Below are 109,068 nucleotides of genomic sequence, written 5' to 3'. Positions count from 1 at the left end.
ACGATCCGCACATGGCCGTGCCAGTCACGTCTGACGACCCGCTGCCCGTTGTGCTGGCAGGCGGGAGTGCGGGCGGCACCGGAAGCGCCGACACCGACTCGGCGCGTGAGGTCACGCTGCAACAGGTGCGCGACGCGGTGCAGGCTCTTGCCCCGCTGCTTGGTAATACGGACACCCTTGAAGCCCTCGCGGCCACCAACCGTGACCTACTCACCAACATCGGCACCTACACCGATGGCCTGGAAGGGTTACTCTCCCTGCTGAGCGCCAACACGGATGACCTCGAAGCACTGCTCAATGCCCTCGGCGTGAACGACCAGAACGTAATCGGCAAGCTGGAAGCCCTGCGCTTCCTGGCCGAAAGCACGAACACGCACATGCTGGCCGCCAACGGGAACACATTCATCCTGGCTTCGCAGGCCCAGGGCGACGGGATCAAGACGCAGCTTCCAGCCGGGGCAGCGACCCAGGCCACGCTCGCGCAGGTGCTCACGGCGCTGCAAGGCACCCTGAACACCTCGGTCACGCCGCCGGTCAGCACCCGTAGCGTCCTGACCATTCCGGCGAACGGCAGTCTGAGCGGCAGCACCAACCTGACGGGCCGCAGCCTGATTCGCCTGACCATCGGCGTGAGCTGGACGGCGGCGGACCTTACCGTGCAGCTCAGCGCGGACGGCGTGACGTGGAGCGACCTCTACGACGAGTACGGCACGCCCTACACCCTCAAGGCGGCGGCGAACCGAGCCGTGTTCATCACGCCGGGGCCGTTACTGGCGGTCAACTGGCTGCGCCTGCGCTCGGGCCTGCCGAGTGCGCCTGTCAACCAGACCAGTGATGCGACGGTGGCCGTGCAATCGGTGGCGCTGTAATGCACGCCGCACTGGTCAAGCGCCGGGTGGCAAATCTTGCTCCTGTGGGCGCACGGGGGTTTCGCTGGTACGCCGAGGCGCTGACAGACTCCCCCCGCGCCAACGCAGGCATCGCCCCGGACGGCACGAACACGGCGGTCAAAATCACCGCGAACACGGACGCTAAAGTGCATCTCATCGCAGCGTTTGCGCCGGGCAACATCCCCACCATCCCGCAGGGCAGCCCGTACACCTTTTCGGTGTTCGTGAAATCCGCAGGCTGGCGCTACGTCCGAATAAGCTTTGAGTGGTACTACGCGGATCACTATCTTGACCTTGACCTCTTGACCGGAACATACACGATGCCGCCTGCGGGTGACTACAGACGCCCCCGCGCCTGCCGTGTCGAGACGCTGCCCGACGGCTGGTATCGCGTCAGCATCACCGAAGTCAATACCGAGACCGCTGGAGGCATGAGCGCCAGGGTGTACTTCGTTGACGCCGCTGGGAGCACGAACACCCCCGGCGACGGCACCAGCGGCATCCTCCTCTGGGGCTATCAGATCAACACTGGCGGCCCCGCCCCCTACAACCCTGCGCCCCCTCTCATCTGAAAGGAGCCTTGAACCATGACCACACTCTCCACCCTTGCCAACCACCTGAACGGCAGCCCGCTCAAGCCCCTCGTTGAAGCGCAGCTTGTCCGCATTGCGGGCGCCGCCGTCCGCAGCCCCGACACCAGCCCGGAGCGCCGCGTCTGGGCCAGCAACGTCCTCTCCGCGCAGGGCGCGGTGGACAGCAACCGCGTGATGGGCGTGATGCTGACCAACCCCACCATCCTGGCGGGCCTCGACGGTGGCGTACCCAGCGACCAGGACATCGAGTACGTCGTCACCGCCGAGGTGCTGCCCGTCATCGCGCCCAGGTAAGCAGGCCTCTTCCGTCCCCCCAGCCCTCCCCGGCGTGCTGGGGGCCTTTCTTTGCCGGAGCGGAGGCCCATGTGCCCAAACGATCCTTCCTCGCCGTGCTGACCCTGGTGGCGTTCCTGGCTGCCCTCGCCGCCCCGGTCACCCTCTCTCCACCCACCGCCCGCTACTGCACGCCCATCGCCTTCCGGGACCGCGTGGTGGGCGTCGGTTATCAGGCGGTCGTCCGCGCCGCGCCAGGCTGTAAAAAGCCCGTGAAGGTCCGCAAGGAAAACACGCGCACTGGCTCGGTGATCGGGGACCCGAACGTCATCCCTGTGGGCGAGGTGCAGCGCGTCTGGCTGTTCACCCATCGCCTGCGTTACACCCTCGATGACCGCACCTACCAGCGGTTGGAGGTCCGCTGATGCCCGAGCGCACCATGTTCTCCCGCTGGGACCCGCTCAACCCGACCAACATCCTGGCGGCGATCCTGCTGTGGTTCGCGTTCGGGGTCTATCACCGTCCGTACCTGCCGCTGCTCTATCCGAGCTATCAGGCGTTCGACGACCTCATGCCCTGGGCGTGGTGGGGGTGGGCCGCGCTGACCATCGCGCTGCTGCTGCTGTTCACGCCGCGTTTCTCCGGCTGGCGGATGCTGGCGCACGCGCTGTGCGGGATGTACCTGCTGGCGGTGGCGGGGGCCTTTGGTGCCGGGGTGGGGGTGGCGAGCGGCGTGACCACCTACACCGTGCTCGCCTGCGTGAGCGGCATCCTGTTCGCCCGCACCGCCGTCTACTGGCAAAGCGAGTGGCGCTGGTGGCGACGCCTCGTCGAGCATCCACCGCGCTGGCTGCGGTGGCTGGCGGGCACGGGGGAATTCAGCCCCCGAGGGGAGAAGGGACGTGGGTGACGTGGACGTATCGCAACTGATCGGCCTCGTCACGAAGGGCGGGCCTGCCGCCATCATCATCGCCGTGTTTTACGGCCTCGCCATGTTGGTACGCGAGGTGCGGGGGGGCAAAGTCGGTCAGCAGCGGGAAACCGACCTCGCCGCGAAGATCGCTCTGCTCGGAACCCAGGTCAAAACCCTGAGCGCGAGCATGGAACAGATGGAAAACGAGCTGGAGCGGGCGCTCGATCTGGTCCACTCAATGCGTTACCAGCGCGATCAGGCCCGCGTCCGGGTGGAGTATCTGGAACTGATCGGCAACGTGGAGCCGCGCACCGTCTGGCCGCCCGAGCCGCAGTCGCCCCCGGCCTTGAGCACCCCTGCGCCCGCTGGCCCGTTCCCACCGCTCCCCGATGAGCCTCTGCCCCCCACCTGACCCGGTGGGGGTTTTTGCTGGAAGGAGTACGGATGTCTGACTTTGAGAAGGCCCACGCTTTCACCGCGCTCTGGGAGGGGGGATATATCCACCACCCCGCCGATCCAGGCGGTGAGACCAACCTCGGCGTGACGAAGGCCAACTGGCTGAAATGGTGCAAGGCGTGCGGTATCCCGCCCAAGCCCATGAAGGCCCTGACGCCTGCCGACGTGAAGCCGCTCTACGAGGCGTGGTACTGGCGTCCGCTCGCCGCCACGCTGCCCTGGCCCCTGAGCGCCGCCATCTACGACATGAGCGTGAATCACGGCGTGGGCGACGGCAAGCCCTTCGACGAGAACGGGAACGAAAACGGCGCGACGTGGATGCTCTGGCGGGCGCACCAGCTCGCACCCGGCGGCACGCCGCTGCAACTGGCCCTGGCCGCCTGCGACGCCCGCGAGCAGTTTTACCGGGGGATTGTCCGGCGCAACCCGTCGCAGCAGGTGTTCATGAAGGGGTGGATGCGCCGGGTGAACGCGCTGCGGCGGTGGCTCAAGGCGCTGCCCGTGCCGCCGCCTGCGGGTGGGGTGCTGCTCGTGCCTGCGGGCGGTGGGGAGCCGGTGCCCTGGAACGGCAAGCCCGCGAAGTACGGCGGGGTGCTGGTCAACGATGAGCTGATCGCCCAGCTCCGGCGGGTTTACGCCTCGCCCGGTGGTCCCTGGACGCACCAGGGCCTGAAGGTCTACCTGCGCCGCAACGGAGACCTGGTGCTGGAGCGTGCGCCCATCGGCCCGGCCATTCCCCCGACGCCGCCCAAGTAAGGCCCGCCGCGTGGCCCCGCGCCGCGCTCCCCAACCCACCCTCTTCCGGCCCCTGCCATCGCGTAGGGGCCGCGCCCTGTTCAGGAGTCCGACATGCAACAGCAACTCCTCACCGCCCTGCTCGCCCTCGGCACCTCGACCCGCACCGACGGCACCGTGACCGCCGCTGACCTCTCGCCCTGGCTCGCCAAGCACGCGCCCGCGCTCAAGGCCAAAGCTCAGCAACTCCGCGACGGCGCGACGTGGGGCGAGGTCACCAGCCTGATTGACACCACCGTGAAAGCCGCGCAGGAACTCAAGCCCCTACTGACCGGTAAACCCCGTGCCCGCATCGTCCTGACCATCGTGCAGACGCTGGTGCGCGAGTATGCGCCGCCCTCTGCCGCGTGGCTGACCATGCTGCTGGACTCGGCGTTCGCTGAGCAGCTCGTGGAGATGGGGTTCCGGCGCCTGTTTCCGGCTGGCTGACCATTTCGGCGACAACGCCGAATGAAAGCCTGACAACGAAACGCCATGATGGCGGGAAAGTGAGCCCTAACTTTCCTGATCCTGCTGTGCTGGCACAAGTCCTCACTTCTCCGGCACAACTTAACGCTGCTGGTGTTCCGCACATTCTGTCGGCGAGCCTGGGCGGGGCGGTGCGTGCCCGATTGCCTGAGTCCCATCCTCTGCGTAGCCCTTTGCGAAAGCAGGCCGTGGACTTGGCGCTGCGTCACGCCCACATCCGTGCCGAGTTGCGTCCCCTGCTGGCAGCCTGGGCACGCGAGGGGATTCCGGCGCTCTTGTTTAAGGGGTTCGCTCTGGCTGAATTCGAGTACGCCACGCCGGGTGAGCGCTTCTACGGCGACGTGGACCTCCTTCTTCCGGAGGCACCTGAAATGGTGGCCCGGGCCGCCCATATCGCCCTGGCTTACGGCTGGCGTATCGATGGCCTTTACGCCCACCCGGAACGCTGGACACATGAGAGCATGCACCTGTTCAGTCCGGGGGGGCACGTGCGAATTGACGTCCACCGCTGGGTCGTTGCGCAGAGTGTTGGAGTCACGCCCACAAAAGCACGGAAGCTGACCTCGGACATCTGGCAGCGTGCTTCCCAGGTCGACTGGGAGGGCATCAGTGTCTACCGTCCCGCGCCCCTGGATGCGGCCGTGGTCAACATTGCCCTGGGCCGGTGCTGGGGCGGAGACAGCGGAGGACTCAAGCCAGCGGATTACCTCGACCTGCAGGTGCTCTGCCAGAATCACCGGCTCAGCTCGGAAACGCTGCGGCGACACGCCTCAGAGGTCGGTGGAAGCGCGACCTGGGCTGCCTTCCAGCGCTGCTGCTCTCCAGAAGAGGGTCATCTTCAACTCGACGTCAGGCAGACCGCCCCTGTCATCGCGCAGGGGTTATCCGGGGACGGCCTGAAAGTAGAGCGTGGCCTCTGGACGGCGCGTTGGCGGCTTCTGCGTTGGCTCTGGCCCCAACTTCTGCCTGCCCTCTTCGACGTCATGGCGGCGTGGTGGGCCGTGCGGCAGGGGGGTGATCCCCGCACCCATCTGGCGCGGTGGACCCCGTCGGCAGCTTCGGTCCGACGCCGACTCGGGTACAGCGCGCTGAGTGCCCGGCTCACGGCGGTGAGCTGGTGGACCCGTCTCCTGTACCCGAGACAACGCAAACGGGGTGTCTGTGTTCCACGCGCCTACGCCACCTACCGGAATCTGTACCGAGCAGGCCACCCGGCGGTGTTCGTCAGTGGCGCCGGACGGCACGGAGCCGAATTCGTGGCACACGCTTGGATAGAAGACGACCGGGGAACTCTAGAACTCTACGGTGAGCCTCAGAATCGTCAGAACTTCAAAGTCGTATTCAGTTACCCAGGAGAGCCTTGACCCGTTCGATTGCCGTTTCCCTGGTGATGGGTTCCGGCGCGAGAAGAGGAAGAAGACGGCCGATGCCCCGCTGCACTTCTTCTCTTGCCAGTGCGGTCAGAGGAAAGCCTGTCATTTCCCAGACGGCCCGGACACGCTCGGCGGCGCTCAGGGCTAAAGGTGCGGAGCCGGGCGGGGCGAAACAGAGCAGAGCCGCCAGCTGAGAGGGACCGGTCAGCGCTGATAGAGGCAGCATGTATTTTCCTTTGGCGTCGCGCGGCGTCCGCTCGGCCAGTGCCTGGAGATGCGGTGCAAAGCGCTCGACACTCTCAGGAAACAGCCGCAGGCAGTGGTCAAGTCCGGCCACCCGCCCGCTGCTGGCCTGCCAGAAGGCCCGGTCCTCGGCCAGCACTGCGTAGTCGGCGCTCAGGCGGAGCGTGGCGGTACTTTTGCCCGCTCCGCTGACCCCGCTGACAGCCACCGCCCGGCCCTGATGACTGACGACCGCCGCGTGCAGGGGCACCCACCCCCCGGCCCGGTGGGCCTCCGTGAAAAACAGGGTCCAGGCTTCCAGCAGGGCAGGCGGCCACTCCTGCTGAATTGACGCCTCAGGTGCAAGCGTAAAAAGGGCTCCTCCAGGCTGAACCTTCAGGTGCAGGAGCTGCGGCACCCACAATTCGTTGCCGGCTCGCCACAGCGAAACGGTCTGTTCCATGAGGGGCAGCGTTTCGGCCTGGGCGTCAGCCGGGACTGGCAGGAGTGCTCCTACCCTCAGCGTCAAAGTGCGCCCGTCGTCCGGAAGGGCGCAGGTGTCCTCCCAGAAATTCTTCAGAACCGCTACCAGTTCGGGTGAGAGATCTTCCACCACGACCCGCGCCCCCAGGGAAAACCAGTCCGAGGCGCTCAAGCCAGCTTCACCAGGCGGCGAGCGGCGAGGTCGTCCAGCACGGCCTGACTGTCAGCTCTCGCCTGGGCCGCATCGAGGCCGTAAGTCGCCTGGAGGCGCTGCGCGAGAGCGTCGGCAGAGGCAGGGAGGCTTTGCCACAGAAGGCGCCCAGCCGCATTGAGACTGAACATGACGCTCCCCTGCGGGTCCATAAGTACGAGTTCATCACCGAGGTCGGTCACGAGGATGTCGGGGTTGGCCGTCCACATGTTCTGCAGCGTACTGGATGACCGCCGTTCTCACTGTCAATGACTCCCCGTTGACAAATGAGGACTACGTTGCCCAGGCCAACGATAGGCTCATGCTCTTTCCAGGTCTTCAGGCGACTACGCCCTCACTCCATCTTTTCTTCTCTCGGAGGTTCTCTATGCACCTGCCTACCACCCCTGCCGCCCAGCAACTCACGCCCGCCGCTCGCCCTGACGTTGACAAGCAGCCCTATGAGGCGCCCCGCGTTCAAGACTTGGGCGCTTGGCAGGCCGTCACCCTCATTGCCTCGGTGGGCTTCAACCAGTACGGGTTGGGCCAGTCCGGCGGCCCGTCCAGCCAGTACTGAACCGGGGGGGGCGGGCGAACGCCCCCACTCCCTTTCCTGACTGCTCTGCACCCTGTTCAGCTGCTTGCCCTCACCTGCCCGGAGAAAGAATGAAGATGAAACACAAAAGTACAGCCCTGCTGGTCCTCGGCGTGCTGGCGCTCAGCGCCTGCGGACAGCAGCCACAGCCCCAAGCTCCTGCGACCCCGCCCGCTCAGGGCACACAGAAGTTGGAAAAGGTCAGGGCACTCGGGCTGTATGAGCTGCAAATCAACGGCCTGGGGACCCAGCAGGCGCAGGCCAGCGTTCGGCAGGCCGGGAGCCTGAGCGCGCAGGCCAGCGAAGTTCAGGGACTGACATACACCTTCCAGAGCATGTCCAACGTGGGTGACGCCGCCAAGCAGGTCATGCACATGACCGCGACCTTCAAGGTTACCAACACCTCGGCGACGCCCATTCAGGTGCCGGTGTTCATTCCTGTCGATACGGATGGAAGCCACGCCACCGATGGCGAAACCCCCTTCCGGAACGTCACGACCAGCACGGGCATCGCGGTCAGTCCGGCAGGGATGGAAGTGGAGCAGTCCCACCGCACCAGCGGCGGCCTCATTGAAATCGACCCCAGCGCTACGCCGCTGGTCGAGAACCTGGACACGGGCGCCCTGGAAGTCGCTCTGCCGGGCGGCACCACGCTTCCGGGCATCAGTCACCGGGGCTGGCGTGGGGAGGCCCTGGCCCCTGGCGCGTCCATCACCGTCAACTTCGCGGCCCGGGTTCCCATGAAGAAAAGCGAACTCACCCCCGAAGACCCCTTCCGCTTCAACCTGGTCTTCGCTGTGGCCGACAACCCCGGCACCGTCGCCCTCACCAACATCGCCAGCGTGCAGGGCAGCACCCCGGCAGGCAACGCGGCCAGCCCCCTGAACAGCCAAAGTGCCACGGTCGAGGGTGTGGTGACCAGCGTCCTGCCCGGGCTGAGCGGTTTTTTCGTGCAGGAAGAGGGGATCGACGCCGATAAGGACGCCAACACCTCCAACGGCGTCTTCGTGTACTGCGGCGCTTCCTGCCCGACCATCGCCGCGAACAGCCGCGTTCGCGTCACGGGAACCGTGAGCGAGTACAACGGCGCGACCCAGCTAACCAACCCTGCCGTGACGGTGCTGTCGGCAGGTGTGCCCTCTCCCGCCGCCGTGAGCCTGACTCTGCCGCTGGACAAGACCCAGCAGGAAAAGTACGAGGGCATGCGTGTCACCTTCCCTGAAATGCTGACGGTGACCAACAACTACACCTACGGGCGCTACGGTCAGCTCGACCTCTCCAATGGTGGCCGGGTCTTTAACCCCACCAACGGCAATGCCAAGACCGGACAGAGCACCATCACGCTCGACGACGGCATTCTTGCTCAGAACCCGGGCACGCTGAACTTCCTGAGCAGCGAGAACACCCGCCGCACCGGGGACACCGTGACTGGCCTGAGCGGGGTCTGGCACACCATCGCCAACACGCCGATGCTGGAGCCGGAAGGCCCCGTGAATTTTGTTTCCGCCAACAGCCGCGCGGCGAATGCTCTGCCGAAAGACGTCGGCGGCAGCCTGAAAGTCGGCGGTGCCAACGTCCTGAACTACTTCACCACCTACGGCAGCACCACGGACCGCGGGGCGAACAATGCCGGGGAACTGGCCCGGCAGCGCGCGAAGATGGTGACGAACCTCGTGACGCTGAACGCCGACGTTCTGACCCTCATGGAAATTCAGAACAACGGTGACACCGCTGTGGACGACTTGGTGGCGGCGCTGAACGAGAAAGCGGGCGCCGGCACCTACGCCGCCGTCAAGACGGGCAAGGTCGGCACGGACGCCATCAAGGTCGCCATCATCTACCAGCCGGCGAAAGTCACCCCCATCGGCGCGCCGATGATCGACAACAACAGCGTCTTCTCGCGCCCGCCTGTGGCCCAGACGTTCCGCGACAAGGCCACGAACGGCGTGTTCAGCGTGGTCGCCAACCACTTCAAGAGCAAGGGCAGCTGCCCCACCAGTGGTGACACCGACCAGGGCCAGGGCTGCTGGAACCTCAAGCGCGTCGATCAGGCCAACGCCCTGCTGAACTTCGTCAGCACCATCAAGCAAAAGAGCGGCGACCAGGACGTCCTGATTACCGGCGACCTCAACGCCTACGGCGCAGAAGACCCCATCAAGGCACTGCAAAATGGCGGCTTCGAGAGCCTCAACCTGCGCATCCCCGCCGAGGACCGCTACAGCTACCAGTTCAACGGCCAGTTCGGCTACCTCGACCACGCGCTCGCCAGCCAGAACCTGAGCGGTCAGGTCACCGGCATCACCGAGTGGCACGTCAACAGCGACGAGCCGGTCATTGCCGACTACAACGTCGAATTCAAGAATGCCCCCGGCTGCACCAGCACCAGCTGCACCGGCATCGACCTGTTCGACGCCTCGCACCCCTTCCGCGCTTCTGACCACGACCCTGTGCTGGTCGGCCTGAACCTCACCGCCGATGCTGGGACCACGCCGGTCAACCCGGTGACCACGCTCACGGCCAGCCCCGCGGCCCTCACGGTCACGGCGGGCGGCGCGGCGGTCAGCAGCACCCTGACGACCAGCACGCAGAACTACAGCGGCGCTGACCTGACGGTGACCATCACCACCCCTGCTGGGGTAACCGTAACCCCTTCGGCCACCACCGTCAGCCCCAACGGCACCTTCACGGTCAGCGTGACCGCGCCCGAAGGCACGCCAGCCGGCACCTACCCCGTGACGGTCACCACCACCGGCGACAACGGCCTGAAGGCCAGCACCGACCTCACCGTGACGTTGGGGACGGGCGGTGGCACCACGCCTCCTACCCCCACGGGGAGCGACCTGATCTTCAGCGAGTACGTTGAAGGGAGCAGCAACAACAAGGCGCTGGAGTTGTACAACCCCACGAGCGACACCATCGATCTCTCGGCTTACAGCGTCGAGCTGTACGCCAACGGTGCCACCACGCCGAACAACACGCAGAAGCTGAGTGGCACGCTGGCGGCGGGCGGCACACTTGTGCTGGTTAACGGTCAGGCAGGCGCGACACTTAAGGCTCTGGGAACGGTCAGCAGCGTCACCAACTTCAACGGCGACGATGCGCTGGTGCTCAAGAAGGGCACGACGATCATCGACTCCTTCGGGCAGGTTGGTTTAGATCCTGGCAATGCCTGGACGGCAAACGGCGTGACCACGATTGACAAGACCCTGCGCCGCAAGGCGGGCGTCACTGCAGGGGACGCCAACGCCACGGACGCTTTCGATCCCAGCGCGCAGTGGGAGCAGTTCAACATCGACACCTTCGACGGTCTCGGCAGCCGCTGACCGCTCCAGTTTCTTTCAAGCCCCGGCTTCGGCTGGGGCTTTTTGCGTTTCCTCCTGCGCCCGGAACTGTAGGTCGTACAGCTCGCGGTAAAGGCCAGGCATCGCGTACAGCGCTGCGTGGGTGCCGTCTTGCACGACCTGCCCCCGGTCGAGCACCAGGATGCGGTCGGCATTCCGTACCGTGCTGAGTCGGTGGGCGATGACGAACGTCGTGCGCCCCACCATCAGCCGTTCCAGGGCCACCTGCACCAGGGCCTCGGACTCGTTGTCGAGCGCACTGGTCGCCTCGTCCAGAATCAGGATGCGGGGGTTTTTCAGAATGGCGCGGGCAATGGCGACGCGCTGCCGCTGCCCACCCGAAAGCTTGACCCCGCGTTCGCCGACCACCGTGTCATAGCCCTCCGCAAATTCCTGGATGAAGGTGTGGGCATTGGCAGCGCGGGCGGCGGCCTCGACTTCCTGCAGTGAGGCGTCGGGCCGACCGTACAGGATGTTCTCGGCCACCGTTCCCGAAAACAACAGCGTCTCCTGGGGCACGAGGCCCACCTGCCGTCTCAGATCACTCAGGGCGTAGTCGCGCACGTCCACACCGTCCAGCATGACCTGACCCGCCGACACGTCCCAGAAGCGCGGAATGAGGTTGACCAGGCTGGTTTTGCCCGCCCCACTCGGTCCCACCAGGGCGACGACCTGACCGCCTGGAACATCAAAGTCGATGTCTTTCAGAACTTGCGCCGAACCGTACTGGAACGACACGTTCCGGAAAGTGACTGCCCCCGTTCTCCCGGACGGCTGGCGCGAGCTGAGGGGAGCAGGCAGGTCGGGCCGCTCGTCGAGCAGCTCGAAAATGCGGCTGGACGCCCCCAGGGCTTCTTGCACCTGATTGAAGACGCCCGTCAGACCAGCCACCGTGCCCCCGACCTGCACGGCATAAAAAAGGAAGGTGACCAGTTGTCCAGGGGTCAGCGCGCCGCTCATGACCTGCCTGCCACCGAACCACAGGACCAGCGAGAGGGCTGCGAAGGTCAGAAAACTCATGCTGCCTGCCATCAGCGCTTGCAGCTTGGCCCGGCTGAGCGCCGCACCGAAAGCCAAGTTGACCCCACGCTCGTAGCGGCGGGCTTCCAGACCTTCGGCGGTAAAGCTCTGCACCACCCGGATGCCACTAATGGCTTCCTCGGCGTCGGCATTCGCCGCAGCGACAGCGTCCTGAACGCTGCGGCTCACCTTGCGGATGCGGCCCCCGATGGTGAACGCGGTGCCGATGACGAAGGGGATGATGACCAGCGTGAGCAGGCTCAGGCGGGGACTCGTCATGACCAGCAGGACGACCGAGCCGATGAGCGTGAAGGACTGCGAAACAAGTTGGGCCAGCGCCGTACTCGTGACGGTCTGGACCGTGGACACGTCCGAGGTCAGGCGACTGGTGAGGTCCCCGGTCTTATGGTCGCCGAAGAAGCGGGGGGAGAGGGTCAGAAGGTGGGCGAACAGCGCGCGGCGCAGATCGGCCACGACACTGGCCCCCACGCGCGAAAGCAGATAGGACTGCGCGGCAGAAAACAGCGCCGAAAGCGCGAAGATGCCCAGCAAGGACAGGACGGTGCGGTCGAGTGGTCCCGTGTCGGTGCTGCCGACCTTCAGGAAAGAAGCGTCGATGAGGGTGCCGAACAGCTTCGGAAACACCAGGCCCAGGCCACTGGAGAGCAGGGTGGCACCGACCCCCAGCAGGAAAAGCCAGCGGTAAGGATGGGCGTAGGTCAGCAAACGACGGAGCTGGCCTGGATCTCGTTTCGGTGCTGGTGAACTGGGGGGAACGGTGGCCACATCCTTTTTATAGACCCTGCTTGATGAACAGTCCGGGCATGACCTGACCGAGCCGATGGCGGATGGTGTCAGGAAGATGGTGAACCCAATAAGGAGGCCTGCCCTGTCGGTTACACAGGGCAGGCCTCCTTATTGCCTCTACGGAGACTCACGGCTCTGCAGAGGCCACAAACCTGGGCGCACTCGCCAGCCACGTCGCCAGCGCTTCGGCCTCGTCGGGCTTCAATTTGTCCACCCGGGTAGACAGGAGCAACTTGCCGATCTGCTGGGCCTGTGAGGGCTGCGCGTGAGACTGAGCCGCCCTGATGACCTCGGTCAGTTCAGCGCGACTGGCCCCACCTATCGCCATGTCCAGCAGGCGTGGGCGCACGTCCTCTGGCGCGTTCTTGATCAGCCGAGCCTTGGTCTTTTCTAGGCCGCCGCGCATGGCCTCTTGCAACTCTGTCGGGTAGCTCAGCAGCGGCAGGCTGGTTTTCACAAACGACTTCAGGTTCTCGCCATCCAGCGTGGCGAACACGGCGTCCACCTGTTCACGGCGGGCAGGGTCGGCAGTCGGGCGAGAAAGACGGCCCAGTTCGAGCTTCACAGCGTCGAGGTCGTCCACGCCCAGGGCGAGGGCAGCGAGGCTCAATTTCGCGGTGGCGTGCTCGATGGGCGTCAACCCCTCGCGGTTGAGCGCGGTGCTCAGCGCCGCCAGCCGCGCCTGCTCCAGCGTGAGGGTACGGACCAGAGCAGGCGCCTCGGTCAGACCCGCCCGCTGCGCCGCCCGCCAGCGACGTTCGCCGTCCACCAGTTCGTAGCCCGCTCCGGCTGGGCGCACCAGCAGCGGTTGCAGGATGCCGTGTTGCCGGATGTCTGCGGCCAGTCGCTCCAGGGCCGCTTCATCAAAGTAGGTTCGGGGCTGGGCTTCGCCGGGCCTGATGCTCGAAAGTGGAAGGGGCCGGGGGGCCAAGATGCCCGCGTTCCCTGTCGCCATTGCCAGGGCGCTCGCCATGCTGCGCTGCAACCGGTCCGGGCGAGTCATGCCGTGCCCTCGTCATCCCAGCCGATGGCCCGCAGCAGCTCACGGGCCAGCCGCTCGGCCTGCTGCGCCTCGGTGGACTTCGGGGCAAACGCCGTGACGGGTTGCCCGGCCCGCGCCGCGTCCACCCACTTCTGACCTCGCAGGATAGGGGTCGCCAACAGCTCGGCAGGAATCCCCGCCACCATGTCGGCGTAAGCCTCCCGCTCGGCCTTCGTGTTCTTGCGGTGCAGCGTCGGTACGAAGAGGCAGGTGCGAATGTCGGGGTTGCCGAGTTGACGCAGCTCCTCGACGAAGCCTGCGGCGCCCTGAAAGCCGTCAATGCCCTTGACCGACGTGCTGCTCGGCGTCATGACGAAATCGGCAGTGAGGCCACCCGCCGTCGCCAGGGCGTCCAGGCTGGGACCGCAGTCCATCAGGATGAGGTCGTAACGTTCGCGCAACGCGGGCATGTGGGTCAGCAGAGCGCTGTGCCGGTCGCCCTTCACGATGTCCCGGGCCGTCTGGCGGAGCACGGGGCTGGCAGGCAGCAGGTCATACCCATGCACACGAATGAAATCCGGCAGTACGGCGTCAGGCGTCAGGAGGGCGTGAAAGGTTTCGGCGGCTTCAATGGGACGGAGAATCCCACTGAACGTCGTCGCGTTCGCCTGCGGGTCGAGATCAAGCAGGGCCACACGTAGGCCCCACGAGGCGAACAGGTGTGCCAGGGCGACGGCCAGCGAAGTCTTGGCGACGCCGCCCGCGTTGTTGGCGATCAGGATGGCGAGGGGCTGCCGTACCGGTACGGCAAGGTTGGGAAGAGGGGCCGGAACGCTCAGTGGCGTCAGCTCGGCCTCCATGACGGTCAGCAGCTCGCCGTCCTTCTCGATCTGGACCCCTTCCGGGGTGTAGCAGGACACGGTGACAGCCTTGTCGCGGTACAGCGCGGTGGCGTTGGGGGGGAAGGTCATGGCGTGGCCTCCTGAGTGGGAATGGGATGCCAGAGTGAGTCAAAAGCTTCCTCATCGCTCTGCAATACGGAGCCACATTCTCCATTCGCTTCCCAGACTCGCCACAGCACGATGCGTTGCCCAGGTACGCCCTCGCCGCGATAAAGCACCTCGCCGCGCTTGCCGAAATTGCTGACCCTGTATTCCGGCGCCTCCCGCTCGACCAGCGCCTCGACTTGAGCGCGGATGAGGTTGGCGGCGGCATCTGCAATCTCAATCGGCACGCTGTAGTGCGTCGCCATGTCGTGTGCATCATCAAGCGGGTTCAGATTGGCTTCAAGCTGCTCCAAGACCTGCGCGGGCGTGGGTTCGGTCATCTCGGTCATCTCCTAAAAAGTCCGGCCCCCACCCAGCGGCAGGGGCCAGTCCAGCGGCTCAGGCGTGGGCGACGACGGGCACGGGCGACACGGTGCCGGTGGGGTTCCTGCCCTTTTCCCAGGTGGTGCCGATGGCCGCCACAGCCGCCATGAACATCACCAGCGCGACGGCCAAGATGTCCGCGCTGCCGGGGCGCCGCTGCTCCGGTTGCAGGTCACGCGGGTCTACACGCATCCGCACGGTGGGCGCCGACTGGGACAGGGCCGCGCTGCGGCTGCCGCTGGACCGTCCGGCGAGCTTGGCTTCCAGGTCAGCGATGGTGTCACGCTGGGTAAAAGCAATGCCGCGCTGACGGCAGCGTTCCTGAAGCTGCTGTTTCTTCGTGGGCTTCTTCTGGCTCATCAGCGTTCACCCTTCCCTTTGGGCTGCTCAGCCTTCTGTTTGCAGTGAGGGCAATCTTTCTTCGGCTTGCCGTCACCGCCTTTGCGGTAGCGGCAGATGCGGATGGGGCGGGGCATCAGTGCACCACCAGACGTTCGGGCGTGTTGACGGGGCGGGCGTCCAGCAGCCTTTGCCACTGCTGCCCGGCAGCGGTGCGCAGGTCAGGCCGGGCGCACCCTTCCAGGCCCGGCACCAGCGGCGAAGGCGACCAGCCGACCGGGTAGGCGCCGTCGTCCCAGCACCCGCCGACGACTCGACTGTTCAAGGTGCCGGTCTGGTAAACGGGCGTGCCGTTCATCTGCCGGATGGTGTCGGCAGGGTCCAGCTGCACGACCAGAGCGGGGGGTGGGGGCGGTAGATTGTCCATTGCGTTCCTCCGTGAGCGCAGGCGCGGCTTCGCTTTCTCAGGGCAAGGGCCGCGCTTTCTGCTTGGGTTGATATTACATTCTAGATATTACACAATTCAAGATGTAATATCAAAGGAGGGAGGAATAAGCGAATATGGGCCAAGTGATACGTAGCCACCTGGGAGCCGTACTGGAGCAACACGGCATTACCGCCTACAAGCTCAGCAAAGCGATTGCCGAGGCATATGGCGACCAGGCCATCAAGCAGCAGACCGTTTACGCAGTCGTAAAAGGGAATGGTGTTCCTGACGCACGCACTTTGAATCAAATCATCACGGCACTGCGCGGCCTAACTGGGCGGGAATTGCAAGTCGGTGACCTGTTGGATTGGGTCCCTGACAGTGAGGTAGCGTCGTGAAAATTCAGATGACCCTCGAAACGGCCTATACAGAAACGAAAATGCCCACTGCAGGCCGACTGGTGGGGTACGAGAGCGACGGCTGGCGCATCAGCAGCGCAGTGGCAGGTTGGGAGTGGGCCGCCGTGGATGTCCTCGTCACCCGGCGGGACTGGACGCCTGATAAAGCAGTCATGTTCGTCACGCTGGAACTTGAGGCGGCTCTCTGCCCTGATGGTCTGGAATGCACCCGGGCCGATGTGGACGGTAAACCTCTGGAACTTTCCTGACCTCCAAACTCAGGTGTTCAGTCAGACCGAACCAGAGCGTCTGGGACGGTCTTTTTGCTTCTTTTTAGACTTTACATCTGATAACTGTCCTGTCAGAGTAAAGACATCCGAGGAGGGCAAAAGCCCCTCCCAGACGGAAAAAGGAGCTATGACCATGACCAAGGCAACCCCCAAAACTGCTGCTGACCGTGACGCCCTGATCGCCGCTGCCCTGAATGCCGGGCTGGACGCCACCCGCACCGCCAAAGACTTCTTCGTGGCCGGTGAGCGCGTCACCCCCGCCCAGCTGATCGCCCTGACCGACGACGCCCGCCGCGAAGCCGAGGCCCGCGCTGAAGCCTTCGAAGCGGCTGAAGCCATCCGTGCCGAGGTCGAGATGGGCGAAGGCGACCTGGAAGACCAGTTGGACGACCTGCTGGACTTTGAAGACCCTGGCGCCGTCGCGGAAGTCGTCGTCGAGAGCGGCAAACCTGTCGAGGTCGCTGCGCCTGCTGACGACGTTCAGCCCGCTCCCAGCAAGCCTGCTCGCGGCGTCATCAAGTACGGCCCCCCCTGCGGCGGCGACATCGCCCACCTGCCCATCGCCACCAGCCCGGAAGCCGGGAACCCGCTGGTCCACCTGCGCGTCGAGGCCCAGACGACCTACAAGACCAAGGCTGAAGCAGCCGCAGCGGGCAAGGCCAGCGGCAAGGCGTTCCTGGCCTTCCTGGCAGTGGACACGAATCTGGAAACCGCCTGGGTCGTCGCCACCGTAGGCGATGAGGGACAGTTGGAGATCGATGGTCAGACGGTGGCCGCCGAGCTGCTGACGGGGACTGAGGCGGATGCGGCCCGCGCCAAACTGGACGGGAAGCGCCTGAAGGAAAAGAGCCAGTGGCGGGTGCAGGCCGCCTGAACGAAGAGGGGCTGCGGCCCCTTCGGTGAGCAGCAACGGCAAGTGCCCCCGAAACTGGTCGGGGGCACTTGCCGTTGCAGAAATCCGGTGGGAGGCTGGTCAGGCGGGAATGATTTCCATCATGTCAGCCAGCAGGTAGGTGCCGTCAGGCAGGCGAATTTCGTGAACGTCTTTGGGTCGGGCGAACGTTCCAGCCGCCACCTGGCGCGCTTGCTCGAAGGTCAGGTCATCACCAAGCTTCAGGAGTTGGTTGGTCAGGCTGTGTTCGCCCACCACCGCGACGTGGCGGCCTGCGCCTTCGCAGCCGGGGCGGTCAATCCAAACACGGTAAATCGTGCGGTTGGGGAAAAGCTTTTTGGCGTCCTGGACGATGTCTTTCATATCCAAAATATATCATCTTGATAAAATTTATGCAAGTTGATAAATTTTGGGCATGGAGGTAGATTTTGAGTAAATTAAGGCCTGTGAACTGGGAAGAGTTGGAGAAGCGCTTGCGTGCTCGTATGAACGCCACACCTCACGGGGGAAAGAAAGAACTTGCCGAAGCTTTGGGGATCACGCAAACGCACCTGTCTCAAGTGCTTAGTGGTAAGCGCGACCTCTCTCGAGAATTGGCAGAGAAGGCGTTACGTCACTATGGTCTGGAGCCGGATTACACCCCGAAGGGCGGTGAGCTGTGACTCAGCAGGTCTATGTCCTGCAGGATAGGAACTCCGGGTTACTTAAAGTGGGCGTCTCTGTAGACGTACAGGCAAGAGTGGGCCAAGTCAATAGGGAGTTCGGCTGTGAAGCCGTAGTCATTGGCGTGTTAAATGTGGTCGACGCCCTTCGAACGGAACGGTTCATTCATGGGATGCTTGAGGACTGCCGAGTAGTAGGCGAATGGTTTGAGGTGTCAGAGCGCAAGCAAAATTATCTACTGGCCTACTTCACTGATAAGGCTGAGCGTCCACGTTACACAGGGAATCTGAATGGCGGACTAGCTCAAGTCAATCCTCCCGCACAGTTCAGCCTGCCCGAACACCCGATGAAATGGGAGGAATTTCAGACATTCCTTCGCAGTGCAATGGCTGCGCAGCCACGGGGTTATCAATCCGCGCTGGCTCACCAGCTGGGGGTAACGCCGGGTTATGTCAATCAACTTGTGAAGGGTTCTAGGCCTATTCCGCCAGAGAGCCTGCCTGCGCTTCTGGATAGCCTCAGCGCCGACTACTTCATTAGAATCGTGCCCAAACAAGAGAAGTAGCCCGCCAACTGACGGGCCACCTTGTCAACCAGGGTGGTCAGTCCTCCCAGGGTTGCACCTCGTAGGCCGGGCTGCTGAGGGTCATGCCCCTGGCCCCGCCCTCCAGAATCTTGAGCTTCAGGTTCTTCGGGCCGACACCGACGACCTCGCACTTGCCCCATTTCGCTGACTTCACAGTGTCCCCCTTCTTGTAGGCCTGTACCGTCGCGAATGGGGCAGGCGCCAGAAGTTCCAGCCGGGCACGCTCGAAGGCCAGGCGCAGTTCGAGGTGATCAGCCCAGCGGCGGGCGTGGGTCACGGAGATCTGAGTCCTCGGACTGTCGGGCTGCCCCGCCAGCAGTTCCAGCCGCCGCTCCTGCTTCCGCAGCTCGGCCTCTAGGCGTTCAATGCGGCGGCGCACCACGTTCGGGTCAGACTTCTGCCGGGCGCGCCGCTCGGCCCCAGCGGCGCGCCCTCGCCAGTACTCGGCTTTCTTGTGCTCCTCGACGGCGACCCGCATGTTCTGGTCACTGCGCTCGATGGCCCGCAGGTGTCGCCGGGCGCTGTGATGGTCGAGCTTCACGGGTTCACCCATAGGTGGCAATCCCCGAGAGGCCGCTTCCCGGCGCTGGTCGGCGCGGGCATCTGCGGCCTGGGCACGGCTGACGAACCGCTGTTGCCGGGCTTCGGGGTCGTCGGTCAGCGGCTCGAAGTCGATCTGCTCGACATGCTGGAGCAGGAAGTCCTCGCGTTCCGGCGTCCAGGTGGCGACCCAGGCCGACGACCCGCGCCAGAGCTTGAACCCGAGTTCCTTCGCCTGGGCGTATTCGGTGGCCGTCAGATGCTCAGCGTTGCTCCAGCGCAGGGTGTCGTCATCGGGGTTGTAAAGCGCGGTGCCATTGGGGGAGAAAGGGGCCGCAGTTGCGGCCCCCTGCTGGGTGGTGTCGGTCATGCGGCCCGCCCACTGCGCTTCTGGTACGCGGCGACGCGGCGGGCGCGGGCCTGTTCCTGGCGGTCCACTTCTGCCCAATAGGCGGAGGCGATACGGCGGCTGCGGGCATCACGGATACGGCGGGCCTCCGTGCCGGGTTCAGTCTCCAGGGCGTGCCACAGTGCGGCCACCCGCAGAGCGTGCAAGCGGTCGGCGCGGATCACGCCCGGCCCCCTTGACGGACTTCCAGCAGGCGGAGTTGGTAACGCAGGCCGTCGAGCTGAATGCGGGCGACCTCGACATCGCGCCGGGCCTGGGCCGCGCCCAGCTCTGCCCCGTGCAGCTCGGCGTACTTCTTCGCCAGTTTCAGGCGCAGGTTGGCCTTGCGCTCAGCTTCGTTCTTGCCCTCGACGCCAGCGGTGATGAGACTGGCTTCCTGGCCCTCAAGCTCGAACTTGACTTCCGCCAGGACGCGGGCGCTGCGCTCCAATTCGTTGGTCGCCCGGCACAACTCAACGGTGGCGTCCTGCAGGTTCTCCGTCGTGAGGGTGAGCAATGGGAAAGTCACGCGCTGACCTCAGTCGCAAACTTGCCACTGACCCGACGCTGGCCCCTCGCCTGCTCGCTGCGATTCCGGCAGGCGCTGGCGCTGAGCATCCGTTCGCCAGGCAGAACGGCCACGACGTGCAGCTCACCGGGCTGGCGGGGCTGAGCAGCACGTTCCAGATGCGCGTCAACGATTTCCTGACCATGGGCGAGATCGCGGCAGGGGCGGCGCAGCTTGTGGACGAAGAAGGGGCAGGCCATGCCGGGGGCGGCGAGGGTGATCTCGAACCCTCGGTAGGTGGTGCTCTGGACGGTATCTTGCACGGTGATTCTCCTTGCACAGGTGGAATTCCAAGGGGGGCGCTCACGTTCTTGGCGGTTCGAGGGCCGCCCTCTCTTGGTTATCTTATGTTAGTCTATGAACTAACAAAATGCAAGGGGGTTTGGTGGTGCCGATTAAGATGGGGCGGATGAATTGGACAGAGATACAAGATGAATTGCGGAGGCGACTGAAGGAAAAGCGGGGCGCTCAGTCAGCAGTTGCCCGTGAACTGGGTATTAACCGTGCGTCGGTTGGGCAGTACACGGGGGGAGAAAAAGACATCCCTCTGGCTCACCTCGATGCTATCTGTAAGGTGCTCGGCGTGACGCTAGACATCAAAGAAATCCCTGCCAGTACGGCAGGGGAGAGTCCCTAGAACGTTGTGAGGAGTGAACCTGCTATGCCGATGGCAAGGCCCACAGTGATTCCTCCTCTTTCTTCCGCGTCCCTCGAACGCGGCAACCTCAGCAGTGTAAGGGATGTTCGGCGCAGCGCGTTCGGAACCGCTGGGGACGGTGCGCAGGTGCACGTCCGGGCCGCTCCACCGTCGGCACTACTGCGCCGTCCGTCCTCCACAGGCCCACCCAGGCACAGGCCCACCCAGGCCCCCCGCACTCCCCCCAGCGAAATGTAATACGGATTCCGCTTAATTCCTGCACAGGCGGGAAAGCGCCGCCTGTGCATCCATATCGCAGAATCCGTATTTTTTCCTACTCGCATCCGCTCTGCTGCGCAGCTTTGCAAGTCGGATTGAATCTGGTAGTTTCAGATTCAATCGGAATCCGTATCAGTGGGGTGTGCGCGGCGGGCCTCCTGGCGGGACAGGCGCAGGCGGCGGTCAGTTCCACGCCCAACCTTCAGGTTTCGGGCCGAATTGAGTACGCCGCGATGGGCGCCAGCTTCCGCACGACCAACGGCAACTCCAGCACGGCCTGCACCTTCAAGACCCCGTCGGGAGGCACCTTCACCGGAAGTTCGAGCAGCGCCGTCGGTCAGATCGTGGCCGGGAACGCCACCCTGCTGGACACCGAGCGCAATGCGGTCCAGAAGGTGCCTGCCGGGGCGACGGTCAAGACGGCCCTGCTGTACTGGGTGGCTTCGCAGTCCACCTCCACCATGGACAACTTGGTGGACCTGACCGTGGGAACCACCAGAACGACCGTGACCGCGTCGCGGACCTGGTCCACCGCTCTGCAGGGGGCCTACGCAGGTGGCGCGGTGGCCGACGTGACCAACCTGATCCGGGCCAACCCGAACGCGGCGCTCCGGGTGGACAACCTCAACGTTCAGATCAACGGCGACCAGTGCGCCGTCAACAATGTTCACGGTGCCTGGACGCTGTACATCGTCTATGAGCATGCCGGGCTGAGCACGAAAACCGTTTCGTTCTATGACGGCGTTTCGCTGGTCGGCGGGAGCACCGGCGTTTCGACGGCCAGCGTGAACGCGACCGGCTTCTATCTGCCGGACAGCAGCTCGCTCGACCGCGTGGCGAAAGCCAGCGTGATGGTCGCCGATGGGGACCCCGGGGGGACCCCGGGGCGACCGGCGACTCGTTCAGTCTGAACGCCACCGGGGCGGCCAGGGTCAGCCAGAGTTCGACCAACCGCACCGCCAGCGATTTTTCCGTGGCCTCGTGACCTATGAATTCCCCGACAGCAGCGACGTGGTGCAGGGTGGCTCCAGCGCCTCGACCACCACAACCACAGCGACCAACACGGGCGGCCTGGACATCGCCACTGTGGACTCCAGCGCCATTCCTGCCGGAACGACCGGCATCACGGCGACGGTGGATTCCGGCAGTTCGGAACTGCTGATCCTGCACAGTCTGGTGCTGGAAGCCAACATCTCTGGCGCGAATGTTCGCACGGCCAAAAGTGTCGTTTCGGGCATAACGACGGCCACCGTGAACACGGCGCTCGACTTCCTGATCAAGGTGGACAATGCCCAGGGCAGCACGGAGGCGCTCCAGGTGGTCACGGTCGACACCCTGCCCAAGGGCCTGACCTACAACTCCACCCAGATCAGTTACGACGGCGGAGCGACGTGGGCGACTCTGAGTGGTGTGACGGCCAGCAAGAACACCACCACCGGCGTGACCACCGTCACCTTCCCCGCGATTCGCCGCCTGGACCCGGACGGCAAGGTCTGGGGCGGGACCGGCACGGTTGCAACCCAGCTCGGTTCGCAGGGCGTTCAGTACCGCGTCAATGTCACCGCCGACGGCAGCGCCCTGAACAGGTTGACCAACTCCGTGAGGGCCAGCAGCCAGAGCAGCGAAGCGAACAGCGCCGACAACGCCAGCAGCGCCGACATCAACGTGACCACGGCGGCGGAGGGACCGGTTCCCAACGTCACCGACTGGCCTGATACGGATTCCGATTGAATCTGGTAGTTTCAGATTCAATCCGACTTGCAAAGCTGCGCAGCAGAGCGGATGCGAGTAGGAAAAAATACGGATTCCGCGATATGGATGCACAGGCGGCGCTTTCCCGACTGTGCAGGAATTAAGCGGAATCCGTATGACACCTGCGACGTGCTCGACTGGAGCAGGGCCGGGCTGAGCAGTGGCAACAACAACACGCCACTGAGCAACGGCACCCGCATCGTCACCTCGGTGGGGGGCCGGAACATCAGCGTGGCGCTGACCTCGGCCACAGGGGCGAGCAACAACGGCATCATGGGGTATTCCAGCTCTTTCGCCAACTACGGGTCGTGGTACGAGGTGCGGGGCGTCAGCACCAGCATTCAGCCGTCCTACAGTCAGGCTTTCCTAACGCGGGCGGGCGGCAACGCCGCGAGCAACACGGTGGTACTGACCTTCCCGCACCCGGTCAACAACCTGCGCCTCGGTATTTCGGATGTGGACTCGGTGGGCGGCAGCAACGGCCCCTACGGTGACTGGCTCAGGGTCACGGCGGCGTATGGCAGCGCCACCTTCAACCCCGACCTGCTGGTGGGTGGCGGCCTGGGCACGGTGGCCTTCAGTGGTGTGCCCAGTGTCGGCTCGCCCAGTGCGGCCATGACCCAGAGTGCCCCCGGTCTGGGCAACAGCACCATGAAATCCGCCGACGCTACTCCCTATCAGACCAGTGCCTACAACACCCTGATGGGCAACGCGACGGCCTACACCCAGGTCATCGGTGACTCGGGGACTTCGGTCAGGAAACAGGGGCAGGGCCTGGCCTATTTCAAGGGGCCGCTGACCAGTCTGACCGTTCTCACCGGGTCGCTCAAGGGCACGGGGGGCAACGCTATCGCCCTGAGCAATGTCAGCTTCTGTGCGCCACAGCACACCCTCAGCAAGTCGGCGGGGACCCCCGTGCGGCAGGCCGACCTCTCGCACAACATCCCTTACAGCCTGACCTACACCAACACCAGTGATCCCAACGCCTACAACCCGGACGTCAGTGTCCGCAGCACCACTTTTTCACCCAGCGTGCCCACACCCAGCGGCCAGGACCCCTGGGCGGCCCTGCGGCCCCAGATCAGCGACGCGGTCCTCGACCGGATCCAGGCGAACCCCAACGTCGCCTCCGCCAGGCTGGTCGGGACCCCCAGCCTCGGCAGCCAGACCAATACCAGGAATCTGGACAGTGCGGCGCTCAACAGCAGTTTCACGGGTACGAGCAGCAACCCGACGCTGTTGCAGGCGAACACCACCGCCCGCGTGAATACTGGCGGCTCATTTACGGTCAACCTGACGGCGAACGTCACCCTGAAGTCGGGCCTGAGCACGACCCAGGACGTGCAGAACAGTGCCAGCAGCACGGGGGTCATGAGCGGTACCACGCCCCTGACGGCGAACTCCAACACCGTGGTTTCTTCCCTGACGCCCACCACCACGCTGACCTTGCAAAAAACGGCCAGCCGCACGTTCGTGAGGTACCAGGGCAGCCCGGCAGCCCCCGACACCGACCTGCTGACCTACACCCTGCTGGTGACCAACACGGGCGGGGTGCTGGCGCAAAACGTGGTGGTGACCGACACCCTCCCGGCGAGCGTGACCTACGTTCCCGGCGGCGAAGCCACCACCCCGCCCAGCAGCGTGAACGGTCAGGTGCTGACCTGGAACCTGGGCAGCCTCGCGCCGGGCGAGCAGCAGGAGCTGACGGTGCTGGTCAGGATGCCCAGCGCACAGACCCTGGAAACGACGTCCAGTCCCCAACCCATCGTGAACTCGGCGGCCTCGCAGGGTGAAAATGCCTTGAGCGTCAGCGCCCAGGCGACCACCAACACGCTTTACCTGGCTCTGCTCAAGCGGGTGCGCAACCTCAGTCCGGTTCCGGCGGCCCAGGTCACGGCCACCAACCCGCCCTGGGGCACGACGAGTGTGGGCCATCCTGGCGACGTTCTGGAGTACTGCATCGACTTCCACAACTACGGCAGCGCCGCCCTGAGCAACTATGTTCTTCAGGATCCACTGCCGGAGAACGTGACCATCGAGCCGGGGAGCTGGGCGGTGTACAGCGGCACCATGACGACCGAGCCGCGCACCCCGCTGGCGGGCGCCAACGTGTCCTACGACGCTGCCAGTCGAAAGGTCAAGGCCGCCGTCAACCCCCTGCCCGCAGGAACGCACGGCACCCTGTGCTTCCGGGCAAAAATCAACTGAGACGAATTGCGACTGAACCGTGTTGAGCATGCGGTTCAGTCGCAACTTATAAGGGTTTGAACTCTACTTCGCGCATCCAGAAAGAGCGCCTGAATGCGCTCCGCTCCGTTCAAACCCTTAGCTTCTTCTACTCGCCTTGCTCGGAAAAATAGATTTTATGGGAAATCTATTTTTCGAAGTCGTATTACCTCAGCGCGGCTGGTCCCTGAACAGCGAGAGGTACGCGCCGTAGCCCTGAGCCTCAAGCTCACCCAGCGGCACGAAGCGCAGCGCCGCCGAATTGATGCAGTAGCGCAGGCCGCCATGTTCACGCGGGCCGTCGGGAAAGACGTGGCCGAGGTGAGAGTCGGCCCCCGCCGAGCGGACCTCCGTGCGGGCGTAGCCGATCTTGTAATCGGTGTTTTCACGCAGCGTCACGTCGGGAATGGGCCGGGTGAAGCTGGGCCAGCCGCAGCCCGCGTCGTACTTGTCGAGGCTGGAAAACAGCGGCTCGCCCGACACCACATCCACATAGATGCCGTCTTCGTCGTGGTTCCAGTACTCGCCGGTAAAGGCCCGCTCGGTGCCCTCGTGCTGCGTGACCTGATACTGAATGGGCGTCAGGCGCTCGCGCAGTTCACGGTCGCTGGGTTTCTGAAAGCGCGGTTCGGTGTCCGGGTTCATGACCGGAGTGTAGGCCGCGCCGGACCGGGCAACCGTAGTCTGCTTCGCCCCGGCGCTGCTCGGTTCAGGGGGTGCAGGCCCAGGCCGAGGCCCAGCAGCCGCTCATCGGCACCGCGTCGCCCCACGAGTTGAATCCCCACGTACCGGGCCAGGGTCGGCAGGGCCAGGGTCGGCACCCCCAGCAGGCTGAACGGGGCGGTCAGGCGCAGCACGGCGCGGCGTAGCATCTGCGGGCCTTCCAGCAACGTCACCTCGTCCTGCCCGATCAGGGGCGGCGGTGTCGGCACGGCGGGCGCGAGCAGCACGTCGTACTCGGCCAGCAAGTCGTCCAGCAGGCGGCGGTACTCGGCGCGGCGGGTGTGGGCGGCCTGCACCTGTGCCTTCGTCAGTTCGGCCCCACTGCGCAGCGACATGAGCGTGAAGGGCAGAAACCCGGGGTCCGTTTGCTTCAGCGCCTCCGCGTGCACCCGCGCCGCCTCGCTGAGCACGATGGGGGAGTAGGCGTCGAGCATTTCCGGCAGGGCCACCGGAGTGACCGCCGCGCCCCGTGCCCGCAGGTCGTCGGCGTAGGCCAGCACAGCGTCACGCACCGTCGCGTCGGTCCAGCCTTCCGGCAACCACAGCCCCACCCGCACCCCCTGCCAGTCCTGCGCCGTGACCGCTCCGCCGCCGAGGGCCTCATGCACCCGCACGATGGTGCCCAGGTCACGGGCGAGCGGCCCGGCATGGTCGCAGGTCCAGGAAAGCGGCAGCACGCCCTCCGTGCTCCAGGCCGGGTGGTCCTTGGTCGGTTTGTAGCCCGCCACGCCGCACCACGCCGCCGGAACACGAATCGAGCCGCCGGTGTCGGTGCCCAGCGCGAAGTCCACCTGCCCGAGCGCGGCGCTCACCGCCGCCCCGCTCGATGAGCCGCCCGGCACCCGCGCGGGGTCGTGGGGGTGCGCCGTGCCGCCGTAGCCGTTGGCGCCGGTAATGCCCAGGGCGACCTCATGCAGGTGCGTCTTGCCGACCGCCGCTGCGCCCAGCTCGAGCAGCCCCCGGACCAGCACGCTCTCGCCGGGGTCGGGCACAGGGGCGCGGGTGCTGCCGGTCAGCGGCCAGCCGGGGACGCCGTACAGGTCCTTGACCGAAAAGGTCAGCCCCGCCAGCGGCCCGTCCGGGTGCGTCCGGAGGGGCTGGGCGGGGCGGTAGGCCCAGGCACGCTGGGGGTCGGAAAAGGTGGCCGGGAGGGTGCTGGGGTCGGGTGGCGTCATGGCCGTCACTATGCCGGGTCTGGGACCGAAGTTGGAGCCGGGGTTCGGGCAAGTGGGGCCGAGGTCTGTCTTACTCTGCTTCTGCCTGACTGGTGATGAAGGGCAGGTTGCGGTCGAGCTGCGCCCGGTCGAGGCCGTAGCCGTACACGAAAGCGTCGGGAATGGTGAAGCCGAGGTAGTCCACCGGCACTTCGACCTTGCGGCGGCTGGGTTTGCTCAGCAGGGCGGCGACCTTGAGGCTGGCCGGGCCGCGTCCCTGGAGGTAGTGCAGCAGGTAGCTCATGGTGATGCCCGTGTCCACGATGTCGTCCACCATGATCACGTGCCGGTCGCTGATGGGAAAGGCGAGGTCCTTGACGAGTCGCACCTCGCCGCTGGACTGCTTGGCGCTGCCGTAGCTGCTCGCCTGCATGAAATCGATGGTGGCGGGCATGTCCAGCGCCCGCACCAAGTCGGTGTGGAACATGAACGCGCCGTTGAGCACGCAAATCAGGTGGGGCTGCTGTCCGGCGTAGTCGGAGCGGATCTGCGCCGCGAGTTCCTGAATGCGGGCCTTGATCTGATCTGCACTGATCTGCACGGGGCCGTTGCCGGTGGAAAGGCTCATATGGGGCGCAGGGTAACAGATGCGCCGGGCATGCAGTCAGGGGCAGGCGTCTCCGGCCCACTCTGCCCCTGACTGGCCCCGGGTCAGCCCCGCAGCACCCGCGCCTCGTGGCTGCGCAGCGGCGCGTCGGCCGCGGGCAGGTCGCCCCGGCTGCTGAGCAGGGTCCGGCCCCTGGCGGAGACGGCCCGCTCCTTGCCGCCGAAGTTGAGCCAGACGGTCAGCCGCTCGCCCGCCAGTTCGCGTTCGAAGGCGAAGACATCGGCGTGCCCGCTGTCCAGGCTGCGGTAGCTGCCGCCGACCAGGGCAGGGTGTTCGCGGCGCAGGCGGGTCAGGGCGCGGAAGTAGTTCAGGTCGCTCTGCGGGTCGTTGTCCTGCACCTGCACGTTCACCTGCGCGAAGTCGTCGGCCAGTGGCAGCCAGGGTTCCGCGCCCGCTGCCGTAAAGCCCGCCCCCGGCGCACTTTCCCACTGCATCGGGGTACGTTCGGGGTCGCGCCCGGCGTTGGGGCTGTCGGGCTGCTGCAACCCCGAGGGGTCCACCATCTTTTCGAACGGAATGTGGACATTTTCCATGCCGATTTCGTCGCCGTAGTACACCGTCGGCGTGCCGCGCAGCGTGAGCAGCAGCGTCTGCGCGACCCGGTACTGCGCCGCGCCCACCCGCGTCCTGAAGCGGTGCTGGTCGTGGTTGCCCAGCACCCAGTTGGGCCACGCGCCCGCCGCCGTGCTCGCCGCGTCGTACTCGTCGGCAAAGTTTCGTACCGTCCTCGCGTCCCAGGGCAGCAGAATCAGGTGGAAGTTGAACGGCAGATGCACCATCGGCGCGTCGGGCGTGCCGGAGTAGGGCAGCAGTTTTTCCAGCGGCAGGTAGATTTCTCCGACCATCATGCGGTCGTCGAACTCGTCCAGCACGCGCCGCATCTCGCGCACGTACTCGTGCGTCTCGGGCTGGTCCTGCGTGTAGATGTGCTCCAGCGTGCCGTGTTCGATTTGCCCGCCGATAATCTGGGCGCCCGGGTTTTCCGGCTCGTCCAGAAAGCGCTCGTCCTCGGCCAGCAGCCAGATCACGTCCACCCGGAAGCCGTCCACGCCCCGGCGCATCCAGAAGCGCAGCACCTCGAACATGGCCGCCCGCACGTCGGGGTTGCGCCAGTTCAGGTCCGGCTGCGAGGGCAGAAACTGGTGGAGGTAATACTGTCCGCTCGCCTCGTCCAGCGTCCACGCCGGGCCACCGAAAAAGGATTTCCAGTTGTTGGGCAGGCCGCCTCCCGGTGCCGGGTCGCGCCACACGTACCAGTCGCGTTTGGGGCTGTCCTTGCCCCGCAGGGCTTCCTGAAACCAGACGTGGTCGCTCGACGAGTGGTTGGGCACGTAATCGAGCATCACCTTCAGCCCCAGCCGGTGCGCCTCGGCCACCAGCGCGTCGAAGTCTGCCAGCGTACCGAAAATCGGGTCGATGTCGCAGTAGTCGGCCACGTCGTAGCCGAAGTCGCGCATCGGGCTTTTGAAGATGGGGGAGAGCCACACCGCCTGCACGCCCAGACTGGCGATATACGGCAGCCGCGCCGTGATGCCGGGCAGGTCGCCCACGCCGTCGCCGTTGGTGTCCTGATACGAGCGCGGGTAAATCTGATAGATGATGCCGCTCTGCCACCATTTCAACTCGCCTTGCAGGGAAGTCATGCCTGAGTCTAGAGGGGGCTGAATCGTTTCAGATGAGAATTGAGAGAGACCAGAAATTCTTTTTTATATGAATAGAGAAGTCGGATGTTTCACAGGGGAGAAGCTCAGCTCTCCGGCAGATGCAGAAGCACCGTTTCCGCCGCTGTCGCCAGGGCTTGCCAGCCTCCCTCCCCGACCCGGAACGTCTCGCCGGTCCGTAGCCGCACGAAGTCTCCCGTCGGCAGGTCCACCACGACCTCACCGGACAGGCACACCAGAGAGCCGGGCCGCGCTTCCTCCACCCGTCCGGTCAGGCCCAGCACCCGCGCCGCCGACCCCGGCAACTGCACCCACTGCCCCGCCATCCCCTGCGCGAGGCGTGGCAGATGCAGAGGCGCAGGTGGGGGAGGGCGACGAACAGGCGACACGGTTCAGCCTCCTGCCCGGACAAAAGCGCAGGGCTGGGCCGAATCCCGTTTCGTCTCTCTGAGCAAAATCGTTCAGCCCTGTCGCGCCGCCTGGTTCAGTTTCTTGCTGGCCTGGAGCGCCATGCCCTTGGCCTTTTTCACGTCCAGCCCCAGCTCTGGCGCGACTTCCTCCACCTTGCGGCCCTGTTCGCGGGTGGCCGTGACCAGAGCACGTTCGGCGTCACTCAGGACGCCCACGAAGGGCTTGAGCTGTGCCCAGGTCAGGGGCGCAGCTTTAGAGGGAGAGGCTTTGGCCGTTTTGCTGGCGGTTTTCCTCGCCGGGGTGGTTTTCGCCGCAGGTTTGGCCGCCGCTTTTCTGGTCCCGGTTTTTCCGCCCGCTGCTTTATTATTGGCTTTATTATTGGCCGCCTTGGTCCCCGTCGCCTTTTTCGCCCCCGCCTTGCCCGGTTTCTTCTGGGGTTCCTTGCCGCGCTCCTCCAGAATGTCGCGCGCCCGCTGCGGGTCGAGGGTGTTCACGTCCTCGCCCTTGCGGAGGGTGGCGTTTTTCTCGCCGTCGGTCAGGTAAGGCCCGAAGCGGCCCGACTTGAGCAGAATCGGCGTGCGGCCCTCGTATTCGTAGGTCGCCAGCGGCGCGGCGGCCACGCCCCGGCCCCGGAACTTGGGCTGCTGAAAGATCGCCTCGGCCTCGGGCAGCGTGACCGTGAACAGTTGCTCGTGGGTCGCCAGGCTGCGCGAATCGCCCCCCCGCTTGAGATACGGCCCGAATTTGCCGTTATGTGCCCAGACTTCCTCGCCCTCGCTGGTGCCGACGAGTCGCGGCAGGGTGAGGAGCTTCAGCGCCCGGTCCAGCGTCAGGTCTTCGAGCTTCTCACCGGGAAACAGGCTGGCCGAGCGCAGCGGCGGGTTCTCGTCGCCCAGCGTCACGTAGGGGCCATAGCGCCCGGCACGCGCCAGCACCGGATGCCCGCTTTCGGGGTCCTCGCCCAGCACCCGGTCGCCCTGCGGACGGCTGAACAGCTCCTCGGCCACTTCCAGCGTCAGTTCGTCGGGGGTCATGTCCTCGGGCAGGTTGGCCTTGTCCTCGCCGCGCTGCATGTACGGTCCGTAGCGCCCCACCCGCACCTCGATACCGCTGCCTTCGAGCTTGGGCACCGTGATGGTGGCGATGCCCCGCGCGTCGATCTCGCCCATCTGCCGCTCGACCAGGGGCCTGAGCGCCATGCCCTGGCCATCCTCGCCGAGGTAAAAGCGCCGCAGGTAGGGCACCCGGCTCTCGCGCCCGCCCGCGATTTCGTCGAGGTCTTCTTCCATCTTGGCGGTGAAGTCGTAGTCCACCAGCGTGCCGAAGTGGTGTTCGAGCAGGGCGGAGGTGGCGAATGCCGTCCACGACGGAACGAGCGCCGTGCCCTTTTTCAGCGCGTAGCCCCGGTCCTGAATGGTCCCGATGATGCTCGCGTAGGTCGAGGGCCGCCCGATGCCCGCCCCCTCGAGGGCCTGCACCAGACTCGCTTCCGTGAAGCGGGCGGGGGGCTGGGTCTCGTGGTCCTCGGCTTTCACGTCCTGCGCCTGCACCACGTCGCCCTCTTTCAGCGGGGGCAGCGGCGTGTCCCGGTCCTCAAGCGCGGCGGCGGGGTCGTCGCTGCCTTCCACATAGGCCCGCAGAAAGCCGGGAAAGTCGATGGTGCGGCCCGAGGCGTTCAGAACGACGGGCACACTGTCCGCGGTCTGTCCACCCAGGCGCACGCGCAGGCTGCGGCCACGGGCGTCGGACATCTGCGAGGCCACCGTACGTTTCCAGATGAGGTCGTAGAGTCGCCACTCGTCGCCACTCAGTTCGCCGCGCAGCCCCTCGGGCGTGCGGAAGGTGCTGCCCGCCGGACGAATCGCTTCGTGCGCTTCCTGGGCGTTCTTGGACTTTTTGGCATAGACGCGTGGCTGCGGCGAGAGGTAGGCGGCGCCGTACATGTCCTTGACCTGGGTGCGGGCCGCGTTGACCGCCTCGCCCGACAGGTTGGTGGAGTCGGTGCGCATGTAGGTGATGTAGCCGCCCTCGTACAGCCTCTGGGCCGTTCGCATGGTGGTCTGCGCCGACATCCTCAGCTTGCGGCTGCCTTCCTGTTGCAGCGTGGACGTAATAAAAGGCGCGGGGGGCCGTGAAGTGAAGGGCTTTTCCTCGGCTGACAGCACCTTGAGCGTCTGTCCCTTCAGTCCCCCGGCGATGGACAGCGCCTCGGCCTCTCCGAGCAGACGCACCCCCGCGCCGGGTTTCAGCCCTCCGGTCAGCGGGTCGAAGTCCTTGCCTGCCGCCAGCCGCTCGCCCTGCACCTCGGTCAGGCGGGCGGGGAAGGTCTGCTCACCCGCCTGAGCGGTGACCAGCACGTCCCACCACGTCGCCGACACGAAGCGCATCCGCTCGCGTTCACGCTCGACCAGCATTCGGGTCGCCACCGACTGCACCCGGCCCGCCGAGAGCTTGGGCGCGACCTTGCGCCACAGCACCGGGCTGACCTCGTAGCCGTAGAGCCGGTCCACCGCGCGGCGGGCCTCCTGCGCCTCGACCAGATTGCGGTCGATTTGCCGGGGCGCGGCGATGGCCGCCTGAATCGCTTCCCTGGTGATTTCGTGAAAGACCATGCGCTTGACCGGCACCTTGGGCTTGAGTTCCTGATACAGGTGCCAGGCGATGCTTTCGCCCTCGCGGTCGTCGTCGGTCGCCAGAATGATCTCGTCGGCCTCGGCAGCGAGCTTGCGCAGCTGCGCCACCTTCTGTTTCTTCTCGGGGGACACCACATACAGCGGCTGAAAGTCGTGTTCCACGTCCAGCCCGAGCCGCGCCCAGGCCTGCCCCTTGTACTTTTCGGGGATATCGGCGGCGCTGCGCGGCAGGTCACGGATGTGGCCCACCGAAGACTCGACGGCGTAGCCCTGCCCGAGATACTTCTCGATGGTCTTGGCTTTGGCGGGCGACTCAACGATCACCAGCGTTCTGGACGGGGAAGATTTGGGCATCGGCATAGTCAGGACCTTCGCTGGCGCGTGAAGTTGCGGTGAGCGTAGCACGCTCCCCCTGGGGGGCCTGACGGGACCTTTGCCCTCTTGCTTCGCGCCTGTCCCGAACTGGGTGGATACGCCTGACCTACACTGGGGGGCAAATGCTCCCGCTCGCCTCACCTCCCACGCCTCCGCTGCGGCTGGCCTCGCTGGTCGCCAGCAATTCCGACATCCTGGCCGCGCTGGGTCTGAGCGGCTGGGTGGTCGCAGTGGACCATCATTCGGACGCGCCCGGACTGGAAGGCGCCCGCCGCGTGGGGCTGGACCTCGACATCGACGTGCAGGCCCTGGCGCAGACGCGGCCCGAGCTGGTCCTGGCGAGCCTGAGCGTGCCGGGGCAGGACCGGGTGGTGGCTGCGGTGCAGGCGGCGGGGCTGCCCACCCTGGTCCTCGACCCGGTGACCTTGCCGGAAATGTTCGCCGACATTCGCCGGGTGGGGGAGGTGACCGGAACGGCGGAGCGTGCCGAGCAGGTCGTGGAGGAATTTGGCCGCGAGTTGAGAAGCCTGCGCACCGACTTTTCCCACCCGCCCCGCGTGCTGGTGGAGTGGTGGCCCCGGCCCATCATCGCCGCTGCCCGCGAGTCCTGGGTGACCGACCTGCTGGCCGCCCTGGGCGCGAAAAACGCTCTGGCTGAGCGGGAGGGCCGCTCGACCCCGCTGACCCTCGACGAGGTTCGTGCTGCCCGCCCCGACCTCATCGTCTGCTCGTGGTGCGGCGCCAAGAAACTGCGCCCCGAAGTCATCGAAGCCCGGGGCCTCGGTGTGCCGGTGGTCGCCATCCACGAGAGCGGCCTGGGCCGCCCCGGTCCCCGGCTGATTGAGGGTGCCCGCCAGTTGGCCGCCGCCCTGAAAACGCTGCCTCTGACCTGAACTTTCCCCGAAAGCTCCCCGGGCCGTCCCTCTAACCCCACTGATAAAGTCCCCGGGCGAGTAGGAGAGAGACGTTCCTCCCCATCACCCCAACTTCGTCGAGACTCAGAACAGCCGCAGGGGAGCCTGCTTCCACACCCCCTGGCTGAGGGTAAAAGGCCCAAACCTCGGTTGCCCGAGCGGTCCGAAATCCGCCGTCAGGGTGCCGTCCAGCCGGTAGCTGACTTCCTGCCCCCGGGCGATGCCCAGAAAGAGCGCAGCGGTGTTCAGGGTCAAGGGCAAGTCGAGTTGGGCCACCTGCCGTGTCTCGCCCTGGGCAGGCAGCTCGAGACCGGACACGGTGACCTGGCCGACCTCCTGACCCTCTACCACCAGGGCACCCTCTATCCGTGCAAGGCGCACCGGCAGAGGATTAGGATTCTCGATCCGCAACTCCAGCTGTACCCCAGCCTCCGCCGTGCGCCCAGGCGTAGGCAGGCGCAGGCTCGTCAGGCTGATCCTCTCGACTTCCACCACCGGCGGGTAAACCAGCTTCTGTTGCACCGGCGCACAGGCCACCAGCCCCAGGGCAACGATTCCAAATCCGGCTCTTTTCACAGGCCCAGCATAACCCAGCTTTTACAAAAAAATTTATATAGGAGGTAATTTTTGAATACCCACTCAATATCCCCATCAACTCCGTACTCTGTCCCCATGCGCCGCCTCACCATCCCCCTCCTCAGCCTCTGCTGCGCCGCCCAGGCCACCGACCTTCAGTTCAGCAGCCAGTTCTCCGTCCAGAACCGCCCCCTGTTCAGGGCCGAACTCAACGACGTACCCACCGGCCCTGGCCGAACGCACTTCAGCCTGTCCACCCACGCCGGTCAGGTCGGCTACCGCCAGAGCCTGAGCCTGCCCGCGCTGGGGGCCGCGCAGGGAGAAGTGCGGCTGAGCCACCCCTGGAGCGGTGGCCTGCGCCTGAGCGGAGAGCTGGGCGGCAGCGCCGGTCCCGTGGCCCTGGGCATCGGGGGAGAGGCCTTCAGCGCGCCGCTCACCGAAGAAGACCCCCTCGCCCCCTGGCAGGCGCAAGCGCGTGACCTGCGCCCACAAGGGTGGAATCTGAAGCTGAATGCCCGCACCCGCCTCAGCCGCTTCTGGACCCTGCAAGGAAGCGGTGAATTTGGCGTGCAACCCAACGTCCTGGCCGAACTGGAGTGGCGCCGCGCCCCCAGAGAGGACGCGGAGGCAGACACCACCCTGCTGCTGCGCGGCGGCGTGCGGGCAGGGCGCGAGGTGCTGGGCCTGAGCGCCGGCATGACGTACCGCACCGAACAGGGGCTGGACCTCAGCGCCGACGCCCTGATAGGACCGCAACCGGGCCTGAGCGCTCGCCTGAGCCTGCCGCCCCTGGGCGACACCGAACTGTCGGCCTATGCCAGCTACGAACCCTGGCGCCGGGCCAGTGCGCCCCTGCGCTACGGCGCCGACCTGCGCCGACCCCTGGGAAACGGAGAACTGGGCGCGTCGCTGCGCGGCGGCACCGGCCCAGGCGGCGAGCCGGGCTTCGGGGCAGAACTGCGCTATACCCTTCCCCTGGACACAGGCCCCACGCCCTGAACCGAAAGGCCCGACCTTCAATCCCCCATCAGCCAGGGCGCGGCCTTCTCATGGCCGGGGCACCGATACTGCCGCCATGCACAAGACCCTGCCTTTCCTGCTGGCCCTGACCCTGGGGGCCGCCAGCGCCCAGAGTGCCCAGGACATCCTCAACCGCGTGGACAGCGCCCAGAAGAACGTCAAAGACCTCTCGTTCCGCCTCAGCGGCAGCGCCAACATGGACAGCGGCAAGCAGACCATCGACCTGACCGTGAAGGCGGTTCCGGCACAGAGCCTCGCCCGGATTCAGTTCGCCGCGCCCGACGCCCTGGCCGACAACGTGGTCGTGGCCGACCGCAAGGAAGTCCGGCAGTACCTGTTCCTGACCAACCAGATCACGGTGATGCCGCTGGACAAGGCGACCACTCAAAGCGGTCTGGGAACCTTCGACTTCACGAAACTGAGCAACCCGGCCACGCTGCTCGCGGGCTACGACGTCAAGCTGCTCGGCACCAGTGGCCGCGCCGGACAGCGCACCTTCCAGCTCGAAGCGCAGGCCAAAGGCGGCAGCAGCAAGGACCGCACCCGCGTCTGGATTACCGAAGCGGGGTGGCGCCCCACCCGCGTGCAACTGCTGAGCAGCGGCAAGACGCTGGCCGACCTCACCGTCAGCAACTACAAGACCAACAGCGGCCTGAGCGCCGCCAGCCTGCGCCAGCTGCCGAAAAGCGCCCAGATCGTTCGCCCCTGATTCTCACCACCCGCACAGGCCGCCCACTCCCAGTGGAAGCGGCCTGTTCCTCATCAGCCGTGCTCGGCGTCCAGGTCCGAACGACTCTCGCCATGACGCCCCAGGCGTGACTTCGTTTCCGGTCCAGTCTCCCCAGCAGCTGTCTCCCCGGCATACACCGGCACCGCGTCGGGCAGGCCCTGAAGCACGTCTACCGAGTTGAGCGCCAGTGGCCTGGGCAAGCCGTCGGCCAGACCCGGCATCCCGTTCACCGGGGTCGCCTCGGCCCCCAGGAGGGCGGCGGCCAGCTCCGGCGGCACCTCGCTCAGGGCACTGACCACATCGGGGGTAACCCGGGCCGGACCCGGCGCCCCGCCTCCGGTGACCGCCAGCGGCGGCGCAGAGAGAGGGGGCGCAGAGAGAGGCGACACAGACAGGGGCGTCAGGGCCAGCGGCGTTTCTTCCGGCAGGGCGTGACGCAGGCTGAGTTCCCCGAACGACGCCAGCAGCGCCCGGTACGCACTGAGAAACTGGGCGTACTCCTGCCGGGCCGCTCCCAGCCGTCCGGAAAGGTCCTGATGCTGGGCGTGGAACTGCCGCTCGAGTTCAGCGAGGCGGTCGGCCTGCTCGCGCTCGCGGGTGCGCAACCAGTCGTGGTGGTCGCGCTCCAGCTCGGCGTAACGGTTGCGAAACGCGGTGTCGAGTTCGGCGAGGCGCTGCTCGTGACGGCGTTCGTCCTCGCTGACGCGGCGGGTGTGCTCGGTCTGCACCTCGGCGACCTTGGCGTGCGCCTGCTCCAGCAGCAGCGCCACCTCCCGCGCCGCGTTCTCACGCACCTCGTGGGCAAGGCGCTCCGCCGAGACGATGGCGCGGCGAATTTCGTCTTCGGCCCGCTTTTTTTCCTCCAGCTCGGTCTGAAGCTCGGCGAGGCGCTCGCGTTGCTGCCGGTTTTCCTGCAAGAGAGACTCAAGGCTGCGCGCCACGTCGCTGAGGTAGGCCCGCACCTGCGCCTTGTCGTAGCCGCTGACGCGTCCGTCGAACGACTGATGGGTGATGTCCCGGGGAGAAAGGGGAGGAACCGGACTCACGAGAACAGCCTCCGCCCGACGCGCACCAGGGTGGCCCCCGCCGCGATGGCAAGAGGATAATCGCCACTCATGCCCATGCTGAGGTCCGGCAACCCCAGCTCGCGGGCCTGCCGCGCCGTGTCGGCAAACACCTGCGCCGCCCGCGCCGGGTCGTCATACGGCGCCATGGTCATCAGGCCGCGCACCCGCAGGCCCGTCGCCTGCACCTCGCGCAGCACGGCGGGCAGGTCTTCGGGCAGCACCCCATGTTTCTGCCCCTCGCCGTTGTGGCGCTGCAAAAGCACGTCGGGCGCCTGCCCCCACGCCGCCGCCGCGTCGGCGAGCGCCTGCGCCTGCCAGACCTCCTCGATGGAATGCACCAGCGTCACGCCGCGCAGGTACTTGACCTTGTTGCGCTGCAAAGGCCCGATGAAGTGCCACTCCGCCTGCGGCCACGCGGCCACCTTGTCGCGCAGTTCCTGCCCCCGGTTCTCGGCCAGCGGAAAGTCACCGTGCGCGAGCACCCGCTCACGAATCTCGTCCAGAGCGTGCCCCTTGGTCACCGCGACCAGACGCACCGACCCGGCCTCGCGCCCGGCCTGCTGCTCGGCCGCCCGGATGTCTGACAGCACCTGCGGCACACTCACTTCTCCACCTTCTGCACACCGTCCATTGTGGCCCCTCCCCAGTTCCCACTCAAGCGGCGGCAACTGACCCCATCCCCTGCACGCAACTGCCCCCAAAGGCGGGGCCAGCGGCGGCCTACCCTCTGGCCCATGACCGAACAGCCGCAGACCGGAACGCCGCAGATCAAGCAGGGCTTCGCCGAGATGTTCAAGGGCGGCGTCATCATGGACGTGGTGACCGCCGACCAGGCCCGCATCGCCGAGGCCGCCGGCGCCACCGCCGTGATGGCGCTCGAGCGCGTGCCCGCCGACATCCGCAAGGACGGCGGCGTGGCCCGCATGAGCGACCCCCGGATGATCAAAGAAATCATCGGGGCCGTGAGCATCCCCGTGATGGCCAAAGTCCGCATCGGGCACTTCGTGGAAGCGCAGATCTTGCAGGCCATCGGCGTGGACTTCATCGACGAGTCGGAGGTGCTGACCCCCGCCGACGAGCAGTTCCACATCCTCAAGCACGACTTCAAGGTGCCGTTCGTCTGCGGCGCCAAGAACCTCGGGGAAGCGCTGCGCCGCGTGGGGGAGGGCGCGAGCATGATTCGCACCAAGGGCGAAGCCGGGACCGGCAATGTCATCGAGGCCGTGCGGCACGCCCGCACCGTGCTGGGCGACATCCGCAGCATTCAGGCCCGCCCCGCCGAGGAGCTGATGACGGTGGCCCGCGACCTTCAGGCGCCCTACGACCTCGTTCGGTACGTCCACGAACACGGCAAGCTCCCGGTCGTGAACTTCGCGGCGGGCGGCGTCGCCACCCCCGCCGACGCCGCGCTGATGATGCAGCTCGGCCTCGACGGGGTGTTCGTCGGCAGCGGCATCTTCAAGTCGGCGAACCCCGAGCGCCGCGCCCAGGCCATCGTCAAGGCGGTGACGCACTTCCAGAACCCCGACGTGCTCGCCGAAGTCAGCGAGGACCTCGGCGCCCCGATGACGGGCATCAACATCGACGAGCTGATTCCGGAGGCGCGGCTGGCCTCGCGTGGCTGGTGAGGGAGAGCCGGTGACTGTCGGTGTGCTGGCCCTTCAGGGCGCCTTCCGCGAGCACCGCCAGCGCCTCGAACAGCTCGGAGCCGGGGTGCGCGAGGTTCGCCTCCCCGCCGACCTCGCGGGCCTGAGCGGGCTGATTCTGCCCGGCGGCGAGTCCACGACGATGGTGCGGCTGCTCGGGGAATACGGCCTCTGGGCGCCGCTGCGCGACTTCCACGCCTCGGGCGGGGCGCTGTGGGGCACCTGCGCGGGGGCCATCCTGCTGGCGAGCGAAGTCACGGGCGGCAGTCCCTCGCTGCCCCCGCAGCCGGGGCTGGGGCTGCTCGACATCACCGTGCAGCGCAACGCCTTCGGGCGGCAGGCCGACTCCTTCACCGCGCCGCTGGACGTGGAAGGGCTGGAGACACCTTTTCCGGCTGTCTTTATCCGCGCCCCGGTCATTACGCGCGTGGGCGAAGCGGTCCGGGCGCTCGCGCAGGTCGGCGGGCAGACCGTACACGTGCAGCAGGGGCGCGTCCTGGCGAGTTCCTTTCATCCGGAACTGACGAATGACACCCGTCTGCACCGGCTGTTTCTCGCGCTGGCCGGTGAGCGGGCATACTGAGACCCATGAGCCAAGCCCAACCTCCCCACCGCCTCCTCGTCATGAAATTCGGCGGCACCAACATGCAGGACGCCCAAGCCATCCGCCACAGCGCCTCGCTCGCCGGGCGCAGCGTCCGGGAAGGCGTGAAGGTCGTGGTGGTGGTCAGCGCGATGGCGGGCGTGACCAACGGCCTGCTGCACCTCGCCGACGCGGCGGAATCGGGCGACATCGCCCGCGCCAACGACGAGATCGCCGCGCTGCGCACCCGGCACTTCACGGCGGCGCAGGAACTGGGGGCCACGCCCGACAGTGAAACCGTGCGCGAGCTGCGCGAACTGCACGAAACGCTGCGTCAGGCCGTCTACGGCGTGTATCTGCTGCGCGAACTCACCCCGCGCAGCCGTGACCTGATCGTGGCCTTCGGCGAGCGGCTCTCGGCCCCGCTGATGAGCCTGGCCCTCGAACAGTCGGGCCTGCGGGCGCGGCACCTGACCGGCGGCGAAGCGGGCATCCTGACCGACGTGCATTTCGGAAATGCCCGGCCCCTGCCCACGACCTACGAGCGCGTCAAGGACCGCCTCAGCGGGTTTCTCAGTGCAGGCGTGACCCCGGTCATCGCGGGCTTCATGGGCGAAACCGAGCAGGGCGCCCTGACCACGCTGGGACGCGGCGGCACCGACTTTTCCGCCACCATCGTGGGCAAGGCGCTGGGCGCCGACGAGGTGTGGGCCTGGAAAGACGTGGACGGCGTGATGTCGGCTGACCCCCGGGTGGTGGGGGACGCGAGCAACATCGAGGTGCTGAGCTACGGCGAGGTGATGGAGCTGGCCTATTTCGGCGCCAAGGTGCTGCACCCGCTCGCAGTCACGCCCCTGCAAGACAGCGGCATTCCCCTGCGCGTCAAGAGCGCCGCCGACCCCGACTTCCCCGGCACGCTGGTGCGCTCGCAGCCCGAGGACGTGCCGGGCCGCCCGGTCAAGGCCGTGACCGCCATCAAGAACGTCAGCCTGCTCACCGTGACCGGCGCGGGGGTGCTGGGCGTGCCGGAAGTCATCGCCAGCGTGTTTACCGCCATCGCCCGCGAGAACATCACCCTCTTGATGGTGTCGCAGAGCAGCTCGATGAGTAACGTCTCGCTCGCGGTGCCGAGTGCCGACGCGGGGCGGGCGCTTCAGGCGCTGCGGGCCGGGCTGCCCAGCGACCTTCAGGTCGAGGAAACGAGCGGTGTGGCCGTGCTCGCCATCGTCGGCAGCGGCATGCGCGGGCAGCAGGGCGTCTCGGCGCGGCTGTTCGCGGCACTGGCGGGAGAAGACATCAACATCCTGATGATTTCGCAGGGGTCGAGCGAACTCAACATCTCGGTGGCCCTGCACGGCGACGCCGTGGACCGCGCCACCGCCGCCGTTCACGCCGCATTCGACCTCAGCCAGCCGGTCAGCGTCTGATACGGATTCCGCTAAATTCCTGCACAGTCGGAACTACACCGCCTGTGCATCCATATCGCGAAATCCGTATCTTTTCCTACTCCTTTCAGTCGGATTGAATCCAGAAATCTGCTGGATTCAATCGGAATCCGTATGAGCCTGTCGCAATAAGCCTATTCCAGCGGAGAAGAACCCCTCCGCTGGCTTTTGTTCAGAGCTAGAGAAAAAAAGCACCAATAGTCCAACAAGTCATTTTTTTCACAAGCGGCCAAATTAAAAAGAGGGGGCGGACGTTGCCCCCATCCTTCAGCGCAGGCTGACGCGCAGGCCGGTCGAGCGCTTGCCGCCGACCTCGACGAACAGCCAGGAGCCGCCCGCCGGCATCCCCTCGGGCACCGTGAGAACGATTTCGGTGTCGGTCCAGCTCTGAACGGCGCTGACGGGAAAGGCGGTGCCCCCCTGGCCGTTTTCGTCGGCCCCGATCAGGACGCGGGCGGTCTGGGCGCTGCCGAGGTAGCGGCCCTGAATGGTGAGCGTCCCCCCGGCGGCGGCGCCTTCGGAGACCTTGATAAGGACCGGGGTGACGGTGACGCCCGCGACCGTGCTGGTGCGGGGCGTGCAGGACGCGAGCAGACCGGTCAACAGTAAAGAAGCACAGAAGAAACGCAGCATGGATAGCCCTCCGCCGGGCAGTCTAATAAGCTGGAGATGACGGGTCAAACCACCCCCCCCACACACCGGATTCTGGTCGTGTTCAATCCCAAGAGCGGGCAGGGCGAAAGTGGCCTGCCCGAATTCGTGACGGTTCTGCGCGACTCCGGCGCTTCGGTGACCGAGCGCGAGCTGCAGCCGGACGTGCCCATGAGCGAGTACGTGCAGGACCTCACCGAGTACAGCGCAGTGGTCGGCGCCGGGGGCGACGGCACGGTGAGCAGCCTCGCCTACGCGATGCGGGACCGGAACGTGCCGCTGCTCGCCTACCCGGCAGGCACCGCCAACCTGATCGCGCAGAACCTCGACCTGCCGCGTGACCCGGCCGACCTCGCCCGGATCGTGCTCGACGGGCACGCCGTGCAGCTCGACCTCGGTGAAGTGGACGTGCGCGGGGAAAAGAGCGGCTTTTGCATGCTCGCCGGAGCAGGTGCCGACGCCGCGATGATCCGCGACTCGGAAGACCTCAAGGAACGCTTCGGGGCGATGGCCTACGTGATGAGCGCCATGAAGCAGCTCAACCCGAAAAAGACCCGCTTCCAGCTCACCATCGACGGCGAGCGGCGGGAATTCGAGGGCATCGGCGTGATGGTCGCCAACCTCGGCATGGCGAACTACCGCCTGCCGATCACCGACGACATCAGCCCCAGCGACGGACGCTTCACGGTGATTCTGATGCGTGCGGGCAACATCCTGCGGCTCGTGCCCAACCTGATCGACTCGGTGCGCGGCAAACTCGGCCTGGGCGACCCGATGTTCGCAGGCAACCTCGAAACGCTCGAAGCCCGCGAAATCACGGTGGACGCCGACGACCCCTTTCCGCTGCAGTACGACGGCGAGCTGCATGTGGAAACCACGCCGTTTACCGCCCGCATCCTGCCGGGAGCCATCCGGCTGCTGACGCACGTGAGGCGCGACGAACTCGACACCTGACCTGATACGGATTCCGCTTAATTCCTGCACAGTCGGGCCTATACAGTTGGGAAGGCGCCGCCTGTGCATCCATATCGCGGAATCCGTATTTTTTCCTACTCGCATCCGCTCTGCTGCGCAGCTTTGCAAGTCGGATTGAATCTGAAACTACCAGATTCAATCGGAATCCGTATGACCTGACGCTAGAGCGCCTGAACCGTGCCGGCCCGCCGCGCGCGCTCCGCCGCGAAGGCGAGGCGGTGAGAATCGAGCGACTCGGCCAGAGGCGTGGGCGGCGGCGCCTGTCCGCGCAGGAAACGCAGCCACGCGGCGACCAGGCCCTCGTCCCCGCCGCCGTGGTTGCCGCCGACCTCGACCCGCCAGCGCTCGGGGGCAGCTCCAGGCCCAGCGGTGAAGTCATGCAGCTCCAGCTCGCCGCGCTCCATGTGACCACGCAACTCGCCTCGCGCCCCCAGCAGTTTGAGGGTGCGGGCATTGTTGTGGGTAAAGGCACTGACCGTCAGTTGCGCCGTGACCCCCCCCGCGAACTCGGCAGTCACGGCCTGATGCTCGACGACATCGTTCTGTCCGTTATAGACGCACGCCCCATACGGCCCCCACGGCAGCGCCTCCTCCAGACTCAGCCCCCCCGCCGTCAGCACCGTGTTGGGCCAGACATCGGGTGCGAACGCCCCGTAAATGCGCCGGGCATCGTAAGCACAATCGGTCAGCGGACAAGTCATGCAGCGCCCGGACGCCTCCGCCGGAACTTCCTCGGGTCGAAAATGCAGGCGGGTGCCTACGCTGCTGACCCGCACAGGCGGACTTCCGGCAAACCAGCGCAGCAGGTCGAGGTCATGGCAACTCTTGGCGAGCAAAAACGGGGCCGCCGGGGGCGAGGTTCGCCAGTTGCCGCGCACGTAGGAATGCGCGTAGTGCCAGAAGGCGACGTTCTCGGCGTGTTGGATGCCCACCAGCCGCCCGAGCCGTCCCGAGGCGACAACCTCATGGACCGCCTGAAAAAACGCCGTCGCCCGCAGGACGTGGCAGACGGTGACCCGCCCGCTGGAGGCGGCTTCGGCGGCGAGCAGCCGTTCCAGGTCGGCCTCGTCCAGGCACACCGGCTTTTCGAGCAGCACGTCGTACCCGAGGCCCAGCGCCGCGAGGCACGGCCCGACATGCTGGTCGTCGGGCGTGGCGATCACCACCGCGTCGGCCACCCGCCCGAGGGCGAAAAACTCGGCCCAATCCTGAAAACACGCTTCCGGGGGCACCCCGAAACGCGCGGCGACCTCGCGCAGCCGGTCGGGGCGGGGGTCCACCAGCCACGCGACCTTTGCCCCCTGATCGGTCAGGTGCCGGGCGTACACGTCGGCGCCCCGGTTGCCGCAGCCGATCACGGCGACCCGGATCACCGCGCCTCCGGCCCCGGCCACCGCCCGTAGCCACGCAGCGAGGCGAGCAGCCGCCCGCCGTACTCGCCCTCCCCCAGCGTGTCCACCGACACCGCCATCGCCGTGGCGTTGGCATGGACCATCTGCCGCCCGTCCAGCATCAGGCCGACGTGTCCGGGAAAAAAGGCGAGGTCGCCGCGCCGGGGCACGTCCACCGTGCTCAGCGCCGCGTGCTGCTGGTCGGCGTCACGCGGCAGGCTCAGGCCGCACGCCGCGTAGGCGAGCTGCGTCAGCCCCGAGCAGTCCAGTCCCCAGGCGCTGCGCCCCCCCCACACGTAGGGCGCCCCGAGCAGCGTGAGCGCGAACGACGCAGGGTCGGGCACGGCGAGAGGAGAGAGCACCACCGCCTGCACCCACCCGGCCTGTCCGCCGGGCAACGTGACCGGCTGCCAGCGGCGGTGCTCCTCGGTGACGACCTCGCCCGCGCCCGCTGCCAGCCGCGCTCCCCGGCACAGTTCGGCCACGATGGGCGCACTGACGCGGGGCGCGGCGTAGGCGTGCGCCCGCAGCGCCTCAACCTCCAGGTCCGGGGTCCAGCCCGCGCCCACGTCCGCCGCCCGCGCCCAGCCCAGGTAACCGTCATGAACGGTGCGGACCCAGGTCCACTCGCCCTCGTCGGCCAGCCGTTCGAGCGCCTCACCGGGAAGGGCCTCGGTGACCTGCGCGGCCAGGGGTTCGGGCGCCGAGCGCAGCGCTGTCCGGCTGCGGGCGCGGGCGGGAGAGGGGCGCAGTTCATGCCAGCCTGCCGGGGCCGGGGCCTCGGACCAGCGGCGCTGGGGGTCGTGGGCGAACAGGCGGGGGTCGGCGGTCATAGGCCCCAGGGTAGTCTGCACCACCCCCCGGGGGAAGGCCGGGAACGGCGCACCGGGGCCGGGCAGATGCTCTAGAGCAGTTCTCCGAATGACGTGATGCGCGGAACAGCACCCCGCATCACTCCATTCTCTCCTGCGGAGCTGTCCCAGTCTGCTGCGCAGCTTTGCAAGTCCGCCCTGCTCAGTGTTTTGCACTCGCTCTCTTCGAGCTGTCCCAGTCCGCTCGCCAAAAAGACGTTACGTCTTTCCGTCAAATGCTCTAGGATGACCTCACCTTGCGAATCGCCTTTCTCAGTGACCTCCACGGCAATATTCACGCCCTGACCGCCGTCAAGCGGTTCCTGAACGAGCAGATCGTCAATCAGGTGGTGGTGGTGGGTGACCTCGTGGGCTACGGCGCCTCGCCGGGTCCGGTCATCGATTTCGTGCAGCGCGAAGGCTGGCCCACCGGCATGGGCAGCAGCGACCTGCGGGTGTCGCTGGACTTCGGCGAGCGCGAGGGGCGGCGCGGCGTGGCCGATCAGGTGCTGCAATGGACGCGCAAGACCCTGACGCCCGCGCAGTTCGAGTTTCTGCGCCGCCTGCCCCCGAGCGGACGCCTGAGCACCCCCATCGGGCGGGTGCGCTACTTTCACGGCTCGCCGCACGACCCCGAGCAGCGCCTGGACCTGATGGGCAGCGAGATGGAGCTGCGGCGTCTGGGGGAGCAGCTCTCGGCGCGGGTGGTGGTGGTGGGCGGCACCCACGTGCCGTTTATCCGCACGGTGGATGAAACGACCTTCGTGGACCCCGGCAGCGTGGGGCTGTCGCTCAACCACGAACCCGGCGCGGACGTCGCCATCGTCGATTGCGTGGGCCGCAAACCCAAGGTCACGCTGCACAAGGTGCCCTACGACTACTCGTCGAGCGCCTTTGACATCATGGCCTGGAACCTGCCGCCCGTCATCGCCGACGTGATTCGCACCGGCAGGATGGGCTGATACGGATTCCGCTTAATTCCTGCACAGTCGGGAAAGCGCCGCCTGTGCATCCATATCGCAGAATCCGTATTTTTTCCTACTCGCATCCGCTCGGATTGAATCTGAAACGACCAGATTCAATCGGAATCCGTATGAGCAGCTTTTCAAACAGGGGGGCGGCGCAGCGCCGGCCAGCGCCGGCCCATCGTCAGGTACAGCCCGAACACCCAGGCCGTACTTGCCAGAAAGCCCGCCAGCACGTCGCTGGGATAATGCACGCCGAGATAATTGCGGCTGACCCCGACCAGCAGCGCCCACAGCACCCCGAAGGCGGCCAGCGGCCAGCCCGCCCGTGAGCGCCGGAAGGCGAGTGCCAGCGCCAGCCCGAACGCCGCATTCACCATCGCGTGACCGCTGGGAAAGGAAAAGCCCGGTTCGCTGAGCACCGCGAGCAGTTCGTCGGGCCGGGGGCGGTGAAAGACGAGTTTCGCCAGCACGTTGAGCAGGGTCGCCCCGGCCACGGCCAGCACCAGAAACGCCGCGTGGACATCCCCCCGGCGGCGCAGCGCCCAGGCGAACAGCAGCGTGAGGAGCGGCAGGCCGCCCGCCCCCGCCACCACGGCGAGCACCCGCGCGGCCTGCGTCAGCCCCGGCGTGCGCCGCGCGGCGTACCAGTCCAGCAGGCTCTGGTCCCAGGCGAAGCCCCCGTGCCGGAAGATGTCCTCGGCCAGGTCGGCAAACAGCAACAGAGGCACCAGCACGGCGAGCAGGAGCCGCAGCGCGGCGCGCCCATGCTGGCGGATGATGCCCTGCGGGGGGGACGGTGAGAGGGGGGACGTGGCGTGGTCGGCGGGCATCCCGCCATTGTCGCCTGAAGGTCAGCCCGCTGTCAGCGTCCCGGTCTGAAGCCAGGGTAAAGGGTTCGGGCGCGGGGTGCGCTCCTGCGCCATCTGGCGCATCCCGCACCCGGCCAGGCGGCGCATGTGGCGGGGTGCCGCCGGGCCGCATCCTGTGGGGGCCAGGAGGTCCGACCATGAACCACTTCGACGCCGAAAGCCCACGCCGCTGCCCTGCGGGCCGAAGCCGCGCACCGTCGCCTCGCCCGGCAGGCCGCGCCGACACGTCCCCGGTCTGTCCTGCACCGGCTTATACGGATTCCGATTGAATCTGGTCGTTTCAGATTCAATCCGACTTGCAAAGCTGCGCAGCAGAGCGGATGCGAGTAGGAAAAAATACGAATTCCGCTTAATTCCTGCACAGTCGGGAAAGCGCCGCCTGTGCATCCATATCGCGGAATCCGTATTATCCGCTGGCGATTTTGGCTTCCCGCGCCTGCAAAAACGCCTTGACACTCTGCGCCGCCCGTGCCGACATCCCCGGCACGGCGGCGATCTGCTCGACCGGGGCGGCGGCGAGGTCTTCGAGGCTGGTGAAATGTTCGAGCAGGGCGTCGCGCCGCTTTTGCCCGATGCCCGGCAGGTCGTCGAAGACACTTCGGAGCATCCCCTCGCCGCGCAGTTTGCGGTGGTAGCTCACGGCGTAGTTGTGGACCTCGTCGCGCACGCCGATCAGCATCCGCAGCGCCGGGTGGGTGCGCGGCAGCAGCAGTTCGCGGTCCACGCCGACCTCGGTGCCCGCCTCCAGCCACCACTGCGCCCCGTAGCGCCCAGGCAAAATCAGCCGCTCCTCGCGCTTGGCCAGCCCCACCACCGGCACCTGCACGTTCGCCTCTTTCAGGGCGTCGAGCGCGGCGTTCACCTGCCCGCGCCCCCCGTCGATCAAGACGAGGTCGGGCAGCGGCAGCTTGTCCGAGAGCGAGCCGGTAAAGCGGCGGTAAATCGTCTGCTTCATCGACTCGTAGTCGTCGGGACGCTCCAGGCCGCGCACCTTGAAGCGGCGGTGTTCGCCCCGGCGTGAACGTCCGCCCTCGAAGACCACCATGCCCGAGACGATGTTGGTGCCGAACAGGTTGGAGTTGTCATAGCCCTCGATGCGCCAGGGCCGCTCGGGGAGGGCGAGCACGTCCTTGAGGGCGTCCAGGCCCGGATGGTCGCCCCGGCGCTCGAGCAGCGCCATTTCCGACTCCAGCCCCACCGCCGCGTTGCGCTGCGCCATGTCGATGAGGTCGGTCTTGTCGCCGCGCTTGGGGGTGCGCATCTCGACCTTCCGGCCCGCCTGACGCGACAGGAACTCGCTCCACAGCCGCGCGTCCTCGTACTCGGCGGGCAGCAGAATCAGCGGCGGCACGTGCGTGGCCTGGGTGTAGTAGTCGGACACGAACGCGCCGATGATTTCCCCCAGGCCCGTGTCGTCCGCGCCCGTCAAAAAGCGTTTGTCGCGCCCCACCACGCGCCCGCCGCGCATGCGGAACAGTTGCACCATCGCGAATTCCCCGGCCTGCGCCGCGCCCAGAAAGTCGAGGTCGGTTTCCTCGCTGACAAAGGCGTGCTGCTCGGTCCCGAAAAGCTTTTCCACCGCCTGCACCCGGTCCCGGATGCGGGCGGCCTGCTCGAAGTCCTGCCCCTGTGCGGCGGCCTTCATGTCCTCTTTCAATCGGGCCACCACCGGAGCCGCCCGGCCCTCGAGCAGCGCCCGCACGTCGTCCACGACCTGCCGGTATTCGTCCGGTTGCGCCGCATCTATACACGGCCCCAGGCAGCGGCCCATGTGGTAGTTCAGGCACGGGCGCGGCTTTTTCTGCATCGGCAGCCCCGAGTTTTTGCGCAGCGGAAACATGGTGTCGATCAGGTGCTTGACCCGCCGCACCGCCGAGGCGTCCGGGTAGGGACCGTAGTAATTCGCGCCGTCCTTGAGGACCCGCCGCGTGACGACCAGCATCGGAAACGGCTCGTTGGTGAGCTTGAGAAAGGGGTAATGCTTGTCGTCCTTGAGCAGGACGTTGTAGTGCGGGCGGTGCTGCTTGATGAGGTTGGCCTCGAGCACGAGCGCCTCGACCTCGTTGGCGGCGCTGATGAATTCGAGCGACTCGGCGAGCTTCGTGAACTTGCCGCTTTTGCCGCCCGCCTTGAAGTGCTGCGTGACCCGCGCGCGCAGATTGTTCGCCTTGCCGATATAAATCGGCACGCCCCCCTTGCGAAAAATGTACACGCCGGGGGAGGTGGGCAGCACGGGCAGGTCGTCGTAATGCACGCCCTGAAGATAGGGGAGGGGCCACCCGGCGAGTGCCGCGCGCCTTACGGTCAGGGGCTACACTCTGTCCCGATGCCGCGCCGCCGCCTGCCGCCCCCCGCCGTGTCCGCCCTGCTCGGGGTGGCCCTCGCGCTGACGTTGCCGCCGCTGCCCACCGGCGTCCTCGCGCCCTTCGCCCTGGCGGGGCTGCTGTGGTACGCCGCCCGCGCCGACACCCCCCGGCAGGTCGCGGGCCGCGTCTGGTGGGCGGTCTTTGCCATGAACACCCTTCATCTGTGGTGGCTGACCGCCTTTCTCGGCAACATCTTCGGCTTTCCGCCCGCCGGGGCACTGGCGTTCGTGCTGTATGCCCTCGAAGGCGGGTTCTTTGCGCTGATGGCGTATGTCGTCGCCCGCCTGGTCGCTTCGGCGCGGGGCCGCGTCTGGGCGCTGGCGGGCGGCTGGGGCCTCGTGGAAGCCCTGCGTTTCCTGGGGCCGCTCGCTTTTCCCTGGCCGACACTCGGGTACGCGCTCTTGCCCACGCCGCTGATTCAGGTGGCCGACCTCGGCGGGGTGCTGCTCGCCAGCGGGCTGATTCTGGGCCTCGCGGCGGCGCTGGCGAGCCGCTCCCGGCGAAGTGTCCTGACCCTGGGTCTGGTCTGGCTCGCGGCCCTGGGCTACGGCCTGACGCGCACGCCGGGGCAGGGACCCGAACAGCCCATGCGGGTGCTGCGAACGACGTTCGATGCCTTTGGCCGGGCCAGCGGGTATGTCACGCCCGAGCAGCAACTGACCCAGCAGCTTCCGTTCAGCGTCGACCGTCCTGCCGGCAGCGTCGTGGTCTGGAGCGAAACGGCCCTGATGCTGCCCGCACTTCCCGCCGACGTGCCGCAGTTTCCGGCCCCCGGCATCTCCGGCCTGCGCACCCTGACGCCCGACCAGAACAGTGTGATTTCTATCGATGCGGCAGGAAAGTTGACCGGACAGAATGTCAAGGCCAAGCTGGTGCCGTTCGGCGAGGAATTTCCTTTCTACAGTCTCCTTAAACCTGTGTACGGCGTGTTCGAACAGGCGCTGGGCTTTGAGTTCGGTTCACTCGAAGCCGCCCGGCAGGTCCAGCCCCTGACCTTGAACGGCGTTCAGTACGGCACCTATGTCTGCTACGACTCGGTGTTTCCCTGGGTGGCCCGCGAGCTGACCCGCAAAGGCGCACAACTCCTCGTCAACCCGTCCAACGACGGCTGGTATCAGGGCTGGGGCGTCGCGCAGCATTTCTGGATGGGCCGCGTCCGCGCCATCGAAACGCGGCGCTGGCTGGTCCGCAGCGTCAACCTCGGCGTGGCGGGCGCGGTGGACGACCTCGGGCGCCCGGTGCAGGTCATCGCCAGCGGCGACGCGGTGCAGGCCCTCGACGTGCGCCCGAAACTGCTCAGCGGCCAGACCGTCTATGCCCGCCTCGGCGACCTGCCCGCGCTGCTGCTGTTCGCCGTTCTGCTCGGCGCCGGCTGGGCGCGTCGGCACGGGCGGGCGGACGCCAGCCCCCTCGACTATCCTGTTGACCCATGATTCCCCCGTCCTCCTCCTCGCCCGCCGAACTCGCGCGGCAGTGGGCGCGGCGCAGTGCGGCGCGTCGGCGGGACGCCTTTTTGCAGGCCGACGAGGGGACGCAGGCCCGGGTGCTGCCCCTCCTGCCGCCGGAAGTGCAGGCCGAACTGCTCTCCGGCCTCCCCCAACCCGACGCGGCACGCGGGCTGCGCCGCCTGAGGCCCGACGACCGCACCGCCCTGCTCGAACAGGTGCCGGAGGCCCGGCGCCACACGCTGCTGCGGTTGCTCGGGCCTTCAGAGCGGGCGCTGGCCGAGCAGCTCCTGAGCTACCCGCCGCAGAGTGTGGGCCGCCTGATGAACCCCGAGGTCACGGCGGTGCGCCCCGACTGGACGGTGGCTCAGACCTTCGCGCACCTCAGGCGGCAGGCCGACCCCGGCACCATCGAGGACCTGTACGTCGTGGACGACGAGGGCGTGCTGATGGACGCCGTCCCCCTGCGGGCCTTCGTCCTGAGCGAGCCGGAGACGGCGGTCGGGGCGCTGGTGGACCGTCAGTACGTGGCGCTGAATGCCGGCGCCGACCGCGAGGACGCCGTGCGCGTCATGCTGGCCGCCGACCTGCCGGTGCTGCCCGTCGTGAGCGAGCAGGGGCGGCTGCTGGGCGAAGTGACCTTCGACGACGTGCTGGACGTGGCCGAGGAAGAACACACCGAGGACGTGCAGCGCGGCGCCGCCGTCGTGCCCCTGGGCCGCCAGGTGCGTGCCGTACGCCTGACCGAGCTGTACCGCAAGCGGGTGGGCTGGCTGGTGGTGCTGGTGTTCGTCAACCTGCTTTCGGGGGCCATCATCGCGCGTTACGAGGGCGTCATCACCGAAGTGGTCGCGCTGGTGATGTTCCTGCCGCTCCTGATCGGCAGCAGTGGCAACGCGGGCGCACAGGCCGCCACGCTGATGGTGCGGGCGCTGGCGACCGGCGACGTGACCCCCGCCGACTGGGGCAGACTGATGGTGCGCGAGGTGGGCGTCAGTCTGGCGCTGGGCCTGACCATGGGCGTGGCGGTGGCCCTGCTGGGCAGCGTGCGCGCGGGCACGCAGGTGGCGCTGGTGGTCGCCGTGACGATGGTCCTGGTGGTCGTCATCGGGAGCCTCATCGGCCTGAGCCTGCCCTTCGTGCTTCAGCGCTTCAAACTCGACCCCGCTACCGCCAGCGGCCCGCTGGTCACCTCGCTGGCCGACGTGATAGGTGTGGTCGTGTACTTCGCTGTGGCGACCAGACTGCTGGGGTTGTAGCGGATGGTCCGTATGCGGTTTGAGAGAGTCAAAGTCCAGCACAAAGCTTTTCTTACCTAAGTAGCCTTAGATAAGAAAACCCCCATTTCGAGTCTAAGACGTATGCTGGGCCGCGTGAAGGTCGAGGAATACCGCGAGGGCGCGTCTGCCCTGCGTTACCGGGTGGCGGGCGCGTCGGGCGACCCGGTGGTGCTGATTCATGGGCTGAGCGGCTCCTGGCGCTGGTGGCGCAGGCAAGTCCCGCTGCTCTCGGCGCGGCACCGGGTGTATGTCATCGACCTGACCGGCTACGGGCACCACCTCGCGTGGCGGCAGCGTTCGCTGGGGGTGCGTGAGGACGCCGCGCTGATCGCCCGCTGGCTGGACGCCGAGCGCCTTGAGCGCGTCACCCTGATCGGGCACTCGATGGGCGGGCACATCGCGCTGCATGTGGCCGCACTCGCGCCCGGGCGGGTGGACCGCTTGGTGCTGGCCTGCGCCAGTGGGCTGCTGCGCGAGCACCCGGTGCGGGCGGCGCTGCACCTGCCCCGGGCCGCGCTCACCGGGCGGCCTTCCTTTCTGCCGGTGATTCTGGCCGACTCGGCGCGGGCGGGGCTGCCGAACCTGTGGCGGTCGGTGTCACGGCTGCTGCGCGACAGCGTGCTTGACCTGTTGCCGGAGATTCGCGCCCGCACGCTGGTCGTGTGGGGGGCACGCGACGCCCTGATTCCGGCGGCGCTGGGGCGGCAGCTCGCCGCGAGCATTCCGGGGGCGCAGTACGTCGAGCTGCCCCGCGCCGGGCACGTGGTGATGGTGGACGACCCGGCGGGCTTCAACCGCGCGGTGCTCGATTTTCTGGCCCAGGGTCCGGGCAAACAGTCTCCGGGCAAACAGGCGCCGGATGTCTGAGAGCTACGTATCTGAGGGCCACTCCCGCTGGACGCGGGTGCAGGGGCTGTGGACGCACGCCCGGGTGCTGGGCAGCGGGCCGCCGCTGGTGGTGGTGCCGGGGCTGGGCTGCGCCTCGTGGATGTATGAGCGGGTGGGGCGGCAACTGGCCCGCACGCGCACGGTGTACCTCTACGACCCGCCCGGACACGGCCACAGCCAGGGGCGGCCCGGCGCTCCGGCGAGCATCGAGGCGCTCACCGACCACCTCGCGGCGTGGCTGGAGGCCAGCGGCCTGCGCTGCGCGCCGCTGTTCGGGCACTCGCTGGGCGGCGAGGTGATCTTCGACCTCGCGGCGCGGTATCCCCGCTGCACCACCGGCCTGATCGCCTGCGCCCCCACCGGCATCCCGGAAAGCCCCAGCGTGGCGGCGCAACTGCTCCGGCTGCTGCTCGACCTGCCGCGCGAGCGCCCCGGCCTGCTGTTTCCCGGCGGCCTGCGGGCCTACCGGCGGGCGGGCCTGGGCACCATGTACCGCCTCGCCCAGGACCAGAGCGAGCACCAGACCGGCGCCCTTCTCCCCCGCATCCGGGTGCCCACGCTGCTGCTCGACGGCGACGGCGACCCGGTCATCCGCGCCTGGACCGTCGAGGAGATTCGCCGCAGCATTCCCCACGCCCTGATTCGCGAGATTCGTGGCGGCACCCACGCCCTGACCGACAGCCACCCCCGCGCCGTGGCGAGTTACGCCCGCGACTTCCTGAAACTGATCGAAGATGGCCGCCTGCACACGGGCAACCAGTACGACGAGGCTTTGAAGCAATAAAGTTGCTCGATTCCTGAAAAATAAGCAGAGTTTGGCAATAAAGTTGCGTAAAGAGGCCAGTGGTCCTAGACTCTGGCGGTGATGTTCGAGGATACCCACGACGAGCACGTGCTGCTGACCCCCGGCCCGACCCCGATTCACCCCCGGGCGCAGCGGGCACTGACCCGCCCGATGCTGGGGCACATGGACCCGGAGGTCTTTGCCCTGAATTCCGAGATTCAGCGCGACCTGCGCGAGATGTACGGCGCCGACGAGGGAACGCTGACCGCGCTGCTCGCGGGCACCGGCTCGCTCGGGATGGAAGCGGGCTTCGCCAATCTGGTGGAAGCGGGCGACGAGGTGCTGGTGTGCGCCAACGGCAGCTTCGGGCGCCGCATGGCGGAGATGGCCGCCCGGTACGGGGCGAAGGTGCGGCTGGTCACGGCGCCGCTGGGTGAAGCGATTGACCCCGCCGACGTGGCCGCGCAACTCGACGATTCGGTGTCGATGGTGGCGGTCGTGCACGGCGAGACGAGCACCGGCGTCCTGAACCCGGTGCCTGAAATCGCGAAGCTCGTGCGCGGTACGGGGGCACTGCTCACGGTGGACGCGGTGACCACGGCGGGTATGGAACCGTTCGACATGGCGAAGTGGGGCGTGGACTACGCCTACACCGGGGCGCAAAAGTGCCTCTCGGCCCCCCCCGGACTGGCGCCGGTGGCCATCAGCGAGCGGGCCTTTTCGCGTTTCCGTGCCCGGCGCACCCCGCCGCCGCTGTGGTACTGCGATTTCGGCGGCCTGCGCGACTACTGGGTGGACCACAGCTACCACCACACGGTGCCGGTCAACCTGCATTTCGCCCTGCACGCCGCGCTGCGGGCGGCCCTGGACGAAGGCCTGGACACCCGGCAGGCCCGCGTGCGGCTGATGGGCCGCGTGATCGAGCGCACGCTCGCGCCCCTGGGCTTTTCGCCCTATGTCCGCCGCCCGCAAGACCGCCTGCCCACCGTGCTCGCCCTGCGGCTGCCGGAGGGCTTGGACGACGCCGGGGTGCGCGGGGCACTGCGGCAGCGCGGCATCAGCGTGACCGGCGGCCTCGGCCCGACGGCGGGCGTGATCTGGCGCCTGGGACTGATGGGCGAGTCGGCGCGGCCTGAACCCTACCGCCGCTTGATGACCGAACTCGCCGGGTTGCTGGGCGAGCCGGGGCTGGTCGCCCGCTTCGACGCCGCCGTGCAGGAGGAACTGGCCCGCGACCTGCTGCCTGCCTGAGAGGGCGGCATACTACACTCTTCGAATGGCAATTCAGCGTCCCAAAGGCACCCAGGACCATCTGCCCTCAGGCAGTCCCAAACTCAGTCTCGACACGCGGGCGGCGGCGTTCGAGTATGTCCGCGACACCGCCCGCCGGGTGCTCGAACGCGCCGGGGCGCAGCGCATCGACACGCCGCTGTTCGAGGAAGCCGAACTCGTCAAGCGCGGCGTGGGCGGCTCGACCGACATCGTGCGCAAGGAGATGTTCACGGTCTACTACTTCGGCGACCACGGCGGCTACGTCCTGCGCCCGGAAGGCACGGCGGGCATCGTGCGGGCGTACCTCCAGGGCGGCTGGAAGCAGCTTCCCGCGCCGCTCAAGGTCTGGCTGCACGGCCCGATGTTCCGTGCCGAGAACGTGCAAAAAGGTCGCCTGCGGCAGTTTCATCAGGTGGACTACGAGGTCTTCGGCAGCACCGACCCGCTGGTGGACGCCGAGGCGATTGCCCTGCTGGTCGAGGTGGTGCGCGAACTCGGCCTCAAGCAGGTCAAGGTCAAGCTCGGCTCCATCGGCGACCCCGAGGACCGCGAAGCCTACAACGCGTACCTGCGCGACCTGTTCACGCCGCACCTGGAGCGACTCTCGGACGACAGCAAGGACCGGCTCACGCGCAACCCCATGCGCATTCTGGACAGCAAAAGCGAAGGCGACCAGCAGCTCATCGCCGAACTCGGCGTGCGGCCCATGCTCGAGTTTCTGGGCGAGGACGCGGCGGCGCACTTCGCGCAGGTGCAGCGTTATCTGACCGACTGGGGCGTGCCGTATGACCTCGACCCCAGCATCGTGCGCGGGCTGGACTACTACCGCCGCACCGCCTGGGAACTGCACCACGAGGGCGTGGGGGCCAAGTCGGCCCTGTGCGGGGGCGGGCGCTACGACGGCCTCGCCGAGCAGCTCGGTGGACAGGCCGTGCCGGGCATCGGCTGGGCCTTCGGCATCGAGCGCCTGCTGCTGGCGATGGAAGCCGACGGGGTCGAGCTTCCGGTGTCCAGCGGCCCGCAGCTTTATCTGGTCGCGCTGGACGAGGAGAATGTGCCGCTGGCCGCAAAAACGGCGCTGGAGGCCCGCGCCTATGCCCGCGCCGAGTTCGCCTACCGCGCCATGAAACCGGGCAGCGCCTTCAAGGACGCCGAGCGCCGCCGCGCCGTGTGGGTGGGCCTGATCGGGTCGGACGAAGCGGCGCAGGGCACGGTCAGCCTCAAGCACATGGAGACGGGCGAACAGAAGGTCGTCCCGGTGGGCGAGCTGGCGGCCTTCCTTCAAAAGTCGGACGACTGACCGCCCCCCCTGCCGTCACACTGAGGCCATGCTCCTGCTCTGGGAACGTGGCCTCTTTTTCTTGCTCCTGCTGCAACTGGGCCTGCTGCAACTGGGGCGGCTGGTCTGGCTGAATGTGGCTTTGTCGGCCTACATGCCCCGCACGCCCCTTTCGGGGCTGGCGGAGGTTTTGCTGCTCCTGGGTCTGGTGCTGGCTGCGCGTTCGCCTGACCGGCGCATCTGGCTCTCGCTGACGCTGGGCTGGGCACGCTGGGCTGGGCGGCCGTTGTGGGGGGCGTGCTGGGCGGGTCTCTGGCCGACGAATCGGGGAGCGGGGGCCAGGCCCTACCGGACTTCTTGCTCGGCAGCCTGGCCCTGCTGTCGCTGACGGCGCTGGCGCTCAGGCGGCATAATGAAAAACTGTGAAACGTACCGCCCTCGTCGGCCATCTCGATGCTTCCCACCAGAACCAGACCGTCACCCTGCAAGGCTGGGTGAACCGCCGCCGTGACCTGGGCGGGCTGATTTTTATCGAACTGCGCGACCGCTCGGGTATCGTGCAGGTGCAGGTGGAACCGGACAGCCCCGCGTTTGCCGAGGCCGACCGGCTGCGCGCCGAGTACGTGGCGGAAATCGAGGGCCGCTTTCAGATGCGCCCCGAGGCCCAGCGCAAGGGTGGGCTGGCCGACTACGAAGTGATTGCCAGCCGCGTGAAGGTGCTCAATGCCGCCAAGACGCCGCCGTTCGAGCTGGACAAGGGCGGCGAGGTGAGCGAGGACCTGCGCCTCAAGTACCGCTACCTCGACCTGCGCCGCAGTGACATGCAGCGCGCCCTGCTGCTGCGCTCCAAGGCCGTGACTGCCGTGACCGAGTTTCTCGACGCCGAGGGCTTTGCCCAGATCGAGACGCCGATGCTCACGAAGTCCACGCCCGAAGGTGCGCGCGACTTTCTGGTGCCCAGCCGCCTGAACCCCGGCGAGTTCTACGCCCTGCCGCAAAGCCCGCAGCTGTTCAAGCAACTGCTGATGATTTCGGGGTTCGACCGCTACTACCAGCTCGCCCGCTGCTTCCGTGACGAGGACCTGCGGGCCGACCGCCAGCCGGATTTCACGCAGCTCGACATGGAACTGAGTTTCGTGGAGCAGGACGACGTTCTGGAGCTTCAGGAACGGCTGCTCGCCCACGTCTTTAAAAAGGTGCTGGGCCACGACCTGCCCACGCCGTTTCCCCGCATGAGCTACCACGAGGCGATGGACCTGTACGGCTCCGACAAGCCCGACCTGCGCTTCGGCAGCCGCTTCGTGGACGTGACCGAGCTGTTCCGGGGCGGCGAATTCAAGGCGTTCGCCTCGGCCCAGACGGTCAAGGTGCTCGTCGCGCCCGAACTGACCCGCAAGCAGATCGACGAACTCGAGCGCGTCGCCAAGCAAAACGGCGCGGGTGGCCTGGCCTGGCTCAAGCGCGACGGCGACGGGTTTACGGGGGGCATCTCCAAGTTCGTGGGGGGCATCGCCGCGCCGCTCATCGAACAGACGGGCGTGGAACAGGGCGGCACCCTGCTCTTTGCGGCGGGCGAGTGGAAAAAGGCGGTCACGGCGCTGGGCGCGGTGCGCCTGAGCCTGCGCGACCTGTTCGACCTGGCGGCGGACGGGCCGCGCTTCCACGTGTCCTGGGTGGTGGATTTCCCGCAGCTGGAGTTCGACGAGGAGTCGCAGACCTGGACCTACATGCACCACCCCTTCACGGCGCCGCACCCCGACGACGTGGCGCTGTTCGGCACCGAGCGGCAGGGCGAGATGCGGGCGCAGGCCTACGACCTCGTGCTCAACGGCTTCGAGATCGGCGGCGGGTCCATCCGGATTCACGACCCCGAGGTGCAGGCCAAGATGTTCTCGGCCATCGGCTTTTCGGAAGCCGCCGCCCGCGAGAAGTTCGGCTTTTTCCTCGACGCCCTCGAATACGGCACGCCCCCGCACGGCGGCATCGCCTGGGGCTTTGACCGCCTGCTGATGCTGATGAGCGGCGCGAGCAGCATCCGTGAGGTCATCGCTTTTCCCAAAAACAACCGGGGCGCGGACCTGATGGCCGAGGCCCCCTCCCCCGTCGAGGACGCGCAACTCGCGGAGGTCGGGGTGGCGGTGCGCGGCGAGAACTGAACGCTCAGAAAGTGAAGGGTCGCTGTGGCCCTTCTCTTTTTTGGAAAGGTTTGTGAAAAAAATATTTTGTTGGAGGTTTAGTGAAAAGATTCACCCATCCAGCGTTCCCAGTTGTCTCCGGCCACGCCAGCCCGGGCTTCGGGTGGGAGCAGGTCGAGGAAGCGGCTCAGGTCGCGGTAACGCTCGATGCCCTGCGGCATCTTTTCGGTTCCGAACCCGCCGTCAAGGTCGCTGCCGATGCCGAGGTGGTCCCAGCCCACCAGCGCGGCGTAATGCTCGGCGCAGCGCACCAACTCGCCCAGGCTGGCGCGGTCCTGTCCTTCCGTCCAGCCGGCGCGGATGAATTTGCTGTGCGCGACCAGCCCCAGCACGCCGCCCGTCGACACGATGTGGCGGGCCATGTCGTCGCTGAGCTGCCGGTTGGTGTCCACCAGGGCGCGGGGGTTGGAGTGGCTGGCGATCATCTTCACGCCGGTCTCGGCGGCGTCCCAGAAGGCGGCGGTGTCGAGGTGCGAGGCGTCGAGCGTCAGCCCCAGGTCTTTCATCGCCTGCACCAGTTCGCGGCCCTCGGGGGTGAGCGGCCCGGGCGCGTCGGTTCCTCCCGCGTACCGGGTGCGCCCCCACGCGGGGCCGATGATTCGCACGCCCTGCTCGGCCCAGAACGGCAGGTCGTCGGGGTCACGGATGGGGTCGGCGCCTTCCATCAGCAGGGTGACCCGCAGGGGGCTTTCGCTCCCGCCCAGGCTCAGCCAGCCTGACATCTCCCAGGCGCGGTACTGCGCGAGTTGCGCCAGCGCCTGAGCGCGTGCCCCGGCGTGGTCGGTGTAGCCGCCCCGCTGCGGTGCGGGCAGAGCGAACAGGGTTCCGAAGCAGTGCCGCAGCCCCGCCGAGTGCAACTCGGGAAAGCTGACGGTGGCGGTCTGACCGGCGAGGGGGTCGCTGGCCCGCAACTGTGCCAGGGGCAGCGTCAGGTCGCGGCCCTGCTGGGCGTTCCAGGCGAGGTCGAGGTGGGCGTCGAAATGCGGGCCAGAGGAGTGCAGCTCAGACAAAGGCAAGTCAGACAAGGGCAAGTCAGACAAGGTCGAGCACCTCCCGCAACGAGTGCAGCGCGCCCGCCGTCTGCCCGCTCAGGTCGATCTGCTCGGCCCGCATCCCGACCGCGCGGGCAGCCTCTACGTTCTCGATCAGGTCGTCGATGAACAGGATTTCGGCGGGGGGCAGCCCCAGCGCGTCTGCCGCCAGCGCAAACGCCTGCGCTTCGGGTTTGTGGACCCCCAGCAGGCAGGTGGCGAGCGGCACGTCCACGAGGTCGCGCAGGCCTATGGCGTCCAGCGTGCGCTCGATGCTGGGCAGGGTGTTGCTCAGGACGCCGATTTTCAGGCCCCGGCGGCGCAACTCGGTGAGCACCTCGCGGGCACCGGACACCGGCTTCATGTAGCGCTCGTAGGGGTAGGCGCCCGTGACCTCGGCGGCGGCGGCGGGGGGCAGGCCCAGTCTGCCGGTCAGTTCGCCGCCGTAGGCTTCCCAGAACTGTGTTTCGTCCTCATGCGAGCGCAGGTCCCACCAGTCGTTCATGCGCTCCTGCCACAGCCCGGCGAGGGTCTGTCCGGCCTGCCGGGGGTCGAGGCCGAAGCGCCCGGCGAGCCACTGCGCCGCTTCCCGGTACACGGCGGGGTCGGTCACGGCCAGGGTGTCGTCGCGGTCGAACAGCACTGCTTTCAGGGTCGGGGGGGCCGAGGAGGGGGACAGGGAGGACAGGGACATGGGGCCAGTGTAAGTCGGCCTGCTGCGGGCGGCGCGGCCGGGCGGGCGTGCGGCGGTTTCGGGTTAAAGGTTTCGGGTTAAACTGCGACATGCGAGGCGCAACCTGGAGTTTTTTCGGCCGTTGCCCTCGGCCCTGGAGGTTTTCATGAAAGTAGGCATCAACGGCTTCGGCCGCATCGGTCGTCTGGTCTTCCGCATCCTCGAAGAGCGCGGCGTCGAAGTGGTCGCCATCAACGACCTGACCGACAACCAGACCCTCGCCCACCTGCTCAAGTACGACTCCACCGCCGGGCGCTTTGACGGCACCGTCGAGTTCGACGAGTCGAGCCTCACCGTCAACGGCAAGAAGATCCACGCGCTGGCCGAGCGCGACCCCGCCAACATCAAGTGGGGCGAGCTGGGCGCGGACATCGTCATCGAGTCCACCGGCATCTTCACCGACCGTGAGGGCGCGGGCAAGCACATGCAGGGCGGCGCCAAGAAGGTCCTGATCACCGCTCCGGCCAAGGGTGAGGACTTCTCCATCGTGCTGGGCGTAAACGACGAGCAGTATGACCCCGCCAACCACCACATCATCTCCAACGCCAGCTGCACCACCAACAGCCTCGGCGTGCCGATGAAACTGATGGACGAAGCCTTCGGGATCGAGAAGGCCATCATGACCACCGTCCACTCCTACACCAACGACCAGCGCGTGCTCGACCTGCCGCACAAGGACCTGCGCCGCGCCCGCGCCGCTGCCGTGAACATCATCCCCACCAGCACCGGGGCGGCCAAGGCCGTGTCGCAGGTCTACCCCGGCCTGAAGGGCAAGTTCGACGGCACTTCGCTGCGCGTGCCCACCCCCACCGGCTCTATCAGCGACGTGGTGGTGCTGCTCCAGAAGGACGTGACCGTTGAGGAAGTCAACAACGTCTTCCGTGAAGCGGCTGAAGGCAAGTACAAGGGCATCCTCGCCTACACCGAAGACCCCATCGTGCTGACCGACATTCAGGGCGACCCCCACAGCGCCATCATCGACGGCGGCCTGACCATGGCGATGGGCAACCTCGTCAAGTTCTTCTCGTGGTACGACAACGAGTGGGGCTACAGCAACCGCATTGCCGACCTCGTGCAACTGGTACAGCAAAAAGGCTAAACGTAGAGAGATGATGGATGATGGATGATAGGGGGTTGTCTCCATCATCCATCATCATTTTTCGGAGAAAAATACATGCAAAACCTGAGCAATCTGGATGTCAACGGCAAGCGCGTCCTCGTGCGCGTGGACTACAACGTGCCTGTCAAAGACGGCGTCGTGCAGGACGCCACCCGTATCACCGCCAGCCTGCCCACCATCGAAAAGCTGCTGGAGGGCGGCGCGTCGGTGGTGCTGATGAGCCACTTCGGACGCCCCAAGAACGGCCCCGAGGAGAAGTACAGCCTCAGGCCCGTGGCCGAGACCGCGAGCAAGGCGCTGGGGCGGGACGTGAAATTCATCGCCAGCCTGCCCGGCAGCGAGGAAACGTTGCAGGCGGTGCAGGCGCTGAAGCCCGGCGAAGTCGCGCTGCTCGAAAACGTGCGCTTCGAGGCGGGCGAGGAAAAGAACGACGCCGAGCTGAACGACAAACTCGCCAAGCTCGGTGACGCCTTCGTGCTGGACGCCTTCGGGTCGGCGCACCGTGCCCACTCGTCGGTGAGTGGCGTGGCCTCCAAGCTGCCCCACGCGGCGGGCGGGCTGCTCCAGAACGAGGTGGACGCGCTGGGCAAGCTGCTGAACAGCACCGAACATCCGTACGTGGTCATCATCGGCGGGGCGAAGGTCAGCGACAAAATCAAGGTCATCGAGAACCTGCTGCCCCGCGTGGACAAGATGCTGATCGGCGGCGGCATGATGTTTACGTTCATCAAGGCGCGTGGCGGGCAAATCGGCAACAGCCTGGTGGAAGACGACCAGGTGGAGTACGCGGGGGGCCTGCTGGACAAATACGGCGACAAGCTGATGCTGCCGACCGACGCGGTGGCCGCCGACAAGTTTGCCGCCGACGCCGAGAGCAGAGTCGTGCCCGCCGACCAGATTCCGGACGGCTGGATGGGCCTGGACATCGGCCCCGACACCCAGAAAGCCTACGCCGAGGCGCTGAAGGGGGCCAAAGTGGTCTTCTGGAACGGGCCGATGGGCGTGTTCGAGTTCGAGAAGTTCGCGGCGGGCACCAACGCGGTGGCGGCGGCGGTGGGCAGCCTGAAAAATCAGGCCTACACCGTGGTCGGCGGCGGCGACTCGGTCAGCGCTATCAACAAGAGCGGCAAGGCCGACCAGATCGACCACATCAGCACGGGCGGCGGGGCCAGCCTCGAACTGCTCGAAGGCAAGGAACTGCCCGGCGTGCTGGCGATGGAATAAGGAATAAGCAGGCGTATGCCGCCTGGGCTTGCGCCCACTGGAGGGCTCATGACCGAGCAGGAAGCCCATGACCTCATCCGCCGACTGTTCGGTGTGATCGACGGGGCACAGTTCGACGACCTCGGCAGCGTGTTTGCCGAAGACGCGGTGTACGAGCGCCCCGGCTACGCCCCTTTGCAGGGGCTGGCCCGCATCGAGCAGTTCTACCGCCAGGAGCGCATTATCGGCGCTGGGTCGCACCACGTCGAAGCGGTGACGTGTTCCTCGGCGGGCGACGCGGTGGCGGTGGGCGTCTTCCGGGGCGAGAGCCGCGACGGACGGCCCCTCGAAGAACGTTTTGCTGACGTGTACCGGGTGCAGGGCGGCAAACTCGTCTGGCGCACGACCTTCTTTTTCCGTCCTGCTATTTGAATCTGAATCTGAATCAACTGAGTCTCAATCAAGGAGAAGTGATGCCGAGTACCCTGCTGGCCCTGAACTGGAAGATGAACAAGACGCCCACCGAAGCGCGGTCCTGGGCCGAAGAACTCAAGGAGAAGTACGCGCCTGCCGAGGGCGTGGAGCTGGCGGTCATGGCTCCGGCGCTGGCCCTGTCCACGCTGGCGGCCAATCTGCCTGCGGGGGTGGCCTTCGGCGGCCAGGACGTGTCGGCGCACGAAGCGGGGGCCTACACCGGCGAAATCAGCGCGGCCATGCTCAAAGACGTGGGCGCGGCTTACGTGGTCGTGGGCCACTCCGAGCGCCGCGAGTACCACGGGGAAACCGACGCGGTGGTGGCGGCCAAGGCGAAGCAGGCCCAGGCCAATGGGCTGGTGCCGATTGTCTGCGTGGGCGAGAAACTGGAGGTCCGCGAGCGTGGCGAGCACGTCTCCTCTACCCTGGCGCAGTTGCGCGGCAGCCTCGCGGATGTGGGTGAGGACGTGGTCGTGGCTTACGAACCCGTGTGGGCCATCGGCACCGGCAAGACCGCGACGGCGGACGATGCGGAGGAAATGGGCGCCGCCATTCGTGGCCTGCTCGCGGAGCAGTACGGCGAGAAGGCCGCTGACATTCGCGTGCTGTACGGCGGCAGCGTGAAGCCGGACAACATTGCCGAGATTTGTGGCAAGCCCAATGTCGATGGTGCTCTGGTGGGCGGCGCGAGCCTCAAGGTGCCGGACGTGCTGGGGATGAATGACGCTCTGAGGTGAGTTGGGTGGTCTTCCCTGGCGTGAGCGGGGGCTGGGGAAGATGCTTTTGGTTTTAAACATGACAGGTTTTTAATATAAATTTTTTTCTACAAGAGAGACTGGCTAAAGGTCGAGGAATTGACATATAAAATATTTTTTCCTGCGTGTAGAAGTTAAGGGGATGAGCCGCCGCCCACCCCCAGACAAGGTTGCTCAGCCGGCCAGGGCCGACAGGAATTCCACGTTGTTGCGGGTTTTTCCCATGCGGCCCAGCAGCATTTCCATCGCGTCGGCGGGGTCCATGTCGCTGATGACCTTGCGCAGCAGCCACATTTTCTTGAGGACTTCAGGTTGCAGCAGCAATTCCTCGCGGCGGGTGCCGGACTTGAGGATGTCCAGCGCCGGGAAGATTCGCCTCTCCTCCAGGCGGCGCGAGAGCACCAGTTCGGCGTTGCCGGTTCCCTTGAACTCCTCGAAAATCACGTCGTCCATGCGGCTGCCGGTTTCGACCAGGGCCGTTGCCAGGATGGTCAGGCTGCCGCCCTCGCGGATGTTGCGGGCTGCACCCAGAAAGCGCTTGGGCCAGTGCAGAGCGTTGGAGTCCAGACCGCCGGAGAGCGTGCGGCCCGTGGGGGGCGTGACGAGGTTGTTGGCGCGGGCGAGGCGGGTGATGGAGTCGAGCAAAATCACCACGTGTCCCCCCTCCTCCACGATGCGGCGGGCGCGTTCGTGGACGAACTCGGCCACCCGGACATGATGCTGCGGCGGCTCGTCGAAGGTGGAGGCGATGACCTGCGCCCCCTGCACACTTTCGCGGAAGTCGGTGACTTCTTCGGGGCGCTCGTCGACCAGCAGGACCATCACCGTGACGTCGGGGTAGTTCTTGACGATGGAGTTGGCGATTTTCTTGAGCAGCGTGGTCTTCCCCGCTTTGGGCGGCGCCACGATCAGGGCACGCTGGCCGCGTCCGATGGGCACGAGCAGGTCCACCACGCGCAGGCTCAGGCCGTCGTCGGTGGTGGGGTCTTCGAGCACGAGTTGCTGGTCGGGAAAAGTAGGGGTCAGGTCGTCGAAGCGCGGGCGCAGGCGGGCGGCTTCAGGGTCCAGGCCGTTGACGGCTTCCACCCGCACCAGCGAACCGTAGCGCTCGTTCTCACGCGGTTTGCGGGCGCGGCCAATGACTTCGTCGCCGGTGCGCAGGTGGTACTGCTTGATGATGCCCGCCGTCACGAGGACCGAGCGGCTGCCCGGATCGAGCAGGTCGGCCTGCAAAAAGCCGTAGCCGTCGGACGTGATGTCGAGGTAGCCCCGGGCGAGGCTCTGGCCCTCGGCGTCGGCCTGCTTTTCCATAATCGCCAGCGCCAGGGCGTCTTTTTTCATCTTGCGGTAATTCTCGATGCCCAGTCCCGCCGCGAGCAGGTGCAGTTCGGGCAGGATTTTTTCCTGCAACTCCTGAAAGGGCAGGGCCTGAGCGGCGTCGGTGGCGGTCACGCTCAGCCCTCTTTCCTGACAGGGTTGGTGCCCGCTTCACTGGGGGGCGTGGCGGGGCCAGCGCCCTGCCGCCCGGCCCAGTCCTTCATGAAGGCGTCGAGTCCCGCCTGGGTCAGCGGATGCTTGATCATCTGGATAAACACCTTATAGGGAATGGTCGCCACGTCGGCCCCGTTGAGCGCCGACTGAACCACGTGCTGCGGGTGCCGGATGGACGCGGCGAGCACCTTGGTCCCGATGTCGCCCATGACGTAGGCTTCCTTGATTTCGCGAATCAGTTGCATCCCGTCCCAGCCGGTGTCGTCCACCCGGCCCGCGAACGGCGAGATGTAGGTGGCCCCGGCGCGGGCGGCGAGCAGCGCCTGCGGCACGCTGAAGCACAGAGTGACGTTGGTTTTGATCCCTTCGCTCGTGAGGGTCTTGCAGGCTTGCAGCCCCGCCGGGGTCAGCGGCAGTTTGACCACGACCTGCTTGTGCCAGGCGGCGACTTCCCGGCCTTCTTTGATCATGCCTTCGGCGTCGAGCGCGGTAACTTCGGCGCTGATGGCCCCGCCGGGCACCAGTTCGGCGATTTCCCCGATGACTTCCTTGAAGTCGCGCCCCGAGGCGACGATGAGCGAAGGATTGGTGGTGACGCCCGAAAGCACGCCCCAGGCGTTGATTTCCCTGATTTCGTCCACGATGGCAGTGTCGATGAAAAATTCCATGTGCAGTCCTCCTGAGTGGGCACAGGAAAACCGGAGCCTCCCGCCCCGCCTGACCTGTGCCGGATGCGTTCAGCATACCCCCGTCCGGTCAGAAAAAAAGGGGCCAGCTGCCCCTGAACACCCACTGCTAGACACCCACTGCTGAACACCCACTGCGCCGCGCCGATGTTCAGGCAACCGCAACCGGGGGAAGCGCGCCGGGCGGCAGCCCGACCTCCCTACGGCGGCGTTGCGGCTCTCGCCCACCGGCACATTGACCCCTGCCACTGCAGCGCCTACCATGAATGGCACAACCGAGGCGAACGCGAGGCCAGTAGCTTTGGACACGGGGGCAAGAGCGAGTCAGGGACGGTGAAAGCCTGACGCCCACGCCCGAACGCGAAGATCCCCTCCCGCGCTGGTGGAAGAAAAGCCCGGAACCCTGGCCGACTAGACCCACCCGGACGCCCCCCGACAGAGGGACATGGAACGAGGCCCCGAGAGGGGTAAAGCCAGGTGGTACCACGCGAGAAACCAGCGCGTCCCGGCGAGTGCTTAGACCAGAGGGTCTGGGCGCTGCGCTGGGTGTTTTTTGTGTTACAGATGGCAATGGCGGATGGCTTTTTGCTGGAGCTAGAGCCTTTGCTTAATGCCATCAGCCATCTGCCTTTCGCCATCTGCCTTTCGCCATCTGCCCCTCCCCCGGAGTCCCCATGACCAACCCCCGAACCCCCTTTACCCCCGTTCCCTCGCAGCCCGACTTCCGGCAGCTCGAACAGAGCATCCTCCAGAAATGGAAGGAAGAAAAAGTCTTCGAGCAGACCCAGACCCGCCCCGCCGACAAGGAGTACGTGTTCTACGAGGGGCCGCCCACTGCCAACGGCAAGCCCGCCATCCATCACGTCCTCGCCCGCTCGTTCAAAGACCTCTTTCCCCGCTTCAAGGTGATGCAGGGTCACCACGTCACCCGCAAGGGCGGCTGGGATACGCACGGCCTGCCGGTGGAAATCAGCGTGGAGAAAAAACTCGGCTGGCTGGGCCGCAACCACGGCGCGAGCCGCGCAGAACTGGAAGAATTCAACCGCCTGTGCCGCACTTCGGTCTGGGAAACCATTCAGGACTGGAACGAACTGACCGAGCGCATGGGCTACTGGCTGGACTTGGAAGACCCCTATGTCACCTACCACAACGAGTATGTGGAGTCGGTCTGGAACCTCCTGAAGCGCCTGTACGAAAAGGGCCTCGTGGCGCAGGATTACAAGGTGGTGCCGCTCAGCCCGCGCATCTCCTCCACCCTGTCGCGGGCCGAGCTGGGCGAGGTGGACTCCTACCGCATGGTGGACGACCCCAGCGTGTACGTGAAATTGCCCGTCGTCTGGGACACGCTGCCCGAACGCGCCCACGCCGCGCTGAGTGTGCTGAACGGTGAGCAGCGCCAGGGCCTGAGCCTGCTCGTCTGGACCACCACCCCCTGGACACTGCCGAGCAACACCCTCGCCGCCGTGAACCCCGAACTGGACTACGTGGTGGCCGACAGCCCCGCCGGGCGCGTGATTGTCGCGGCGGGCGCGGTGGAACGCCTCTCGGCGCTGCACAAGGACGCCCCGCCGCTGGAAGTGCTGGCGACCCTGAAGGGCCGTGACCTCGAATGGGTGGAGTACGAGCCGCCTTTCCCTGAAGTCGCCCCTGAACTGGGCGTGGTGAAGGAACTGCACGAGCGCCGTGACGGGAAGCCCGTGCTGCACTTCGTGGTGATGGCCGACTTCGTGAGCGACGTGGACGGCTCCGGCGTGGCGCACGAAGCCCCCGCTTACGGCGCGGAAGACTTGGATGTGGCCCGCGCTTACGGCGCACCCCTGATGTTCGGCGTGGACGACCACGGCATCCTGCAAGTCACCCACGAGCGCGGCAAATTCTTCAAGGACGCCGACAAGGGCCTGATCGCCGACCTCAAGGCGCGCGGCCTGATGTTCTGGGCGGGCACGCTGAAGCACCGCTACCCCTTCCACGACCGCACGGGCGACCCCATCCTGTACTTCGCCAAGAAGGGCTGGTACATCCGCACGTCGCAGGTGGCGGGCGACATGCTGGCGCAGAACGAAAAAATCAACTGGGTGCCGGGCAACATCAAGCACGGGCGCTTCGGCAACTGGCTGGAAGGCAACGTGGACTGGGCCATCAGCCGCGAGCGTTACTGGGGCACGCCGCTGCCCTTCTGGATGAGCGAGGACGGCGACCTGCGCGTGGTCGGCAGCGTGGCGGAACTGAGCGAACTGGCGGGGCGCGACCTCAGCGAGCTGGATTTGCACCGCCCGTACATCGACGACATCACCTTTACCCTGAACGGCAAGCAATACCGCCGCATCCCCGAAGTGCTCGACGTGTGGTTCGACTCCGGTTCCATGCCCTACGCGCAGTGGGGGCTGCTGCTGAACGAGCAAGGCGAAGCAGTGCGCGGTGGCGAGAAATTCGCGCAGCACTACCCCGCCGACTACATCTGCGAGGCGATTGACCAGACGCGCGGGTGGTTCTACTCGCTGCACGCGATTTCGACGATGCTCTACGACCAGCCCGCCTACAAGAACGTGATTTGCCTGGGGCACATCGTGGACGAGAAGGGCCTGAAGATGTCCAAGAGCAAGGGCAACGTGGTGGAGCCGCTGCCCGTCTTCGACAAGTACGGGGCCGACTCGGTGCGCTGGTACATGTTCATGGCGTCCGACCCCGGCGACCAGAAGCGCTTTTCCGAGCGACTGGTGGCGGAGGCGCAGCGCAGCTATGTCAACACGCTGTGGAACGTCTACTCGTTCTTCGTGCTGTATGCCAACCTCGACCAGCCCGACCTGAACGCCGCGCCCGCTGTCTCCGAACGGCCTGAGATGGACAGGTGGCTGCTGGCCCGTCTGGAAGAAACCGTGCGTGACGTGACGAACGCGCTGGAAGCCTACGACGCCAGAGGCGGGGGCCGCGCCCTGGAACACTTCGTGGACGATCTCTCCAACTGGTACGTCCGGCGCAGCCGCAGCCGCTTCTGGGGCGAGGGTGGACAGGTGGACAGCGCCGCCTATGCCACGCTGCACGAGGCGCTGCTGGTGCTCTCGCAACTGACCGCGCCGTTTACGCCGTTCCTGGCGGACGCGCTGTACCGGAACTTGACGGGACAAGAGTCTTCCGTTCACCTCACCGAGTGGCCTGCTGTCCGTGCCGAACGTCTGGACGACAAGCTCACCGCCGACATGGCCGCCGTGATGAAAGTGGTCGAACTGGGCCGCGCCGTGCGGGGGGCGCACAACCTCAAGACCCGGCAGCCGCTGGCCGGGGTGCAGGTGCGGGCGGCTTCTCCTGCCGCGCTGGACGCGCTGAAGCGGTCGCAAGAGCAGATCATGGAGGAACTCAACGTCAAGTCAGTGACGTTCCTGGAAGGCGACACCGACCTCGTGCAGTACAGCCTGCGCCCGAATCTGCCGGTGGTCGGCAAGCAGTACGGCAAGCAGCTTCCGGTGCTGAAAAAGGCCCTGGCCGGAGCCGACGCCCGCGCCGTGGCCCAGGCCGCAGCGGCAGGCCAGGGCTTCAGCGTAGAGGCCGACGGCATGACCTTTGACCTGACGCCCGAAAGCGTGCTGGTGGACGCCAAGGCCCCCGAAGGCGTGGCCGCCGCCGAGGACGCGGGCTACCTGGTCGCCTTCGACACCGCCCTGACCCCCGAACTGCTGCGCGAAGGGCTGGCGCGTGACCTCGTGCGGGCGATTCAGGAGGCCCGCAAGTCGGCGGGCTTCGAGGTGCAAGACCGCATTCAACTCGCGCTGGACGTGCAGGGCGACGTGCTGGAGGCCGCGCAGGACTGGCGCGACTTCATCGCCGGGGAGGTGCTGGCGGTGCAGGTCAGCTTCGGGCCGATGGGCGTGGACCTGGGCGAGCACCATGCGGCAGACGTGGAAGGCGGGCGCGTGACGCTGCGGCGGGTGGAAGGCGTCTAATCGGCTTCTCTAGGGGAAGGGGGCGGGGCCTCTCCCCCCCTTCCCTTTTGACATCCTCGATTCTCATATAAAATTGAATTTCCCAGGTCTGCAAAAAAGCCCCGAGTGCCAACCGTCCGCACTCGGGGCCGAGAGAGCCGGGCTTTACAGGCTGGCGTTCCAGGCCCGCACGATGTCGTCGAGCGCGGCCTTGACGGTCTTCTGGCCTGCCATCGCCGCTTCGATGTTGTCTTTGAAGACCTTGTTCAGCTTGGAGGCGTCGGGGTAGACGAGGGTGAGGTCCTTGGCCTTTTTCAGCTCGGTCGAGGCGACCAGGCGGCCCTGGCTCACGGCGTCGCTGCCCCCGGTCTTGAAGAACTTGTCGGTGCTCGACTTGACGGTGCTGGGGAAGGTGGTCTTGGTGACCTTGGAAAAGGCGAGCTGGTTGGCGTCGTTGGTCAGGAACAGGGCCAGCTTCTGCGCGGCGGCCTTGTCACGCTGGCCCTTGGGCACGGTAAAGCCCATCAGGCCGGTGTGGATGACGTTGCCCGCGATATTGATGGGGTAGGGCGCGACCCTGGTCTTGGCAAACACGTCCTTGTTGTCGTCCTGCACACGCAAAATGAACTGCGGCCCGGTAATCAGCATGGCGAGCTTGCCCGACGAGTACAGCTCGGTGGCGGCGGTGTAGCCCCGGCGCATGGTGTCTTCGGGGATGTAGCCCTTCTGGTAGAGGTCGGCGTACTGCTGCACCAGCTTGACGTGTTCGGGGCTGTTGAACACCGCCTTGCCGCCCTTGATGACGGGCAGGCCCGCTTCCTGGAAGAGGTAGATGAAGTTGATGCCGTTGATGTTGGGCATGAAGCCGTACATCCCGGTCTTGTCCTTGATGCGCTTGGCGGCGGCGATCATGGTCTGGATGGTGCGCGGGGGGTTTTGTGGGTCCAGACCCGCCTTGCGGAAAATCTCGGTGTTGTAGGCGACCACCTTGGGCGACCAGTACCACGGCACGCCCATCACCTTGTCACCGAAGGTAAAGGTCTTGAGGGTGTTGGGGAAATACAGTTTTTGCTGCGCGGCGCTCAGGCCCAGCGGTTCCAGGGCGCCCTGCTGCACCAGCTTGACGGCCATGTCGGAGCTGAGGTTGACGGCGGCGGGCGGACGCCCAGCGGCGACGGCGGCGAGGAGTTTCTGCTCCATCGCGTTGGCGGGCACGTCCACCCACTTGAGCTGAACGCCCGGGTTTTCCTTTTCGTACTGCCTGACCAGCCGGTTCATCTCGTCGTTGAACAGCGGCGCGAGGCTGATGGTCCAGAACTCGAGCTGGGTCTTCTGGGCCGAGGCCACCGAGACCGCGAGCAGGGCGGCAGTCAGAAACGCTTTTTTCATGTTCGACTCCTTGAGGGGTTGTGAATGACCTGACTCTAGCGTGACAGACGGACAGCATGGATGAAGCGCCGCAATCACTGCTCCTCTGCCGATGCTTCTCATACGGATTCCGATTGAATCTGGTAGTTTCAGATTCAATCCGAGCGGATGCGAGTAGGAAAAAATACGGATTCTGCGATATGGATGCACAGGCGGCGCTTTCCCGACTGTGCAGGAATTAAGCGGAATCCGTATCAGTCAACGTTTCCCCGCCAGCGCCTCGGCAAACCAGCGCGTGACGTGGTCGGGCCGGGTAATCGCGCTGCCGACCACCACCGCCCGCGCCCCAGCAGCGAGGGCCTGCGCCGCCAGTTCGGGCGAGTTGAGCCGGCCCTCGGCAATGAAAGGAAGTCCGGCCGCCGCGAGCGCATGCATCAGTACGAAATCGGGGGCCTGCTGCTGCGGGCTGTGGGAGGTGTAGCCGCTCATGGTGGTGCCCACGAGATCGGCCCCCGCTGCGTAGGCCGCCTGCGCCTCGGCGAGCGTGCTGATATCGGCCAGCGCCAGAGCGCCTGCCGCGTGCGCCGTTTCCACCAGTTCGCGCACGGTGTGGGGGCGCGGCAGGTCGGTGGCGTCGAAGGCCACGAGGTCGGCCCCCGCCGCCGCCACCTCGCGCACCTCGGCGGGCGTGGCGGTGATGTAGACCGGGGTGTCCGGATGGCTCTGCTTGGTCAGGCCGATGATGGGCAGGTCGGTCAGGGGGCGCACGGCGCGGATGTCCTGGGCCGAGCGCAGGCGCAGCCCCCCCGCGCCCCCGAGCAGCGCGGCGCGGGCGAGGGCCACGATGTGCGCCGTGTCGCGCAGCGGGCTGCCGTCGTCGGCCTGCACGCTGACGATGAGGGGCGAGGCGAGGCGGGCCAGAGGGTCGGTCGGGGCGGACATGACGTTCAGGGTAAAGGGTGCGCCGCTACACTTCGCTGCATGTCCCTGATGTCCGGCTCTCCCCTGCCCGCTCCCTCTGACCCTGTTCAGCCTGGTCAGCTCCTGATGGTGGACATCCCCGGCCCCGACCTCGACGCAGAGACTGCCGCCTACCTGCGCGAGCACGGCATCGGCGCGGTGTGCCTGTTCGGAAAGAACGTGGTGAGCGCCGAGCAGCTGCGCCGCCTGTGCGCGGACCTGCGCGGGGTGATGGGCGAACACGCGCTGATTGCCATCGACCACGAGGGGGGCGCCATCACCCGGCCCGAGTTCTGGCCCTTCGCGCCGAGTGCCATGGGTCTGGGGGCAGCGAACGACCCGCAGCTCACCGAGGAAGTCAATGCGGCGCTGGCCCGGCAACTGCGCTCGGTGGGCATCAACTGGAACTTCACGCCGGTGCTCGATGTCAACGTCAACCCGGCCAACCCGGTCATCGGGGACCGCGCCTACGGTTCGGACGCGGCGCGGGTCACGCGGCACGGGCAGGCGGCGCTCGCCGGGCACACGCGGGAGGGCGTGGCCCCCTGCGCCAAGCATTTTCCCGGTCACGGCGACACCCACCAGGACAGCCACCTCGCGCTGCCCCGCGTGAGCAAGAGCCGCGCCGAACTCGACGCGGGCGAACTCGCGCCGTTCCTTGCCCTGCTGCCCGACACCCCCGCCATCATGACCGCGCACATCGTGTACGACGCCCTCGACGCCGAGTCCCCGGCCACCCTCTCGCCGCGCGTCCTGACCGGGCTGCTGCGCGAGGAATGGGGCTACGGCGGCGTCATCGTCACCGACAGCATGGGGATGCAGGCGATAGACGCGAATTACGGACGCGGCGAGGCAGCGGTGCAGGCGTTGCGGGCCGGCGCCGACCTCGTCATGGCGCTGGGTCGGCGCGAGGTGCAGGAGCAGACGCTGGCAGCGGTGGCCGAGTACCTGCACGCCCCCGCACACCGGGCAGACGTGGCGGCCAAGCTGGGGCGCCTTCAGGCCCTGGCCCGGCGGTTTCCCGCGCAGGCGGACACGGCACTCGACCCGCAGACGGACGCCGCGCTGCTCTCGGAGGCCTGGGCGCGGGGCCTGACGGCGTGGCCCGACGCGCAGGGCCGCCCGCCGCAGCCGCCCGCACCGGGATCGAAGGTGCTGCTGGTGGCGTGGCGGCAACCGCAGCGCGAGACGGTCAGCGAGGCCGCCGCCGACGCGCAGACGCTGGCCCGTGAGCTGGGACAGGTGTACGACGTGGAGCTGCTCGCCTTCGACGACGCGGCGCAGCTCGACTGGGCGGCCCTGCGCGGGCGCGGCCTGCCGGTGATTCTGGCGAGCACCTTCCGGCACCGGCAAGCGGCCCTGGTGGGAGCGCGGCCCGACCTGCACCTCGCGCTGTACAACCCTTACGCCGTGCTCGACGTGGACGCGCCCGCCGTCCTGAGCTACGGCTTTCGCCCGCAGGCGCGGGCCGCCGTCCTGGGCTGGCTGCGCGGCGAGCGGGAACTGGCAGGCGAGGCGGCGTTTCTGGCGCCAACGGTGGCCGATTGCTAAAGCCGCGCCGGGTGTCGTCCCGGGCAGCGGCGTGAAAGCATCGGCGGTGCAGGCGGCGCTGCTTGCGCTTGCCGCCGCCGCAAGGAGACTTCCCATGACCGACCCAGGTGACCTCGCCACCACCGACAGCAACGTGACCCCCGACCTTCCCGACGCCACCTCCGAGAACATCAACCCCGGTCTCGGCGGCGAAGGCAAGCAGGAAGTCATCAAGCAGAACGAAAAGGACCAGGCCAAAATCGCCACCCAGAGTCCTGATCCGCTCGACCTGTAAGTCTTATTGACCCTGTAAGTCTTATTGACAACGTGCAAAGTGGGTCTCAAGCCTTCTGTGCCGACTGGCTCTGAGCTCTGGGCCATGAGCCATGAAGAGGCTGTTCAGAGCTTATGGCCCATAGCTCATGGCCTCATAGTTCATGGCAAGGAGCAACAGCCTCTCGACAGGTGATACGGCCATACCGCGTTCTCAATAACCGCCTTTTCCCGAGGCCCTCTGCCCGCCTCCCCGACCTTCATCGCGGGGGGCGGGCTTCGTTTGCCGGGGCCAAGGTCGGGAGGGGCCGCCCGCGCCGGGGGCCAGCGCTTACACTGCCCCTATGACGCGCTATACCGAGGTTTCGGCTTTTACCACCGTTCCCGGCCAGGGCAACCGGGCGGGGGTGGTGCTGGACGCGGCGGGGCTGCCCAGCGAGCAGATGCAGCGGCTCGCGGCGTTTCTGGAGGCGCCCGAAACGGTGTTCGTGACCCGGCTGAGCGACGGGCTGGGGCGGGTGAGGTACTTCACGCCCACGCAGGAGGTGGACTTTTGCGGGCACGCGACCATCGCGCTGGGGCGGGTGCTGGCGCAGGAGGGCCGCTGGCGGGGCGAGGCGCTGGAACTCGAAACCCTGGCCGGGCGCATTCCGCTGCGGCTGGTGCTGGACGCGGGCGGCGAGTGCCGGGTCTGGATGCGGCAACCCGCGTTTCAGGCCCGCCCGGTGGACCGCCGCTGGCGAAGCGAACTGGCCGAAGCGCTGGGCCTGAGCGACCGCATGGTGCACCGGGGACTGCCCCTGGCGGCGGCCAGCACGGGGCTGTGGAGCGTCTTCGTGCCGCTGCTCGATTCTTTCCTGCTGGGGGGACTGGAACCCGACCTGCCGCGCATCACCGAGCTGAGCCGGGAGCTGGGCGTGGTCAGCGTGTACGCCTACGCGCCGATGGGGGTCAGCCGCTTCGCCGCCCGCGACTTCGCGCCGCTGGTGGGCATTCCCGAGGACCCGGTCACCGGCAGCGCAGGCGGGGCGCTGCTCGCGCTGCTGGCGAGCGAGGGCCGCCTGCCGCTGCGGGGCAACCGGGCGTCCGGGCTGGTCTCGCAGGGGCACGCGCTGGGCACCCCCGGCGAAATCGAGGTGGAAGTCGAGGTGCGCGGCTCGCAGGTGACGGCGGTGCAGGTGGGCGGCAGCGCGGCGGTGGAGCGCGAAGGGGTCTGGAACGGCTGACGCTTCGCAGCGGTAGACCACCCCGACCCTGCACCTCGATACCCCGTCCTGACGTGCCGCTTCCCGCATCGCCTCTACACTGGGCAGCATGCTGGGAATGATCTGTATCGATGTGGACGGCACCCTGATCGGGCAGGGCAACCGGGTGCGCGACGACGTGTGGGCCGCGCTGGAAGGGGCGCGTGCCCAGGGCGTGCGGCTGGTGCTGTGCAGCGGGCGCCCGGCGTTCGGCAACGCGCTCGACTATGCCCGGCGCCTCGACCCCGACGGCTGGCACGTCTTTCAGAACGGCGCGAGCATCGTGCGGGCCGACACCGGCCAGAGCCTTTCGTCGCCCCTGCCCGCTGGCGTGCTGCCCGAACTGCTGGCGCGGGCACGCAGCGGCGGAGAGCTGCTGGAGGTCTACACCGACCGCACCTACGGCTTTACCGAGGCCGATCCGCACGGCTACGGCCCGGCGCACGCGGCGCTGCTCGGCGTGCCCTACGCGCCCCGAGCACCCGAGGAGCTTGACGGCGCGGTGGTGCGGGTTCAGTGGGTCGTGCCGGTGGCGCAGGAACAGGCGGTGCTGGACACGCCGCATCCCGGTCTCGACCTGCACCCGTCGAGCAGCCCCGCCATGCCGGACGTGAGCTTTGTCAGCGCGACCACGGCAGGCACGAGCAAGGGCAGCGCCGTGACGCGGGTGGCGCAGGCGTACGGCGTGGACCTGAACCGCGTGATGATGGTGGGCGACGCCGCCAACGATGTCACGGCGCTGCGGGTGGTGGGGCACCCGGTGGCGATGGGCAACGCCGACGAGGTGGCCCGCGAAGCCGCCCGCTATCAGGTCGGCCACGTGGACGCCGGGGGCCTGGCCGAAGCGGTGGCGCTGGCACTTAAGCTCTGACGCCGGGAGAGAAAGATGCTGGAAACACTGGAACATTTCGTCAGGCTCGGCGCGATGAGCGTGGCGCGGCTGGCCGAACTCTCGGCGGTGGTGATTATCGCGGTGGCGGTGGTCGAGGCGTTGTGGCGCTCGGTGCGGATTTTCGGCGGGCGCGACCACGCCCCCGACGAGGTCAAGGAAAGCCTGCGGCTGCAACTCGGGCGCTGGCTCGCCATCTCGCTCGAATTTCTGCTGGCCGCCGACATCCTGCTCACCGCCATCGCCCCCACCTGGGACGACATCGGCAAGCTGGGGGCCATCGCTTTCCTGCGTACGGCACTCAATTTCTTTCTGCAAAAGGAAATCGAGGCCCACGAGCGCCAGCACGGGCGCGCGGCCCACCCCGAACACACCTGAAGCTCTGCGCGTCCGGTGCTCCCGACCTCAATGAGAGGTCTTGTCCTCAATGGCGATTAAAGCCGCAGGGCCGCGCCGGGGGCGGGCGCACAATGCGCCACAAAGACTGTTCAGCAGGGGCGACTTGGTGTAGCGTCGCAGACAAGATTCCCAGCCGCCTGTCTGCCTGTGCCCTGTCCCTGGGGATCTCTTTTTTGCCGCAGTTCAGTTTCTGCTCCGGGCCGCGTTCTGGCCCCGCGCTTTTTCCCTCACAAGGCGGTACTTCTATGGACCAGACCGACCCGCTTCCGCAAGCCAACGACATGCACCTGCGTTCCCGTGTCGGCCCCACCCGGCCCGCCGATGGACCCGCCGTGCAGATCAGGATCGACGGCGGCCACTTCACCGCCCATGTCGGCGAACCGCTCGTGGACGTCATCAACCGCGCCCAGATCGAGCTGACGCAGGTGTGCTACCACCCGCAGCTCGGGCCGCTGCAAACCTGCGACACCTGCGTGGTGGAGATCAACGGGCAACTCGGCCGCGCCTGCGGCACCCGCGTGACGGAGGGCCTGACGGTGCGGACCCAGACCCAGGCCGCCCGCACCGCGCAGCGCGACGCCTACGACCGGCTGGCGGCCAACCACTCGCTGTACTGCACGGTGTGCGACAACAACAACGGCAACTGCACCATGCACAACGCCCTGCACACCCTGCATTTCGACCACCAGGAGCGGCCCTTTCAGAGCAAGGGGTTCGAGAAGGACTTTTCCAACCCCTTTTACCGCTACGACCCCGACCAGTGCATCCTGTGCGGGCGCTGCGTGGAAGCCTGCCAGAACGTGCAGGTCAACGAAACGCTGAGCATCAACTGGGAAGCCGAGCAGCCGCGCGTGCTGTGGGACGGCGGCAAGCCCATCGGCGAGTCGAGCTGCGTGAGCTGCGGCCACTGCGTGACGGTCTGCCCCTGCAACGCGCTGATGGAGACAACTATGCTGGGCGAGGCGGGGCTGATGACCGGGCTGCCGCTGCCGGTGTTCAACGCCGCCGTGGACGTGGTCAAGTCGGTGGAACCCGCCACGGGCCTGAAGCTGATCACCAACGTGTCCGAGGCGGAGTCGGCGGCGCGGGAGCGCTACATCAAGAAGACCAAGACCGTCTGCACCTACTGCGGCGTCGGCTGCTCGTTCGAGGTCTGGACGAAAGACCGCCATATCCTCAAGGTCGAGCCTGGACAGGGACCGGCCAACGGCATCTCGACCTGCGTGAAGGGCAAGTTCGGCTGGGATTACGTCAACAGCGGCGAGCGCCTGACCTCTCCCCTGATTCGCGAGGGCGAGCGCTTCCGTGAGGCGAGCTGGGACGAGGCCCTGGCCCTGGTCGCCCGCCGCCTGACGGAAATCAAAGAGGGGTACGGCCCCGACGCGCTCGCCATGATCGCCAGCAGCAAATGCACCAACGAGGAAGCCTTCCTGGTGCAGAAGATGGCGCGGCAGGTCATCGGCACCAACAACGTGGACAACTGCTCGCGCTACTGCCAGTCGCCCGCCACCATGGGGCTGTTCCGCACCGTCGGGCACGGCGGCGACTCGGGCACCATCTACGACCTGGAGCAGTCGGACATGATCATCGGCATCGGCACGAACACCGCCGAGTCTCACCCGGTCATCGCCACCCGCATCAAGCGGGCGCAGAAGCTGCGCGGGGCCAAACTGGTGGTCTTCGACATCCGTGAGCACGAGATGGCCCGCCGCGCCGACACCTTCCTGCGCCCCCACCCCGGCACCGACTTCGTGTGGCTGACCGCCATGAGCAAGTACATCCTCGACCAGGGCCTCGCCGACCACGACTTTCTGCGCGAGCGGGTGAATGGGCTGGACGAGTACCGCGCCAGCATCGAGAGCTACACCATGGCGTACGCCGCCGAGGAAACCGGCATCGCCCAGGACGCGCTGGAAAAGCTGGCGCGTGAAATCGCGGCGTCGCCCGGCGTCAGCGTGTGCTGGGCGATGGGCGTGACGCAGCAGTGCGGCGGCAGCGAAACCTCGACCGCCATCGCCAACCTGCTGCTCGTGACCGGCAACTTCGGCAAGACCGGCTGCGGCGTCTACCCGCTGCGCGGCCACAACAACGTGCAGGGCGCGTCCGACATGGGCGCCATGCCCGACCGCGTGACCGGCTATCAGAAGGTGGACGACCCCCTGGCCGCCGAGCGTTACCGGCGCGAGTGGGGCGTCACCCTGCGGCCCGAGCGCGGGCTGGACAACACGCAGATGGTCGAAGCCGCCGCCAGGGGCACCCTCAAGGCGCTGTGGCTGACCGGCGAGGAGATGAGCCTGACCGACTCGGACTCCAACCATGTGGAGGCGTCGTACGGCAACCTCGAATTCTTCGTGGTGCAGGACCTGTACTTCACCAACACCGCCCGCTACGCCGACGTGATCTTGCCCGGCTCGCCCTCGCTGGAAAAGGAAGGGACGTTTACCAACACCGAGCGCCGCATTCAGCGCCTCTACCAGGTCATGCCGCCCCTGCGCGGGACCAAGCCCGACTGGGAAATCTACCAGGCCGTCGCGCAGCGCATGGGCGCCGACTGGAACTACGCCCACCCGTCGGACATCATGGACGAAATCGCCCGCCTGACGCCGATTTTTGCCGGGGTCAGCTACGAGCGGCTGGAGGGCTTCGGGTCGCTGTGCTGGCCGGTGGCCGAAGACGGCACCGACACGCCGCTGCTCTACCGTGACCGCTTCCACTTCCCCGACGGCAAGGCGCGGCTCTACCCCGCCGAGTACCAGCCCCGGGTCAAGGCGCCCAACGCCGAGTACGACCTGCACCTGAACTCGGGCCGGATGCTGGAGCACTTCCACGAGGGCAACATGACCTTCCGTATCCCTGGCGTGGCGGGCAAGTCGCCCGACGCCTTCGTGGAGCTGAGTCCCGAACTCGCCGCCGAGCGGCGCGTGACCGACGGGCAGTATGTCCGGCTGGTCAGCGAAAGCGGCGCCATTCGCCTGCGGGCCGTCGTGACTGGCCGGGTCAGCGGCAACGAGGTTTTCGTGCCGATGAACTCGCGCGACGCCGCCGACGCGGTCAACCGCCTGACCGGGCAGAACAAGGACACGCTGACGAACACCCCCGCCTACAAGGACACCCGCGTACGCATGGAAGTGCTGTCCGACTCCGGCCCTCACCCGCTGCCCCGGACCAACCACCGCTGGGGCCACCCGACCCCGCAGCGCGGCGTGGAAGTCGAGCGCAAGTGGCAGCGCCCCGACTACGTCTTTCCCGGCGGCGAGCTGCCGCTGTCCGGCGCTTCGCTCAACGCCCGCACCGACCGCGTGGGCAACAGCGCGGACGACTGAGCAGGTGGAGGGAGGAGGGTGAAGGGTGGAGGGCTAAGGGGAAGGGCCGCAAGCCATTCACCCTCTGCCCTTGACCCTCTGCCTTCTGCCCTCTGCCTCCCCAAAGGAGCTTCCTATGGCAAAAGCAATCGACTTTACTCCCCGCCCCAAGTCCCCCGAGGAGCAGCTCCGGGCCAGCGTGCAGGACTCGGCCCCAGCACTGGACGACACCCTGCTGCTGCTGCGCGAACTGCACCAGCACGGCGTGCTGGACCTGCTGCTCAAGCTGGTGCGCGGCGGCGAGGGCCTGACGGCGACCACCCTGAAACTGCTGAGCAGCGACAGCGGCTCGGCCATGCTGCGCAACGTGCTGGAAGTCGGCAAGACGCTCGAGCGCCTCGACAGCAACGAGCTGCGGGTGCTGGGACACGCCCTGACCACCGGCCTGAACGAGGGCGCCCGGAACGCGGCGGCGGGCAAGACGCTGGGCGTCGGTGAGCTGCTGGCCCTGACCCGTGACCGCGACGTGCAGGTCGCTCTCGGCGCCCTGACCGGCATCCTGCGCGGGTTTGGCCGGGCGCTGCGCGAAGCGCGTGACGAAACCGAAGAAGTCCCCAACCAGCGCGAACTTGCCCGGGGCGCCCGCTAACGCCTGCCTGACCGTCCCCGCCCAGCGCCTCGGGACGGGGGGCCGGTCGGCGGTCCATGACGCCCTGGCCGCCGAGGAACCCCTCGAACTGCGGCTGCACACCCCGGCGGACCCGCTGCCCCTCGCCGTGCTGATGCGGACGCCGGGGCACGACCGCGAGTTGATCGGGGGCTGGCTGCTTTCCGAGGGTCTGCTGCCGGCGGAGCTGAGCCTTAGCCCCGACGACGAAAACCCCAACGTCTGGCACCTGCACACGCCGGAGTGGGAGCGCCTCGCGGCAGGTGCCCGGCTGGGCGTGTCCTCCAGCGCCTGCGGGGTGTGCGGCACCGGCAGCATCGAGCGGCTGGCAGTGCGGGCCGGGCCTTTGCCGGTCTCCGGCCCTCCCCTGCCCTGGCCCCTGCTGGCTGGACTGCCCCAGCAGTTGCAGGCGGCGCAGCCCCTGTTCCGCGACACGGGCGGCGTTCACGCCGCTGGCCTGTTCACGGCGGCGGGCGAGTTGCTGGCCGCCTTCGAGGACGTGGGCCGCCACAACGCCACCGACAAGGTGCTGGGGTGGGCGCTGAGGCAGCGGCTTGACCGCTCGGCCCTGGTGCTGTGCGTGAGCAGCCGGGCGGGGTTCGAAATCGTGCAGAAGGCGGTCATGGCCGGGGTGCCGGTGGTGGTCGCGGTGGGCGCCGCGAGCAGCCTCGCCGTGGACACCGCGCAGGCGTTCGGGCTGACGCTGTGCGCCTTCGTGCGGCAGGGGCGAGTGACGGTCTACAGCGGGGCCGAGCGGCTGGAGCTGCCCGATGCGCTTCCCTGAACAGTTGTCTAGCTTTTTCCCCGCCGTGACTTGTGCGGCGAACGGGGCGGCCGATATGTACGGCGAGTCCATCATCTTTCAAAAGTGAACTTTTCAGATTTGAACTTCCAGATTCCAGCATCTGGGAACCGGGACCGACCAGGGTCCCGCAAAGGAGACCGTATGGGTTTTTTGGACCGTGAGCACTCCGTCGCTTCGCCGGGGCACAGCCGCTGGCTGATTCCGCCCGCCGCGCTGGCCGTTCACCTGAGCATCGGGCAGATCTACGGCTACTCGGTGTTCAACAAGCCGCTCAGCCGCCTGATCAGCGGGGACCTGAGCGCCGAAACCGGGGCGGCGGGCGACTGGACGCTGGTGCAGGTCGGGCTGATTTTCAGCGTGGCGCTGTTTTTCCTGGGGGCGTCCTCGGCGCTGTTCGGCAAGTGGGTGGAGCGCGAGGGACCGCGCAAGACCATGTTCGTCTCGGCGCTGCTGTTTTGCAGCGGCTTTCTGGTGGCGGCGCTGGGCGTGCGGATGCACAATCTGCCGCTGCTGATTCTGGGCAACGGGGTGCTTGGCGGCATCGGGCTGGGGCTGGGGTACATCAGCCCGGTCAGCACCCTGATGAAGTGGTTCCCCGACCGCCCCGGCCTCGCCACCGGCATGGCCATCATGGGCTTCGGCGGCGGAGCGCTCGTCGGCAGTCCGCTGGGCACCGCGCTGATGAACCGCTTTGCCGCAGACGGCACCCTGGGGGTGAGCAGCACCTTCGTGGCGATGGCCGCCATCTACTTCGCGTTCATGATGTTCGGGGCCTTCCTGATCCGGGTGCCGCGTGAAGGCTGGACCCCCGAAGGCTGGACGCCGCCCGCGCCGAGCACCTCGGGCATGGTGTCGCAGCACAGCGTGCTGGTCGATCAGGCATTCAGGACGCCGCAGTTCTGGCTGCTCTTCGCCGTGCTGTTTCTCAACGTGACCGCTGGCATCGGCGTGCTGGGGCAGGCGAGCGTGATGGTGCAGGAGATGTTCTCCGACAAGGTGCTGGGCGCGGGCCAGGGCGTGACGGCGGCGGCGGCGGCGGGCTTCGTCGGGCTGCTGAGCATCTTCAACATGGCCGGGCGCTTCATCTGGTCGAGCACTTCGGACAAAATCGGGCGCAAACCGACCTACATGATCTTTTTCGCGCTGGGCACCGTGCTGTACCTGCTGGTGCCGCTGTTCGGCAACCTCGCCAACCTGCCGCTGTTCATCGTGGCGACCTGCATCATCATGAGCATGTACGGCGGCGGCTTCGCCACCATTCCCGCGTACCTGCGCGACCTGTTCGGCACCGCCAACGTGGGCGCCATTCACGGACGGCTGCTGCTCGCCTGGAGCGCGGCGGCGATTGTCGGCCCCACGCTGCTCAACGGCTTTCGTGACCGCCAGATCGCGGCGGGCGTCCCCGCGGCGCAGGCCTACAGCACCGTGATGTACATCATGGCCGGGCTGCTGGTGCTGGGCTTTCTCGCCAACCTGCTGGTCCGGCCCGTCGCCAGCCGCTACTGGGCACAGACCCCACAGGAGAACCGCGCATGACCCAGCACCAGACCCAGCCACAGTCCCGGCCCCGCCCCACCTCGCCTGCCCTGATCGCCCTGAGCTGGCTGACCGTGGCCCTCCCCCTCGCCTGGGGCGTATGGGAAACACTCGTCAAGGTGGCGCAGCTTTTTCAGTGATACGGATTCCGCTTAATTCCTGCACAGTCGGGAAAGCGCCGCCTGTGCATCCATATCGCAGAATCCGTATTTTTTCCTACTCGCATCCGCTCTGCTGCGCAGCTTTGCAAGTCGGATTGAATCTGAAACTACCAGATTCAATCGGAATCCGTATGAGACCCTGACACAAAAGAGAGAGGGGGACGCAGCAAGCCAGGCCGCGTCCCCCTCTCTTTTGCTCTCCGGCAGGCCCAAAGTTGCGCTGCCTTCTGCTCGTCCTCATCAAGAAACAGCTCGACGAGGCACCCTTTTTACCGAAGTCGTATCATACGGATTCCGCTTCATTCCTGCACAGTCGGGAAAGCGCCGCCTGTGCATCCATATCGCAGAATCCGTATTTTTTCCTACTCGCATCCGCTCTGCTGCGCAGCTTTGCAAGTCGGATTGAATCTGAAACGACCAAATTCAATCGGAATCCGTATCAGTAGGTCGCCACCGCGTCCATCATCACGCGGCGGGCGCCGAGGTAACGGGCGCTCCAGTACTTGTCGCCCCTGAACTTGTCCACCACGACCTTGCGCCGGTAGCTGTTGGCGTTGATGAACGTGTCGTTGCCGAGGTAGATGCCGACGTGTGAGACCTTGCCCCCGCCCAGCGTGTCGAAAAACAGCAGGTCGCCGGGGCGCAGGTCCTGCTCGTCCACCGCCACGCCAGCGCGGGCCTGATCAATGCTGCGGCGCGGCAGCTTGACGCCCAGCGGGGTCATGACCTGCAACACGAACCCGCTGCAGTCGATGCCCCGGCGCGAGGTGCCGCCGAGCACGTAGGGCGTGCCGAGCAGCGCCATGGCGTTCTGGTACCACGCCGCGCCGCTGCTCGCGCCCCCCTCGGCCTGGGCCGCCACCGTCGCCAGCGAGGGCAGGCCCACCGCGCTCGGCGAGGGCAGCGGCGCAGTTACGGGTGCGGTCACGGGGGCAGTTACGGGCGCAGCCGCCACCACCGGAGCGGCGCCAGCAGGCCCCAGCGGAAGCTGAAGCACCTGCCCGACTTCCAGCTTGGTGTCGCGGGGCAGGGTGTTGGCCGCCAGCAGCGCGTCCACGGTCACGCCGTACATGCGCGAAAGCCCGTAGATGGTGTCACCGCGCTGGGCGGTGTGGGTGGGGGGACGCAGACGCAGCACCTGACCCACCTCGATATCGGGCGAGGAGAGGTTGTTGTACGCCATCAGGAGGTCCACCGTCAGGCCGCTGCGCCGGGCGATGGAGTAGGCGGTGTCGCCGCGCTGCACGGTCAAGGTCTGGGGAACCTCGGGCTGGGGCGCCTGCGCCGTCTGCGCTTTCACCTCCCCACTCAGGATCAGGGTGGTCAGGAGCGAGGCGAACAGGGGAAGGCGCATACGGGCAGCAGATTGGGTCATCGGGCTGTCTCTCTGGGGTCAGGCACTCGCCAGAATCGATCGGTCAACAGTCGAGCGGTCAACAATCAATCGGTCAGCTGGGCGAGGAAGAGCGGCAAGACCAGCGGTCGGCCTGTGGGAAGATTTACATTCGCTAAAGTAACATAGGCTCTTTTGATGAAGCTAGCCTTTTTTGAGAATTTTCTCATCTCTACCCCCATCTCCCCCATCGCCCGCTGCGAGAGAACTTCTACGTCCTTGTGAGGTCAAACTGTGGTCGGCGCACGGGGAAAGGGGTGCGGGCAACTTGGGGGTTTTCACATCGAAGACCCATGAAATGGCTCCTTCTGGGCGCAGCCTGGCGTGCAGCGGGTCACAGAAGCCTATGCTGGGCCGGTGCAAAGCAGCTTCAACGTCTGGCGCTCACGGACTTTCGGAGCACTGAAGTTTCCCGACTATCGCCGTTACTGGTTTTCTCAACTTCTTTCCCTGATCGGCTCGTGGATGCAGGCCACCGCGCAGCAGTACCTCGTGCTGGAGCTGTCGGGCAACAGCAGCGCGGCACTGGCGCAGGTCACCATCGCGCAGTTCTTGCCCAGTCTGCTGCTCTCGCTGTTCGCCGGGGCGGTGGTGGACCGGGTGTCACGGCGGCGGGTGCTGCTGACCACGCAGCTCGTGCTGATGGCGACGGCCATCGCGCTGGCGGTGACCACCCACCAGGGCAGCGTGACCGTGCCGCTGGTCATGGCGCTCGCCTTCGTGTCGGGGGTCGCCAACGCCTTCGACATGCCCGCCCGGCAGACGATGGTGGTGGATTTCGTGCCGCGTGAGCAGGTGTCCAACGCGGTGGCGCTCAACAGCCTGTCGTTCAACGTGAGCCGCACCATCGGGCAGGCGCTGTTCGGGGCGGTGGCGGCCCTCGGCGTGTCTCTGCTGGCCGGGGGCCACCCCGACAGCGTGGCGCGGCTGGCGCTGCCGTTTTACCTTAACGTGGCCTCCTTTCTGGTGGTGCTGTTCGTCATCGCCACCCTGCCGTTTCCCCCGGTGCAGGAGCGCGGCACGCGCAGCATGGTGGACGACGTGCGCGAGGGCCTGCGCTACGTCCGCACCCACCCCGGCGTGCGCAACGTGATGCTGCTGGTGGGGGCGCTGAGCCTGACGGTCATCAACTTCAACGTGATTATTCCCTACTACGCCCGCGTGGTGTTCGGCGCCCGCGAAGCGACGTTCGGGCTGCTGTCGGCGGCGTTCGGCATCGGGGCCATGATCGGGGCGCTGTGGCAGGCGAGCAAGCCCAACCCGGTGCGCAACCTGCGGCTGGGGGCAGGCATCCTGCTGGTCAGCACGGTGCTGCTGAGCCTGACGCCCAGCGTGCCCCTCGCCGTGCCGGTGCTGGCGGCCTGCGGCTTCGGGATGCTGACGCTGCTCATCAGCGCCAACTCGACGGTGCAGCTCAGCATTCCCGACCTGCTGCGCGGACGGGTGATGAGCCTGTATTCCTTCGTGCTGGTCGGCATGGGTCCCCCCGGAGCCGCGCTGTCGAGTGCGCTGATCAGCCGCGAAGGACCGCTCGGCCCGCGCTGGGGGCTGGTCGCGCTGACGGCGGTGGCGGCGCTGGCCGTCGCGCTGCTGTGGTCGCGCCTGCCGCGTGAACTGCCGAGTCAGGAGGAAGTGCAGGCCGAAGCCGTGGCCGGTTAGCCGACGCCTGCCCGCGCCGTGATCGGCCTGCGCCTGCTACCCTGCGCCCCATGCCTGTAATCGCCGCCGACAAGCCGCTGCACCTGACCTCGCACGACGTGGTGAACCGGGCGCGGCGGGCGCTGGGGACCAAGCGGGTCGGCCACACCGGAACCCTGGACCCACTGGCGACCGGCGTGGTCGTGCTGTGCGTAGACGACTCCACCAAACTGGTGCAGTTCATGGAGCACGACACCAAGGAGTACCTCGCCTGGGTCAGCCTCGGCGCGGGCACCCCGACCCTGGACGCCGAAGGGCCGGTGGAGGCGCAGGGCAGATGGCAGAGGGCAGAGGGCGAGGAGCTTCAGCGAACGCTTCAGCAATTCGTCGGTCCGCAAAAGCAGATTCCGCCGCAGTACAGCGCGATTCAGGTGGGCGGGCAGCGGGCCTACGCGGTGGCGCGGGCCGGGGGGCAACTCGACCTTCCGGCCCGGGACGTGGAGATTCACGCGCTGGAGTTGCTGGGCGTCTATCACCGCGTGCAAGACGCGCCGCGCACCTTCGACCCGCAAAGCTGGACCCCGGCGGCAGAAGGCCTGACGTTTCCCCTACCGGAGCCGCTGGGCGAATACCCCACCCTGCTGCTGCGGGCGCACGTCGGCAGCGGCACCTACCTGCGCTCGCTCGCCCGCGACCTGGGGGCGGCGCTGGGCGTGCCCGCGCACCTCAGCGGGCTGGTCCGCACCCGCGCCGGGCGCTACAGCCTGCGGGACGCGGTCAGCCTGGACGACCTCGCCGGGGCGCCCGTGACCCCTGACCTGGACGCGCTGGACTTTCCACGCATCGAGGCCGACGAGCGCCTCGCCCGCGAATTGCGGCAGGGCAAACGGCCCGCGCACCCGCAGCGGGGCCGGGCGGTGGTGACCCTGCACGGCGCCCTGGTCGCGGTGGTGGACGGCGACGGCGAGCAGTTGCGGGTGGTCCGGGCCTGGGCGTGAGCCTGCCCCAGCTTCCTTCTCGACTCGGTTTCTGAACCGGTTCAGTCGGGGAGAGGCGTACACTGGCGGGCCGATGCCTGCCCCGACCCGCCCTGCTCCCACCGACACGCCTGCCGACACTTCCATCGCAGGGACGCTGCCGCAGATTGCCCGGCTGCCGCACGCGCTGGGGCTGACGCTCGCGGTGCTGCTGCTGGGGCTGGCGACCTCGCTCGCCGGGCCGTTCATGTCCCTGTTCGCGGTGCAGCAGGTGGGCATGAGTCCGCTGCAACTGGGGATTTTTCTGACGCTCAACGCCCTGAGCGCGGTGGTGATCAGCACCCGGCTGGGGCGCTGGGCCGACCGCCGCAGCGACCGCAAACCGCTGGTGCTGCTCACGCTGGCGGCGGGCGTGCTGGCTTACCTCGCCCTGAGCGGAGTGCGCTCGGTGTACGGCGTGATGGCGACCGGAGTGCTGCTGCTGGCGGTCAGTTCGGCGGCCTTTCCGCAGGTGTTCGCCTTCGCCCGCTCGGGCTTCGCCGGGGCGCCGGGCGACCTGCCGGAAAAGGCGGTCACGGTGCTGCGGGCGGTGTTTTCCTTCGCGTGGGTGGTGGGGCCGGGCGTGGGGGCCGCCGTGCTGAGCCGCTGGTCGTTCAGCGGGGTCTTTCTGCTGGCGGCGGCCTGTTACGCCCTGGCCGCGCTGCCGCTGCTGTTCGTCCGGCCAGCGGCGCCTGCCCTGCCGACTTCCGCTGCGCCGCAGGACGACGCCGCACCCTCACCGCTGGCCCAGCAATGGACCGCGCCGCCGATGGGGTGGATCGTCGCCGCGTTCGTGCTCTACGGCATGGCGATGCACATGGGCATGGTGATGTTCTCGCTTTTCGTGACCGAAACGCTCAGGGGCACCGAGGGGCAGGTGGGCTTTCTGGTCGGGCTGTGTGCGCTGCTGGAAATTCCGGTGATGCTGCTCTTTGTTCTCTCCAGGCGGCTCCCGAGTGTGGAATGGCTCATTAAAGCCAGCCTGCTGCTGTTCGTGCTGCACTTCGGGCTGATCTATCTGGCGCAGGGGATGCCGCTGCTGATCGTCACGCAGGCGATTCGCGCCGCCGTACTCGCAGTGATGGCGGGGCTGGGCATGACCTACTTCCAACAGTTGATGCCGGGGCGCTTCAGTGCGGCCACCACGCTGTATTCCAACACGTCGGTCATCGGCTCCATGCTCTCGGGCATCGTGGCGGGGGCGTGGGCACAACTGTTCGGCTACCGCCCGGTGTTCGTGCTGTGCGCGGCCCTGAGCCTCGCCGCCTGGGGCATGATGCTGTGGGCCACCCGCCGCCGCCGCCCGGCGCCCGCCGCTTGAGTCACCGTCTGATACGGATTCCGCTTAATTCCTGCACAGTCGGGAAAGCGCCGCCTGTGCATCCATATCGCGGAATCCGTATTTTTTCCTACTCGCATCCGCTCTGCTGCGCAGGAGAGAATGGAGTGATGCGCGGAACGGCACCCCGCATCACGTCATTCGGAGAACTGCTCTAATCCTCCCCCTGCTACCATGCGCCGCGTGTCCGAGCCTCTGCCGCCTTCTCCCCTGCGCGAGTTCTGGCGAACCTGGGTGCTGGGCGCCCTGCTGCCCGTCTACCTGCTGACCACCTTCGTCGGCACGCTGGCGCGGGTGGACGGCGAGAGCATGGAGCCGAATCTGCACGGCCGCGAGCTGCTGCTGCTGCTCAAGTACCCGCGCTGGCTGCACACCTGGGGGCTGACCGGCGAGTACCTCCAGCGCGGCGACGTGGTGATTTTCAAGGCACCCGCCGACAGTCCCTACGCGTTCGAAACGCTCTACGGCGTACGCCACCGCCCCTACAACATCAAGCGGGTGATCGGGCTGCCGGGCGACGTCATCGCCTTTCGTGACGGCGAGCTGTGGCGCAACGGCGTGAAGGTGGCCGAAAGCTACGCCAGCGCGGAAGGGTACGTGAACGACGAGGGACCGCTCACCGTGCCGCCCGGCAAACTCTGGGTGATGGGCGACAACCGCCGCACCGGGTCCAGCCTCGACTCGCGCAGCTACGGCCCGGTGGACCTGCGCGACGTGGCGGGGCCGGTAAACTGGCGACTGTGGCCCGACCCGGCACCCCTGGCCCGACGTTCCTGAACTGGCAGCCCCGAACCGCTGTCAGGCGGCCTCCTGACCCCGCCCATCAGAAACGGCTCACCTGACGCTGCTAGCGTGCCCCCCATGACGTTTCGCCGCTCCATTCTGCTGACCACTCCTTTGCTGCTGGCCTCCGGCGCCCTGGCCCAGACCGTCCAGACCAAACTGACCCCCTTCAGCGACGCCCGGCTGCCCTTTTCCATCAGTGCGCCGACGACCTGGTACGGCATCGACCTCGGAGACGGGGCCGTGGGCCTGAGCATGGTGTCGGCCAAGACCAAGCCCGCGACCATGATCCGGCTGCTGTTTGCCGAGAAAGACAGCGGCGAGAAGGTCAACCTGACGACCGAAGCCGACAACTACGAAACCGACCTGAAGGCCAGCAACCTGACCGTCAAGCGCCTGAGCAGCAAGGAAGCGACCTACGGCGGCGTCAAGGGCCTGGAGCGCGAGTACCAGCTCACGGGCGGCAACACCGATGTCCGGCTGCGCGTGTGGTTCGGTGACAATGCCAAAAACCTCTTTTCCTTCCAGCTCACCGACACCGCGCCGCGCTACGCTGCCGCCAGTGACCTGTTCAGCAAAATGCTGGCGACAGTGAAGTTCAGGTAATACGGATTCCGATTGAATCTGAAACTACCAGATTCAATCCGACTTGCAAAGCTGCGCAGCAGAGCGGATGCGAGTAGGAAAAAATACGGATTCTGCGATATGGATGCACAGGCGGCGCTTTCCCGACTGTGCAGGAATTAAGCGGAATCCGTATAACTCAATGGTTCGTGCAGTTTTGAGGTCGCAAAGAAAGACCCATCGAAAATGGGGCTGTGAATACACCGCTTCCAATGGGTCTGATGGCCATCCTACAGCACGTTCTCAGCGCGGTCCCGCTGCGTAAGACGCAGCGGAAGTTCTTGACCGTGCTGCTCAGCGTTTTTCTCGCTGTTCCTGGACGGCTGAACGCCCTGAATCTCTCCCGATATGCCGCCTGCTCGGAGAGTAGGATTCGTCGTTGGCTACACCGCAGTGACGCCGGGGCCATTCCCTGGGGCCCGTTACACCGAGCGACGGTCAGCACGGCCATCGAGAGTGGGCTGATCAGCCCACTCTGCGTGCTGGCCATTGACGCCTCTTTTCACCGCAAAACCGGTCAGCAGACTGCCCACCTCGGCTCGTTCTGGAATGGCTGTGCTGCACGAACCGAACGTGGGATCGAGCAATCCTGCTGTGCCCTGATTGATGTCCAGCACCGACAGGCGTTCACGGTTGATGTTCGTCAGACCCGAACCGGATCTGATGCCCCGAGCCGTCTGGCACAGGCCGCCGACCAGCTGGATGACGTGTTGCTTGATCTCCGGACTATCCAACAGCTCGAACTGGCTGCTGTCGTTGCTGACGGGAATTACGCGAAGGAACTGATTGTGGAGACCGTGACGGAGCACGGTCTCCCATTCATCTCCAGATTTCCTCACAACGCCAACCTCAAGTATCTCTATACCGGTGAGCATTCCAGACGGCGTGGACGAAAGAAGAAGTTCGATGGCAAGGTGGACTTCAGCGGCCTGCGGCATTTCAACCTGGTCTCTGAGACGTCAAACGAACGGGTGTGGACGCAAGTGGTCTGGAGTGTGCAGTGGGCGCGGGAAGTACGCGCAGTCGTCATTCAGCAGATCGGCAAAAAGGGTCAGGCCATCGGCTACGCGGTGCTGTTCAGCACCGCTGTGACCATGCCCGCTCATGAGGTCATTGCGCTGTACCGGAGTCGCTTTGAGATCGAACTGATCTTCCGGGATGCCAAGCAATTCCTGGGAAGCCAGGATGTGCAATTGCGGTCACAGCCAGGCATTGAGGCGCATTGGAACGTGGTCTTGCTGACCCTGAACCTCTGTCGCCTTGAGGCCCTGCGAGCAGCAGAGGGCGGACAGAATCTGGTGTTCAGTCTCGAAGACATGAAACGCAGGGCGTATAACGCCCTGCTGGCCCAAGTGATTTTGTCCAAGTTGGATCTCTCGGCCCGCTTTGAAGAATTAGAACATCTGCCGTCCAGTCCGCTAAATTTCGGCCTCAAAGCCGCCTAAAACTGCACGAACCATTGATAACTGGAAGTCTGACCGTCAAACCGTCGAACGGTCTCGCCGCTGGGGGATGCCTTCGCGTCATCCCTTCCAATACGAAGAAACCGTCTCACCGATTTGGCCTGGGCCACGGTGAGACGGTTTAAACGGTTTAACGGTTCGACCTTCAGACGGTCAGCCCCAGACTTGCTTCAGCCCCAACGTCACTTCAGCAGGTTGCGGCTGATGACCACGCGCTGAATCTCGTTGGTGCCTTCGTAGATCATGTTGAGCTTCACGTCGCGCAGCAGTTTTTCCACCGGGTACTCGCCGACGTAGCCGTAGCCGCCGTGTACCTGAATCGCTTCGTTGGCGGCGTTGAAGGCCATTTCCGAGCAGTACGCCTTGGCGATGGCGCTCTCGAAGCCGTGGGGCAGGCCCTGGTCCACCAGCCACGCGGCTTTCTGGGCCATCAGGCGCCCGGTCTCGATGCCCATCGCCATTTCGGCCAGCTTGAACTGAATGGCCTGGAACTGGGCGATAGGGGTGCCGAACGCTTCGCGCTCCTTGGCGTACTTGATACTTTCTTCCATCGCGCGGCGGGCCAGCCCCACCGAGCCGGAAGCGACGGGAATGCGGGTCTTGTCGAGCGTCTTCATGGCAATCTTGAAGCCGTCGCCCAGGCCGCCGAGCTGGTTTTCCTTGGGCACGCGGACATTCTCGAAGACCAGTTCGCTGGTCAGGCTGGCCCGCTGGCCCATCTTGTGCTTGATCTTGTTCCAGGTAAAGCCAGGGGCGTCTTTCGGCACGACCAGCGCGACGGTGGCGCGGTGCCCGCCCTGCTTGTCGGTGGTGGCGAACACGACGGTGATTTCGGCCACGCCGCCGTTGGAAATCCACATCTTGGTGCCGTTGATGACCCACTCGTCACCGTCGAGGTAAGCGGTGGTGTGCATCCCGGCGGCGTCGGAGCCGTTGTTGGGTTCGGACAGCGCGAAGGCGGCCAGGCCCGCTTTCTCGGTCAGCGGCCCCAGGAAACGCTTTTGCTGTTCCTCGGTGCCGCCGACCAGAATCGGGGTGATGCCGAGTTCGGACGCCATCAGGATGGTGTAGACGCCCATGCAGCCGTAACCGATCTCCTCGGCAATCAGGGTTTCGTCGAGCATGCCCAGACCCAGGCCGCCCGCGTGCTCGGGAATGGAGGCGTTGAGCAGGCCCACTTCGAAGGCCTTTTCCACGACCTGCCAGGGCAGTTCTTCCTTCTGGTCGTACTCGGCGGCAATCGGAATGATTTCCTTGCGGGTAAAGTCGCGGGCGAGCTGTTGCAGTTGGCGCTGTTCGTCGGTCAGGGTGAAATCCATGTCGTCTCCTTGAAGGCCACAGGGGTGGCTGAAATGTTTTGACTCGGTTCAAGTTTACCAGACACCTTCTCCCCTGCCCACGCCCGAAGGCTGGAACTCAGGAAGAAGGCGGAAGCCTCAGAGCGGAATGTTCCCGTGCTTCTTGAAGGGCCGCGTTTCTTCCTTGTCGCGCAGCATCTCGAAGGTCTTGATGAGGCGCTCGCGGGTCTCCTCCATCGGAATCACGTCGTCGATATACCCCTTGGCCGCCGCGACGTAGGGGTTGTCGAAGGCTTCCTTGTACTCGGCAATCTTCTCGGCGCGGGTGGCCGCCGGGTTTTCCGAGTCCTTGATGTCCTTGCGGTAGACGATGTTGGCCGCACCCTCCGCACCCATCACGGCGACGGTGGCGGTCGGCCAGGCGTAGACCACGTCGGCCCCCATGTCGCGGCTGTTCATGGCGAGGTACGCGCCGCCGTAGCTCTTGCGGGTAATCAGGGTGACCTTGGGAACGGTGGCCTCGGCGTAGGCATACAGCATCTTGGCGCCGTGCCGGATGATGCCGCCGTACTCCTGCTGCACACCGGGCAGGAAGCCCGACACGTCCACCAGCGTCAGAATCGGCACGTTGTAGCAGTCGCAGGTGCGAATAAAGCGGGCGGCCTTGTCGGAAGCGTCGATGTTGAGCGACCCCGACAGCGCCTTGGGGTTGTTGGCGACGATGCCCACGCTTTGACCATTCAGACAGGCAAACCCCACGATGATGTTCTTGGCCCAGTCCGGCTGGATTTCCAGAAACGTGCCGTCGTCCACCAGTTCCCGCACCACGTCCTGCATGGCGTAGGGCCGGCGCTGGTCAGGCGTCACGATGTCGAGCAGTTTCTCGTTGCGGCGGCTGACCGGGTCGTTGGTCGGCTTGACCGGAGCCTTTTCGCGGGCGTTTTGCGGCAGGTAGCCGAGCAGGTCCTTGATGCCGTCGATGACCGCCTCGTCGCCCTCATAGGCGAGATGCGCCACACCCGACTTGCGCGTATGCACGTCCGCGCCGCCGAGGGTGTCGAAGGTGACTTCCTCGCGGGTCACGGACTTGATGACCTCGGGGCCGGTGATGAACATGTAGCTGCTGCCCCGGCTCATCAGGATGAAATCGGTCAGGGCCGGGCTGTAGACCGCGCCGCCCGCACAGGGGCCGAGGATGGCGCTGATTTGCGGCACGCTGCCGGAGTAGATGGCGTTGCGGTAAAAGATTTCGCCGTACCCGCTTAAGGAATCCACCCCTTCCTGAATCCGCGCCCCCGCCGAATCGTTCAGGCCGATGACCGGGCAGCCCGTCTTGGCGGCGAGGTCCATGATTTTGGTGACCTTGCTGGCGTTCATCTTGCCCAGGCTTCCGCCGAGCACCGTGAAGTCCTGACTGAACACGAAGACCTGCCGCCCGCCGATGGTGCCTGAGCCGGTCACCACGCCTTCGCCGGGGGCCTCGATGCCGTCCATCAAGCGGTTGCGCCCGTGCTCGACGAAGGTGGACGACTCCAGAAAGCTGCCGGGGTCGAGCAGGCGCTCGATGCGCTCACGTGCGGTGAGCTTGCCGCCCTCACGCTGCTTTTGCTGGCGCTCGGCGCCGCCGCCCGCTTCGACCCTGGCGCGGCGCTGCTCCATCGCAGCGATCAGTTCCTGCAACTCGATGCCGGGTTGTGTCATGGCCGCATGTTATCCAACCCGGCCCAGCACACGTCGGGTCGGGCGTCTCCGGCACAGGAACGCGGCGACCCGCGAGCCGGAACAAGGCACAAAAAAGCGGGTGGAAAGCCCCCACCGGGAGAGCTTTCCACCCACCTGACCTGCTCAGCGCCGGGTGTCGTCGGTGCCGGGCAGGTCATCCACGAACCGCGCCAGGCCCTGCTCGTCGAGCACTTCGAGTTCTTCGTGCCGCAGCATGACGGTTTCCTGGTGGGTGGTGCTCTGCGCCTGCTTGCGGATGAGCACTTCGCTGATCGGGTAGACCTGCTTGACGACCTGCACCCGCTCCTCGGTCAGGGGAATCTCGTACGACTGGCCGACTTGCAGCGGCTTGCCGTCGATCAGAATCTGGCTGACGCCCTGGCCCATGGCGCCGCCTTCGGTGACCGAGCCTGCGGCCGCGTGAGCCGCCGCGCCCTGTGCAACTGGCGTCACCACGATTTCCAGCACTTCGGTGCTCAGGGTGACCGGAACCATCTCCTGCCGTTCGCGCAGCACCTTGCGCACCTGCACCTGACCGATGCCCTCGCGCAGCACCTGAACCTGCGCCCGCTCCTCCAGCAGTTGCAGGCGGCCCACTTCGCTCTCCGTACCCAGGCGGGTGCCTTCCGCGTTCAGGGCGCCCAGTGAGGTTTCAGCCTGCCGAGTTTCAGCCGTTTCAGTGTTGCCGTGCAGCACGCGCATTTCGTCGTTGTCTCTTCCGGTCATGTCGCATTCTCCTGTCGGTGAATAGAAAAAAAGGCGGGGTTCCCCCCGCCCAGGCTCAGGCCTGAATCAGATGTTGCGCTTGGTGGTGTCGTCGGTCAGGGCGGTGCCTTCGGTGGTGCGCACGTCGCCGGTCTGGTTGACGTCGAGCACTTCGCGGCCCACGGTCTCGGTGACCTGCTGGGTTTCGGTGACGGCACGCTTGCCGACGCTGACTTCTTCGGTCACGTAGGCCTGCTTGCTGATGTTGGCACGCTCGGCTTCGAGGTCCACGCTCATGGTCTGGTGGCCTTCGCCCAGCACGGCGCCTTCGACGGCGCGGCCATCGGTGACGGCGTGACGCTCGATGACGACTTCTTCACGCTGCAGGGGCACCGAGACGGTTTCCTGGCGGGTTTCGATGCGCTTGCCGATCTGGACGCTGCCCGCCTTGAAGCGGTCCTTGTTCACGACCAGACGCTCTTCGAGCAGCTGGAGGCGGTCAGGGGTCTGGTAGGCGCGCTGGTGGTACTCGGCTTCGCTCTGGTTGCCGCGCAGCACGCGCTCGTCGGTGTCCATCATTTCGGCGCTGTAGGCCTGGTCGGCGCGGTACTCGCTCATGCCGCCGACCTGGTCCTTGGTCAGGCTGTCGAAGTACACGCCGCTGTCGTCCACGCGGCCGTAGCCCACGGGCACGAGGACTTCCTTGCTGCTGAACCAGCCGCCGACGTCCACGAGGAAGTAGCGGATGCGGCCGGTTTCGGGTTCGACCAGGGCGTCACGCACGGTGCCGATCTTGTCGCCGTTCACGCCGTAGGCGGTGGCGCCGACGGGGTTGTACACGGAGCTGTCGTTGAGGTTGTACTGGGCGTCGTTGTTGAGTTCGGACAGACGGATCAGGCTGGCTTGCGTCATGGTATTTCCTCCGGGAAATGGGGTGCCCCGCTGTGAGGCGGGAAGGACTGTTGGGACCGGGTTTTTCGTTCCCGACGTGAAGCAGTCTGGCCTGTCGAGCAGAGGTTTGTTTGAGGACAAAATAAACCTTATCCCAGCCTGACCTTAACTGGACCGTTAGAGAGGTCACGGTTGTTGGCAACGGCGAGAGAAGTGTGCTAATCGAATTTGCTGGTTTCTGGCTCTGCCGCCCGTCGGGGGCCGCCCGCTATCGTGTGCGCCATGACTCCCTCGCCGCTGATCGCCGACCTGCGCTCCGACACCGTGACCCGGCCCACCCCCGCCATGCGCGAGGCGATGGCGACCGCCGAGGTGGGCGACGACGTGTACGGCGAGGACCCCAACGTCAACGCGCTGCAACACGAACTCGCGCACCTGACCGGCTTCGAGGCGGGGCTGTTCATGCCGTCGGGCAGCATGACCAATCAAGTGGCTGCAACTTGTACGCCACACCTCTCTCCCGCCGCCCCAGACGCCAAAAACCTTTTTCCGCCCCCCATAAAGAAGCTAGGCTAAAGCCGGGGGGCGGATAAAGAAAACGCCGTGCTGCACGCTCTCAAACTTGACAGCCCCCCAACAAAAACGAGCCGCCCAGGTACGCTGCCGGAGGGCAAGCGGGGCGACTCTTGCGGTCAATTTATCACCGACTGTCAGCTTCTGACGCGGGGGCTGTGGCGGGGGCGGGGTTAGGGTCGGGCGTCTAGTGCCTTGAGCATGGCCCGGCACCGTTGCTCTGGGGTGGCGGCGATGAGGCGCATCAGGAAAATGCCGCCATTCCCGACTTCGTTGTACAGGGCGGTCAGGTAGGCCCCGTCCAGCCCCAGCTCAATCAGGCGCTTCTCTACTTGGTGGCAGGCGTCCAGGGACTCGGTGAACAGGGGGCAACGGGTCCGGCCCGGGGCGCTTTCAGGCGTCTCGGCGTAGAGTTCGCCGTACTTGTTCGTGTGGACACTGCCCCACCCCATGATGTGTGTGGCAATCGTTACGTCAATGTCGCTCATCCTTCCTCCTCCCCGCTCAGCGCCGCCACCATCGCGCAGGCCAGGGCATGAGCGGGTGATGGGGTAATGCCGAGGTGACAGTATTCCGCGCCGCCCGCGCCATTCCAGACGGTAGCGACAACTTTCCCAGCCTTGCCCTCAAGCTCCCACTCCCACTCTCTCGCGTCGCATTCCTCGCGCAGGCTCAGCTCCAGATACGACGCCCCGGCATGGGTCACGATGTCGCCCGTCTCATCCAGATAGACCCGCTGCCAGCAGCCCCACAACTTGACGCGGGCCATCGCCTCAGCGGGGAGGTATTGCACACGCTCCGGCAAGCGCTCAGCAAGGGCCGCCAGGAGTTCGGGGAGTTTGGTGGGGGTCATGCGTCACCGCCTTGCGGGTCGTAGAAGCCGCGCTCAGGATGCCACCAGCGGAAGGCGGGAACTTCACGGGGCAGGTTGCCAGTGCCTCCCGGTTGCCCGCCGTCAAAGGTGTTGAGCAGTGGATGGCCCTCGGAGCGTAAGCGGGTAATCCAATACCGTTCGCGCACATGCCAATCAACATCGGCTTCTTCCAAAATCACAAATTCAGGAGCAAGCCCAGCCGCCTGAAGCTGCTCAAACCAAGCCTTCTTACGCCCCATAATGCTGCCGTCCTTTGCGTGCTTATAGGTCATGTCCTTTAGATGTTGAAAGTATCGTGACCGGAGATTCTTGGTCTTGCCAACGTAGTAGATTTTCTCGTCTCTTGGGTCAAGCAGCGCGTAAATGCAGGTCATCCTTTTTGCTCCCCCTTCTCTTGCACGCGGGCTTTCATTCTTTCCAATCCTTCCATGACCCACGCCTCAAGCTGAGCATTGCGGCTAGGAGCAACGCCGCCCATCTGTCCGTAAAACCTGAGCATCACGGCGTCAATCTCGTCCATCACGTCGTGGTCTAGGCGGAGGCTGGCGAGCTTCTTAGTGCTGGGCATATCTGACAGAACGTATCACCTCCCCCTTAGTGTAGCACGTTTGACACAGGTGCTACACCTTGATACACTTAGGGCAGCAATCAAGCCCAGCCGCCTAGTTGCGGTGTGCCGGGCAAAGGGAGGAAGGATGCAAGAGGTACTGAGTGTTACTTGTCGGTTTGCTGCACCCGAACGGGGCGCAAAAACTGTGGAGGAATTGGCCGCCATCGTGCAAAGCCCTCTCTATCAGGGGAGTGGCTCGTACAACGGGAATATTTACAACCCCGGTATCGGTGGCAGCACCAATAACGCCTGGGTCGGGAATGACACCGTTCGCTACACCATCTGGCTGGGTCGGCGCACCTTCACTGCCGAGTTCACCCGTGCTGGCTGGGAGCGGTTTTTCTCCCTGATTGCCCCGCTTGGTGCCCGCGCATGACCCAGCCCGCCCGCCCCCACTACACCGCCACTTACCCCGGCTATGCGCCTGTCACCAGCAAGCGCAAAGGCCAGGGCGCCCGCCTGATTGCCGAGCAGCACTTCGGCGCCCGCCCCAGGCTGCACGACATGACGACCCAGGACGGGTTGACCATCGAGTACGTGTTCGCCTGCGGTGACGCCCGCCTGACCGTGCGCGAGACCGCCGCCTAGTTGAGCATCTGCCCCGGCGTTTGGCTGGGGCATTGGAGGAATGAGAGATGACAGGTCAAGTGATCGTTCACAACGTGCGTCATCCGGTGCCCGAGGGCTTCACGCCCGTTTATGTGGGCAGACGCAGCAGCTACCGCCCCCAGTACGGCGAGAACTTCAGTGAGCTGGGCAACCCCTACACCATGCCGAGATACACCCGAGAGGACGCCATCAGCGCCTATGACGGCTGGCTGCGGCTGCGCCTACAAACGGCGCTGAGCAATCGCGTCGCAGAGATGGTGGACGAGTTGATCAGCAGGGTCCAGACGGGCGAAAACATCGCGCTCTGCTGCTGGTGCGCCCCGCTGCCCTGCCACGCCGACACCATCAAGGCCACGCTGGAAGCCCTGCAAGACGCCTAACCCCCACCCCGCCCCAGCGCGTGCTGGGGCCGGGGGCAAGAGCAAGGAGGAGAGAAGGATGATGAGTGATATGGACTACGCGAAGTTCCTGCGGGGCAAAATCAAGGCCGAGTTTGACTGCCCGGTGCTGGTGTTTGGCAGCTCAGACCCCGATGACGTGGTGAGCGTGGGGGGGCTGCGCTTTAACGAGTATTCCTGCGGGATGCTGATTCGCAACGACCAGGGCCGCGCTGTTGCGGCAGTCGAGGGCATGGATGAGCACGAGCGGCTGGCCTACATACAAGGCACGCCCACCGAGCAGGTGGTGCTGGCCTTCGTGAACCCCCTCGACGCCATGACCTTTCTGACAGACCACGTCTTGCAGGCCGTCGCGCTGGTGGCAGAGCATCAGGACGCACAAACCCAGGAGGAAGCCGAGGAGATGATGCAGCAACTCGGCGCTCGCGCCCGCGCTGATCTGTTGGCCCTGCGCCGCGCGGCCCGTGCCTACCTGCGCGACCCGAGCGAACACAAGCGCGGCAAGTTGGAAGCCCTGCTCGCCCCCGCCAGCGCCCAGGCCGAGCAGCCTACGGAGGCCCAGCCATGACCACCCCCGACCTGACCCCCAACATGCCCACGCCCGAGTGGGTGCGCGGGCTGCTCGAAGGCATCACGCCCGGCGAGTGGCAGTCCGGCCATGAATCCGTCTGGGCGCTTGGTTCTGACGGCTCAAACCGGATGTATGTGCTCATTCAGCCCGGATTTAGCGAGGGCAAACGGACGCCTGACAGTGAGCTGGACCGCAACGCCGCGCTCATGGCCGCCGCCCCAGCCCTCGCCCTCGCCTACCTCGCTCAGGCTGCGGCCCTGGCCGAGCGGGAGGCGGAGTGCGAGCGGCTGCGGAAGGCTCTCACGGGTGCATCTACGGCGCTCAGGCTGACTGAGCCTGAGCATGGAGTCCCCGAATACCAAGCCGCTCAGCAACATGCCCTGCGCTTCATTCACGACGCCCTCACCCCCACCCAGGAGGCCCAGAAGTGAAATGGCTCTCTCTTGCCCTGCTACTGCTCACGGGCTGCACCAACCCCAACCTATCAAAACTGCAAGGCCGCACCCTCTGGACGGCTGAGGGCTGCGCCTACTTCGTGAAAAGTGGTGGCCCGAATTACAACTCCGCCATGATTTACCGCGCCCCCGATTCCGATAAGGCAACATGCCAGGAGGCCCCCCAATGACCCTCCCCACCACCCCCACCACCCCCGAGCAGGCCCGCGCCGAGCAGGAGGTGCGCGAATGAGCCGCATACCCCCTATCAAGCCGGGGCTGGTGCTGTGGGACACCGCCACCGAGCAGTTCGGAATGGTCATTAAGCGCTACTACCACCTCCAGCACCAGCAAGAGGTCGTAGAAATCCTGTGGCAGAGCGGGGAGGAGTCCGGCATGTTCCTTTCTTGGTTCAAGGATGACGGCTGTGAAATTGACTTCGCGGGTCGCCTGAAACTGGAAAGCACCAGCCGCTTTGCCAACGGCAAAAACTACCGCTGGCTGGCCGTGTACAACAACGGCTTTCAGGCCGTCACCCTCTCGGTCCTGCAATCCATCCGGCATGACCACGAGCTAGCCACCGCCCCCGCTGCTGAGAAGCATCTGGCGGCATGGAAGGCAAAGTTTGCCCACAAAGTGCCACAGGTGGAGCCGTGACCCCGCTCCCCACCCGCCTTGCCGACCTGTTCGCCCTTTCCTGGCCCGGCCTGCTCGTCTATCAGGACCACCGGGGAGAGGTGGAGCGCGTCGAACTCACCGCCGGGGGAGAGGTCCTTGACACCTACACCCCCGCCGAACTCACCGCAGGCCACACCCTCGGCCTGTATGAGCAACTGCACGCCCAGGCCACCCGCAACGGCCTGCGCGTCACGCTGGACTCGGACCCGGAGCGGCACCGGGACCATCGGCACACGGTGACGCTGAGCCGGGGCCGCACCAAACGGCCAGGAGAGGGGCCGGACCCCCTGACGGCGTTTACCCGGGCGGCGATGAGCTGGCAGGAGGCCCACCGCCAGCGCCCGAGCCTGAGAGAGCGCCTGCGCTGGGCATGGCAGGATGCGAGACAGGACCGGAGAGAGAGGAGGGCAGTGTGACCCGGAGAGAGGGCGAATCCCGCCGAGAGAGCATCTACTACACCGAGCGGTGGATGGGCGAGAACGTGGACCGGGCGCTGGAAATGCAGGGGTGCAAGACCGACCAGCAGAAAAGCGCCATGCGGGGCCGATGGCTCGCCGCTGCCGCCGCCGGGGTCATCGAGGCCGGACGCCTGCGCGACACGCCACCCGAACACGCCGACGGATTGCTCCTCCTCTCCCCTCCCGAGGACGTGCGGCAAGAGGAGCTGAACTGGGGGCCTGCTGTCAGCAAAGCGCCGTCAGTGGCAGTGACAGAAGAGGTGCCATCCCCGCCGAGAGAGGCAAGGCACAAGCCGAGCGTGTGGTGAGTGCAACAAAAAAGCCCCCCGTCCGGCACAGGCCAGAGCGGGGGGCTTTTGGTGTTGACTCAGCTCAGCGTCAGGCGCCGCTCCTTGCCAGTGCGCGTGACAATCCACCCGGCAGCCTCGGCAGCGGTCAGGGTGCGCTGTATGCGACGGGGACTCTCGCCCAGCTCGGTGGACAGCGTATTGACGGTTAGGGCGTCAGGCGATTGCAGCACGAGGCGCAGCACCAGGGCAGTGAGTTCGGGAATATCGCGGTCGGTCAGGCGGGGGTGGCGTGGCATACTTGGATTCTCCTGCTGCTCTCCGGTGGGAGTGGATTGAAAAGCCCCCGGCCTCGTCTCATGGCCGGGGGGCTTGCTTGATTAGAGGTATTCCGGCTTTGCCGTTGCCTGGTCGGGCAGGCCATCAAGCTCATGGTTTACGGCTAGTACAATGTCCGTCTTATTTTCGGTGCCGGGGTGCTGAGCGTACAGCTTGGCGGCAGCGTCCTTTTGGTCCTTCGCCTCAACGTCGCCCAGTTCGTAGCCGCTGAATTTGTCGATGAGTAGGTACTTCTGCATGTTTTTCTCCTGCCCGGATTGTGGCTCCGGGCGAGCCTGATGGGGCTTACAGTTTGGCGACGGCGGCGAGGGCGGGGTCGGGCCACTCAAAGCTGCTGATGCCATATTTCGCCGCTTCGGCGCGTGCCTGCTTGACCAGCTCGCCGTACATCGTCATGGCTTCTTCCCGGGTGGGCTTGGCGTTCACGATGGGGGTGCTGATCTCCTTTTGCCAGTCCGACAGGCCGTCGAACTGGTAACCATCGGCCTTGAGTTGATCTTTGATTTGGTAGCCGCCGCTGATGCTGACGGTGGCACTCAGGCTGCCGTTTTTGGCCTTGGTGTCGTGGGTGCTGATCATCATCTCGTACTCTCCTAGGCTCAGGCCCGTGCGCTTTCTGCGTCTTCCGGGGTCTCTCCCTTGCCTGAAATAAGGATACTTCCTCCCCTGTATTCTGTCAACAGTTGTCGGAATAGGAACAGAGAGATGCCCCCCGCTCTGGCCTCACGGCTGGGGCGGGGGCATCTTGTCGGCAGCGCCGAAATGGTCAGCGCCACGTCGGGGGGAGCGGGTGCGCCTAGAAGTCCTCGCCGTCATGCTGCGTTTCGTATACGTCGCGCTCACTGGCCGGGCGCAGCGGGCGGGGGTCGGCCAGCACGACAGGCTCAGCCGGGTCCGCCTTCCAGGGCGAGGGCGACTGCACCACCGGGGCGCGGGCCGTTGCCAGGGCTGCGAGCAGTTCGGGCAACAGGTCCGGGGGCAGCGTGGCAGGCGCGGCCACACCCGAGGCCCGCAGCGCCGCGTTCCGCCGCTCGGCCTGTTGGTTCCAGTAGCCCACCAATCCCGTCGTCGCCGCGCCGAGCAACAGGCCCGCCAGGACACCCGCCCAGGGGCCGTCCTGAATGCCGATGACCGGGGCCACCGCTGCCAGCATCACGCCGCCGAGCACGCCGCCGATGGCCGTAGACAGCGCCATGACCGCCACGCCGCCGAGCAGAGGCGGCACTTCGTCGGCAGGCAGAGGCGGCAGCCCCGCCATGCGCCGCTGCTCATCCACACGGCGCCGCCGCCTGCGCTGGTAGGAGCGCCCCACGTCCCGGACCACCTGAGTCAAGCCGAGGTCAAGGCCCACCATCAGGACCAGAAACAGAAACCCGGCGGGGCCGAGCGCGGAAACGAATCCCAGAAACAGTTCCATCATTTCACCAGTCCTTTCTTGGTGGCGCGTTCATCATCGAACAGGACCACCCGCGCCAGTCCGTCCGGCCCAAGCAGCACCCGCCCCTGCGCGTCCGTCGCCACGCTCGCCCAGCGGTAGGCGTCCTCCTGCACAAGCTGCCCCTTCGGATACGGCACCCGGCAGCGCCCGTACAGGTAGTGGGTGCCGGGCACGGCGTCGGGGGGCGGGGCAGGTGTGGGGCGCTGTTTTGGCGGTGCACCCGCCGCCATCGCGTCCCGCCATTCCGGTTGCCGCACGCCGGGCAGCGGGTCGGTCCACTGGAAGTGCATCCCGTCGCTCCTGCCCCAGCGCCCGCCCCATTCCCAGCCGCATTCCTCGAAGCACTTCACCACGTCCCGGTCAATCTGCATCTGGTTGTGGGGAATGCCGTACCCGTTCCAGCGGGCGTCAAAGTCAATCGCCGCGCCGTAGGCGTGCAGACTCACGGGGTTGCTGTAGTTCCAGAGCATGTGACGGTAGGTGGTGGCTCCGTCATAGGTGCGCAGCCGTCCCGTCAGCCCGCGCCTGTGAAGCTCTGCCCACGTTGCCACGAACACGGGGGCCACCGAGCGGTGAAACGTCACGCCACTGATTTTCGTGCCCGGCACCGCGTAGTCGGGGAAGCCGGGCAACTCCGAGAGGGGAATCTTGACCATGTTGCGGCGGAAGGCGGCGGAAGGCTCGAAGCGACCCTTGCCCGTGCGGGTGCAACCTTGCGTGGGGTCGCCGTAGGCCGCGACAAGCTGCCCCTTGGTGGCCCCGCTAGGACGCGCGGCAATGGCGGCGGCAAAGTCGAAGTTGCTCATTCCGTCCTCCCCGCCCGCCGCGCCAGGATGTAGAGCGACAGGCTCAGCGCAGTCACGCTGGACTGAAAGCGCAAGTCTGAGCCGAGGGCTACGGTCGTCCCGTCCTGGACCGCTTTGATGGCCGGGTGCGGGAAAAACCAGTTCAGCGTGTAATAGGTGATCACGAACAGCCCCGGCAGCCAGCGGATGATGTGGCCCCACTTCGGAAACACCAGCGGCGCGTGCTGGTACGCCAGCCACGCCGAGGCGCCGAGGCTGTAGGCGTAGACAGTCCAGACGAAGAGCGAAAACCAGCTCATGTCAACCTCCCCCGTGCCAGTCGGACAAGCACGAACCGCAGCACCCACAACCACGCGGCGAACAGCCCGGTTTTGAGCGTCGAAACCTGTGGGATGTCCTGCACGCGGTTCCGTAGCACGCTCATGACGCCCGGGACGTCCACTGCCGTGAGCAGCAGGTACAGCACGGTCAGCGCGAGCAGCACCGCGCTCCACCCGCCGACGGTGCCGGGGCATTGGCGACGGCGCAGGCCGTAAGCGGCCCAGGCGACGGCGGCGATACCGCTCCAGACGGCGGCCTGAACGATGACGCTCAGCAAGTCGGATGTATCAGGCGTCATGATTCTCGCCTCCCTGCGAACTGTCGCGCGGTGGGTTGGGGTGCCGCTCCTTTTTGCGCGTGCTCAACGCCGTAATCAGCGCCCCGAGCAGCGAGGAAAGGACGGTCAACAGTTCCTTGTTGAGATCGCCGGTCAGGACGTACCGCGCCATCAGCGCGAGGAACGCCAGGCCGACGATCACGGTCAAAACGCTCAGCGCGTCTAACATATGTGCACCTCACGGAGTCACCTCCTAATCGGGACGGGATAGGGTTTGCCGGACTTCGCGAGCCAGAGCACGGTGCGCCAGTGGGGTTGAGCTGCCCACGCCACGACAGGCCGGGACGCGCTCAGGGTTTCCGTAGGCCCGGTGGCCTTGCTGCCCGGGCCGCCGTAGTTGCCGAGCCGCACCTGCGCCGTGCCATTCGGCGGGCATCCGGGCACGAGCCGCACGACGAGGGTGCCAAAGCTGCTCAGGCGCGACAGCGGGGCGTAGGTGGCCTCCACCCGGCACAGGGCGGGCGCGGGCGCGGCGCTCACACCGAGGGAGAGCAGCAGCGCCAGAGAAAGTAGTGTTCGCATACGCACCTCACTGCTGCCCGAAAATCACGACCCACCCCGCCGCGCTGCGCCCGACACCGACATGGGAGAGGTCCGGGAAGTAGGCGCCACGACAGAAATCGGGGGCCTGTTCCGCATGGGCAAACGCCTGAGCCGCCGTGTCCCCGGTCAGGTAGGCGTGTGAGAAGGCGTAGCCGATGCCCGCACGCTGAGCGCGTCTGGTCGCATTCAGCGGCGGAAAATCCGGCGTGTCTCCGAAGTATCCCCGCGCTGCCATGTCGTCGGCATGGTCCTGAGCCGCCCGTGCAAGTCCCGCATCCCAGAGCAGGACCGACATCCGGGTGTTGCCGTAGTAGGCGTTGCAGTTGCTTCCGCTGGCCCGTCTGCCGTTGATGAGCCGCGCCAGTTCCTCAGCGGGCTGAGCCGCCGGGGGCGCAGGCGTCGGCACCGGGGCCGGGGCCGGGAGAGGGGCAGGTACGGGCGCCGGGGCAGGCTGGGGGGCGGGAGAGCAGGCGGCGAGGGCAAGGGCGAGTAGGAGCAGAAGTCGTTTCATGGAAGCCTCCGTCAAAAAAGCCTGCCCCGCGTGGTGAGGGGCAGGGCAGAAGAAAGCCCCCGCGTGGGCAGGGGCCGGGGCTGGTGATTTTGTCGTTGTGGGGGGCCGATACTGCGCCCGATTCTGTGTGGGGTCAGGTCAGAGGTGCCAGCCTTCAGGCCGCTTCTTGATAGGCTTGGCCGGTGCGCCGACTGCCGTGCAGTTGGCGGGCAGAGCCTTGGTGACCACTGCCCCCGAGCCGATGATGCTCCAGGCACCGATCTCTATGCCCTGATTGACCGTCGCGTTGGTTCCCAAGTCGGTGCCTTCCCCGATGGTTACGTTGCCGCTGATGACAGCAGCGGGTGCAATGGTCACGTAATCGTGAAGCACGTCGTCATGGGCCACCGTTGCCATGATGTTGATCAGCACATGACACCCAATTTTGTAGTCAGTCGTGGTGGTCACGTTGGCGCAGATGACCGTGCCTTCACCAATCTCGACCTCGTCACCAATCACGGCGGTTGGGTGAATCAGAGTGGCGAAGCGCGTATGCCCCAGCGCCTTGATTTTCTCCACGACCTTTCGGCGCGTGGGCGGGGCGCCGATGCCGACCACCACATAGGTGTTCGGGTGATCTCTGAGCCAGTCGAGGTCGCCCAAGACCGAAAGGCCATGCACCTGCGTACCGTGCGTCACTGCGTTACCGTCGAGCCAGCCGACCATGTCCCAAGGCTCCGCCCCCCCAGCGCTGCGGTTGATGTCCCGCACGAGCTGATGCAGCTCGCGGCCCAGCCCGCCGGGGCCGACGATGACGAGGGGTAGACGAAGGGCATTGCTGTCGTACTCTGGTGTCATAGCCACATAGTAGTCACAAGCGGTGCTCATCAGCCCCGCCGCACTTCCACCACCGCCGTCACCGTGATGACGCTGAACACGTTCCGGGGCACGGTGATGCTGATGAGCGCCGCGTCCCCCTGTCGCCATGCCGCCACAGGTCCGCCGTTGTCGCCATTCCGTGCCCGCAGGCTCACGGCCCGCCATTTGCGGCCTCCGGTACTGTGCGGGGTCAGGTGGTGCGGCCTTGTTCAGCCTTCAGCGCCTCAGCACCCGCACCAGCACGTTAATAGCGAGTGTTGTTTGCCCAGTCGGAATCTCCGTGTGCACGGCGTGTCCATACATCCGGGCGGGGTAGGCACGTCCATAGCCGCCCGCATCCCCCACGCCGACGCTCTGGAACAGCACAGTGTATTCGCCCACCTTGAGGTTGTCCACCCAGAAACGCACCTGCGGGTTGGTCCCCGCTGTGACCGCTGGCGCTCCGGTCAGGCGGTACGTCCAGGCGTCCGCCTCCTCTAGCAGCAATTCCGCCTTCATCGGGTTCATCTCCCTGCTGTCAGCGGTTACCAGTTTCCGCTCCCCGGACTCATCCATCGTGAGTTTGAAGGCTACGGCGGGCGCACGGCTCGGCACCGTCAGCGTTTTGCCGCGCCGATAGCCTGTCACCTCGTTTCCTGCGGCATTTGCCGCCTTGCCGCTCAGACCCGGTACATTGGTGTCCAGCGTGGTCCGAATCCGGCTGTTGCGAATCGCGCCCGTGGTGAGGTTTTCGACGTGAACCGCGCCATACCCGCTCGGCGGTACAACATTCTCTGTCGTCAGGCCGTCCACCAGCGTGTCCGGGTTGAACAGGGACACCCAGCCGCTCTCTGCGCTGTTGTCCGTCGCGGTGCTTTTTACCGTGACGTTGAGGATTTTCTTTCCCTTCTTGCCCTCGCCGTCGTAAATCGCCCGCTGCGCATCTGTCACGATGATGACGCCGTTCAGGACCGCGTCCGCACCGTGAAAATTGACCTCGAACGATTCCGCCCCCGCCCCCTTGTACCGGCCATTCATTTCAAGGAATACACCGGGGCCGAAATAACTGCCCACGCTCGCCCCGTCCACGTTCAGGCCGTAGGCGTCGTTGTGGTGGATGTGCGCTGATTCCACCTGCGTGTTCTCGCTGTACTGATGCACCATCAGGCCCGCGCCCCGGTTGTAGCGAAACTCCGGCTTGTTGATGATCTGGACGCGCTTGTTCATGAGCGGGGTATCGTTTGCCCCGCCGTGCGCCTCCCCCTCCAGGTCAATGCCTGCAAACGGCGCAGTCCCACGCCGCTGACCGTCCGGCCCCCGCGTCTGACCCGTGAGTTCATAGATGCCGCCGTCAATCGTCAGGCCGTCTACCCCGACTGCGCTGAGTCCCTGCCGGAAATTGCCGCTGCTGACGCACCTGTACAGGTAGGTATCAACGCAGTTGCCCACCGTCAGGATGCCGTCCATCAGGCAGCGCCGGGCCTCCACCTCCAGATAACTCCCCACGCACCCCAGTTCCACACGCCAGCCGTCCAGCCAGAGCAGCGCCCAGCCGGGGTCGCTGTAGCGTTTGGGACTGCTGGTGTCCGGCCCCCAGACGCCCGTTACCGGGTCGTTGTGGTAGCGCTCATGGAATTGCTGTGCGTCCCGCACGTCCAGGCGTCCGTCATAGACAGGCCAGCCCTCGATGCGGTAGTGATGACAGCTATAGAACGCCCAGCCGCCGTAATAGGTGGTGTTCGGCAGGTCGAGGGCCGCTTCTACGGTGACGCCCGCCATTTTCATCGTGAACCTGTTTTTTCCCCGGATGTGCAGCGGGTTGTATTTGTCACCCTTGCCTGCGTACCCGGCGAGGCCATGCACGTATTTCCCCGGCGTCCAGTGCAGCACGCCGTCCTCGGGGACTGCGGCCAGCGCAGGAATGTAGCCGCTTACATCGTCGCCGGGTTTCAGCCCGTACCATTTCGTGTAGACGTTTTTCCCATCCCATTCCCGCTCGGCCATACGGCCCCCGGCGAGTGCGAACGTGATGCCCTGGTCCGCCTTTTCGCCCGATGCAGCCGGGCGCACGCGCAGGCTGCCGTGCTCGTCCCAGATGCGGGTGGCGGGCGCGGGGGGGTTCGCGGTTCCTGCGGTGAGTTGAGCGCGGGTGTAGGTGAGGGCGGTGGGCGTCAGGCTCGGCGTGCCATACAGGTCCCAGCCGCCTGTCGCGCCGTTGTACCAGACGAGTTGTACGGCGCCCTCAGCCGTCAGCACAGACCCGACCAAAACGCCGCCCGCCGCGTCCCGCTCCTGCTGAGTCGGGAGACGTGGGGCGGTGGGGGTCGTGCTGATAAACCGCTTGTCCACGGGGCCGAGTTTCAGCGCCTCAGCGCGAGCCTGCTCCATTTTGGCGGCGGCGTCAGAGACCGCCTGCGCGGTCTGCCGATTGTTTTTGTCCTGCTCGGCACGAACCACGCCATGCAGGGTGTCGAGCGCCTCGGCTGCCTCGACGGGGAGCAAATGTCTTTGGGGTAGGGGGGGTAGGGTCATACGAGATCAACCTCCACGGTTGCGAGTGTGATGCCGCTGTTCGGCAGAGTGACGGTGCCAGGGCGCACGGCCCCAGCGCGGAGCTGGGTGATTTCGACGTAGCCGGGTTGGTTGTCCGTCACAACCCAGGGGGGCAGGTTCAGGGCGGCGAGACGGGCGTTCTGGGCGGCGTTGTTCTGCGCGGTATCGGCCAGCGCCTGCGCCACGCGCTCCCGCTCGGCCGCGAGTACCCGCTCCCCTTCCTCCAGCCGCTCGTTCAGGGCGTCCACCAAGTCCACATCCTGTTCGGGGTCAAATGGGGGCACTCCCCGCAAGCCAGGAGTGCTCCCGATCAGCCCTTCAGTCATGCGCGAGTCCCAGGCGCGGCCCAGCTTCGGCTTCCTAATCGGTTTCATCGTCATCTCAACCCGCCGTCCAGCGGACCTGAATATCCCGCCCGCGCACGAGTGGTACCGGCCCCAGCCCCGGCAGCAAGGACATCACCGGCTGACCGTCCTGCGCGCCACTGAAAAGCAGCGTGTAGTACCAGTTTTTCGAGTAACCGTCGCTGAAGGTCATCGGAACGATGCTCGCCGCGCCAATGCGGCGCATGGCATTTTCACCGCCGTCGTACCCCCGGCCCGACCAGTCGAGCGTGACCCTCGCCGTGTCCCCGAGGATGGTGGCCTGCCAGGGTTGCCCGTCGATCAGCACGACCGGACCGTAGGCGAGTGGGTCTGACACCCGCACGAGCACCGGGCCGGTAAAGCCGCCCTCACGCGCAATCTGCAATGTGGCGCCGCCACCGAGCAGGGCGCCGCTGGTGTCGTCGAGCACAAAGCTGCTGACGTAGAAATTGAGCGCCCCCGCCTGGGCCTGCGCCGTCACCGTCAGCGACACGGCCCGCGTGACCACCAGGTTCCCGCTCGCCGCCCGCACGTT

At 66.4% G+C, this 109,068-nt stretch carries 124 protein-coding genes and 1 pseudogene (2 of these 125 only partly in view); 67 read left to right on the top strand and 58 right to left on the bottom strand.

Annotated features, from left to right (window positions below):
• The 9 genes from G6R31_RS04870 to G6R31_RS04830 all read left to right on the top strand — a co-directional run.
• On the top strand, positions 1-869 hold the 3' portion of the coding sequence (locus G6R31_RS04870; protein WP_017869174.1) for a hypothetical protein. The gene continues 70 nt to the left of window position 1, outside the view; the window shows 869 of its 939 coding nt (coding positions 71-939); its start codon lies beyond the left edge, outside the window; its stop codon occupies positions 867-869.
• The gene (locus tag G6R31_RS04865; RefSeq protein ID WP_017869173.1) at positions 869-1,462 is read left to right on the top strand and encodes a phage head spike fiber domain-containing protein; all 594 of its coding nucleotides are present in this window, start codon (positions 869-871) and stop codon (positions 1,460-1,462) included. Before G6R31_RS04870 ends, G6R31_RS04865 begins: the two co-directional genes overlap by 1 nt.
• A gap of 15 nt (positions 1,463-1,477) precedes the next feature.
• Entirely contained in the window at positions 1,478-1,777 is a 300-nt protein-coding gene (locus G6R31_RS04860) for a hypothetical protein (RefSeq protein WP_017869172.1), read from the top strand.
• 71 nt (positions 1,778-1,848) lie between these two features.
• Positions 1,849-2,181, top strand: a complete 333-nt coding sequence (locus tag G6R31_RS04855) for a hypothetical protein (RefSeq protein ID WP_152423428.1) — start codon at positions 1,849-1,851, stop codon at positions 2,179-2,181.
• Positions 2,181-2,666 carry a hypothetical protein gene (locus G6R31_RS04850; protein WP_017869170.1) on the top strand — a complete coding sequence of 162 codons (486 nt, stop codon included), beginning with the start codon at positions 2,181-2,183 and terminating at the stop codon, positions 2,664-2,666. Before G6R31_RS04855 ends, G6R31_RS04850 begins: the two co-directional genes overlap by 1 nt.
• Positions 2,659-3,081, top strand: coding sequence for a hypothetical protein (locus tag G6R31_RS04845; RefSeq protein WP_017869169.1), 423 nt, complete (start codon positions 2,659-2,661; stop codon positions 3,079-3,081). The genes G6R31_RS04850 and G6R31_RS04845 overlap by 8 nt, the downstream gene beginning before the upstream one ends.
• A 32-nt stretch (positions 3,082-3,113) precedes the next feature.
• Positions 3,114-3,881, top strand: a complete 768-nt coding sequence (locus G6R31_RS04840; RefSeq protein ID WP_017869168.1) for a glycoside hydrolase family 108 protein — start codon at positions 3,114-3,116, stop codon at positions 3,879-3,881.
• Positions 3,882-3,974: 93 nt separating this feature from the next.
• Positions 3,975-4,349, top strand: coding sequence for a hypothetical protein (locus tag G6R31_RS04835; protein WP_017869167.1), 375 nt, complete (start codon positions 3,975-3,977; stop codon positions 4,347-4,349).
• Positions 4,350-4,408: 59 nt separating this feature from the next.
• Positions 4,409-5,752 (top strand): lasso peptide biosynthesis B2 protein, encoded by a 1,344-nt coding sequence (locus tag G6R31_RS04830; protein ID WP_026138657.1) that lies wholly within the window; start codon positions 4,409-4,411, stop codon positions 5,750-5,752.
• On the opposite strand, the gene G6R31_RS04825 is transcribed toward G6R31_RS04830, so the two are convergent.
• Together G6R31_RS04825 and G6R31_RS04820 are read right to left on the bottom strand one after the other, a co-directional pair.
• Positions 5,730-6,638 carry a hypothetical protein gene (locus tag G6R31_RS04825; protein ID WP_017869165.1) on the bottom strand — a complete coding sequence of 303 codons (909 nt, stop codon included), beginning with the start codon at positions 6,636-6,638 and terminating at the stop codon, positions 5,730-5,732. The two genes, G6R31_RS04830 and G6R31_RS04825, sit on opposite strands and share 23 nt — an antisense overlap.
• Positions 6,635-6,886 carry a PqqD family protein gene (locus G6R31_RS04820; RefSeq protein WP_017869164.1) on the bottom strand — a complete coding sequence of 84 codons (252 nt, stop codon included), beginning with the start codon at positions 6,884-6,886 and terminating at the stop codon, positions 6,635-6,637. The genes G6R31_RS04825 and G6R31_RS04820 overlap by 4 nt, the downstream gene beginning before the upstream one ends.
• 158 nt (positions 6,887-7,044) lie before the next feature.
• On the opposite strand from G6R31_RS04820, the gene G6R31_RS04815 reads away from it, so the two are divergent.
• The gene (locus tag G6R31_RS04815) at positions 7,045-7,233 is read left to right on the top strand and encodes a hypothetical protein (RefSeq protein ID WP_152423427.1); all 189 of its coding nucleotides are present in this window, start codon (positions 7,045-7,047) and stop codon (positions 7,231-7,233) included.
• Between the two features lie 89 nt (positions 7,234-7,322).
• The gene (locus G6R31_RS04810; RefSeq protein WP_017869162.1) at positions 7,323-10,574 is read left to right on the top strand and encodes an ExeM/NucH family extracellular endonuclease; all 3,252 of its coding nucleotides are present in this window, start codon (positions 7,323-7,325) and stop codon (positions 10,572-10,574) included.
• A 15-nt stretch (positions 10,575-10,589) separates the two neighbouring features.
• Here G6R31_RS04810 and G6R31_RS04805 read toward each other — a convergent pair whose 3' ends face one another.
• The 6 genes from G6R31_RS04805 to G6R31_RS04780 all read right to left on the bottom strand — a co-directional run bounded on the left by G6R31_RS04805 (position 10,590) and on the right by G6R31_RS04780 (position 15,537).
• Positions 10,590-12,338, bottom strand: a complete 1,749-nt coding sequence (locus tag G6R31_RS04805; RefSeq protein WP_017869161.1) for an ABC transporter ATP-binding protein — start codon at positions 12,336-12,338, stop codon at positions 10,590-10,592.
• A 208-nt stretch (positions 12,339-12,546) separates the two neighbouring features.
• On the bottom strand, positions 12,547-13,422 hold the full coding sequence (locus G6R31_RS04800; RefSeq protein ID WP_025566546.1) for a ParB/RepB/Spo0J family partition protein: 876 nt from the start codon (positions 13,420-13,422) through the stop codon (positions 12,547-12,549).
• Positions 13,419-14,372 carry a ParA family protein gene (locus tag G6R31_RS04795; RefSeq protein WP_017869159.1) on the bottom strand — a complete coding sequence of 318 codons (954 nt, stop codon included), beginning with the start codon at positions 14,370-14,372 and terminating at the stop codon, positions 13,419-13,421. Before G6R31_RS04795 ends, G6R31_RS04800 begins: the two co-directional genes overlap by 4 nt.
• Positions 14,369-14,728, bottom strand: a complete 360-nt coding sequence (locus G6R31_RS04790; protein ID WP_152423426.1) for a hypothetical protein — start codon at positions 14,726-14,728, stop codon at positions 14,369-14,371. The genes G6R31_RS04795 and G6R31_RS04790 overlap by 4 nt, the downstream gene beginning before the upstream one ends.
• Before the next feature lie 58 nt (positions 14,729-14,786).
• The gene (locus tag G6R31_RS16760; protein WP_017869157.1) at positions 14,787-15,131 is read right to left on the bottom strand and encodes a hypothetical protein; all 345 of its coding nucleotides are present in this window, start codon (positions 15,129-15,131) and stop codon (positions 14,787-14,789) included.
• 115 nt (positions 15,132-15,246) lie between these two features.
• Positions 15,247-15,537 (bottom strand): hypothetical protein, encoded by a 291-nt coding sequence (locus tag G6R31_RS04780; protein WP_017869156.1) that lies wholly within the window; start codon positions 15,535-15,537, stop codon positions 15,247-15,249.
• 134 nt (positions 15,538-15,671) lie between these two features.
• Here G6R31_RS04780 and G6R31_RS04775 point away from each other — a divergent pair, with 134 nt between their 5' ends.
• From G6R31_RS04775 to G6R31_RS04765, 3 genes are all read left to right on the top strand, one after another.
• Positions 15,672-15,935 carry a helix-turn-helix domain-containing protein gene (locus G6R31_RS04775; protein WP_017869155.1) on the top strand — a complete coding sequence of 88 codons (264 nt, stop codon included), beginning with the start codon at positions 15,672-15,674 and terminating at the stop codon, positions 15,933-15,935.
• Positions 15,932-16,204 (top strand): hypothetical protein, encoded by a 273-nt coding sequence (locus G6R31_RS04770; RefSeq protein ID WP_017869154.1) that lies wholly within the window; start codon positions 15,932-15,934, stop codon positions 16,202-16,204. The genes G6R31_RS04775 and G6R31_RS04770 overlap by 4 nt, the downstream gene beginning before the upstream one ends.
• Before the next feature lie 154 nt (positions 16,205-16,358).
• Positions 16,359-17,099 carry a hypothetical protein gene (locus G6R31_RS04765; protein WP_152423425.1) on the top strand — a complete coding sequence of 247 codons (741 nt, stop codon included), beginning with the start codon at positions 16,359-16,361 and terminating at the stop codon, positions 17,097-17,099.
• Positions 17,100-17,198: 99 nt separating this feature from the next.
• Here the strand turns inward: G6R31_RS04765 and G6R31_RS04760 are convergent, their stop codons facing one another.
• Positions 17,199-17,480 carry a hypothetical protein gene (locus G6R31_RS04760; protein ID WP_017869152.1) on the bottom strand — a complete coding sequence of 94 codons (282 nt, stop codon included), beginning with the start codon at positions 17,478-17,480 and terminating at the stop codon, positions 17,199-17,201.
• 83 nt (positions 17,481-17,563) lie between these two features.
• Between G6R31_RS04760 and G6R31_RS04755 the strand changes: the two genes are divergently transcribed.
• Both G6R31_RS04755 and G6R31_RS04750 read left to right on the top strand, forming a co-directional pair.
• Positions 17,564-17,779: a helix-turn-helix domain-containing protein gene (locus G6R31_RS04755; protein ID WP_081608171.1), complete on the top strand. Its 216-nt coding sequence runs from the start codon at positions 17,564-17,566 to the stop codon at positions 17,777-17,779.
• Positions 17,776-18,345: a GIY-YIG nuclease family protein gene (locus G6R31_RS04750; protein WP_081608170.1), complete on the top strand. Its 570-nt coding sequence runs from the start codon at positions 17,776-17,778 to the stop codon at positions 18,343-18,345. Before G6R31_RS04755 ends, G6R31_RS04750 begins: the two co-directional genes overlap by 4 nt.
• 37 nt (positions 18,346-18,382) lie before the next feature.
• On the opposite strand, the gene G6R31_RS04745 is transcribed toward G6R31_RS04750, so the two are convergent.
• From G6R31_RS04745 to G6R31_RS04730, 4 genes are read right to left on the bottom strand one after another with little or no spacing between them, the layout of a single operon-like run.
• Positions 18,383-19,276, bottom strand: coding sequence for a DUF3560 domain-containing protein (locus tag G6R31_RS04745; protein ID WP_025566541.1), 894 nt, complete (start codon positions 19,274-19,276; stop codon positions 18,383-18,385).
• Positions 19,273-19,479: a hypothetical protein gene (locus tag G6R31_RS04740; protein WP_017869150.1), complete on the bottom strand. Its 207-nt coding sequence runs from the start codon at positions 19,477-19,479 to the stop codon at positions 19,273-19,275. Before G6R31_RS04740 ends, G6R31_RS04745 begins: the two co-directional genes overlap by 4 nt.
• Positions 19,476-19,823, bottom strand: a complete 348-nt coding sequence (locus G6R31_RS04735) for a hypothetical protein (RefSeq protein WP_152423423.1) — start codon at positions 19,821-19,823, stop codon at positions 19,476-19,478. Before G6R31_RS04735 ends, G6R31_RS04740 begins: the two co-directional genes overlap by 4 nt.
• Positions 19,820-20,125 carry a hypothetical protein gene (locus G6R31_RS04730; RefSeq protein WP_017869148.1) on the bottom strand — a complete coding sequence of 102 codons (306 nt, stop codon included), beginning with the start codon at positions 20,123-20,125 and terminating at the stop codon, positions 19,820-19,822. The genes G6R31_RS04735 and G6R31_RS04730 overlap by 4 nt, the downstream gene beginning before the upstream one ends.
• Positions 20,126-20,232: 107 nt before the next feature.
• Between G6R31_RS04730 and G6R31_RS17140 the strand changes: the two genes are divergently transcribed.
• From G6R31_RS17140 to G6R31_RS04710, 4 genes are all read left to right on the top strand, one after another.
• Positions 20,233-20,499 carry a helix-turn-helix domain-containing protein gene (locus G6R31_RS17140; RefSeq protein WP_017869147.1) on the top strand — a complete coding sequence of 89 codons (267 nt, stop codon included), beginning with the start codon at positions 20,233-20,235 and terminating at the stop codon, positions 20,497-20,499.
• Between the two features lie 419 nt (positions 20,500-20,918).
• Positions 20,919-21,689, top strand: a complete 771-nt coding sequence (locus G6R31_RS04720) for a hypothetical protein (protein WP_017869146.1) — start codon at positions 20,919-20,921, stop codon at positions 21,687-21,689.
• Positions 21,690-21,759: 70 nt separating this feature from the next.
• Positions 21,760-22,509: a DUF11 domain-containing protein gene (locus G6R31_RS04715; RefSeq protein WP_152423421.1), complete on the top strand. Its 750-nt coding sequence runs from the start codon at positions 21,760-21,762 to the stop codon at positions 22,507-22,509.
• A gap of 150 nt (positions 22,510-22,659) precedes the next feature.
• Positions 22,660-24,738: a DUF11 domain-containing protein gene (locus G6R31_RS04710; protein ID WP_017869145.1), complete on the top strand. Its 2,079-nt coding sequence runs from the start codon at positions 22,660-22,662 to the stop codon at positions 24,736-24,738.
• A gap of 189 nt (positions 24,739-24,927) precedes the next feature.
• On the opposite strand, the gene msrB is transcribed toward G6R31_RS04710, so the two are convergent.
• The 6 genes from msrB to topA form a co-directional block, all read right to left on the bottom strand.
• Positions 24,928-25,401, bottom strand: a complete 474-nt coding sequence (msrB, locus tag G6R31_RS04705; protein WP_017869144.1) for a peptide-methionine (R)-S-oxide reductase MsrB — start codon at positions 25,399-25,401, stop codon at positions 24,928-24,930.
• Entirely contained in the window at positions 25,398-26,654 is a 1,257-nt protein-coding gene (locus G6R31_RS04700) for an amidase (protein WP_017869143.1), read from the bottom strand. The genes msrB and G6R31_RS04700 overlap by 4 nt, the downstream gene beginning before the upstream one ends.
• A gap of 70 nt (positions 26,655-26,724) precedes the next feature.
• Positions 26,725-27,261, bottom strand: a complete 537-nt coding sequence (gene hpt, locus G6R31_RS04695; protein WP_017869142.1) for a hypoxanthine phosphoribosyltransferase — start codon at positions 27,259-27,261, stop codon at positions 26,725-26,727.
• 83 nt (positions 27,262-27,344) lie between these two features.
• Positions 27,345-28,943 carry an alpha-amylase family glycosyl hydrolase gene (locus G6R31_RS04690; protein ID WP_017869141.1) on the bottom strand — a complete coding sequence of 533 codons (1,599 nt, stop codon included), beginning with the start codon at positions 28,941-28,943 and terminating at the stop codon, positions 27,345-27,347.
• Between the two features lie 104 nt (positions 28,944-29,047).
• Positions 29,048-29,350 carry a hypothetical protein gene (locus tag G6R31_RS04685; protein WP_025567203.1) on the bottom strand — a complete coding sequence of 101 codons (303 nt, stop codon included), beginning with the start codon at positions 29,348-29,350 and terminating at the stop codon, positions 29,048-29,050.
• 72 nt (positions 29,351-29,422) lie between these two features.
• Complete coding sequence (gene topA / locus G6R31_RS04680; RefSeq protein WP_025567201.1) at positions 29,423-32,359, bottom strand: type I DNA topoisomerase; 2,937 nt, start codon at positions 32,357-32,359, stop codon at positions 29,423-29,425.
• 143 nt (positions 32,360-32,502) lie between these two features.
• Between topA and G6R31_RS04675 the strand changes: the two genes are divergently transcribed.
• Positions 32,503-33,273, top strand: coding sequence for a cobalamin-binding protein (locus tag G6R31_RS04675; protein WP_017869138.1), 771 nt, complete (start codon positions 32,503-32,505; stop codon positions 33,271-33,273).
• Positions 33,274-33,378: 105 nt separating this feature from the next.
• Here the strand turns inward: G6R31_RS04675 and G6R31_RS04670 are convergent, their stop codons facing one another.
• Positions 33,379-33,870 carry an LEA/WHy family protein gene (locus G6R31_RS04670; RefSeq protein ID WP_025567197.1) on the bottom strand — a complete coding sequence of 164 codons (492 nt, stop codon included), beginning with the start codon at positions 33,868-33,870 and terminating at the stop codon, positions 33,379-33,381.
• 96 nt (positions 33,871-33,966) lie between these two features.
• Here G6R31_RS04670 and G6R31_RS04665 point away from each other — a divergent pair, with 96 nt between their 5' ends.
• Together G6R31_RS04665 and G6R31_RS04660 are read left to right on the top strand one after the other, a co-directional pair.
• Entirely contained in the window at positions 33,967-34,869 is a 903-nt protein-coding gene (locus G6R31_RS04665; RefSeq protein WP_017869136.1) for a hypothetical protein, read from the top strand.
• Between the two features lie 76 nt (positions 34,870-34,945).
• Entirely contained in the window at positions 34,946-35,599 is a 654-nt protein-coding gene (locus tag G6R31_RS04660) for an outer membrane lipoprotein carrier protein LolA (RefSeq protein WP_017869135.1), read from the top strand.
• A gap of 53 nt (positions 35,600-35,652) precedes the next feature.
• On the opposite strand, the gene G6R31_RS04655 is transcribed toward G6R31_RS04660, so the two are convergent.
• Positions 35,653-36,666: a DivIVA domain-containing protein gene (locus tag G6R31_RS04655; protein ID WP_017869134.1), complete on the bottom strand. Its 1,014-nt coding sequence runs from the start codon at positions 36,664-36,666 to the stop codon at positions 35,653-35,655.
• On the bottom strand, positions 36,663-37,292 hold the full coding sequence (locus G6R31_RS04650; RefSeq protein WP_017869133.1) for a YggS family pyridoxal phosphate-dependent enzyme: 630 nt from the start codon (positions 37,290-37,292) through the stop codon (positions 36,663-36,665). Before G6R31_RS04650 ends, G6R31_RS04655 begins: the two co-directional genes overlap by 4 nt.
• Positions 37,293-37,421: 129 nt before the next feature.
• Between G6R31_RS04650 and pdxS the strand changes: the two genes are divergently transcribed.
• The 3 genes from pdxS to G6R31_RS04635 are packed head-to-tail and all read left to right on the top strand — an operon-like array spanning position 37,422 to position 40,343.
• Positions 37,422-38,315, top strand: coding sequence for a pyridoxal 5'-phosphate synthase lyase subunit PdxS (gene pdxS, locus G6R31_RS04645; RefSeq protein WP_025567195.1), 894 nt, complete (start codon positions 37,422-37,424; stop codon positions 38,313-38,315).
• A gap of 10 nt (positions 38,316-38,325) precedes the next feature.
• Positions 38,326-38,916, top strand: a complete 591-nt coding sequence (gene pdxT / locus G6R31_RS04640; protein WP_025567193.1) for a pyridoxal 5'-phosphate synthase glutaminase subunit PdxT — start codon at positions 38,326-38,328, stop codon at positions 38,914-38,916.
• A gap of 5 nt (positions 38,917-38,921) precedes the next feature.
• Positions 38,922-40,343 (top strand): aspartate kinase, encoded by a 1,422-nt coding sequence (locus tag G6R31_RS04635; protein WP_040383940.1) that lies wholly within the window; start codon positions 38,922-38,924, stop codon positions 40,341-40,343.
• A 285-nt stretch (positions 40,344-40,628) separates the two neighbouring features.
• Here the strand turns inward: G6R31_RS04635 and G6R31_RS04630 are convergent, their stop codons facing one another.
• Positions 40,629-40,994: an IPT/TIG domain-containing protein gene (locus tag G6R31_RS04630; protein ID WP_017869129.1), complete on the bottom strand. Its 366-nt coding sequence runs from the start codon at positions 40,992-40,994 to the stop codon at positions 40,629-40,631.
• A 36-nt stretch (positions 40,995-41,030) separates the two neighbouring features.
• Here G6R31_RS04630 and G6R31_RS04625 point away from each other — a divergent pair, with 36 nt between their 5' ends.
• Positions 41,031-41,966: a diacylglycerol/lipid kinase family protein gene (locus G6R31_RS04625; RefSeq protein WP_017869128.1), complete on the top strand. Its 936-nt coding sequence runs from the start codon at positions 41,031-41,033 to the stop codon at positions 41,964-41,966.
• Positions 41,967-42,148: 182 nt separating this feature from the next.
• Here the strand turns inward: G6R31_RS04625 and G6R31_RS04620 are convergent, their stop codons facing one another.
• Both G6R31_RS04620 and G6R31_RS04615 read right to left on the bottom strand, forming a co-directional pair.
• The gene (locus G6R31_RS04620) at positions 42,149-43,360 is read right to left on the bottom strand and encodes a Gfo/Idh/MocA family protein (RefSeq protein ID WP_152423419.1); all 1,212 of its coding nucleotides are present in this window, start codon (positions 43,358-43,360) and stop codon (positions 42,149-42,151) included.
• Entirely contained in the window at positions 43,357-44,211 is an 855-nt protein-coding gene (locus tag G6R31_RS04615; RefSeq protein ID WP_017869126.1) for a C40 family peptidase, read from the bottom strand. Before G6R31_RS04615 ends, G6R31_RS04620 begins: the two co-directional genes overlap by 4 nt.
• 275 nt (positions 44,212-44,486) lie before the next feature.
• Here G6R31_RS04615 and G6R31_RS04610 point away from each other — a divergent pair, with 275 nt between their 5' ends.
• Positions 44,487-45,191: a metallophosphoesterase family protein gene (locus G6R31_RS04610; protein WP_017869125.1), complete on the top strand. Its 705-nt coding sequence runs from the start codon at positions 44,487-44,489 to the stop codon at positions 45,189-45,191.
• Between the two features lie 143 nt (positions 45,192-45,334).
• Here the strand turns inward: G6R31_RS04610 and G6R31_RS04605 are convergent, their stop codons facing one another.
• The 3 genes from G6R31_RS04605 to uvrC all read right to left on the bottom strand — a co-directional run bounded on the left by G6R31_RS04605 (position 45,335) and on the right by uvrC (position 48,320).
• Complete coding sequence (locus G6R31_RS04605; RefSeq protein WP_025567027.1) at positions 45,335-46,027, bottom strand: phosphatase PAP2 family protein; 693 nt, start codon at positions 46,025-46,027, stop codon at positions 45,335-45,337.
• 21 nt (positions 46,028-46,048) lie between these two features.
• Entirely contained in the window at positions 46,049-46,312 is a 264-nt protein-coding gene (locus G6R31_RS04600) for a hypothetical protein (RefSeq protein WP_152423415.1), read from the bottom strand.
• Positions 46,313-46,472: 160 nt separating this feature from the next.
• Positions 46,473-48,320 carry an excinuclease ABC subunit UvrC gene (uvrC, locus tag G6R31_RS04595; protein WP_017869123.1) on the bottom strand — a complete coding sequence of 616 codons (1,848 nt, stop codon included), beginning with the start codon at positions 48,318-48,320 and terminating at the stop codon, positions 46,473-46,475.
• A gap of 72 nt (positions 48,321-48,392) precedes the next feature.
• On the opposite strand from uvrC, the gene lnt reads away from it, so the two are divergent.
• The 8 genes from lnt to aspS all read left to right on the top strand — a co-directional run bounded on the left by lnt (position 48,393) and on the right by aspS (position 57,536).
• Positions 48,393-49,865 carry an apolipoprotein N-acyltransferase gene (lnt, locus tag G6R31_RS04590; protein ID WP_017869122.1) on the top strand — a complete coding sequence of 491 codons (1,473 nt, stop codon included), beginning with the start codon at positions 48,393-48,395 and terminating at the stop codon, positions 49,863-49,865.
• The gene (mgtE, locus tag G6R31_RS04585) at positions 49,862-51,136 is read left to right on the top strand and encodes a magnesium transporter (RefSeq protein ID WP_017869121.1); all 1,275 of its coding nucleotides are present in this window, start codon (positions 49,862-49,864) and stop codon (positions 51,134-51,136) included. Before lnt ends, mgtE begins: the two co-directional genes overlap by 4 nt.
• A gap of 102 nt (positions 51,137-51,238) precedes the next feature.
• Complete coding sequence (locus G6R31_RS04580) at positions 51,239-52,024, top strand: alpha/beta fold hydrolase (RefSeq protein ID WP_017869120.1); 786 nt, start codon at positions 51,239-51,241, stop codon at positions 52,022-52,024.
• Complete coding sequence (locus G6R31_RS04575; RefSeq protein WP_025567025.1) at positions 52,017-52,829, top strand: alpha/beta fold hydrolase; 813 nt, start codon at positions 52,017-52,019, stop codon at positions 52,827-52,829. The genes G6R31_RS04580 and G6R31_RS04575 overlap by 8 nt, the downstream gene beginning before the upstream one ends.
• A gap of 81 nt (positions 52,830-52,910) precedes the next feature.
• Positions 52,911-54,080, top strand: coding sequence for an alanine--glyoxylate aminotransferase family protein (locus G6R31_RS04570; protein ID WP_017869118.1), 1,170 nt, complete (start codon positions 52,911-52,913; stop codon positions 54,078-54,080).
• A 25-nt stretch (positions 54,081-54,105) separates the two neighbouring features.
• Positions 54,106-55,401, top strand: coding sequence for a histidine--tRNA ligase (gene hisS / locus G6R31_RS04565; RefSeq protein WP_017869117.1), 1,296 nt, complete (start codon positions 54,106-54,108; stop codon positions 55,399-55,401).
• Positions 55,402-55,429: 28 nt separating this feature from the next.
• Positions 55,430-55,768: a hypothetical protein gene (locus G6R31_RS04560; protein ID WP_152423412.1), complete on the top strand. Its 339-nt coding sequence runs from the start codon at positions 55,430-55,432 to the stop codon at positions 55,766-55,768.
• Between the two features lie 34 nt (positions 55,769-55,802).
• Entirely contained in the window at positions 55,803-57,536 is a 1,734-nt protein-coding gene (gene aspS, locus G6R31_RS04555; protein WP_017869115.1) for an aspartate--tRNA ligase, read from the top strand.
• A 77-nt stretch (positions 57,537-57,613) separates the two neighbouring features.
• On the opposite strand, the gene G6R31_RS04550 is transcribed toward aspS, so the two are convergent.
• A complete protein-coding gene (locus G6R31_RS04550) occupies positions 57,614-58,585 on the bottom strand; it encodes a dipeptidase (RefSeq protein WP_017869114.1) in 972 nt (323 codons plus the stop codon).
• Between the two features lie 22 nt (positions 58,586-58,607).
• Positions 58,608-59,300 carry an HAD-IA family hydrolase gene (locus G6R31_RS04545; protein WP_051056450.1) on the bottom strand — a complete coding sequence of 231 codons (693 nt, stop codon included), beginning with the start codon at positions 59,298-59,300 and terminating at the stop codon, positions 58,608-58,610.
• A gap of 145 nt (positions 59,301-59,445) precedes the next feature.
• Here G6R31_RS04545 and gap point away from each other — a divergent pair, with 145 nt between their 5' ends.
• From gap to tpiA, 4 genes are all read left to right on the top strand, one after another.
• The gene (gene gap, locus G6R31_RS04540; protein ID WP_017869112.1) at positions 59,446-60,438 is read left to right on the top strand and encodes a type I glyceraldehyde-3-phosphate dehydrogenase; all 993 of its coding nucleotides are present in this window, start codon (positions 59,446-59,448) and stop codon (positions 60,436-60,438) included.
• 75 nt (positions 60,439-60,513) lie between these two features.
• Positions 60,514-61,683 (top strand): phosphoglycerate kinase, encoded by a 1,170-nt coding sequence (locus tag G6R31_RS04535; RefSeq protein ID WP_017869111.1) that lies wholly within the window; start codon positions 60,514-60,516, stop codon positions 61,681-61,683.
• A gap of 48 nt (positions 61,684-61,731) precedes the next feature.
• On the top strand, positions 61,732-62,094 hold the full coding sequence (locus G6R31_RS04530) for a nuclear transport factor 2 family protein (RefSeq protein WP_017869110.1): 363 nt from the start codon (positions 61,732-61,734) through the stop codon (positions 62,092-62,094).
• 41 nt (positions 62,095-62,135) lie between these two features.
• Complete coding sequence (gene tpiA / locus G6R31_RS04525) at positions 62,136-62,873, top strand: triose-phosphate isomerase (protein ID WP_017869109.1); 738 nt, start codon at positions 62,136-62,138, stop codon at positions 62,871-62,873.
• 192 nt (positions 62,874-63,065) lie between these two features.
• On the opposite strand, the gene rho is transcribed toward tpiA, so the two are convergent.
• On the bottom strand, positions 63,066-64,343 hold the full coding sequence (gene rho / locus G6R31_RS04520) for a transcription termination factor Rho (RefSeq protein ID WP_017869108.1): 1,278 nt from the start codon (positions 64,341-64,343) through the stop codon (positions 63,066-63,068).
• Positions 64,344-64,345: 2 nt separating this feature from the next.
• Positions 64,346-65,050, bottom strand: coding sequence for a fructose-6-phosphate aldolase (gene fsa, locus G6R31_RS04515; protein ID WP_017869107.1), 705 nt, complete (start codon positions 65,048-65,050; stop codon positions 64,346-64,348).
• 692 nt (positions 65,051-65,742) lie between these two features.
• On the opposite strand from fsa, the gene ileS reads away from it, so the two are divergent.
• Entirely contained in the window at positions 65,743-69,006 is a 3,264-nt protein-coding gene (gene ileS / locus G6R31_RS04510) for an isoleucine--tRNA ligase (protein ID WP_017869106.1), read from the top strand.
• A 144-nt stretch (positions 69,007-69,150) separates the two neighbouring features.
• Here the strand turns inward: ileS and G6R31_RS04505 are convergent, their stop codons facing one another.
• Both G6R31_RS04505 and G6R31_RS04500 read right to left on the bottom strand, forming a co-directional pair.
• Positions 69,151-70,374, bottom strand: a complete 1,224-nt coding sequence (locus G6R31_RS04505; protein ID WP_017869105.1) for an ABC transporter substrate-binding protein — start codon at positions 70,372-70,374, stop codon at positions 69,151-69,153.
• Between the two features lie 237 nt (positions 70,375-70,611).
• Positions 70,612-71,295: an N-acetylmannosamine-6-phosphate 2-epimerase gene (locus tag G6R31_RS04500; RefSeq protein ID WP_017869104.1), complete on the bottom strand. Its 684-nt coding sequence runs from the start codon at positions 71,293-71,295 to the stop codon at positions 70,612-70,614.
• Between the two features lie 39 nt (positions 71,296-71,334).
• On the opposite strand from G6R31_RS04500, the gene nagZ reads away from it, so the two are divergent.
• From nagZ to G6R31_RS04450, 10 genes are all read left to right on the top strand, one after another.
• Positions 71,335-72,864: a beta-N-acetylhexosaminidase gene (gene nagZ, locus G6R31_RS04495; RefSeq protein WP_225983337.1), complete on the top strand. Its 1,530-nt coding sequence runs from the start codon at positions 71,335-71,337 to the stop codon at positions 72,862-72,864.
• 94 nt (positions 72,865-72,958) lie between these two features.
• Positions 72,959-73,138 carry a hypothetical protein gene (locus G6R31_RS04490; protein WP_017869102.1) on the top strand — a complete coding sequence of 60 codons (180 nt, stop codon included), beginning with the start codon at positions 72,959-72,961 and terminating at the stop codon, positions 73,136-73,138.
• 322 nt (positions 73,139-73,460) lie between these two features.
• Positions 73,461-74,342, top strand: a complete 882-nt coding sequence (locus G6R31_RS04485; RefSeq protein WP_017869101.1) for a PhzF family phenazine biosynthesis protein — start codon at positions 73,461-73,463, stop codon at positions 74,340-74,342.
• Between the two features lie 88 nt (positions 74,343-74,430).
• Positions 74,431-75,231, top strand: a complete 801-nt coding sequence (locus G6R31_RS04480; protein WP_017869100.1) for a Cof-type HAD-IIB family hydrolase — start codon at positions 74,431-74,433, stop codon at positions 75,229-75,231.
• Positions 75,232-75,246: 15 nt separating this feature from the next.
• Entirely contained in the window at positions 75,247-75,627 is a 381-nt protein-coding gene (locus tag G6R31_RS04475; RefSeq protein ID WP_017869099.1) for a DUF1622 domain-containing protein, read from the top strand.
• Between the two features lie 266 nt (positions 75,628-75,893).
• A complete protein-coding gene (gene fdhF / locus G6R31_RS04470; protein WP_017869098.1) occupies positions 75,894-78,971 on the top strand; it encodes a formate dehydrogenase subunit alpha in 3,078 nt (1,025 codons plus the stop codon).
• Positions 78,972-79,086: 115 nt separating this feature from the next.
• Positions 79,087-79,599, top strand: coding sequence for a helical membrane plugin domain-containing protein (locus G6R31_RS04465; RefSeq protein ID WP_017869097.1), 513 nt, complete (start codon positions 79,087-79,089; stop codon positions 79,597-79,599).
• Positions 79,544-80,401, top strand: a complete 858-nt coding sequence (locus G6R31_RS04460; protein WP_268237134.1) for a formate dehydrogenase accessory sulfurtransferase FdhD — start codon at positions 79,544-79,546, stop codon at positions 80,399-80,401. The genes G6R31_RS04465 and G6R31_RS04460 overlap by 56 nt, the downstream gene beginning before the upstream one ends.
• Before the next feature lie 162 nt (positions 80,402-80,563).
• Entirely contained in the window at positions 80,564-81,958 is a 1,395-nt protein-coding gene (locus G6R31_RS04455) for an L-lactate MFS transporter (RefSeq protein WP_017869094.1), read from the top strand.
• Entirely contained in the window at positions 81,955-82,098 is a 144-nt protein-coding gene (locus G6R31_RS04450) for an MFS transporter small subunit (protein WP_017869093.1), read from the top strand. The genes G6R31_RS04455 and G6R31_RS04450 overlap by 4 nt, the downstream gene beginning before the upstream one ends.
• 460 nt (positions 82,099-82,558) lie before the next feature.
• Here G6R31_RS04450 and G6R31_RS04445 read toward each other — a convergent pair whose 3' ends face one another.
• Positions 82,559-83,473: a LysM peptidoglycan-binding domain-containing protein gene (locus G6R31_RS04445; RefSeq protein ID WP_017869092.1), complete on the bottom strand. Its 915-nt coding sequence runs from the start codon at positions 83,471-83,473 to the stop codon at positions 82,559-82,561.
• Positions 83,474-83,869: 396 nt separating this feature from the next.
• Here G6R31_RS04445 and G6R31_RS04440 point away from each other — a divergent pair, with 396 nt between their 5' ends.
• The 6 genes from G6R31_RS04440 (at position 83,870) to G6R31_RS04415 (ending at position 90,357) form a co-directional block, all read left to right on the top strand.
• Complete coding sequence (locus tag G6R31_RS04440; protein WP_025567985.1) at positions 83,870-85,171, top strand: MFS transporter; 1,302 nt, start codon at positions 83,870-83,872, stop codon at positions 85,169-85,171.
• Between the two features lie 50 nt (positions 85,172-85,221).
• On the top strand, positions 85,222-86,148 hold the full coding sequence (truB, locus tag G6R31_RS04435) for a tRNA pseudouridine(55) synthase TruB (protein WP_017869090.1): 927 nt from the start codon (positions 85,222-85,224) through the stop codon (positions 86,146-86,148).
• A gap of 73 nt (positions 86,149-86,221) precedes the next feature.
• Positions 86,222-87,487 carry a sugar efflux transporter gene (locus tag G6R31_RS04430; RefSeq protein ID WP_017869089.1) on the top strand — a complete coding sequence of 422 codons (1,266 nt, stop codon included), beginning with the start codon at positions 86,222-86,224 and terminating at the stop codon, positions 87,485-87,487.
• A 192-nt stretch (positions 87,488-87,679) separates the two neighbouring features.
• A complete protein-coding gene (lepB, locus tag G6R31_RS04425; protein WP_017869088.1) occupies positions 87,680-88,282 on the top strand; it encodes a signal peptidase I in 603 nt (200 codons plus the stop codon).
• Between the two features lie 84 nt (positions 88,283-88,366).
• Entirely contained in the window at positions 88,367-88,894 is a 528-nt protein-coding gene (locus tag G6R31_RS04420) for a hypothetical protein (protein ID WP_017869087.1), read from the top strand.
• Between the two features lie 230 nt (positions 88,895-89,124).
• Complete coding sequence (locus G6R31_RS04415) at positions 89,125-90,357, top strand: transposase (RefSeq protein ID WP_164993962.1); 1,233 nt, start codon at positions 89,125-89,127, stop codon at positions 90,355-90,357.
• Between the two features lie 200 nt (positions 90,358-90,557).
• Here G6R31_RS04415 and G6R31_RS04410 read toward each other — a convergent pair whose 3' ends face one another.
• From G6R31_RS04410 to G6R31_RS04395, 4 genes are all read right to left on the bottom strand, one after another.
• Positions 90,558-91,694, bottom strand: a complete 1,137-nt coding sequence (locus G6R31_RS04410) for an acyl-CoA dehydrogenase family protein (protein ID WP_017871985.1) — start codon at positions 91,692-91,694, stop codon at positions 90,558-90,560.
• A gap of 117 nt (positions 91,695-91,811) precedes the next feature.
• Positions 91,812-93,374, bottom strand: a complete 1,563-nt coding sequence (locus G6R31_RS04405; RefSeq protein WP_017871986.1) for an acyl-CoA carboxylase subunit beta — start codon at positions 93,372-93,374, stop codon at positions 91,812-91,814.
• 144 nt (positions 93,375-93,518) lie between these two features.
• The gene (locus G6R31_RS04400; protein WP_017871987.1) at positions 93,519-94,121 is read right to left on the bottom strand and encodes a YsnF/AvaK domain-containing protein; all 603 of its coding nucleotides are present in this window, start codon (positions 94,119-94,121) and stop codon (positions 93,519-93,521) included.
• Between the two features lie 66 nt (positions 94,122-94,187).
• Positions 94,188-95,012 (bottom strand): DUF2382 domain-containing protein, encoded by an 825-nt coding sequence (locus G6R31_RS04395; protein ID WP_017871988.1) that lies wholly within the window; start codon positions 95,010-95,012, stop codon positions 94,188-94,190.
• A gap of 261 nt (positions 95,013-95,273) precedes the next feature.
• On the opposite strand from G6R31_RS04395, the pseudogene G6R31_RS04390 reads away from it, so the two are divergent.
• Positions 95,274-95,486: pseudogene (locus tag G6R31_RS04390) on the top strand (beta-eliminating lyase-related protein); the annotation flags it as partial.
• Between the two features lie 251 nt (positions 95,487-95,737).
• Here the strand turns inward: G6R31_RS04390 and G6R31_RS04385 are convergent.
• Genes G6R31_RS04385 through G6R31_RS04370 form a run of 4 tightly spaced genes read right to left on the bottom strand, consistent with a single transcriptional unit; the run spans position 95,738 to position 96,958 of the window.
• Positions 95,738-96,052: a hypothetical protein gene (locus tag G6R31_RS04385; RefSeq protein WP_017872060.1), complete on the bottom strand. Its 315-nt coding sequence runs from the start codon at positions 96,050-96,052 to the stop codon at positions 95,738-95,740.
• Positions 96,049-96,417 carry a hypothetical protein gene (locus tag G6R31_RS04380; RefSeq protein WP_017872059.1) on the bottom strand — a complete coding sequence of 123 codons (369 nt, stop codon included), beginning with the start codon at positions 96,415-96,417 and terminating at the stop codon, positions 96,049-96,051. Before G6R31_RS04380 ends, G6R31_RS04385 begins: the two co-directional genes overlap by 4 nt.
• On the bottom strand, positions 96,414-96,812 hold the full coding sequence (locus G6R31_RS04375; protein ID WP_017872058.1) for a GIY-YIG nuclease family protein: 399 nt from the start codon (positions 96,810-96,812) through the stop codon (positions 96,414-96,416). The genes G6R31_RS04380 and G6R31_RS04375 overlap by 4 nt, the downstream gene beginning before the upstream one ends.
• The gene (locus tag G6R31_RS04370) at positions 96,809-96,958 is read right to left on the bottom strand and encodes a hypothetical protein (protein ID WP_161618076.1); all 150 of its coding nucleotides are present in this window, start codon (positions 96,956-96,958) and stop codon (positions 96,809-96,811) included. The genes G6R31_RS04375 and G6R31_RS04370 overlap by 4 nt, the downstream gene beginning before the upstream one ends.
• 256 nt (positions 96,959-97,214) lie before the next feature.
• Here G6R31_RS04370 and G6R31_RS04365 point away from each other — a divergent pair, with 256 nt between their 5' ends.
• From G6R31_RS04365 to G6R31_RS04325, 9 genes are read left to right on the top strand one after another with little or no spacing between them, the layout of a single operon-like run.
• Complete coding sequence (locus G6R31_RS04365; protein WP_152423857.1) at positions 97,215-97,424, top strand: hypothetical protein; 210 nt, start codon at positions 97,215-97,217, stop codon at positions 97,422-97,424.
• On the top strand, positions 97,421-97,636 hold the full coding sequence (locus G6R31_RS04360) for a hypothetical protein (protein ID WP_164993961.1): 216 nt from the start codon (positions 97,421-97,423) through the stop codon (positions 97,634-97,636). The genes G6R31_RS04365 and G6R31_RS04360 overlap by 4 nt, the downstream gene beginning before the upstream one ends.
• Positions 97,637-97,683: 47 nt before the next feature.
• Positions 97,684-98,037 (top strand): DUF4326 domain-containing protein, encoded by a 354-nt coding sequence (locus tag G6R31_RS04355; protein WP_017872061.1) that lies wholly within the window; start codon positions 97,684-97,686, stop codon positions 98,035-98,037.
• A gap of 58 nt (positions 98,038-98,095) precedes the next feature.
• Positions 98,096-98,623 (top strand): hypothetical protein, encoded by a 528-nt coding sequence (locus tag G6R31_RS04350; RefSeq protein WP_152423858.1) that lies wholly within the window; start codon positions 98,096-98,098, stop codon positions 98,621-98,623.
• The gene (locus G6R31_RS04345) at positions 98,620-99,057 is read left to right on the top strand and encodes a hypothetical protein (protein WP_017872063.1); all 438 of its coding nucleotides are present in this window, start codon (positions 98,620-98,622) and stop codon (positions 99,055-99,057) included. The genes G6R31_RS04350 and G6R31_RS04345 overlap by 4 nt, the downstream gene beginning before the upstream one ends.
• Positions 99,054-99,251 (top strand): hypothetical protein, encoded by a 198-nt coding sequence (locus tag G6R31_RS04340; protein WP_040384832.1) that lies wholly within the window; start codon positions 99,054-99,056, stop codon positions 99,249-99,251. Before G6R31_RS04345 ends, G6R31_RS04340 begins: the two co-directional genes overlap by 4 nt.
• A 58-nt stretch (positions 99,252-99,309) precedes the next feature.
• Positions 99,310-99,717 carry a hypothetical protein gene (locus G6R31_RS04335; RefSeq protein WP_017869962.1) on the top strand — a complete coding sequence of 136 codons (408 nt, stop codon included), beginning with the start codon at positions 99,310-99,312 and terminating at the stop codon, positions 99,715-99,717.
• Positions 99,714-100,154, top strand: coding sequence for a hypothetical protein (locus G6R31_RS04330; protein WP_017869963.1), 441 nt, complete (start codon positions 99,714-99,716; stop codon positions 100,152-100,154). The genes G6R31_RS04335 and G6R31_RS04330 overlap by 4 nt, the downstream gene beginning before the upstream one ends.
• The gene (locus G6R31_RS04325; RefSeq protein WP_017869964.1) at positions 100,151-100,504 is read left to right on the top strand and encodes a hypothetical protein; all 354 of its coding nucleotides are present in this window, start codon (positions 100,151-100,153) and stop codon (positions 100,502-100,504) included. Before G6R31_RS04330 ends, G6R31_RS04325 begins: the two co-directional genes overlap by 4 nt.
• A 59-nt stretch (positions 100,505-100,563) precedes the next feature.
• On the opposite strand, the gene G6R31_RS04320 is transcribed toward G6R31_RS04325, so the two are convergent.
• From G6R31_RS04320 to G6R31_RS04250, 15 genes are all read right to left on the bottom strand, one after another.
• Complete coding sequence (locus G6R31_RS04320; RefSeq protein WP_017869965.1) at positions 100,564-100,782, bottom strand: MarR family transcriptional regulator; 219 nt, start codon at positions 100,780-100,782, stop codon at positions 100,564-100,566.
• A gap of 81 nt (positions 100,783-100,863) precedes the next feature.
• A complete protein-coding gene (locus G6R31_RS04315) occupies positions 100,864-101,061 on the bottom strand; it encodes a hypothetical protein (protein WP_017869966.1) in 198 nt (65 codons plus the stop codon).
• Positions 101,062-101,107: 46 nt separating this feature from the next.
• Positions 101,108-101,404 (bottom strand): hypothetical protein, encoded by a 297-nt coding sequence (locus G6R31_RS04310; protein WP_017869967.1) that lies wholly within the window; start codon positions 101,402-101,404, stop codon positions 101,108-101,110.
• Positions 101,405-101,618: 214 nt separating this feature from the next.
• A complete protein-coding gene (locus tag G6R31_RS04305) occupies positions 101,619-102,242 on the bottom strand; it encodes a hypothetical protein (protein WP_152423545.1) in 624 nt (207 codons plus the stop codon).
• Entirely contained in the window at positions 102,239-103,066 is an 828-nt protein-coding gene (locus G6R31_RS04300) for a M15 family metallopeptidase (RefSeq protein ID WP_017869969.1), read from the bottom strand. Before G6R31_RS04300 ends, G6R31_RS04305 begins: the two co-directional genes overlap by 4 nt.
• A complete protein-coding gene (locus tag G6R31_RS04295) occupies positions 103,063-103,365 on the bottom strand; it encodes a hypothetical protein (RefSeq protein ID WP_017869970.1) in 303 nt (100 codons plus the stop codon). The genes G6R31_RS04300 and G6R31_RS04295 overlap by 4 nt, the downstream gene beginning before the upstream one ends.
• The gene (locus G6R31_RS04290) at positions 103,362-103,685 is read right to left on the bottom strand and encodes a hypothetical protein (RefSeq protein WP_017869971.1); all 324 of its coding nucleotides are present in this window, start codon (positions 103,683-103,685) and stop codon (positions 103,362-103,364) included. Before G6R31_RS04290 ends, G6R31_RS04295 begins: the two co-directional genes overlap by 4 nt.
• Positions 103,675-103,893, bottom strand: a complete 219-nt coding sequence (locus G6R31_RS04285; RefSeq protein ID WP_017869972.1) for a hypothetical protein — start codon at positions 103,891-103,893, stop codon at positions 103,675-103,677. Before G6R31_RS04285 ends, G6R31_RS04290 begins: the two co-directional genes overlap by 11 nt.
• A 17-nt stretch (positions 103,894-103,910) precedes the next feature.
• Positions 103,911-104,246, bottom strand: a complete 336-nt coding sequence (locus tag G6R31_RS04280; protein ID WP_017869973.1) for a hypothetical protein — start codon at positions 104,244-104,246, stop codon at positions 103,911-103,913.
• Positions 104,247-104,253: 7 nt separating this feature from the next.
• Entirely contained in the window at positions 104,254-104,778 is a 525-nt protein-coding gene (locus G6R31_RS04275; RefSeq protein ID WP_017869974.1) for a CAP domain-containing protein, read from the bottom strand.
• 138 nt (positions 104,779-104,916) lie between these two features.
• Complete coding sequence (locus G6R31_RS04270; protein WP_017869975.1) at positions 104,917-105,615, bottom strand: acetyltransferase; 699 nt, start codon at positions 105,613-105,615, stop codon at positions 104,917-104,919.
• A 29-nt stretch (positions 105,616-105,644) separates the two neighbouring features.
• A complete protein-coding gene (locus G6R31_RS04265) occupies positions 105,645-105,791 on the bottom strand; it encodes a hypothetical protein (protein WP_017869976.1) in 147 nt (48 codons plus the stop codon).
• Between the two features lie 61 nt (positions 105,792-105,852).
• Positions 105,853-108,117: a hypothetical protein gene (locus G6R31_RS04260; RefSeq protein ID WP_017869977.1), complete on the bottom strand. Its 2,265-nt coding sequence runs from the start codon at positions 108,115-108,117 to the stop codon at positions 105,853-105,855.
• 26 nt (positions 108,118-108,143) lie between these two features.
• Complete coding sequence (locus tag G6R31_RS04255; RefSeq protein WP_017869978.1) at positions 108,144-108,548, bottom strand: hypothetical protein; 405 nt, start codon at positions 108,546-108,548, stop codon at positions 108,144-108,146.
• A 1-nt stretch (position 108,549) separates the two neighbouring features.
• On the bottom strand, positions 108,550-109,068 hold the final stretch of the coding sequence (locus G6R31_RS04250) for a COG1470 family protein (RefSeq protein ID WP_017869979.1). It continues 744 nt past the right edge of the window; only the last 519 of its 1,263 coding nucleotides appear in the window; its start codon lies beyond the right edge, outside the window — the gene reads right to left on this strand; the stop codon is at positions 108,550-108,552.

Origin of the sequence: Deinococcus wulumuqiensis R12, from assembly GCF_011067105.1 — a bacterium.
In the GTDB taxonomy this organism is placed as follows: Bacteria; Deinococcota; Deinococci; order Deinococcales; family Deinococcaceae; genus Deinococcus; species Deinococcus wulumuqiensis.
This window is presented reverse-complemented; position numbering and strand designations above follow the sequence as displayed.

Coding starts and splice junctions, on each gene's coding strand:
- G6R31_RS04380 (WP_017872059.1), bottom strand. CDS start 96,417: ATGACCCCCACCAAACTCCCCGAACTCCTGGCGGCCCTTGCTGAGCGC.
- G6R31_RS04690 (WP_017869141.1), bottom strand. CDS start 28,943: ATGACTTCCCTGCAAGGCGAGTTGAAATGGTGGCAGAGCGGCATCATC.
- G6R31_RS04820 (WP_017869164.1), bottom strand. CDS start 6,886: ATGTGGACGGCCAACCCCGACATCCTCGTGACCGACCTCGGTGATGAA.
- G6R31_RS04375 (WP_017872058.1), bottom strand. CDS start 96,812: ATGACCTGCATTTACGCGCTGCTTGACCCAAGAGACGAGAAAATCTAC.
- G6R31_RS04675 (WP_017869138.1), top strand. CDS start 32,503: ATGCTCCCGCTCGCCTCACCTCCCACGCCTCCGCTGCGGCTGGCCTCG.
- G6R31_RS04360 (WP_164993961.1), top strand. CDS start 97,421: ATGACCCAGCCCGCCCGCCCCCACTACACCGCCACTTACCCCGGCTAT.
- G6R31_RS04315 (WP_017869966.1), bottom strand. CDS start 101,061: ATGCAGAAGTACCTACTCATCGACAAATTCAGCGGCTACGAACTGGGC.
- gap (WP_017869112.1), top strand. CDS start 59,446: ATGAAAGTAGGCATCAACGGCTTCGGCCGCATCGGTCGTCTGGTCTTC.
- G6R31_RS04530 (WP_017869110.1), top strand. CDS start 61,732: ATGACCGAGCAGGAAGCCCATGACCTCATCCGCCGACTGTTCGGTGTG.
- G6R31_RS04355 (WP_017872061.1), top strand. CDS start 97,684: ATGACAGGTCAAGTGATCGTTCACAACGTGCGTCATCCGGTGCCCGAG.
- G6R31_RS04835 (WP_017869167.1), top strand. CDS start 3,975: ATGCAACAGCAACTCCTCACCGCCCTGCTCGCCCTCGGCACCTCGACC.
- ileS (WP_017869106.1), top strand. CDS start 65,743: ATGACCAACCCCCGAACCCCCTTTACCCCCGTTCCCTCGCAGCCCGAC.
- G6R31_RS04660 (WP_017869135.1), top strand. CDS start 34,946: ATGCACAAGACCCTGCCTTTCCTGCTGGCCCTGACCCTGGGGGCCGCC.
- G6R31_RS04455 (WP_017869094.1), top strand. CDS start 80,564: ATGGGTTTTTTGGACCGTGAGCACTCCGTCGCTTCGCCGGGGCACAGC.
- G6R31_RS04465 (WP_017869097.1), top strand. CDS start 79,087: ATGGCAAAAGCAATCGACTTTACTCCCCGCCCCAAGTCCCCCGAGGAG.
- G6R31_RS04445 (WP_017869092.1), bottom strand. CDS start 83,473: ATGCGCCTTCCCCTGTTCGCCTCGCTCCTGACCACCCTGATCCTGAGT.
- G6R31_RS04310 (WP_017869967.1), bottom strand. CDS start 101,404: ATGATGATCAGCACCCACGACACCAAGGCCAAAAACGGCAGCCTGAGT.
- G6R31_RS04560 (WP_152423412.1), top strand. CDS start 55,430: ATGCTCCTGCTCTGGGAACGTGGCCTCTTTTTCTTGCTCCTGCTGCAA.
- G6R31_RS04415 (WP_164993962.1), top strand. CDS start 89,125: ATGGGTCTGATGGCCATCCTACAGCACGTTCTCAGCGCGGTCCCGCTG.
- G6R31_RS04450 (WP_017869093.1), top strand. CDS start 81,955: ATGACCCAGCACCAGACCCAGCCACAGTCCCGGCCCCGCCCCACCTCG.
- nagZ (WP_225983337.1), top strand. CDS start 71,335: ATGTCCCTGATGTCCGGCTCTCCCCTGCCCGCTCCCTCTGACCCTGTT.
- G6R31_RS04545 (WP_051056450.1), bottom strand. CDS start 59,300: ATGTCCCTGTCCTCCCTGTCCCCCTCCTCGGCCCCCCCGACCCTGAAA.
- lnt (WP_017869122.1), top strand. CDS start 48,393: ATGCCGCGCCGCCGCCTGCCGCCCCCCGCCGTGTCCGCCCTGCTCGGG.
- tpiA (WP_017869109.1), top strand. CDS start 62,136: ATGCCGAGTACCCTGCTGGCCCTGAACTGGAAGATGAACAAGACGCCC.
- G6R31_RS04255 (WP_017869978.1), bottom strand. CDS start 108,548: ATGACGATGAAACCGATTAGGAAGCCGAAGCTGGGCCGCGCCTGGGAC.
- G6R31_RS04810 (WP_017869162.1), top strand. CDS start 7,323: ATGAAGATGAAACACAAAAGTACAGCCCTGCTGGTCCTCGGCGTGCTG.
- G6R31_RS04335 (WP_017869962.1), top strand. CDS start 99,310: ATGAGCCGCATACCCCCTATCAAGCCGGGGCTGGTGCTGTGGGACACC.
- G6R31_RS04580 (WP_017869120.1), top strand. CDS start 51,239: ATGCTGGGCCGCGTGAAGGTCGAGGAATACCGCGAGGGCGCGTCTGCC.
- G6R31_RS04500 (WP_017869104.1), bottom strand. CDS start 71,295: ATGTCCGCCCCGACCGACCCTCTGGCCCGCCTCGCCTCGCCCCTCATC.
- G6R31_RS04300 (WP_017869969.1), bottom strand. CDS start 103,066: ATGAGCAACTTCGACTTTGCCGCCGCCATTGCCGCGCGTCCTAGCGGG.
- G6R31_RS04780 (WP_017869156.1), bottom strand. CDS start 15,537: ATGGACAATCTACCGCCCCCACCCCCCGCTCTGGTCGTGCAGCTGGAC.
- fsa (WP_017869107.1), bottom strand. CDS start 65,050: ATGGAATTTTTCATCGACACTGCCATCGTGGACGAAATCAGGGAAATC.
- G6R31_RS04745 (WP_025566541.1), bottom strand. CDS start 19,276: ATGACCGACACCACCCAGCAGGGGGCCGCAACTGCGGCCCCTTTCTCC.
- G6R31_RS04320 (WP_017869965.1), bottom strand. CDS start 100,782: ATGCCACGCCACCCCCGCCTGACCGACCGCGATATTCCCGAACTCACT.
- hpt (WP_017869142.1), bottom strand. CDS start 27,261: ATGAGCCTTTCCACCGGCAACGGCCCCGTGCAGATCAGTGCAGATCAG.
- G6R31_RS04480 (WP_017869100.1), top strand. CDS start 74,431: ATGCTGGGAATGATCTGTATCGATGTGGACGGCACCCTGATCGGGCAG.
- G6R31_RS04395 (WP_017871988.1), bottom strand. CDS start 95,012: ATGACGCAAGCCAGCCTGATCCGTCTGTCCGAACTCAACAACGACGCC.
- G6R31_RS04295 (WP_017869970.1), bottom strand. CDS start 103,365: ATGAGCTGGTTTTCGCTCTTCGTCTGGACTGTCTACGCCTACAGCCTC.
- G6R31_RS04385 (WP_017872060.1), bottom strand. CDS start 96,052: ATGAGCGACATTGACGTAACGATTGCCACACACATCATGGGGTGGGGC.
- G6R31_RS04490 (WP_017869102.1), top strand. CDS start 72,959: ATGACCGACCCAGGTGACCTCGCCACCACCGACAGCAACGTGACCCCC.
- G6R31_RS04280 (WP_017869973.1), bottom strand. CDS start 104,246: ATGCGAACACTACTTTCTCTGGCGCTGCTGCTCTCCCTCGGTGTGAGC.
- G6R31_RS16760 (WP_017869157.1), bottom strand. CDS start 15,131: ATGAGCCAGAAGAAGCCCACGAAGAAACAGCAGCTTCAGGAACGCTGC.
- G6R31_RS04430 (WP_017869089.1), top strand. CDS start 86,222: ATGCCTGCCCCGACCCGCCCTGCTCCCACCGACACGCCTGCCGACACT.
- G6R31_RS04305 (WP_152423545.1), bottom strand. CDS start 102,242: ATGATGGAACTGTTTCTGGGATTCGTTTCCGCGCTCGGCCCCGCCGGG.
- G6R31_RS04285 (WP_017869972.1), bottom strand. CDS start 103,893: ATGTTAGACGCGCTGAGCGTTTTGACCGTGATCGTCGGCCTGGCGTTC.
- G6R31_RS04345 (WP_017872063.1), top strand. CDS start 98,620: ATGACCACCCCCGACCTGACCCCCAACATGCCCACGCCCGAGTGGGTG.
- G6R31_RS04290 (WP_017869971.1), bottom strand. CDS start 103,685: ATGACGCCTGATACATCCGACTTGCTGAGCGTCATCGTTCAGGCCGCC.
- G6R31_RS04410 (WP_017871985.1), bottom strand. CDS start 91,694: ATGGATTTCACCCTGACCGACGAACAGCGCCAACTGCAACAGCTCGCC.
- G6R31_RS04850 (WP_017869170.1), top strand. CDS start 2,181: ATGCCCGAGCGCACCATGTTCTCCCGCTGGGACCCGCTCAACCCGACC.
- G6R31_RS04860 (WP_017869172.1), top strand. CDS start 1,478: ATGACCACACTCTCCACCCTTGCCAACCACCTGAACGGCAGCCCGCTC.
- pdxS (WP_025567195.1), top strand. CDS start 37,422: ATGACCGAACAGCCGCAGACCGGAACGCCGCAGATCAAGCAGGGCTTC.
- G6R31_RS04605 (WP_025567027.1), bottom strand. CDS start 46,027: ATGCCCGCCGACCACGCCACGTCCCCCCTCTCACCGTCCCCCCCGCAG.
- G6R31_RS04815 (WP_152423427.1), top strand. CDS start 7,045: ATGCACCTGCCTACCACCCCTGCCGCCCAGCAACTCACGCCCGCCGCT.
- G6R31_RS04775 (WP_017869155.1), top strand. CDS start 15,672: ATGGGCCAAGTGATACGTAGCCACCTGGGAGCCGTACTGGAGCAACAC.
- hisS (WP_017869117.1), top strand. CDS start 54,106: ATGGCAATTCAGCGTCCCAAAGGCACCCAGGACCATCTGCCCTCAGGC.
- G6R31_RS04800 (WP_025566546.1), bottom strand. CDS start 13,422: ATGACTCGCCCGGACCGGTTGCAGCGCAGCATGGCGAGCGCCCTGGCA.
- mgtE (WP_017869121.1), top strand. CDS start 49,862: ATGATTCCCCCGTCCTCCTCCTCGCCCGCCGAACTCGCGCGGCAGTGG.
- fdhF (WP_017869098.1), top strand. CDS start 75,894: ATGGACCAGACCGACCCGCTTCCGCAAGCCAACGACATGCACCTGCGT.
- G6R31_RS04630 (WP_017869129.1), bottom strand. CDS start 40,994: ATGCTGCGTTTCTTCTGTGCTTCTTTACTGTTGACCGGTCTGCTCGCG.
- G6R31_RS04505 (WP_017869105.1), bottom strand. CDS start 70,374: ATGAAAAAAGCGTTTCTGACTGCCGCCCTGCTCGCGGTCTCGGTGGCC.
- G6R31_RS04275 (WP_017869974.1), bottom strand. CDS start 104,778: ATGAAACGACTTCTGCTCCTACTCGCCCTTGCCCTCGCCGCCTGCTCT.
- G6R31_RS04405 (WP_017871986.1), bottom strand. CDS start 93,374: ATGACACAACCCGGCATCGAGTTGCAGGAACTGATCGCTGCGATGGAG.
- G6R31_RS04795 (WP_017869159.1), bottom strand. CDS start 14,372: ATGACCTTCCCCCCCAACGCCACCGCGCTGTACCGCGACAAGGCTGTC.
- G6R31_RS04615 (WP_017869126.1), bottom strand. CDS start 44,211: ATGACCGCCGACCCCCGCCTGTTCGCCCACGACCCCCAGCGCCGCTGG.
- truB (WP_017869090.1), top strand. CDS start 85,222: ATGCCTGTAATCGCCGCCGACAAGCCGCTGCACCTGACCTCGCACGAC.
- G6R31_RS04370 (WP_161618076.1), bottom strand. CDS start 96,958: ATGGACGAGATTGACGCCGTGATGCTCAGGTTTTACGGACAGATGGGC.
- G6R31_RS04635 (WP_040383940.1), top strand. CDS start 38,922: ATGAGCCAAGCCCAACCTCCCCACCGCCTCCTCGTCATGAAATTCGGC.
- G6R31_RS04665 (WP_017869136.1), top strand. CDS start 33,967: ATGCGCCGCCTCACCATCCCCCTCCTCAGCCTCTGCTGCGCCGCCCAG.
- G6R31_RS04350 (WP_152423858.1), top strand. CDS start 98,096: ATGATGAGTGATATGGACTACGCGAAGTTCCTGCGGGGCAAAATCAAG.
- G6R31_RS04790 (WP_152423426.1), bottom strand. CDS start 14,728: ATGACCGAACCCACGCCCGCGCAGGTCTTGGAGCAGCTTGAAGCCAAT.
- G6R31_RS04570 (WP_017869118.1), top strand. CDS start 52,911: ATGTTCGAGGATACCCACGACGAGCACGTGCTGCTGACCCCCGGCCCG.
- G6R31_RS04485 (WP_017869101.1), top strand. CDS start 73,461: ATGACGCGCTATACCGAGGTTTCGGCTTTTACCACCGTTCCCGGCCAG.
- G6R31_RS04400 (WP_017871987.1), bottom strand. CDS start 94,121: ATGACCGGAAGAGACAACGACGAAATGCGCGTGCTGCACGGCAACACT.
- G6R31_RS04270 (WP_017869975.1), bottom strand. CDS start 105,615: ATGACACCAGAGTACGACAGCAATGCCCTTCGTCTACCCCTCGTCATC.
- G6R31_RS04420 (WP_017869087.1), top strand. CDS start 88,367: ATGACGTTTCGCCGCTCCATTCTGCTGACCACTCCTTTGCTGCTGGCC.
- G6R31_RS04535 (WP_017869111.1), top strand. CDS start 60,514: ATGCAAAACCTGAGCAATCTGGATGTCAACGGCAAGCGCGTCCTCGTG.
- G6R31_RS04625 (WP_017869128.1), top strand. CDS start 41,031: ATGACGGGTCAAACCACCCCCCCCACACACCGGATTCTGGTCGTGTTC.
- G6R31_RS17140 (WP_017869147.1), top strand. CDS start 20,233: ATGCAAGGGGGTTTGGTGGTGCCGATTAAGATGGGGCGGATGAATTGG.
- msrB (WP_017869144.1), bottom strand. CDS start 25,401: ATGAACCCGGACACCGAACCGCGCTTTCAGAAACCCAGCGACCGTGAA.
- G6R31_RS04865 (WP_017869173.1), top strand. CDS start 869: ATGCACGCCGCACTGGTCAAGCGCCGGGTGGCAAATCTTGCTCCTGTG.
- G6R31_RS04840 (WP_017869168.1), top strand. CDS start 3,114: ATGTCTGACTTTGAGAAGGCCCACGCTTTCACCGCGCTCTGGGAGGGG.
- G6R31_RS04765 (WP_152423425.1), top strand. CDS start 16,359: ATGACCAAGGCAACCCCCAAAACTGCTGCTGACCGTGACGCCCTGATC.
- G6R31_RS04760 (WP_017869152.1), bottom strand. CDS start 17,480: ATGAAAGACATCGTCCAGGACGCCAAAAAGCTTTTCCCCAACCGCACG.
- topA (WP_025567201.1), bottom strand. CDS start 32,359: ATGCCCAAATCTTCCCCGTCCAGAACGCTGGTGATCGTTGAGTCGCCC.
- G6R31_RS04575 (WP_025567025.1), top strand. CDS start 52,017: ATGTCTGAGAGCTACGTATCTGAGGGCCACTCCCGCTGGACGCGGGTG.
- lepB (WP_017869088.1), top strand. CDS start 87,680: ATGCGCCGCGTGTCCGAGCCTCTGCCGCCTTCTCCCCTGCGCGAGTTC.
- G6R31_RS04700 (WP_017869143.1), bottom strand. CDS start 26,654: ATGACGCCACCCGACCCCAGCACCCTCCCGGCCACCTTTTCCGACCCC.
- G6R31_RS04475 (WP_017869099.1), top strand. CDS start 75,247: ATGCTGGAAACACTGGAACATTTCGTCAGGCTCGGCGCGATGAGCGTG.